This is a genomic window from Variovorax sp. Soil_C_26, assembly GCF_057657075.1.
This window is the reverse complement of record NZ_JBDGJC010000001.1, coordinates 168,698-278,178: the sequence shown is the minus strand read 5'-3', so window position 1 is coordinate 278,178 and position 109,481 is coordinate 168,698. Positions and strand designations below refer to the sequence as shown.

The window sequence follows — 109,481 nt, the reverse complement described above, 5'->3', positions numbered from 1 at the left end:
CATCAGCAGGTCGTTCACGCTGGCGCCGCCGTCGACGCGCAGTTCGGCCACCGGCGTGCCGCCGGCTGCCACCGCATCGCGGCTCATGGCCTGCAGCAGTGCGGCGCTCTGGTAGGCGATGCTCTCGAGCGCGGCGCGTGCGATGTGCGCCACGGTGGTGCCGCGCGTGAGGCCGGTGATGGTGCCGCGCGCCTCGGCATTCCAGTAGGGCGCGCCGAGCCCGGTGAAGGCCGGCACCATCATCACGCCGCCCGCATCGGGCACGCTCTCCGCGAGCGACTGCACCTCGGCGCTGCCCTTGATGGCCTTCAGCCCGTCGCGCAGCCACTGCACCACGGCGCCGCCGACAAAGACGCTGCCTTCCATGGCGTATTGGGGCATGGCATTTGTTTGCGCGGCGCTGGTCACGAGCAGGCCGTTGTGCGAGGGCTGGAATTCGCCGCCCGTGTGCATCAGCAGGAAGCAGCCGGTGCCGTAGGTGTTCTTGGCCATGCCGGGCCCGAAGCAGGCCTGGCCGAAGAGGGCGCTCTGCTGGTCGCCCGCAACGCCGCCGATCGGCAGCGCGCGGCCGAGCAGCGCGGCATCGGTGTCGGCGAAGTGCGAGCTCGAGGGCTGCACCGCGGGCATCAGCGCGGCCGGGATGCGCAGCGCATCGAGCAGCTCCGCGTCCCATTCGTTGCGATGCACGTCGAACAGCATGGTGCGCGAGGCGTTGGTCACGTCGGTCACGTGCACCTTGCCACCGGTGAGCTGCCAGATGAGCCAGCTGTCGACGGTGCCGAAGGCGAGCTCGCCGCGCTCGGCCTGCGCGCGCGCGCCGGGCACGTTGTCGAGCAGCCAGCGCAGCTTGGTGCCCGAGAAGTAGGCGTCGATCACGAGGCCGGTCTTCTGCTGGATGGTGTCGGCCATGCCTTCGTCGCGCAGTTGCGCGCACAGCGGCTCGGCGCGGCGGTCCTGCCAGACGATCGCATGGTGCACCGGCTGGCCGGTCTTGCGGTTCCACAGCAGGGTGGTCTCGCGCTGGTTGGTGATGCCTATCGCATGGATGTCGGCAGGCTGCAGCTTCGCCTTGGCGAGCACCTCGCGCGCGGTGGCGAGCTGGCTGCGCCAGATCTCCATCGGATCGTGCTCGACCCAGCCGGGCTGCGGGTAGATCTGCGTGAGCTCCTTCTGCGCGATTGCGACGATGCGGCCATCACGGTCGAACACGATGCTGCGGGAGCTGGAGGTGCCCTGGTCGAGGGCGAGCAGGTAGGTGGTCATGGATTCATCTTCCTCTGTCTTGCTCCTTCCCCTCCCGGGGGAAGGTTGGGATGGGGGCAGGCGTTCGTTCGGGCGCCGCGCTTTTCCGGGTGCTGTCGTGCCCCCACCCGGGCCCTCCCCCGGAAGGGGAGGGAGGAATGCGGGCTGACCTCATGGCCTTGCGATCTCCAGGCGCACCTCGGCAGCCTGCAGCAGGTCGGCGAAGGGCGGCGGCGGCTCGGCGTCGGTGATCAGGCGGTCGATCTGCGACAGGGTGCCGAGCTGGATCATTGCGGGCCGGTTGAACTTGCTCGCGTCGGCCGCGAGCCAGACCTCGCGCGCCTGCGCGATGATGGTCTGCGCCACCTTCACCTCGCGCAGGTCGAAGTCGCGCAGCGAACCGTCCGACTCGATGCTCGACACGCCGATCAGCGCGATGTCGACCTTGAACTGGCGGATGAAATCGATGGTGGCCTCGCCCACGACCGCGCGGTCGCGCGGGCGCACCGAGCCGCCTGCCACGATCACCTCGCACGACGCATTGCCGCTCAGGATCGTCGCGACGTTGAGGTTGTTGGTGATCACGCGCAGCCCCGTGTGGCGCAGCAGCGCCTTGGCAATGGCCTCGGTGGTGGTGCCGATGTTGAGGATCAGCGAGCAGTCATTGGGCACCAGCTCGGCCACGCGGCGCGCGATGCGCGCCTTGCCTTCGGCATTCAGCGTTTCGCGCTGCTGGTAGCCGATGTTCTCGGTGGTGGAGCTCGGCACCCGAACGCCGCCGTGAAAGCGTGTGAGCAGCCCCTGGTCGGCGAGGCGCTGCACGTCGCGGCGCACCGTCTGCAGCGTGACGCCGAGCATGTCGGCGAGCTGCTCGACGGTGACGGACCCGCGCGTGCGCACGGTGTCGAGGAGGTTGATCTGGCGTGGGTTGGAATTCACGGAACGGTCGCGGAAAGCAGTGAGACTGCCGCCGAGGGTACAGGCGGGCTACTTTAAAACGAAAGAAAACGAATATTTGTAAGGGAAAACTCGGAGGAAAATCGCGTCGAAAGGAATCCAAATGAAAAGACGCGAAAATACAATGGCGCCATTCCGTGAACAAAGTCACGATTCGAACGGGCCATTTTCAGTGAGCGATTTGTCCTCCGACCCGAAGGCGCCGGCCACCACCGAATGCGACGTGCTGATCGTCGGCGGTGGCATCAACGGCTGCGGCATCGCGCGCGACCTCGCGGGCCGCGGCTGGCGCGTGGTGCTGTGCGAGAAGGACGATCTCGCGGCGCACACCTCGTCTTCGTCGACCAAGCTGATCCACGGCGGCCTGCGCTACCTCGAGTACTACGAGTTCTCGCTGGTGCGCAAGGCGCTGCAGGAGCGTGAGGTGCTGCTCAAGAGCGCGCCGCACATCATGTGGCCGCTGCGCTTCGTGATGCCGCACGATCCCTCGATGCGGCCCGGCTGGATGATCCGCATCGGCCTGTTCATGTACGACCACCTCGCCAAGCGCGAGGTGCTGCCGGCCTCGCGCGGCATCGACCTGCGCCGCCACGCGGCGGGCGAGCCGCTCAAGCGGCAGTTCGAGCGCGGCTACGTCTACTCGGACGGCTGGGTCGACGACGCGCGGCTGGTGGTGCTCAATGCGGTGGACGCGCGGGCGCACGGCGCCGAGGTGCTCACGCGCACGCGCTGCACGCACGCGCAGCGCGACGCCGAAGGCTGGACCGCGACGCTTGAGGTGGCGGGCGGCGCCACCCGCGTGGTGCGCGCGAGCGCCGTGGTCAACGCGGCGGGGCCGTGGGCCGAATCGTTCCTGCGCGGCGTGGCGCAGTCGGCCAAGGGCGAGGCCCTGGCCACGCGCCACCTGCGGCTCGTCAAGGGCAGCCACATCGTGGTGAAGCGCCTGTTCGCGCACGACCATGCCTACATCTTCCAGAACCCCGACAAGCGGATCATCTTCGCGATCCCCTACCAGGACGACTTCACGCTGATCGGCACCACCGACATCGAGCTGAACGCCGACGACCCCGGCGCGGCGCGCATCTCGCAGGACGAGATCGACTACCTCTGCACGCAGGCGAGCCGGTATTTCGAGCGGCCGGTGGTGCCGGCCGACGTGGTCTGGACCTATTCGGGCGTGCGGCCGCTGCTCGACGATGCCTCGGGCGACCCGTCGGCCGTCACGCGCGACTACATGCTCGAATCGAACACCGCCGCGGCGCCGCTGCTATCTGTGTGGGGCGGCAAGATCACCACCTTCCGCAAGCTGGCCGAGGACGCGGCCGACGAGGTCGGCCGGATGCTCGGCGAGCCGGGCCCGAAGCGCGCGGCCTGGACCGAAGGCGCCTTCCTCGCCGGCGGCGACCTCTCGGCATGGATCGGCGCCGCGACCCGGCCCGACGACGACTTCGAGCGCTTCGTGGCCGCGGTGCAGGCCCGCCATGCCTGGCTCGACAAAGCGCTCGCGCGGCGCCTGGCGCGTGCCTACGGTGCGCGCGTGGCCGACCTGCTCGGCGACGCGCAGTCGATGGCCGACATGGGCGAGGCCGTGGCCCCGGGGCTCCATGCGCGCGAACTGCATTTTCTTCAGCAGAACGAGTGGGCCACCGGCGCCGACGACGTGCTCTGGCGCCGCTCCAAGCTCGGCCTGCGCTACACCGCCGCCGAGCGCGCGCAGGTGGCCGCGTGGATGCAGGAGCACGCCACCCACCCCAGCAACAACATCATCAACCAGGAGCGCTGATGCAATTGACTCTGGAGCGCGTCACCCAGAAGGTCGGCGCGCAGACCTGGCTCTACGAGCAGAGCATCGCGCCGAAGAGCGGCGCGGTCACCGTGCTGCTGGGCGCGACGCAAGCCGGCAAGACCAGCCTGATGCGGCTGATGGCCGGGCTCGATGCGCCGAGCACCGGCCGGGTGCTGGTGGACGGCAAGGACGTGACCGGCATGCCGGTGCGCGAGCGCAACGTGGCCATGGTCTACCAGCAGTTCATCAACTATCCCTCGCTCACGGTGGCCGACAACATCGCTTCGCCGCTGAAGCTGCGCGGCGAGCCGGACATCGATGCGCGCGTCAAGGCGCTGGCCGACAGGCTGTCGATCGGCATGTTCCTCGACCGCTATCCGTCCGAGCTCTCGGGCGGGCAACAGCAGCGCGTGGCGCTGGCGCGCGCGCTGGCCAAGAACGCGCCGCTGATGCTGCTCGACGAGCCGCTGGTGAACCTCGACTACAAGCTGCGCGAAGGCCTGCGCGAAGAGCTCACGCAGCTCTTTGCGGGCGGCGATTCGACGGTGGTCTACGCCACCACCGAGCCCGGCGAGGCGCTGCTGCTGGGCGGCTACACCGCGGTGATGGATGCCGGCGAGCTGCTGCAGTACGGCCCCACGGCCGAGGTATTCCATGCGCCGCAGTCGCTGCGCGTGGCGCGGGCCTTCAGCGATCCGCCGATGAACCTGCTGCGCGCCACGGCATCGGCCGGGCGGGTGCAGCTCGAAGGCGGACCGGCGCTCGCGCTGGCGCTGCCCGGTGACACGGGTGGCGCGGTCACGGTGGGCCTGCGTGCGAGCGCGCTGAACGTCGATGCGGGGGAGGGCGACATCGCCTTGCCCGGCAAGGTGGAACTGGCCGAGATCTCGGGCTCGGACACCTTCGTGCACGTCGAGACGCCTGTGGGCGAACTGGTGGCGCAGCTCACGGGCGTGCACCGCTTCGAGCTCGGCACGTCGATCACGCTGTACTTCAGCGCATCGCAAGCCTATGTGTTCGATGCCAGCGAGATGCTGGCGCTGGCGCCGGCCTGGCGCAGGGGAAACTAGTCATGGCACGCATCGACCTCGACCTGGCGCACGCCTACCGTCCGAGCCCCACGCAGGACAGCGACTATGCGCTGCTGCCGCTCAAGATGAGCTTTCGCGACGGCGGCGCCTACGCCTTGCTCGGCCCCTCGGGTTGCGGCAAGACCACCATGCTCAACATCATCTCGGGCCTGCTGGCGCCGTCGCAGGGCACGGTGCAGTTCGACGGGCGCGACATGACCCGTGCCACGCCGCAGGAGCGCAACATCGCGCAGGTGTTCCAGTTCCCGGTGATCTACGACACGATGACCGTGGCCGAGAACCTGGCGTTTCCGCTGCGCAACCGCAAGGTGCCCGAAGACCAGATCCGGAAGCGCGTCGGCGAGATCGCCGAGATGCTCGACATGAGCGGCCAGCTCAACCAGCGCGCGGCGGGTCTCGCGGCCGATGCCAAGCAGAAGATCTCGCTCGGGCGCGGCCTGGTGCGCAGCGACGTATCGGCGGTGCTGTTCGACGAGCCGCTCACGGTGATCGACCCGCACCTCAAGTGGCAGCTGCGGCGCAAGCTCAAGCAGATCCATCGCGAGCTCAAGCTCACGCTGATCTACGTGACGCACGACCAGGTCGAGGCGCTCACCTTCGCCGAGGAGGTGGTGGTCATGACGCGCGGCAAGGCCGTGCAGGTGGGCAGCGCCGAGGCACTGTTCGAACGGCCGGCGCACACCTTCGTGGGCCACTTCATCGGATCGCCGGGCATGAACTTCCTGGCGGCGCGCTGCGAGGACGGCACGCTCGAAGTGGGCCGCACCCGGCTTACGCCGGCGCGCGCGCTGCCGCAGGGCATGCTCAAGATCGGCATCCGGCCCGAATACCTTCGCCTCGCGAGTGCGGGCGCGCCGGGTGCGGTGCCGGCGGTGGTGACGCAGGCGCAGGACGTCGGCACGCACACCATGCTGAGCGCGGAGGTCGACGGCAGCCTGGTCAGGGTGCGGCTGCATGCCGACGAGGTGCCGCCCGCGGTCGGCGAGACAGTGTGGCTGCGGGTGCTCGATGCGCACACCTGTTTCTACAAGGACGAGGAGCTGGTGGTGGCCGGCGCAGGGGTCACGGCATGAACGCCACCAACAAGCCCGTGAACCAGAAGGCCTGGTGGCTCGTGCTCCCGGTGCTGCTGTGTGTGGCCTTCTCCGCCATCGTGCCGCTGATGACGGTGGTCAACTACTCGGTGCAGGACATCATCTCGCCCGACCGGCGCGTGTTCGTCGGCACCGAGTGGTTCGCCTCGGTGATGCGCGACGACGAGCTGCACCAGGCGCTCTGGCGCCAGCTGGGCTTCTCGCTGTCGGTGCTGCTGGTCGAGATTCCGCTGGGCATCTGCCTGGCGCTGTCGATGCCGGCCAAGGGCTGGAAGTCGTCGGCGGTGCTGGTGGTGGTGGCGCTGTCGCTATTGATCCCTTGGAACGTGGTCGGCACGATCTGGCAGATCTACGGCCGCGCCGACATCGGCCTGCTGGGCCACGCGTTGCAGAAGCTGGGCGTGGACTACAACTACACCGGCAGTGCGACCGACGCCTGGCTCACGGTGCTGGTGATGGACGTGTGGCACTGGACGCCGCTGGTGGCGCTGCTGTGCTTTGCGGGCCTGCGCTCGATCCCCGATGCCTACTACCAGGCGGCGCGCATCGACGGCGCGAGCAAGTTCGCGGTGTTCCGCTACATCCAGCTGCCGAAGATGCGCGGGGTGCTGATGATCGCGGTGCTGCTTCGCTTCATGGACAGCTTCATGATCTACACGGAGCCCTTCGTGCTGACAGGCGGCGGACCGGGCAATGCGACGACCTTCCTGAGCCAGTACCTCACGCAGAAGGCGGTGGGGCAGTTCGACCTCGGGCCGGCGGCGGCGTTCTCGCTGATCTACTTTCTGATCATCCTGCTGTTCTGCTTCGTGCTCTACAACTGGATGCAGCGCGTGGGTACGCAGACGGTGGAGGTGGAGAAATGAACGAGCGTCGGTTCCGCAAGCGCAGCATCTTCCTGGTGCTGTACATCCTGTTCGCGCTGCTGCCCATCTACTGGATGGTCAACATGAGCTTCAAGACGAACGAGGAGATCGTCTCGAGCTTCTCGTTCTTTCCGCAGGAGCTCACCTGGGCCAACTACGCGCGCATCTTCACCGACGAGTCGTGGTACTCGGGCTACATCAACAGCCTGATCTACGTGGCGATCAACACCGTCATCTCGCTCACGGTGGCGCTGCCGGCGGCCTATGCGTTCTCGCGCTATTCGTTCCTCGGCGACAAGCACGTGTTCTTCTGGCTGCTGACCAACCGCATGACGCCGCCCGCGGTGTTCCTCCTGCCGTTCTTCCAGCTCTACAGCACCGTCGGCCTCATGGACACGCACCTCGGCGTGGCGCTCGCGCACCTGCTGTTCAACGTGCCGCTCGCCGTGTGGATCCTCGAAGGCTTCATGAGCGGCATTCCGCGCGAGATCGACGAGACCGCCTACATCGACGGCTACTCGTTCCCGCGCTTCTTCATCAAGATCTTCTTGCCGCTCATCAAGGCCGGCGTCGGCGTGGCGGCGTTCTTCTGCTTCATGTTCAGCTGGGTCGAGCTGCTGCTCGCGCGCACGCTCACGAGCGTGGATGCCAAGCCGATCGTCGCGACGATGACGCGCACGGTGAGCGCCTCGGGCATGGACTGGGCCACGCTGGCGGCGGCTGGCGTTCTGACGATCGTGCCGGGCGCCATCGTGATCTGGTTCGTGCGCCACTACATCGCAAAAGGCTTTGCGATGGGCAGGGTCTGAGAGGAGGGCGACAACATGTTTGACTGGATGGTCTGGACCACCCCGGTGGCCGTTTTCTTCACCTGCATCGTGCTGATGCTGATCGGCATGACCGTGTGGGAGCTCAAGTCGCCCACCACCATGCGCCGTGGCTGGCTGCCGATTGCCACCACGCGCGGCGACCGCCTCTTCATCGGCCTGCTTTCGGCCGCCTACCTCAACCTGATCTTCATCGGCCTCGCGGGCAAGTTCCAGGAATGGCTGAGCCTCGAGGCCGAGCCGTCGATCTGGATCAGCTTCGTGCTGTCGATGTTTCTCCTCGCGCTGGTGATGCGCAAGGGCTAGTTTCTTCAAGGAAAGACGCGACCGGCTCTCCGCCTCCCCGGAGCCGCGATCGAAACACCCGGGGAAGCCTTCAACCGAGGAGACACATTCATGAAGATGCGCTATACGGCATTGGCAATGGCAGCGGCGCTATGCGCCGCGCACGGTGCAGGGGCCGCAGAGCCCGAGGCGAAGAAGTGGATCGACAGCGAGTTCCAGCCTTCCACGCTCAGCAAGGAGCAGCAGACCGCCGAGATGAAGTGGTTCATCGATGCGGCCAAGAAGCTGCAGGCGAAGGGCGTGAAGGAGATCTCGGTCGTGTCGGAGACCATCACCACGCACGAATACGAATCGAAGACGCTCGCCAAGGCCTTCGAGGAGATCACTGGCATCAAGGTGAAGCACGACTTGATCCAGGAAGGCGACGTGGTCGAGAAGCTGCAGACCTCGATGCAGTCTGGCAGGTCGATCTACGACGGCTGGATCTCCGACTCCGACCTGATCGGCACGCACTACCGCTACGGCAAGATGATGAACCTGACCGACTACATGGCCGGCGCGGGCAAGGAGTTCACCAATCCGGGCCTGGACATCAAGGACTTCATCGGCACCAAGTTCACCACCGCGCCCGACGGCAAGCTCTACCAGCTGCCCGACCAGCAGTTCGCCAACCTCTACTGGTTCCGCGCCGACCTGTTCGACCGCAAGGACCTTAAGACCAAGTTCAAGGCCAAGTATGGCTACGACCTGGGCGTGCCGCTCAACTGGAGCGCCTACGAGGACATCGCCGAGTTCTTCAGCGTCGACGTGAAGACCATCGACGGCAAGCCGATCTACGGCCACATGGACTACGGCAAGAAGGACCCGTCGCTCGGCTGGCGCTTCACCGACGCCTGGCTCTCGATGGCCGGCACCGCCGACGTCGGCAACCCCAACGGCATGCCGATCGACGAGTGGGGCATCCGCGTGGCCGACGACAAGTGCACGCCGGTGGGTGCGGCCGTGTCGCGCGGCGGCGCCACCAATTCGCCGGCCGCCGTGTACGCGCTCACCAAGTACATCGACTGGATGAAGAAGTACGCACCCAAGGAAGCCATGGGCATGACCTTCGGCGAGTCGGGCCCGGTGCCGGCGCAGGGCCAGATCGCGCAGCAGATCTTCTGGTACACGGCCTTCACCGCCGACATGACCAAGAAGGGCCTGCCCGTGGTCAACGAGGACGGCACGCCCAAGTGGCGCATGGCGCCCGGCCCGAACGGCCCGTACTGGAAGCAGGGCATGCAGAACGGCTACCAGGACGTGGGTTCGTGGTCGTTCTTCAACGGCCATGACGCCAACAAGACCGCCGCGGCCTGGCTCTATGCGCAGTTCGTCACGTCCAAGAGCGTCTCGCTCAAGAAGACCATCGTGGGCCTGACCCCGATCCGCGAATCGGACATCCAGTCGAAGGCCATGACCGACATGGCGCCCAAGCTCGGCGGCCTGGTCGAGTTCTACCGCAGCCCGGCGCGCGTGGCCTGGACGCCCACCGGCACCAACGTGCCCGACTATCCGAAGCTGGCGCAGCTCTGGTGGAAGAACGTGGCCGAGGCCGTCACGGGCGAGAAGACCCCGCAGAAGGCGATGGACAACCTGGCCGACGAGATGGACAACGTGATGGCCCGCCTGCAGCGTGCCGGCATGGCGCATTGCGCACCCAAGCTCAACGCCAAGGGCGATCCGAACAAGTGGCTCAGCGACAAGAATGCGCCCTGGAAGAAGCTGGCCAACGAGAAGCCCAAGGGCGAAACGATCGAATACAGCAAGCTGCTGACCGCCTGGAAGGAAGGCAAGGCCCGCTAGAAACAGGACGCCCCCCGAAGCGCCTGCGGCGCCTCCCCCCCACTGGGGGGGCGCACCCGGTGGCCCGGCGAAGCCGGTTCCACGGGTGCTTCGCGTCGGGCCGCGCCGAAGGGCGCGGCCTTTTTTTTGCTTGGCGTAGCCTATCGCGTGGGGCATACGCGACGCCATGACCATTGGCAGATGCGTCGACTGCACTCTTTCGCTTACATTCGACGGCCCTCGTTTCGCCCAGCAAGTGACTTCAAGCCTCCCCATCCCCGCCGCGCGCCCGAAGCGCGTCCTGGTCGTCCAGTATTCGCAGACGGGTCAACTCGCGGCCGTTGCCGGGCAGATCGTGGCGCCGCTCGTGGCCGATCCCGGGATCTCGGTGCATGTCGAAGTGCTGCGGCCCGTGGCGGAATTTCCGTTCCCTTGGCCGTTCCTGCGCTTCTTCGATGCCTTTCCCGAATCGGCCCACCTGAAGCCGCAGCCGCTGGCGCCGCTGTCGCTCACGGGCGAGGAAGATTTCGACCTCGTCATCCTGCCGTACCAGGTGTGGTTCCTGGCGCCGTCGCAGCCCGTCGTCGCCTTTCTCCAGCACCCCGTCGCGGCCCGGCTGCTGAGCGGCAAGCCGGTGGTCACGGTGATCGCTTGCCGCAACATGTGGCTCATGGCGCACGAAAAGCTCAAGGGCCTGCTCGGCGCCGTCGGCGCGCGGCTGATCGACAACGTGGTTCTTACCGACCCCGGCCCGACGCTCGCCACCTTCTTCACCACGCCGGCCTGGCTGATCTGGGGCCGCAAGCGCGGCTTCTGGGGCATGCCCGACGCCGGCCTCTGCGATGCGCAGGTCCGTGGCGCGGCCCGCTTCGGCCGTGCGCTGCGTGATGCGCTCCTGCATGACCTTGAACGCGGGGCCGAGCCGCTGCTCGCGGGCCTGGGCGCTGTCAAGGCCGATGCCCGGCTGCTCGCGAGCGAGAAGGCCGGCACGCGCAGCTTCTTTCTCTGGGGGCGGCTGATCATGGCAGCGGGCCGGCCGGGCGCCTGGCAGCGCAAGCCGCTGCTGCTGCTCTATGTGCTCTTCTTGCTGGCGCTGATCGTCACGGTGGTGCCGGTGAGCCTGGCGCTCCAGGCCCTGCTGCGGCCGCTGTTCGGGCGCTGGCTCACTAAAATGACGGCCCATTTCGAACACCCCTCGGGCTCGGGCATGGACCGTGTTCCGCTTTATGACGATTGAAGTCTTCCTGACCCGCACCGCCGCCTTCCTGCCTTTTTCCGCGGTCGGCAACGAAGACATCGAAGAGGTCCTCGGCCGCATCGGCGGCAAGGCATCGCGCGCACGGCGGCTCATTCTTCGCAGCAACGGCATCCAGGCGCGCCACTACGCGATCGACCGCGCCACCGGCCGGCTCGCCATGAGCAATGCGCAGCTCACGGCGGCCGCGATCCGGGCGCTCGGCGACGACATCGGTCCCGTGGACTGCCTTGCCACCGGCACCTCGCTGCCCGACCAGCTGATGCCCAACCATGCGGTGATGGTGCACGGCGAGCTCGGCTGGCCGCGGCTCGAGGTGGTGGCCTGCGCGGGCATCTGCCTGGCGGGTGCCGCGGCGTTCAAGCATGCCTGGCTCTCGGTGCGCGCGGGCGATGCACGGCGTGCCGTGGCCACCGGTTCGGAGCTGGCCTCTGCCGTGATGCGCGGCGACCGCTTCGAGGCCGAGCTCGCGCACAAGCTCGCGGCGCTCGAAGAGCGGCCCGAGATCGCGTTCGAGAAAGACTTCCTGCGCTGGATGCTGTCCGACGGCGCGGGCGCGGTGCTGCTCGAACGCGAGCCGCGCGGGCCGCTGTCGCTGCGCGTGGACTGGATCGAGCTCTCTTCGGCCGCGCACGAACTGCCGGTCTGCATGTACGCGGGCGCCGAGAAGAACGCCGGCGGCGGGCTCGACGGATGGGCGCACACCGCGCCGGGCGACTGGGCGCAGGCATCCACCTTCGCGGTGAAGCAGGACGTGCGCCTGCTCAACGAGAACATCGTGCGCGCCACGCTCGGCGAGCCGCTCGCGGGCCTCATCGACAAGCACGGCCTGAAGGCGGGCGAGATCGACTGGTTCCTGCCGCATCTCTCGTCGAGCTACTTCTTCGAGCCGGTGGCGCAGTGCCTCGAGAGCCTGGGCTTCGCGATCCCGCGCGAGCGCTGGTTCACCAACCTGGCGACCAAGGGCAACACCGGATCGGCATCGCCATACATCATGCTCGACGAGCTGTTCCGATCGGGCCGCATCCGGCCGGGGCAGAAGCTCCTGATGTTCGTGCCCGAGAGCGGCCGCTTCTCGAGCGGCTTCATCCACCTGACCGCCGTCTGACCGGAATCGCCATGGACCTCGACGCTGTTCCGCAAGAGGGCAATGCCACGCTCGACGGGCATTCCAAGCTCATGTACGCGCGTGATGCGCAGGGCCGCGTGGTCACCACGCGCTCACGCGGGTGGGAGGCGGAGGAGATCGTCACGAGCCATGCGGTCGACGTGCTGGTGGAGCAGGCCGAGGCCGCCAGGGTGCGCGTAGCGGCCGGGGTCGCGTCGCCGCTCGAATACTGGATGTACGCGCGCCGCATGGACGTGGCGCTGCTCTCGCAGACCAGCGGCTTCTGGCAGTGGCGTGTGCGTCGCCACCTGCAGCCGCGGCACTTCGCGGCGCTTTCCGGGCGGCAGCTGGCGCGCTACGCCGAGGCGCTGGGACTTTCCATCGCCACCTTGCGGAGCCTGCCGTGACGACGACGAACTTCGCGCACCAGCAAGCGGCGCACTGCGAAAGCGGCGTCATCTCGAGCCTGATGCGTCACCACGGCGCGCCGATGACCGAGGCGATGGCGTTCGGCCTCTCGTCGGCGCTGTCGTTCGCGTACCTGCCGTTCATCAAGCTGTCGGGCCTGCCGCTGATCTCGTACCGCATGCCGCCCAAGGCCATCATCAAGGGCCTGCTGGCGCCGATGGCCGCACGCTTTCGCTTCGAGACCTTCCGCAGCGCCGAGGCCGGCGAGCAGCGGCTCGACGCGCTGCTGGCCGGGGGCCAACTGGTGGGCCTGCAGACCTCGGTCTACTGGCTGCCGTACTTTCCGCCCAACATGCGCTTCCACTTCAATGCGCACAACCTGCTGGTCTACGGCAAGGACGGCGACGACTACCTCATCAGCGACCCGGTGTTCGAAGAACCCGTGCGCTGCGCCAGCGCCGACCTTGCGCGTGCCCGCTTTGCGAAGGGCGTGCTCGCGCCCAAGGGGCTCATGTACTACCCGCAGGCGATCGAGCGCAAGGCGCCCGATGCGGCCTCGGTGACGAAGGCGATCCGAAAGACGGTGCGCACCATGCTCGCACCGATTCCGATCGTGGGCGTGCGCGGCATGCGCATGCTGGCCGCGCGCCTGCAGAAGCTCGCCGCGACCGATCCGCGCAGCGTCGACTTCATCGGCCACGTGGTGCGCATGCAGGAAGAGATCGGCACGGGCGGTGCGGGCTTCCGGTTCATCTACGCGGCCTTTTTGCAGGAGGCTGCCGAACTGCTCGGCAAGCCGCAGCTCACGCAGATGTCGGAGCGGCTGATCGCGATCGGCGACAACTGGCGCGCGTTTGCTCTCAAGGCGGCGCGCATGGTGAAGGGGCGCGAGGCGGTCGATCCGGGACGGCTCGCTTCGATGTTGCGTGCGCTGTCGCAGGAGGAAGAAGCGTTCTTTCGCGACCTCAAGGCGGCTGTGGCCTGAGATGGGGTTTCTTCCTTCCTTTCGACGCGGGCCTTGTCTTGGGCGCTGCCGTCCAGGGCGCGTGCCCAGGGCACCGGGACACGCTCGTTGTGCATCGCCGATCAACGACCGCTCTGCGCAACGATCACGTCGATGGGGTGCCTTGCGCAGCGAAATACAGGAGGAGGCCGCAGGCCGGGGGACATTCGCGGAGCAAGGTACCCCGTCGGCGGGATCGCCCCCCGAACAACAGCGTCAAAAACGACCCCCGACATGCTCGAACTGAAGCACCTCGGCCACCGCTATCCGCACAGCGATGCGGCGGCGCTGGCGGACGTCTCGCTCACGGTGCCGCGGGGCTCGGTCATGGGCCTGCTCGGCCCCAACGGCGCCGGCAAGACCACGCTGATCTCGCACCTCTCGGGCGCGCTCGAGGTGCAGACCGGCGAGATCCACATCGACGGCCAGCCGCTGGCACAGGTTCGTGCGAACGCGCCCACGCGCATCGCGGTAACGCCGCAGGAGCATGCCTTCTATCCGATGCTCACCGTGGCCGAGAACCTGGCCTGTTTTGCCGCGGCCGGCGGGCTGTCGGGCGGCCGGCGCAAGACGCGCATCGGAGAGTGCATCGGCTTTGCGCAGCTCGAACAGTTTGCCGGCGTGCGCGCCGAGCGGCTGTCGGGCGGGCTCAAGCGCCGGCTCAATCTCGCGATCGCGCTCTTGCCCGAGCCCGAGCTGATGCTGTTCGACGAGCCCACCGTGGGCGTCGATCCGCAGTCGCGCGCCTTCATTCTCGATGCCATCAAGAGCCTGGCGCAGCAGGGCGCGGCCGTGATCTACGCCTCGCACTACATGGAAGAGATCGAGGCCATCGCCGACCGCGTCGCGATCCTCGACCACGGCCGCGTGCTGCGCGAAGGTTCGCTCGACGCACTGCTTTCCAAAAGCGCGATGCTGCTCACGCTCGCCGCCGACGGGCTCGATGCCGCGATGCTCTCGCGCTTCGGCACGGTGGAAGAGGGCGGCGTGCACTGGCGCGTGCACCTGAATGAAGGCGTTGGCCCAGCCCCGGTGCTCGCGGCGCTCGAGGCCGAAGGCATCGCGGTGCGCCATGCCGAGTTCGGCCGCCACGACCTCGAACAGCTCTTCATGGCGCTCACGCATCGCTCGTTGCGCGATTGAAGGATTCGATGCTGATCGCACTCATCAAAAAGGAACTGCTCGCACTCGTGCGCGACGTGCACGGGCTGGCGGCGCTGTTCCTGCTTCCGATGGTGTTCATCGTGCTGATGTCGCTCACGCTCAAAGACATCTACCGCCCGCCGCTGGCCGAGCTGAGCTACGCGGTCGACCTGCGCGACAGCGGCACGCCCGCGCAGTGGCTGCGGCAGATCTGGGCCCGCAGCCACGGCGAACCGCGTGCGCTCGACGCCGACTGGCAGGCGCAGCTGAAGAGCGGCGCGCTCAAGTACGTGATCGTGCTGGAGCCTGGCCTCTCGGACGAGCTCGAATCGGCCGCGCTGCCGCGCCGCGCGCACATCCGCCTGTTCGCGGAGCCGGGCATCGACGCCAACTTGTTCAATGCGCTGCGTGCCGAACTCGTGGGCGCCTCGGGCGAGCTCAAGGCGCGGCTCGCGCTCGCGGTGCCCGGCACCGCCAGCCCGCCGGCCGGCGCATCGATCCAGGCGCTGGTGCATGCCGAGCGCCATGCCACCAGCGGGCCGCGGCCCACGTCGGTGCAGCAGAACGTGCCGGCCTGGCTGGTGTTCGGCATGTTCTTCGTGGTGGCCTCGCTCTCGAGCCTGTTCGTGCAGGAGCGCAGTTCCGGCGCGCTCGGGCGGCTGCGCAGCCTCGGGGTTTCGCGCGCCATGCTGCTGGCGTCGAAGGCGCTGCCCTACCTCGGCGTGAATGCGCTGCAGGCGCTCTTGATGCTCGCAGCCGGCATCTGGCTGATGCCGCTGATCGGCGGCGATGCGCTGTCGCTCGCGGGCATCCACTGGGGCGCGCTGGCGGTGGCGCTCGCGGCGGTGAGCCTGGCCGCGGTCAGCCTGTCGCTCGGGATCGCCTGCGCGGTGCGCAGCCATGCGCAGGCCGCGACCGTCGGGCCGATGGTCAATGTGCTGATGGCGGCCGCGGGCGGCATCATGGTGCCGAAGTTCGTAATGCCCGGCTTCATGCAGCGGCTGGTCGAGGTGTCGCCGATGAACTGGGGCCTCGAGGCGCTGCTCACCGTGCTGCTGCGCGGCGGCGGGGTGGCTGACACGCTGCCGCAGGTCGGCCGGCTGGTGCTTTTCGCGGCCGCCATGTTCGTGCTCGCCGTCTTCCTCTTTCGCAGACCCGCAACGTGACCGACACCATCTCCCCCGAATTCATCGCAACCCTCAAGGCCATGGTGCTCGAGGCCGTCGAGAAGGAAGCGCCGCCGGGCGGGCTCGGCAACGACGAACCGCTGTTCGGCCCCGACGCGCGCCTCGACCTCGACTCGCTCGACGCGCTGCAGGTCTCGATGACGGTGCAGCAGCGCTTTGGCCTGCGCATGCCCGACAGCAAGGAAACGCGCCGCGCGCTGGCGTCGATCGCGCACCTTGCCGACCACCTCGTGCGGGCCGGCAAGGCATGAGCGTCGGTGCGGGCGCAGGCGTGTACCTCGCGGGCACGGGGCTCGCATGCGCGCTCGGGCCCGACTTGCGGTCGGCCGTCGCAGCGATCGGACGCGGTGCCGCCATGGCGCCCGAACCGGTCGCGGTGTCACCGGGCGTGCAATGGCCGGTCTACCGCCTGCCGCGCGGCGAGGGCGACTGGCAGCAGCGTCTGGTGCACACGGTGCGCAGCGTGGCGGCCGAAGCGGGCCTGGGTGCCGCGCGCGGCGGTCCGCTCTTCGTCGCCTCGTCGTCGCTCGACATCGGCGCGATGGAGCAGGCGCCGCAGGACCTGCGCCTGGGCGGCGACCTGCAGGACTTCGCGGGCATCGTCGCCGGCGCGCTCGATTGGCAGGGGCCGGTCTTCACCGTGTCCACCGCCTGCACCTCGTCCTTCAATGCCGTGCTCGCGGCATGCGACCTGGTCCGCAGCGGCGAGGCGCACGAGGCGCTAGTCGTCGGCGCCGAGCTCGGCAACCGCTTCACGCTGGCGGGCTTTGGCGCGATGCAGCTGCTGTCGCCCGACGGTGCGGCGCGGCCTTTCGGCGCCGGGCGCAACGGGCTGGTGCTCGGCGAGGCGGTGGCCGCGCTGCGCCTCACGGCGTCGCGCGCGGGCCGTTGGCGCATCGCCGGCGGCGCCAACGTGGTGGACGGGCGCAATCCCTCGGGCACCGAAGCGGGCGCGGTGCTCGCCATGTGCGAGGGCGCGCTGGCGCAGGCCGGGCTTCGGCCAGCGGACATCGACCTGGTCAAGGTGCAGGCCGCGGGCAGCCCCGTCAACGACGCCATCGAGGCCGAGGCGCTGAAGCAGGTGTTCGGCGCGGCGCCGCTGCCGCCGCTGGTGTCGCTCAAGGCGTGGATCGGCCACACGCTCGGCGCCTCGGGCGCGGCCGAACTGGCGCTGCTGGCGGCCTGCATCGAAGCCGGCTGCTGGCCCGCGGCAGCCCACGCGATCGACGATCGGCTCGATGTCGCGCTGGCCGGGCAGGCACCAGCGCGGCTGCGCCACATGCTGCTCAATGTGGTCGGCTTCGGTGGCGGGCATGCCGCGCTGGTGCTGTCGGACGCTGCCGCATGAAGCCGGCCTGGCGCACCGTCGCGCACGTGGGTGCCGATGCGCCCCCCGAGGACTGGCGCGACCGGCTCGCCGAGCGGCTCGGTTACCGGCCGCGGCGCGTCGGCCTCTGGACCGAGCTGGCGATGTACGGTGCGCGCCGCTGCCTCGATGAAGCCGGCGAGGCCGTGCTGCCGGCCGGCACACGCCTGCGCGTGGCCAGCCTGCGCGGTGCCTGGAGCGCCACGCATGCGGGGCTGGCGCAGCACGATGCCGGCATGCTGATGCCTTTCACCTTCATGCAGGGGCAGCCGGCGCTGATGCTCGCGGAGGTCGGGCGTTGCCTCGGCTGGCAGGGCGATGCGAGCTTTGCGCTGTGCCGCGATCCGCAGCGCGCGCTGCAGCTTGCGCAGTGCGGCGCGGGAAGCGCCGGCTTGCTCGTCGGCGTGGTGGAGGAGGGGCGCAACGGCGAGGCCGCACGCTCCGAATGGTGGCGGCTGGTGCCGATCAGCTGAGCGCGGCGATCGAGCGCGTCAGGTTGGCACGCGCCTGCGCCTCGAGCAGCGCGTGCATGCGGGGCGTGGCGTAGATCGCTTCGCGGTCGAGGAAGCGCTGCAGGATCGCGCGGCGCCGCGGCAGCCGCATCGCGTCGGGCACGAACGCGTATTCGGCGTGTACCTGGCGCTCGTACTCGGCGAAGCGCACCGGATCGGCACCGAGGATCGACAGGTCGATGTCGATCAGCAATTCAGCGTCGCGGCCCTCGGGCACCGCGTCGTGGCAGGTGGCCATGACGAGCGCGTGCACACGCTCGGCGGCCGGCGCCGGAACGCCGGCGTCCCGCATCGCACGGCGTGCCCAGTCGGCGCTCCGGGCTTCGTTGTCGTGCGCATGCACGTCGTAGACCGCGTCGTGGAACCAGAGCGCCAGCGCGACTTCGCCCGGATGTTCGGCCAGCTGCTTCTCGCGGTCGAACCAGGCCAGGCATTCGCCCAAGTGCTGCAGGGTGTGGTAGTGGCGCTGTGGCTCGGCGTAGCAGCGCTGCAGTGCAAGGCACAGCGCGTCGTCGGTGGCGGCCGCACCCACGTCGTGCCACGCTGCGCGCCAGTTGTCGCAGAGCGCATCGGGCCCGAGCGGCGTCGCCGTCGACATGGTTCTATTGCGCCATCGCGGCCTTGATCTCCTGGCCGAGATCGAGCACCGACATCGCGTAGTAGCTGCTCCAGTTGTAGCGCGTGATCACGTAGAAGTTCTGCGTGCCGGCCACGTAGGTCGGTTCGGCATTGGCGCCGTTCTGCAGTTCGATCAGCGCGAGCAGCCCCTGGTGCCGGAGGCCCTCGCTCTCGGGCACGGCGCCGGCAGCCACGAAGCTGTCGGCGCTGAAGGTCGGCTTGATGTCGGGCGCCAGCAGCAGCGCCTTCTTGAGGCGCGCTTCGTCGAAGCGCACCGCATAGGTCGACGGCATGCCGGGTGTCCAGCCGAAGGCCTTGAAGTAGTTGGCCACCGAGCCGATCACGTCGACCGGGTTGTCGACCAGGTCGATGCGGCCGTCGGCGTCGAAGTCGACCGCGTACTTCGCGATGCTGCTCGGCATGAACTGCGGCATGCCCATGGCGCCCGCGTAGCTGCCGACGGGCAGCAGCGGATTGCGCGAGGTGCGGCCGTTGTCGCCGAGAAAGGCCTCGAGCTCGCCGCGGAAGAAGGCCTCGCGCTCGGCCGCGCGCGGATGGCCCTGCGGAAAATCGAAGGACAGCGTCGCGAGCGCATCGATCACGCGGAAGTTGCCCATGTTGCGGCCGTAGATCGTCTCGACGCCGACGATGCCCACGATGATCTCGGGCGGCACGCCGTACATCGCCTCGGCCCGCGCGAGCGTCTCGGCATTGGCCTGCCAGAAGCGCACGCCCGCGGCAATGCGGGTGGCATCGATGAAGCGGCTGCGATAGGCCTGCCAGTTCTTCACCGTGCCCGGCGGGCCCGGCAGCATCAGACGCGGCACGTTCGGCAAGAAGCGCGCGCTGCCGATGGTGGCGCGCACCCAGTCGCGGTCGAGGCCGCGGCGCTCGGCCACCTGGTCGGCAAACTGCATCGCGTCGTCGCGCGTGGCATAGGGCGTGCTGCCGGTCACGGTCTTGACGGCACGTTGGGACGAGGCCTTTTGGGCCGCTGCGCCCAGGGGCCAGACGCAGCAGGCGGCAAACAGGGCGAGGGTGGCGGCGCGCGACGGCGCAGAAAGAACAGATCGCATGGAAGCGATTGTGCCGTCCGCGCGGGCGCGGCTGCCGCGGGCGCTTCAGCGGCGGTTCTGGGCTGACGGCCAGTCGAGGCGGCGGAACTCGGCGCGCAGCGCCGCGAGCGAGGCGGCCGGCGTGGCCGATGCCTTGGCATAGCGCTGCGCCTCGAGCTTCAGCAGCCAGTCGCGCACGGCTGTTGCGGCCGGGCCGAAGCGCGCCTCCGCCTGCTGCGCGATCTGCCGGGGCGGTGCGGTCTCAAGCACCTTCAGGCCCGCCTTGGCGAGCCGCGCGCGCGCCTGCCCGAGCAGCCGCAGCCACGGGTCGTGCCGGCTGCGCTCCCACAGCGTCCATGCCGCGCCGGCCAGGCTCGCGCCCACCAGCAGGCAGAGCAGCACGTAGGCCAGGTCCGCGAGGCTCGGCGCGTCGAAACCGAGGTTCTTCAGCAGGTTGAGCTGCCGGCTCTGGCTGTAGTTGAGTACCCACTGGTTCCAGCCGTTGTTGACCGCCTCCCAGGCGGCGCGCACGGTCTGGGCGAGCGTCGGGCTCATCGCGCCGATCGCGCCCTCGAACAGGCCCGGCTGCGGCACGAGCCGCTGCAGTTGGCCGACCCGGCCCGGCGCCACCGACGCCGTGGGGTCGACGCGCACCCAGCCCGTGCCCTCCTGCCAGACCTCGGCCCAGGCATGCGCATCGCTCTGGCGCACCATCCAGTAGCCGTCGATGCGGTTGAAGTCGCCGCCCTGGTAGCCGGTCACGATGCGTGCGGGAATGCCGAGGCCGCGCATCAGCACCACGAATGCCGAGGCGATGTGCTCGCAGAAGCCCTGCTTGCGGTCGAACCAGAACTCGTCGGCCGTCTCGCTGCCGTAGACGCCGGGCTCCAGGGTGTAGGTGTAGCCGCCCGTGCGCAGCCGCTGCAGCGCGGCGCGCACGAATGCCGGCGTGTCGGCGGCGGCCAGGGCCGGGTCGGCGCGCATCTGGGCGGCCAGTTCGGCGGTGCGCGGATTGGTTCCGGGCGGCAGCGCCAGATAGGCCTGCAGCAGGCCGCTTTGCCGCGTCGGGCCGCTTTCGAACTGGGTGTGGCTTTCGGCGCGGTAGCGCACCAGGTCGGAAACCGGGCGATTCGCGAGCCATTGCAGGTCGCTCGTGCCGGTCACGCCGAAGCCGGGCAGTTCCGGCGCGGTGGCTGCCGCATCCAGCGTGAGCAGCCACGGCCGGTGGTTGGGCTCGAGCGTGACTTCGTAGCGCACCGGCGCTCCGCGGGTGCGCAGGTTCGAAGGCGACGGCGCGCCGCGCAGCCAGGCCGGCAGCGAGGTCCATTCGCGGCCGTCGAAGCGCGCCAGCACCGGGCCGCGGAAATAGAGCTGGCTCTGCGGCGGGATGCGGCCATCGTCGAAGCGAATGCGCGCCGCGATGCCGTCGTCGAGCGCGAGCTGCGCGATGGTGCCCACACGCATGGTGTTCGACAGGCCGGTGCGGCCGACCATGGCATCGCCCGGCGTGCCCCAGAGCGGCGCGAAGCGCGGGAACAGCATGAACAGCGCGAGCATGATCGGCGCGCCGGCCAGCGCCATCCAGCCCGCGGTGCGCGCCGCCTGCATCAACGGCGGACGACCCACGGGCATGTGCGCGTTGACCAGCGCCGTCAGCAGGCCGAGCAGCGCGAGCAGCATCAGGAACGCGGTCACGAGCGACTGCGAATAGAAGAAGTTCGTGAGCATCGCGAAGAAGCCCAGGAAGAACAGCACGAAGGCGTCGCGGCGCGCGCGCAGCTCCAGCGTCTTGAGCGCGAGCAGCACCACGACCAGCGTGACGCCGGCATCGCGCCCGAGCAGCGTGCGGTGGGTCGCGAAGGTGGCCGCGAGCGTGAGCACCAGCAGGCCCACGCGCCACCATCTGCCGGGCAACGGCCTGGCCTCGACCGCGAGCATGCCGCGCCACACCAGCACCATCGCGGTGATGGCGCTGCACCACCACGGCAGATTGGAGGCCTGCGGCAGGACGATCAGCGCGATCACCGCAAGCAGGAACAGCGTGTCGCGGGCATCCCGCGGCAGGGCTGCCAGTTCGCGTGCGAGTTTCTTCAACATAGCGCCAGTGCCTCCAGGCAGGCACGGCGGTGGGCTTCGCCCTGCGAGGGCTGCACCACGCGGCCCGCCACGCGCACGCCATAGTCCACGCCCAGCCGCTCGGCCATCAGCACCCAGGCGCACAGCCGCGAGAGTCGGGCCTCGGTGTCGGCCAGACCAGCAGCCTGCGCGTCGAGCCACAGTTCTTCGCGTTGCGTCTGCTGCAGGTCGCGGCTCACGAGCTCTTCGGAGCCGGTGGCCTGTGCGCGGGCAGCCCTTTTCCAGACCACCAGCTTGAGCGGATCGCCGCGCCGGTAGGCCCGCAGGCCGTCGTACTCGCCGGCTGCCTGCGCGCGCAGCGCCGACGACACCGCGGCCGCGCCGGTGAGCGGCTCGGCGGGCGGCAGCGGCGGCGGATGCGCCTCGGGCGCCGGATAGACCAGCATCTGCGCCGCCGGCCGCCACACCGTCCAGACGCGGAAGGTGCCGAGCGGAAAGCGCGTTTCGGCCGTGAGCGGCGGCACCGGATGCAGGCCGCGCCGCTCGGGCAGGAACGCGATCTCGACCGTGGCGCTGCCTTCGGCCGGCACGTCGGTCCAGGCCCAGTGGCCGCTGCCGCGCACCGCCATGCCGATGCCGTAGCGCACGCTGCGCCGCGTGTTGTGCAGCACCACGCGGAAGACGGCGGCCGCGCCCGCATAGTGCGGCTCCGGCGGCGCCAGGTGCAGCGCCAGCCCGCGCAGCGTGGCGTGGCAGACATGCATGCCCACGGCCACGCTGCCCGCAAGCAGGAAGGTCAGCAGGTAGCCGAGGTTGAGCTGGTAGTTGATCGAGGCCACGAGCAGCACCAGCAGCGTGACGGCCAGCGTCCAGCCGGCGCGCGTGGGCACGATGTAGACGTTGCGCTGTGTGAGTTCGAGCGTGTCCGAGGGCGGCCGGCGCGACAGGAACCAGCCGTCGATGCGCGAACGGAGCGACGCGATCATGAGGGCGCCAGCCTAGGGCAGCGGCACGTCGGCGATCATCGCGCGCACCTGCTCGACCGCGCCGCGGCCCGCGTCGCCGACGGGCGTGAGGCGGTGCGCAATGGTCTGCGGCAGCACCGACTGCACATCGTCGGGCGCTACGTAGTCGCGGTTGGCCAGAAGCGCCTGCGCCTTGGCGGCGCGCAGCACCGCGATGCCGGCGCGCGGCGACAGGCCCTGCAGGAACCAGCGGCCCGACCGCGTGGCGGCGATCAGGTCCTGCACGTAGTTCAGCAGCGGCTCGGCCGCATGCACCTGCTGCACGCGCTGCTGCAGGGCCGTGAGTTCGCCGGCCGTGAGCAGCGCCGGCAGCGTGGCGAGCATCTCGCGACGGTCGGCGCCCGCGAGCAGTTCGCGCTCCGCGGCGCGGTCGGGATAGCCGAGCGAAATGCGCATCAGGAAGCGGTCGAGCTGCGATTCGGGCAGGGCAAAGGTGCCGAGCTGGTCCTGCGGGTTCTGCGTGGCGATCACGAAGAACGGCGTGGGCAGCGGTCGGGTCTCGCCCTCGATCGTGACCTGCTTCTCTTCCATGGCCTCGAGCAGCGCGCTCTGGGTCTTGGGACTGGCGCGGTTGATCTCGTCGGCCAGCAGCACCTGCGCGAAGATCGGGCCCGGATGGAACACGAACGATTGCTGGCCGCGGTCGTAGATCGCGACGCCCGACAGGTCGCCCGGCATCAGGTCGGCGGTGAACTGCACGCGCGAGAACTGTAGCCCGAAGGTGTGCGACAGCGCATGGGCGAGGGTGGTCTTTCCGACCCCGGGCACGTCCTCGATCAGCAGGTGGCCGCCCGCCAGCAGGCACGCCACGCAGTCGCGCACCTGGGTCTCCTTGCCGACAATCACCGTGTTAAGCTGATTTAGCAAAGTGGAAAGTTTGGCGGCAACGTCCATATTTGTATCCATATGCAAACGATACCCGAAGACCGCGCGGCCCCATGCCGTGTGAGGTCTAGACAAGTCCAGCAACAAAAGAGTCACATGGGCACGACCGGCTACTTCACACATCGCGATTGCTGGAAGCACGACATGGGCCGGGGCCATCCCGAATGTCCCGAGCGTCTCGATGCCATCGAGGACCGGCTGCTCGCTACCGGCGTGGGCGATGCCCTCGAGCGCCGCGAGGTGCCGCTCGCCACGCTGTCGCAGATCACGCGGGCGCACAGCGAAGCGCACCTCGAATACCTTGAGTCGCTGCACCAGCGCCTCGTGGCCGACGAGCCAGCCGGCGGACCCAGCCACGCACAGCTCGACCCCGACACCATCCTGAACCGCTACACGCTGCTGGCTGCGCGCCGCGCCGCGGGCGCTGCCATTGCCGCCACCGACGCGGTGATCGCGGGCGAGATCGAGAACGCCTTCTGCTCGGTGCGCCCGCCGGGCCACCACGCCTGCCGCGAGCAGGCGATGGGCTTCTGCTTCCTGAACAACGTGGCCATCGCGGCGCGGCATGCGCTCGAGGTGCACGGGCTCGAGCGCGTGGCGATCGTCGACTTCGACGTGCACCACGGCAACGGCACCGAGAACATCCTTTCGGACGATGAGCGCGTGCTGATGGTGGGCTTCTTCCAGCATCCGTTCTACCCCTACAGCGGCACCAATCAACCGGCCGCGAACATGCTGAACCTGCCGGTTCCGGCCTACACCAAGGGCATGGACGTGCGCGAGCTGATCGAGGCGCTCTGGATGCCGCGGCTCGAGGAGTTCGCGCCGCAGATGGTGTTCGTGAGCGCGGGCTTCGACGCCCACCGCGAGGACGACCTGGGCCAGCTCGGGCTCACCGAGAGCGACTTCAGCTGGATCACGGGGCGCATCCAGGACGTGGCCCGGCGCCATGCGCAGGGCCGCGTCGTCTCGATGCTCGAAGGTGGCTACAACCTCGATGCGCTGGCGCGCAGCGTTGAAGCCCACATCCGAGTGCTTGCGGGTCTCTGAGCGCCCGCACGGCGTGGGCGCGAAGCCCTTTTGCCTCGGTCCATGAACTTCCACGACTTCACACAACGGCTGAACCTGGTCGACGCGCGCGGCATCGGCATCGAACTCGCGGCGCTCGTGGCCTGCGTGGCGCTCGCCTGGCTGGTGAGCCGCTGGTTCGGGCGCGACCAGCCCAAGGACTCGATCTGGTTCGGCGAGCGCATCTTCGACGGCGTGCTGTTCCCGCTGCTCGCGCTGGTGTTCGCCGAGCTCGCTCGGCGCACCGTGGCCGAGTACCAGACGGTCCTGATGCTGCGCATTGGCGTGTCGGTGTTCCTGTCGCTCGCGGTGATCCGCCTGTGCGCGCGCGTGATGCGGGCGGTGTTTCCCACCTCGCACCTGGTGCGGCTCGTCGAGCGCACGATCTCGTGGCTGGCGTGGATCGCCGCGATTCTCTGGATCGTCGGGCTGCTGCCGCCGCTTCTGGCCGAACTCGACGAGATCACGCTGGCCTTCGGCAAGACGCGCGTGAGCCTGCAGACCATCGTGCAGGGCGTGCTCTCGGCGGGGTTGGTGATGGTGATCGCGCTCTGGATCGCCGCCACCATCGAGAAGCGCATCCTGCGCGAGGCCGTGACCGACCTGTCGATGCGCAAGGTGGCCTCGAACGCGGTGCGCGCCTTCCTGCTGCTGGTGGGCCTGCTGTTCGCGCTATCGGCGGTGGGTGTCGACCTCACGGCGCTGTCAGTGCTCGGCGGCGCGTTCGGCGTGGGCCTGGGCTTCGGCCTGCAGAAGCTCGCGGCCAACTACGTGAGCGGCTTCGTGATCCTGCTCGAGCGTTCGATCCGCATCGGCGACAACGTCAAGGTCGACACCTTCGAGGGCCGCATCACCGACATCAAGACGCGCTACACGCTGATCCGGGCGGGCAACGGCCGCGAAGCCATCGTGCCGAACGAATCGCTCATCACGAGCCGGGTCGAGAACCTCTCGATGGCCGACCTCAAGTTCAACATCACCACGCGCATCGTGGTGGGCTACGAGAGCGACGTGGCGCAGGTGCAATCGATCTTGACCGGCGCGGCCAGGGCCCAGCCGCGCGTCATGACCGATCCCGAGCCGGTCAGCTACCTGGTCAGCTTCGCGCCCGACGGGCTCGAGTTCGTGCTGAACTTCTGGGTCACCGACCCCGACAAGGGCAAGGACAACGTGCGCTCGGAGATCAACATCGCGATCCTCGAAGGGCTGCGTGCCGCGGGCATCGACATTCCGTACCCGCAGCGCGTGCTGCGCGTGGAATCGATGCCGGCGGGCCTTTCGGCACCCGCCGACCCTGCCGTATAATCACCGAAAAGCACGACCGTTCTTTTTTGCTGCAGTGCAGTACTGATCGCGACGAATGCGGAGCCGGCCGGGGCCGGACTCTAGAATGACCGGTTGCTCTCGCAGCCCCCTTTTTGCAATCCCAATGGAGTCAAGTCAATGAAGGTTCTAGTGCCTGTCAAACGGGTCGTCGATTACAACGTCAAGGTGCGCGTGAAGAGCGACGGCACCGGTGTCGATATTGCCAATGTCAAGATGAGCATGAACCCCTTCGACGAGATCGCGGTCGAAGAGGCCGTGCGGCTCAAGGAGAAGGGCGTGGTCACCGAAGTGATCGCCGTCTCCTGCGGCGATGCCAAATGCCAGGAAACGCTGCGCACCGCGATGGCCATCGGCGCCGACCGCGGCATCCTGGTCGAGACCTCCGAAGAACTCCAGCCGCTGGCCGTGGCCAAGCTGCTCAAGGCGCTGATCGACAAGGAACAGCCGCAGCTCGTCATCCTCGGCAAGCAGGCCATCGACGACGACGCCAACCAGACCGGCCAGATGCTCGCCGCACTCGCCGACCTGCCGCAAGCCACCTTCGCCTCGAAGGTCGAAGTGGCCGACGGCAAGGCCACCGTGACGCGCGAGGTCGACGGCGGCCTGGAAACCATCCAGCTCAGCCTGCCGGCGGTCATCACCACCGACCTGCGCCTGAACGAGCCGCGCTACGTCACGCTGCCCAACATCATGAAGGCCAAGAAGAAGCAACTCGACACCTTCAAGTCCGAAGACCTGGGCGTCGACGTCAAGCCGCGCCTGAAGACCCTCAAGGTCAGCGAGCCACCCAAGCGCGGCGCCGGCATCAAGGTGCCCGACGTCGCCACGCTGGTGGACAAGCTCAAGAACGAAGCCAAAGTGATCTGAGGAGGAACAAAAAATGACCGCACTTGTTATTGCCGAACACGACCACGCGACCGTCAAGCCCGCGACCCTCAACACCGTGACCGCAGCACTCGCCTGCGGCGGCGACGTGCACGTGCTCGTCGCCGGTGCCAATGCCGCCGAGGCCGGCAAGGCCGCCGCCCAGATCGCCGGCGTGGCCAAGGTCATCGTGGCCGACAGCCCCTCGCTGGCCGAGAACCTGGCCGAGAACGTGGCCGCGCAGGTGCTCGCCATCGCGGGCAACTACAGCCACATCCTGTTCCCCTCGACCGCCAACGGCAAGAACGTCGCACCGCGCGTGGCCGCCAAGCTCGACGTGGCACAGATCTCCGACATCACCAAGGTCGAGAGCCCCGACACCTTCGAGCGCCCGATCTATGCCGGCAATGCCATCGCCACCGTGCAGAGCAGCGATGCCACCAAGGTGATCACCGTGCGTACGACCGGCTTCGATGCCGCCGCAGCAACCGGCGGCAGCGCGACGGTCGAAACCGCCGAAGGCGTGGCCGACAGCGGCAAGTCAAGCTTCGTGGGCCGCGAGGTCACCAAGAGCGACCGCCCCGAACTCACGGCCGCCAAGATCATCGTCTCGGGTGGCCGGGCACTGGGCAGCGCCGAGAAGTTCACCGAAGTCATGACGCCGCTGGCCGACAAGCTCAACGCGGGCCTGGGCGCGAGCCGCGCCGCGGTCGATGCGGGCTACGCACCGAACGACTGGCAGGTGGGCCAGACCGGCAAGATCGTCGCACCGCAGCTCTACATCGCCGCGGGCATCTCGGGCGCGATCCAGCACCTGGCCGGCATGAAGGACTCGAAGGTGATCGTCGCGATCAACAAGGACGAAGAGGCGCCGATCTTCTCGGTGGCCGACTACGGCCTCGTGGCCGACCTGTTCACGGCCGTGCCGGAACTGACCAAGGCGCTCTGATCGCCTTGCCGCACTGAGCCGAAGGGCATCGTTCGCGATGCCCTTTTCGTATCCGCCTTATCCGCCGTATCCGCCGCATCTGGAGACAAGACCATGAGCTACATCGCCCCCCTCAAGGACATGCTGTTCGACATCGAGCACCTTGCCGACATCGGCGAGATCGCCAGGCTGCCGGGCTTCGAGGATGCCGGCCTCGAAACCGCGCAGGCCGTGCTCGAGGAATGCGCGCGCTTCAACCAGGACGTGGTCGCGCCGCTGAACGTGGTGGGCGACCGCGAACCCTCGTCGTTCAAGGACGGTGACGTGACGACCACGAAGGGCTTCAAGGAAGCATTCGCGCAGTACGCCTCGGGTGGCTGGCAGGGGCTGCAGCATCCGGCCGACTTCGGCGGGCAGGGCCTGCCGAAGACCATCGGTGCAGCCTGCGGCGAGATGCTCAACTCGGCCAACATGAGCTTCGCGCTGTGCCCGCTGCTGAGCGACGGCGCCATCGAGGCGCTGCTGACCGCGGGCTCGGACGAACTCAAGGCGGTGTACCTCGAGAAGCTCGTGAGCGGCCAGTGGACCGGCACGATGAACCTGACCGAGCCGCAGGCCGGCAGCGACCTCGCGCTGGTGCGCAGCCGCGCCGAGCCGCAGCCCGATGGCAGCTACAAGGTCTTCGGCACCAAGATCTTCATCACCTACGGCGAGCACGACATGGCCGAGAACATCGTGCACCTCGTGCTCGCGCGCGTGACCGGCGCGCCCGAGGGCGTGAAGGGCATCAGCCTGTTCGTGGTGCCGAAGTTCCTGGTCGAAAAGGACGGCTCGCTCGGGGCGCGCAACGACGTGCACTGCGTGAGCATCGAGCACAAGATGGGCATCAAGGCCTCGCCAACGGCCGTGCTGCAGTACGGCGACGGAACGGCGGCGAGCATCGCGGACAGCGCCGGACCCGGCGCTGTGGGGTATCTCGTCGGCCAGGAGAACCGCGGCCTCGAGTACATGTTCATCATGATGAACTCGGCCCGCTATGCGGTCGGCATGCAGGGCATCGCCATCGCAGAGCGCGCCTACCAGCAGGCCGTGGCCTACGCGAAAGACCGCGTGCAGAGCCGCCCGGTCGATGGTTCGATGAACGCCAGCGCGCCGATCATCCACCACCCCGACGTGAAGCGCATGCTCATGACGATGCGCGCCTACACCGAAGGCTGCCGCGCGATGGCCGCGGTGGCTGCAGCTGCCTATGACGCCGCGCACCATCACCCCGATGCCGAGGCGCGCAAGCAGAACCAGGCCTTCTACGAATTCATGGTGCCGCTCGTGAAAGGCTACAGCACCGAGATGAGCCTCGAGGTCACTTCGCTCGGCGTGCAGGTGCATGGCGGCATGGGCTTCATCGAGGAGACCGGCGCCGCGCAGTACTACCGCGACGCGAAGATCCTCACGATCTACGAAGGCACCACCGCGATCCAGGCCAACGACCTCGTGGGCCGCAAGACCGTGCGCGACGGCGGCCAGACCGCCCGTGCCATCGCCGCGCAGATCGAGAAGACCGAGGCCGAGCTCGCCAAGCGCGAGAGCGCCGCGGCGGCGGCCGTGCACAAGCGCCTGAAGGCCGCGCGCGAAGCCTTCGTCGAGGTGGTCGACTTCGTCGCCGGCCACACCAAGGCATCGCCCAACGCGGTGTTCGCGGGCAGCGTGCCGTACCTGATGCTCGCGGGCAATCTCGTGGCCGGCTGGCAGCTCGCGCGCTCGCTGGTCATTGCCGAGGAGCAGGCCTCGCGCAACGTCGATGTCGACTTCATGCAGGCCAAGATCGTGACCGCGCGCTTCTATGCCGAGCACGTCCTCGCCAAGGCGCCCGGCCTGCGCGACAGCATCGTCGAGGGCGCCGAGAGCGTGACGGCGCTGGCGCTCGAAGCCTTCTGAATCCCGGCTCCGTGTCGCCTGGCTGACGGGCGACCGAGGCCTTCCTCTTATATAAAGCCGAACCCCATTCCGGAGAAGACATGTCGAAGCTGCCCCCCGTCCTTGCGAACCTTCCGCTGCCCATCATCGGCTCGCCGCTGTTCATCATCAGCAACCCCAAGCTCGTGATCGCGCAATGCAAGGCCGGCGTGGTCGGCGCGATGCCGGCGCTCAATGCGCGTCCCGCGGCGCAACTCGAAGACTGGCTGGCCGAGATCACCGAGGAACTCGCGGCCTACAACAAGGCCAACCCCGACAAGCCCGCCGCGCCGTTCGCCATCAACCAGATCGTGCACAAGAGCAATGACCGGCTCGAGCACGACATGGAGATGGTCGTGAAGTACAAGGTGCCGATCGTCATCACCTCGCTCGGCGCGCGCACCGACGTGAACGACGCGGTGCACAGCTATGGCGGCGTCACGCTGCACGACATCATCAACAACAAGTTCGCGCAGAAGGCGATCGAGAAGGGCGCCGACGGCATCATCGCCGTGGCGGCCGGCGCCGGCGGCCATGCGGGCGTGAAGAGCCCGTTCGCGCTGGTGCAGGAGATCCGCCAGTGGTTCGATGGCCCGATCGCACTGTCGGGCTCGATCGCCACCGGCGGCGCGGTGCTCGCGGCGCAGGCCATGGGCGCCGACTTCGCCTACATCGGCACCGCCTTCATCGCCACCGAGGAAGCGCGCGCGAGCGACGACTACAAGCAGGCCATCGTCGACGGCAACTCGGACGACATCGTCTATTCGAACCTCTTCACCGGCGTGCACGGCAACTACCTGGCGCCGAGCATCGTGAAGGCCGGCATGGACCCGACCAACCTGCCCGAAGGCGACGTGAAGACCATGAACTTCGGCGGCGGCGAGGGCAGCAAGGCCAAGGCCTGGAAAGATATCTGGGGCTCGGGCCAGGGCATCGGCGCCGTCACCGAGGTGTCGAGCGCCGCCGCCTACATCGAGAAGCTCAAGCGCGAATACCAAGAGGCAAGGCAGCGGCTCGCGCTTTGAGCCCAGGGCCCGCCGCGGCGCCCGCCGAGCGCGGGCGCATGCCGCTGCTCGACATCGCCAAGGGCATCGCCTGTGCGGTGATCGTCGGCCACCACCTGTCGCGCTACGGCGCGATGCCCGACGGCGCTCTTGCCGTTGCGCCGGCCTTCTTCGGCTGGCTGGCCGACGACGGACGGCTCGCGGTGCAGGTCTTCCTCGTGATCGCGGGCTTTCTCGCGGCGGCCAGCCTCGCGCCCGACGGCGTGCTGCGCGCCGACCGCTCGCCGGCCGCGCGGATATGGCAGCGCTACGGGCGCCTCGCCATGCCTTACCTGGCCGCGCTCACTGCCTGCGTGCTCGTGGCGGCGCTCGTGCGGCCCCTGCTCGGCGACGAGGACGTGCCGGCCGCGCCGAGCCTCGGCCAACTGCTCGCGCACGGGCTCCTGCTGCAGGACCTGCTCGACTACGAGTCGCTGTCGACCGGCGTCTGGTATGTGGCGATCGACTTCCAGCTGTTCGTGCTGGCGCTCGCGCTCATGGGCCTGCCCGCGGCATGGCGGCGGCGCGCACCCGCGGACGCGCCGGTGTCGGCGCGCGAGCGCTGGACGCCGGTCGCGTTGGTGCTCGCCGCCGCCGTGGCATCGCTGGCGCTCTTCAACTGCGACGCCGACCTCGACGACACGGCCTTCTATTTCTTCGGCGCGTACGGGCTCGGCATGCTGGTGTTCTGGATCGGCCGCGCCACGCGTGCGAGCACCTGGCAGGGCGCCGTGGCGCTGCTCATGCTGACCGGCGCCGCCGCGCTCGCGATCGACTGGCGCAGCCGCATCGCGCTGGCGCTCGCGAGCGCGATGCTGATCGCCATCGCGCAGCGCCGTGGCTGGCTCGCGCTTGCAGGGCGGCCTGGCTTCGCCATGCCATTGCAGCGCCTGGGCCGCATTTCGTACTCGCTGTTCCTGATCCACTTTCCGGTGCTGCTGGCAACCAATGCCCTGGTGGCGCGGATGGAGCCGCACGCGGGTTGGATCGATGCGCTCGGCCTCGCGGCGACCTTCGCGCTGTCGGTAGCCGCCGCGCATCTGCTGTACCGCTGGGTGGAGGCGCGCCCGGTCTCATGGCGGGCGGTGGCCGCATTGTTCACGGTGCTGCTCGTGAGCGGCGTGCTGGTGTCCGCCTGAGCGCGCTGCGCCCACCGGCTTGACGCAGCCGGCCGCTGCCGCGATACTTAACCTCATGGTTCACTCAGAAGATCAGGCGACGCTCGATGCAGTGTTCGCCGCACTGTCCGACCCGACACGGCGTGCCGTGCTCGAGACCCTGGGCGAGTGCAGCCTCAGCGTGACCCAACTCGCCGAGCCGCATGGCATGTCGCTGACCGGCTTCATGAAGCACCTTCGCGTGCTCGAGGAGGCCGGCCTCATCTCGCGCACGAAGGCGGGCCGGATCGTGCGCTGCGAACTGTCGCCGCAGCCCATGCAGGAGGCCGCCATGTGGTTGTCGCGCTACGAGAAATTCTGGACCGGGCGACTCGATGCACTGGCGCGCTTTCTCTACCAGCAAGAGGAGACCGAATGGAAAAACCTGCCACCCCCAACACCGCCTCCGGCACCGAGCGCCCCTCGCTCACGCTCCGCCGCCACTACCCTGTCGCCTGCGAAAAAGTCTGGCGCGCGTGGACCGAGCCGCAAGCGCTGAAGGCCTGGTTCGGGCCTGAAGAAATCGTCGAGGTCCCGGTGGCCGAGATCGACCTGCGTGTCGGCGGCGGGTTTCGCGTGCGCATGCATGCGGCCGATGGCGAGACACACGAGGTGAGCGGCACTTACCTGGAGATCGTGCCGAACCGCAAGCTGGTCTTCAGCTGGGCCTGGCGCAGCACGCCCGAGCGTGCGTCGCGCGTGACGGTGCGCATCGAGCCCGTTGGCGCGGGCTGCGAACTCGTGCTGCTGCACGAGCAGTTCTTCGACGAGGCCGCGCGCGACGGACACAGCCATGGCTGGAATGGCGCGCTCGTCAAGCTCGAGGGATGGCTGGGCCGCGAATGACTGCAGCCATCGTCCCGCCACGTGCCACGGCGCGCGAATGGACCGGCCTGGCCGTCATCGCGCTGCCGTGCATGCTCTATTCGATGGACCTCACGGTGCTGAACCTCGCGATCCCCGCGATCAGCGAGGAACTCAAGCCGACCGCGGCGCAATTGCTGTGGATCGTCGACATCTACGGCTTCTTCGTGGCGGGGCTGCTGGTCACCATGGGCACGCTGGGCGACCGCATCGGCCGCCGGCGGCTGCTCCTGATCGGCGCGGCGGCGTTCGGCATCGCGTCGGTGCTGGCGGCATTCTCCACCAGTGCCAACATGCTCATCGCAACCCGGGCGCTGCTCGGCGTGGCGGGCGCGACGCTCGCGCCGTCCACGCTCTCGCTGATCCGCAACATGTTCCTCGACCCGGCGCAGCGCACTGTGGCCATCGGCGTGTGGATATCGAGCTTCTCGGCCGGTGCCGTGCTCGGGCCGGTGCTGGGCGGCGTGCTGCTGCAGTTCTTCCCTTGGGGCTCGGTGTTCCTCATCGGCGTGCCCGTGATGGCTCTGCTGCTGGTACTCGGCCCGATCCTGCTGCCCGAGTACCGCGACCCCGATGCAGGGCGGCTCGATCTGGCCAGCGCGGCGCTGTCGCTCGGTGCGGTGCTGGCGGCCATCTACGGCATCAAGCAGACCGCGGAGCACGGGCCCGATGCGGTGTCGGTTTCGGCGATCGCGGTGGGCGCGCTGCTCGGCTGGGTCTTCGCGCGCAGGCAGAAGCGGCTCGAGAACCCGATGATCGACCTGCAGCTCTTTCGGCTGCCGGCCTTCGCGGTCTCGCTCGCGGCCTACATGCTGGCCTGCTTCGTGATGTTCGGGCTGTTCCTCTACAACGCCCAGTACCTGCAGTTGGTTCTGGGCCTGCCGCCGTTGCAGGCGGGCTTGTGGAGCGTGCCGGGCGCGGGCGCCTTCATCGTCGGTTCGATGGTGGTGCCGGCGCTCGTGCGGCGCATGCGCCCGGCCTATGTGATGGGTGGCGGACTGGCCGTGGCTGCGCTGGGTTTCGCGATGCTGGTGGTGCTGCCGATGCAGGGCGGGCTGGCCTGGCTGGTGGCAAGCGCCGTCGTTTCCTCGCTCGGCCTCGCGCCGGTGTTCACGTTGGCCACCGACCTGGTCGTGGGCAGCGCGCCGCCCGAGCGCGCGGGCGTGGCCTCGGCCATTTCGGAGACCAGTTCCGAATTCGGCGGGGCGCTGGGCATTGCCATCCTGGGCAGCATCGGCGCGGCCATCTACCGCGGCACCATGGCCGATGCAGTGCCTGCGGGCCTGGCGGGCGCAGCCGAGGTCGAGGCCGCGCGCAGCACCCTTGGCGGCACGGTGGCGCTCGCGGCCCAGCTCACGGGCAGTGCGGGCGCCGAGCTGCTCGACGCGGGCCGCGCTGCGCTGGTGCACGGGCTGCGGCTCACGGCCGGCATCTGCGCCGCCGTGCTGCTGGTGGTGTCAGGGCTGGTGGCATTCAGGCTGCGCGGCGCGGGGCCGGCGAGCGAGGCTGCAGCGTCCGAGCCCCCGGGCGCCGCCGCATTGCCGGAGCGCTGAGGACGCCCCATACTGGAACCTCCACGACGCAACGACCGGAGTCCCACCATGAGCAACGAACTGCGCAAGAAGCTGCACGACCTGGCGGAACTCGCCGAGAACACCACCGACCCGCAGGCCCGGGCCATCGTCGAGGCGATACGCCTGCAGACGGCCGTGCTCAACGAGCGGCTCTTCGCCATCGAGCTGCAACTGGGCGCACTCGAGCGGCGCGCCGAGGACACGCCGGGCTGACCCCGCCCCGGCATTGACCGTTGCTTTGTGGGGATAATCGTTCCCCATGAGCGGCAATACCTTCGGAACACTCTTCGCGGTCACCAATTTCGGCGAGTCGCACGGCCCGGCCATCGGCTGCGTGATCGACGGCTGCCCGCCGGGCATGGCGCTCAGCGAGGCCGACATCCAGGGTGATCTCGACCGCCGCCGCCCCGGCACCAGCCGCCACGTCACGCAGCGCAACGAGCCCGACGCGGTGCAGATCCTGTCCGGCGTCTACGAAGGCAAGACCACCGGCACGCCGATCGCGCTGCTGATCCAGAACACCGACCAGCGCAGCAAGGACTACGGCCAGATCGCGCAGCAGTTTCGTCCCGGCCATGCCGACTACACCTACTGGAAGAAATACGGCATCCGCGATCCGCGCGGCGGCGGGCGTTCGTCGGCGCGGCTCACTGCGCCCATGGTCGCGGCCGGCGCGGTCGCCAAGAAGTGGCTGGCCGAGAGGCACGGCATCGCGTTTCGCGGCTGCATGACACAGATCGGCGAGATCGAGATTCCGTTCGAGAGCTGGGACCATGTGCCGAACAACCCGTTCTTCGCGCCCATCGCCGATGTGAGTGCGCTCGAGGCCTACATGGACCGCCTGCGAAAGGCCGGCGACTCCTGCGGCGCGCGGCTGCGTGTCACGGCGACGGGCGTGCCCGTCGGGCTGGGCGAGCCGCTGTTCGACAAGCTCGACGCCGAGATCGCCTACGCGATGATGGGCATCAACGCGGTCAAGGCGGTGGAGATCGGCGCCGGTTTCGACAGCGTCACGCAGCGCGGCACCACGCACGGCGACTCGATCACCCCAACCGGCTTCGTCACCAACAATGCGGGCGGCATCCTTGGCGGCATCAGCTCGGGGCAAGACCTCGAGGTGAGCATCGCGATCAAGCCCACGAGCTCGATCATCAGCCCGCGCCAGTCGATCGACATCCACAACAATCCGGTCGAGGTGGTCACCAAGGGCCGCCACGATCCCTGCGTGGGCATCCGGGCCACGCCGATCGCCGAAGCGATGCTCGCGCTGGTGGTCATCGAGCATGTGCTGCGCCATCGCGCGCAGTGCGGCGACCTGCAGCAGGCTCAGGCCGACGCCGCGGAGGCCGCCGCAGCGGCTTCACCAAAGGCCTCGTTCCTTTAAGGCCTGCTCACACTGTGCAAGGGGTCGCGAAGCTCGCCACAGCCCGCCCATCAAGGCGCGTGACGCCGTGCGTGCGTCCGCACGCACAAGGAGCGCAACGCCGAGGGGCGGGCTGTGGCGAGTTTCCCTTCGGGTTGCTCCGCCAAGGGGCCGTCTGCGGCGTTGCCCGCGCTTGCAATGCTTCAGCATTGCTGCGCCCGGGCGCCTTGCATCCAGCCCCTTGGCGAAGCAACGCGATCCCCTTGCACAGTGTGAGCAGGCCCTGATGTCCACGCCGGCGTCAGCGGCCGCCGGGCGCGGCCACCTGCTGGCGTTCGCTGGCCTGTCGGCCAGCTATTTCGCGCACATCGGATTCTTCAATCCGTACTTGCCGCTGTGGCTCCAGGACCTGGGGCTGCCGATCTTCACGATCAGCCTGCTGGCGTCGGTGCAGTCGATCACGCGCGTGTTCGCACCCTATGCCTGGGGCGCGCTCAGCGACCACACCGGGCATCGCGTGATGCTGCTGCGCTTCAGCGCAGCGGTGGCGCTCGCCAGTTCGTTCGGTCTCTGGTGGAACGGCGGTGCGTGGTGGTTGGCGCTGGTGCTGCTCGTGATGTTCACGCACACCAGCTCGATGATGTCGCTCACCGAAGCGGCGATGGCGCAGTTGGTGGCGGGCGACTGGGGGCGCTATGGCCGCATCCGGCTGTGCGGGTCGGCGGGTTTCCTGGTGACGGTGTTCGTCGCGGGCGAGTGGTTCGAGCGCTTCGGCATGAAGCATTTCCCGGCCTGGGCCGCCGGCACGCTGGCCGTGGTGCTGCTCGCGACGCTCAAGCTGCCCGACGTGCGCGAGCCCGTGGCGGCCCACGATGCGCCCAAGGAGCCCATCGGGCCGGTGCTGCGCATTCCCGCGGTGCGCTGGTTCTTCGCATCGCTCTTCTTCCAGGTGATGTCGCATTTCTCGGTGTATGCGTTCCTCTCGCTCTACCTTGATTCGCTCGGCTACGGCAAGGGCACCATTGGCCTGCTGTGGGCACTGTCGGTGGTGGCCGAGATCGTCTGGTTCTTCTTGCAGGGACGCCTGATCGGCCTGCTGCCAATGTCGCGCTGGATGCTCGTGTGCGGCATCGCGGCGGTCGCGCGGCTGGGCCTCACCGCCGGGCTCGGCGGATCGATTGCGGCGCTGGTGGTGGCCCAGTGGCTGCATGCACTGAGCTTCGCGGCGCACCACACCACCTGCATCGCGGTCGTGTCGCGCCGCTTCCCGGGGCGGCTGCGCGGACGCGGGCAGGCGCTTTTCACGGTGATCGGCTACGGCTTCGGCGGCGTCCTTGGCGTGCTGCTGGGCGGTGCGGTGGCGCAGGAATTCGGCTATCGCGCGATGTTCGCGGCTGCGGCTGTGCTGGCAATGGTGGGCAGCCTTTGCGCATGGCGGGCGATGCGGCTGGAGCAGGCCGTGTTGGCGCAAGCGTGAGATAGCCGGCTCCACCGTTACGCCCAAGACCGTAACGCCGGCCGGTAACGCGCGGGAACCCCGTGGAGGCCTCCAGGACTGCCGGCGCGCCCGATGGTTCAAAGACCGGTTGTTTTGAAAACCAAATTACTCATTTCTGGCGCTTGAACCGGCGCTGGGGACTTCGGCACGCATGTTGCCCTGTAGATGGCTGTATCCCGTGGACCACCGAGGGGGAGAAAACAACATGAACGACAGCGCGCGACATTTCCTGGACTGCTATGCGCTGGGCATCGAGCCCGGCGGCGGCTGGGTGTTTCCGAACGCGCTGCAGCAGGCGCGACTGGACTACACGCCGGCAAGCCTCGAGCGCATGGACCTGCTGCTCGACGAGGTCAAGGCCCGGCTGAACCCCCGCCGCGGGTCGTTCCTGGAACTGCCAGGCGGCCACAATTTCTGCGCGCTGCTCGCGTTCTACCTCGTCGCGTACATCGCGCGGCAGACCGGGGCGCGGATCGCCTGGCACGAGGACAACCCCAACACGGTCTACCCCGTGCAGCACACGCCCGGCGCGCGCGCGCCTGTGCCGCGACACGCAGTCTTGCCCACCGTGGCCATGGCCGAGGATGCGGGCGTCGTGCTGCTGCCGTTCGGCTGGATCGAGGCCAAGCTGTTCGGCGCGACCCGGGCGCCCACCTGCGCCGAGTACGTGGCCGACAGTGTGGCGCAGCTCGACCATGCGGGCCCGATAGCCTGGATCACGGCCGCGCGGTGTCTCGGCATGCTGGCGTCCTATGCGATGTACACGGTCTCGGAAGGCAGACACCTGATGCCCACACTGTTCCAGCCGGGCGTCGACGGCGCGCGCCCGTACTTCGAGGCGATCACCGCCGGTGCCGACGGCAGCGCACTTGGGCGGGGCAGGGCCGCGCTCGAGGCGCCGATCGACGGTGCACTCGTCGCCGCCTTCGCGCGCGAGGCCCTCGTCACGCTGCCGGACGGTCGCGACAGCGAGGCCATCGTGATCGAACTGCGCTGCCACGGCGCCGCGCCGCTGGCCGTGACGGTCGCATTTCCGTTTCGCGCTGCGAGCGATCTGCACGGCTTTGCCATCTTCGGTGCGCAGATCCTCGAAGGCACGATCGACGATAGCGCGCAGGCGCTGTTCAGCCAGGCGACCGATGCCGGCGTGCAGGAGTTCGAGTGGCCCTCGGGCTCGTGGGCGAAGTACCGGGCCGCGGACGATGACGCGCAGGCGCGCCAGGGCCGGTCGACGGACCACGGATTGTTGGAGCCCGCCTGAGGCGCATGCCTCGTTCGCATCTGCCTAGATCAGGTTGCGCATCGCCTGCGCCGTCTCGCGCAACACCGGCAGCACGCGCGCCACGGCGTCTTCGGAGCTTTCGTGCCCCATCGGCATCGTGATGTTGAGCGCACCGACCAGCATGCCGTGCCGGTCGCGCAGGGGCACGGCGATCCCGCGCGAGTTGAGGTCGAGCTGCTGCTCCGAGATCGCCCAGCCCTGGGCCCGGATGCGCGCGAGCTCCAGCTTCATGCGCTCCATGCTGGCGATGGTGTGTGACGTGAACACGGTGAGCCGGTGGGTCGCCAGCCATTCGTCGAGCTCGGCGTCGCTGCGCAGCGCCAGCATCAGCATGCCCGAGGCCGTGACCTGCGCCGGCACGCGCGCGCCGAGCACGTAGCCGGTGCTCATGCTGCGGTTGGGCCCGTTGCGCGCGATGTAGACGACCTCGTCGCCGTCCATCACGCTGAGGTACGCGATCTCGTGGGTGCCGGCCGCGACCCGCTGGAGAAACGGCTGCACCACGCGCGGCAGCCGCGCCGATTCGAGGTACGACTGGCCGAGCCGCAGCACGCGCGGCGTGAGCCAGAACAGCTTGCCGTCGCTCGCCACGTAGCCCATGTGCTGCAGCGTCAGCAGGTAGCGCCGGGCCGCGGTGCGCGTCATGCCGGTGCGTTCGCCGGCCTGGCTGGCGGTCAGGCGCGGATGCGCGTCGTCGAAGGCCTCGATGATGCTCACGCCGCGCTCGAGCCCGGCGATCCAGTCGCGCTTGTCGAGGCCGGCGGGAGGCGCCGCGTCGTCGTGCTTGTGGCCGATGCTGTTGCTGCTGCTCATCGCGGGAGTTTGCCTTGCGCACGACCGATGCAACCTACCTTCCGATCTAGTGAAAACCCTTGATTTGATCGATCATCGATCATTTGAATTCGACAATCGTACGATTCGGCCCGCTCCAACCTGCAAGGACAACTCGATCGGGCTATAAACCCTTCGATCCGCTCTTCGCAGGGCGATTGACGAACGAAAGCTTGCCCATGAGCCAATCCATCAACGGTGCGACCCAGGCCTACCTGATCCCGGGCGACCCGGTGCGCAACGTGCGGCTGCCGCGCATGTTCAATGCGGCCTTCGAGCGCTTCGGCATCGACGCGGTGATGCTGCCCGTGCAGGTGCCGCTTCGCGACTTCGCGGTGTTCTTCAAGTCGGCGTTCCTGGCGCGCAACGTGCTGGGCATGGTGCTTGCGCCGCCGCACAAGCCGCTGGCGGTCGACCTGCTCGACGGCTGCGGGCTGTTCGGCCGGGTGGCGGGCTCGGTGAACGTGGTGCGCCGCATCGAGAACAACGAACTCGAGGGCGACCTGTTCGACGGCGAGGGTCTGCTCGGCGCGCTCGATCACTTCAACATCCCGTTTCGCGGCAAGCGCGTTTTGATCCTCGGCGCGGGCGTGAGCGCGGCGGCCATCGGCGTCGCGCTGGCCGAGGGAGGCACGGTCGACGGGGCCGAGCACATCGCCTTTCACGACACCTCGGCCGGCAAGGCCGCCGGCGTGGCGGCCAAGCTCGATGCCTTCTTCGATGCGCGCGTGACGGTGGTCGACAGCAATGCGCCCGAGGGCTACGACCTTGTCATCAACGCCACGCCGCTCGGGCTGGTGGAAGGCGATGCGCTGCCGGTCGACGTGTCGCGCATGGCGCCGCATGCGGCGCTGTTCGACATCCTGCTGCGCAACCAGCCCACGCCGCTGGTGCAGGCGGCCCGCGCGCGCGGGCTCAATGCGCAGGCCGGCTTCGAGATGCTGATCCAGCAGATGCCGCATTACTTTCGCTACTTCGGGCACCTCGATGCGGCCGAGGCGATGCAGGCCGACGCCAGCTTCCTGCGCGAAATCATCTATCCGCCCGCGATGCACGGCGAGATCGCCAACCCCCTGCGCTATCACTCGGCCAGCGTCGCCTGACGTCCGCGCAACGCTCCAACAAACACGACACCGAATGATTTCCGGCAAGACCACGCTCATCGCCCACCTGGGCTATCCCACCGAGGCCTTCAAGGCGCCGATGATCTACAACCCCTGGTTCGAGCGGCAGGGCATCGACGCGGTGGTGGTGCCAATGGGCGTCAAGCCCGAGGACTACGCTGCCACGCTGGCGCAGGTCTTCAAGTTCAGCAATCTCCGCGGCGCGCTGGTCACCATGCCGCACAAGGTCACGACCATGGGGCTGGTCGACGAGGCCACGCCCACGGCGCGCGTGGCCGGCGCCTGCAACGCGATCCTCAAGCGGCCCGACGGCAGCCTGCTCGGCGACCAGTTCGACGGCGCGGGTTTCGTGCGCGGCGTCGAGCGCAAGGGCCGGCGCTTCAAGGGCACGCGCGTGCTGGTGTCGGGCGCGGGCGGCGTGGGTTCGGCCATTGCGGCCTCGATCGCCGCGGCCGGCGCGGCCGAACTGATGCTGTTCGACATGAACGATGCCGCGGCCCAGGCGCTGGCCGCCCGGCTGCACGCGCACTACCCGCAGATGAAGGTGGCGACCGGCTCGAAGGACCCGGCGGGCTTCGACGTGATCGTCAATGCCACGCCGCTCGGGATGAACGAGGGCGACCCGTTGCCCTTCGATGTCGAGCGCATCGCGCCCGGCACCTTCGTCGGCGAGGTTGTCATGAAGACCGAATACACGCCGCTGCTGCAGGCCGCCCAGGCCAAGGGCTGCGCGGTGCAGGTCGGCACCGACATGCTGTTCGAGATGATCCCGGCCTACCTCGAGTTCTTCGGCTTCGGCACTGCGTCGCCCGACGACCTGCGCGCCGTGGCCCAATTGAAATACTGAGCGATCGACATGAGTATCTTCGAAGGTTTTCTTTCCACATCCGAAACGCTCGGTGCGTTCAGCGACCGCGCCTTCGTCGACGCGATGCTGCGCTTCGAGGCCGCGCTCGCGCGCGCCCAGGCTGCCGAAGGGCTGATTCCCGAGAGCGCGGCGCACTCCATCGTGGGCAGTTGCAAGGTCGAGCTGTTCGACGTGGCCAAGATCGTGCGCGAGAGCGGCCGGGCGGGCAGCGTGGCGATCCCGCTGGTGAAGGCGCTGCGCGAGGCGGTGGGCCTGTTCAATGCAGAGGCCGCGCCGTTCGTGCATTTCGGCAGCACCAGCCAGGATGTGATCGACAGCGCGATGGCGCTGGTCACGCGCGAATCCGTGGCGCTGGTCGAGGCCGACCTGGCCAAGGCGGCTGACGCGCTGCTCGGCCTGGCCGTGGTGCATGCCGAGACGCCGATGCTCGCGCGCACGCTGATGCAGCCGGCCTCGGTCACGAGCTTCGGCTTCAAGTGCGCGGGCTGGGCGGCGCCGCTGGTGCGCAGCCGCATCCGCCTGCGCGCGGCCGCGAAGCACGCGCTGCAGGTGCAGCTCGGCGGTGCGGTCGGCACGCTGGCGCAGATGAAGGGGCAGGGTGCCGCGGTGCGCGCGCGCATGGCCAAGGAACTCGGCCTCGGCGACCCCGGCGCGACCTGGCACACGCAGCGCGACGAATGGGTGGCGCTGGGCTGCGAGCTCGGCCTCGTCACCGGCAGCCTCGGCAAGATCGCGGTCGACATCGCGCTGCTCGGCCAGTACGAGGTCGGCGAAGTCACCGAGCCGAGCGAGCCCGGCCGCGGCGGCTCGTCGGCCATGCCGCACAAGCGCAATCCCGTGGCATCGATGGTGGCCATCGCCGCCGCGCACCGGGCGCCGCAGCGCGTGGCCGCCTTGCTCGGCGCCATGCCGCAGCAGCACGAGCGCGCGCTCGGCGCCTGGCAGGCCGAACTGGCCGAATGGCCGCAGCTGCTGATGTCGGCGCATGGCAGCGTGCGCGCCATGGCCGGCGCGCTGCCGGGCCTGCAGGTCGATGCCGCGCGCATGCGCGCCAACATCGACCGCCTGCGCGCCGAGCTGCCGCGCAACGCCGCCGACGAATGGTTCGATCCCGCGCTTGCAGTCCAAGCCGGGCAAGTCGCAATGGCCGAGGCCAAGGCGCTCCGGGCCAAACTCTCAGACAAGGAACTCTCCGCATGACCGCACCCGAAACACCGAGCACCGGCCACGACGACTACGAAGCCGGCCTCGTCAACCGCCGCCGCGTGCTGGGCGATGCCTGGGTCGACCGATCGCTCGCCAACCGCAACGAATTCAACGCCGAGTTCCAGGCGCTCATCACGCGCCATGCATGGAACGACATCTGGGGCCGGCCCGCGCTGGGCGACAAGACGCGCCGCTTCATGGTGCTGTCGATGATGCTCGGCATCCATGCCTACGAAGAGTTCGCGATGCATGTGCGCGCCGCGCTCGACGGACCCGAAGAATCGCGCCTCACGCCCGACGACATCAAGGAAGTCATCATGATGGCTGCCATCTACTGCGGCGTGCCGGTGGCCAACCATGCATTCGGCATCGCGACCGGCATCCTGCGCGAGAAGGGCCTGCTGCCGCCAGCGGCGGCGAAGTGAACGATCGGGCCGCGCCCTCCACAGCATTCATCGAGAAGGAAACACCATGACCCGTCTGAACGTGCGCCGAGAAGGCAGCGGCCCCTTCGTCGTGCTGAGCCACGCGCTCGGCTGCGACCTGCACATGTGGGACGGCGTGGCCGAGCAGCTCGCGCGCGGCCATACCGTGATCCGCTACGACCACCGCAACCACGGCGGCTCCGAGGTGGTGCCGGGCGCGCTCGGCATCGAGACCCTGGCGCAGGATGCCGCCGAGCTCATCCAGCGCGAGACCGGCGGCGAGCCCGTGCATTTCGTCGGCCTCTCGATGGGCGGCATGGCCGCGCAGGCGCTCGCAGTGCGGCACCCCGAACTGCTGCGCAGTGTGGTGATCGCCAACTCGTCGGCCTACTATGCAGACCAGAGCCCGTGGCGCGCGCGCGTCGAAACCGTGGCCGCCAAGGGCGTCGCGGCGATCGCGCAGGGCGCGGTGTCGCGCTGGCTCACGCCGGGCTATGTCACCACGGCCGAAGGCAAGGCCGCGTCGCAGGCGCTCCACGACGTACTGGTGCGCACCGACGCGCAGGGCTACATCGAGAGCTGCAATGCCGTGGCCGCGATCGACTTCCGCGAGAGCAACCGCCGCATCGCCGTGCCCACGCTGGTGATCGCGGGCGTGCAGGACGAGGCCACGCCGCTCGCGATGTCGGAGGCCATGGTGGCGGCGATCCCGGGTGCGCGGCTCGCGACCATCGACGCGGCGCACCTGAGTGCGGTCGAGCGCCCGGTCGAGTTCAGCCAGTTGCTGATCGATTACTGGCGCAGCCTCTGATCTACCGGGTTGCTGGCGGGGCGTGGCTCCTAGGTGTAACCCCTATTTCGCGCGAAGAATGAACGTTCGCGTTCGATGATCGAACATTTCTGGTGCGCCAAGCATTGTGGGCGGCGGCTGGGGTTCCTACAGTCAGGCCCATGCACCGCGCCATCGCCACCGTGTCCCTCAGCGGCACCCTTCGCCAGAAGCTCGAAGCCGTTGCGGCCGCCGGCTTCGACGGCATCGAGCTGTTCGAGAGCGACTTCGTCAATTTCAGGGGCTCGGCCGCCGAATTGCGCCGCATCGCCGCGGACCTCGGCCTGTCGATCGACCTGTACCAGCCGTTCCGCGACTTCGAGGCCATGCCCGAGGCCCAGTTTCGGCGCAACCTCGAACGCGCCGAGCGCAAGTTCGACCTGATGCAGGCGATGGGCGCGCCGCTGATGCTGTGCTGCTCCAACACCTCGCCGCTCGCCGTCGACGATCCTGCGCTGGCCGCGGCCCAGTTGCATGAACTGGCCGAACGCGCCGCCCGCCGCGGGCTGCGGGTGGGCTTCGAGGCGCTGGCCTGGGGCCGTTTCACCTCGCGCTATGGCCAGGCCTGGAACATCGTGCGGCAAGCCGGCCATCCGAACCTGGGCCTGATCCTCGACAGCTTCCATACGCTGTCGCTCAAGGACGATTTCAACGGCATCGCCGACATCCCGGGCGACCGGATCTTCTTTCTGCAGATGGCCGATGCGCCGCTGCTGTCGATGGACGTGCTGCAGTGGGCGCGCCACCACCGCGCGTTTCCGGGGCAGGGCGAGCTCGACGTGATCGGCTTCTTCGAACAGGTGCTGCGCGCCGGCTATGCCGGGCCGCTGTCGCTCGAGATCTTCAACGACCTGTTCCGCGAGACGCCGAACCGCCGCACCGCGGTGGACGCGATGCGCTCGCTGCTCTACCTCGAGAGCGAAGCGCGGCGGCGGCTCGCCGCGGACGCGCCTGCCACGGCCGCCGCGCCGGCGGTTGCGCCCGCCGTGGTGCTCTTCAGCCCGCCGCCGGCGCCCGCGCTGTCGGGCTTCTCGTTCATCGAGTTCGCGACCGACGAGAACGGCGCGCCCGCGCTCGGCGCGATGCTCGAGCAGCTCGGCTTTCGCCGCATCGGCCGCCACCGTTCGAAGGCCGTGGCGCTGTACCGCCAGGGCGAGATCAACCTGCTGGTCAATGGCGAGCCGGCGTCGTTTGCGCGCAGCCGCTTCGAGGCGCACGGCACCTCGGTGTGCGCGCTCGGCATCCGCTGTGCCGATCCGCAAGCGGCGGTCGAGCGTGCCACCGCCATGTGCTCGCAGCGCCACGACAGCCCCGTGGGCCCGGGCGAACTGCGCGTGCCGGCGATCGTTGCGCCAGGCGGCAACCTGCTGCACTTCGTGGCCGAATCGCTCGGCGCCAACGGGCTCTACGAGGCCGATTTCGTCCTCGATGCCAATGCCGACGTGCACGGTGCCGGCCTGCTTCGGATCGACCATGCGGCGCTTGGCCTGGCGCTCGACCAGCTCGACACCTGGGTGCTGTTCACGCGCGCCGTGCTGGGCCTGGCGCCTGGCGAGAGCCTCGAACTCGCCGACCCGTTTGGGCTCATCCGCAGCCGTGGCGTGGCCAATGCCGAGCGCAGCGTTCGGCTGGTGCTCAACGTGTCGCTGAGCCAGCGCACCCGCACCGCGCGCACGCTGAGCGTGACCGGCGGCGGTGCGGTGCACCACATCGCGCTGGCCTGCACCGACATCTTCGAGAGCGTGGCGCGGCTGCGCGAGATCGGCACGCGCTTCGTGCCGATCTCGGACAACTACTACGACGACCTGGCGACGCGCGTCGAGCTGGACCCCGCGCTGCTCGCGCGCATGCGTGCCGCCGGCGTGATGTTCGACCGCTCGCCGGCCGGCGACTACCTGCACATCTACACCGAAGGCCTCGAAGGCGGGCTCTTCTTCGAGCTTGCACAGCGCACCGCGGGCTACGACGCCTATGGCGCGCTCAATGCGCCCGCGCGCATGGCCTCGCAGGCGCAGGACTGACAGCAACTTTTCCCATTGTTCAACCGGAGACAAACAGCATGGCAAATCCGATGGCCCATGAACCCAAAGGCCGGCACCAGTCGAAGAAGGCCGCCGCCAGCGGCTGGATTGGCTCGGCGCTGGAGTACTACGACTTCTTCATCTACGCCACCGCGGCGGCGCTGATCTTTCCGCAGATCTTCTTCCCCAAGGGCGACCCCAAGACCGCGATCATCGCGTCGCTCGCGACCTATGGCGTCGGCTACATCGCCCGGCCCATCGGCGCCTTCGTGCTCGGCCACTGGGGCGACACCCACGGGCGCAAGCAGGTGCTGGTGCTATGCATGTTCCTGATGGGTTTCTCGACCGTCGCCGTGGGCCTGCTGCCGACCTACGACCAGGTTGGCCTGCTCGCACCGGCACTGCTGGTGCTCATGCGCCTCATCCAGGGCTTTGCCGTGGCCGGCGAGATCTCGGGCGCCAGCTCGATGATCCTGGAGCATGCGCCGTTCGGCCGGCGCGGCTTCTTCGCGAGCTTCACGCTGCAGGGCGTGCAGGCTGGCCAGATCATGGCCGCCGCCGTGTTCCTGCCGCTCGCGCACTACATGCCCGAGGAAGCCTTCAACTCGTGGGGCTGGCGGATTCCGTTCCTGCTGAGCTTCCTGGTCATCGTCGCGGGCTACATCATCCGCCGCGAGGTCGACGAGACACCGGCCTTCGCCGAGGTCGACAAGAAGGGCGAAGTGCCCAAGGCGCCGATCGTGCAGGCCATCACCGACAGCTGGCGCGACATGCTGCGCGTGATCTGCATGGCGCTGATGAACGTGATTCCGGTGGTGGCGACCGTGTTCGGCGGCGCCTACGCGGTGCAGGCCGCCTACGGCATCGGCTTCGAGAAGGACGTGTACCTGTGGATTCCGGTGCTCGGCAACATCGTCGCCGTGGTGGTCATTCCGTTCGTGGGCAACCTGTCCGACCGCATCGGCCGCAAGCCGCCGATCATCTTCGGCGCGCTCGCCTCGGGCCTGCTCTCGTTCGCATACCTGTACGCCATCAGCATCAGGAACGTGCCGCTCGCCGTGTGCATGTCGCTGCTGATGTGGGGCGTGGTCTACCAGGGCTACAACGCCACCTTCCCGAGCTTCTATCCGGAGCTGTTCCGTACGCGCAGCCGCGTGTCGGCGATGGCGATCTCGCAGAACCTGGGCACCACCTTCACCGCCTTGCTGCCGGCGCTGTTCGCGACCGTGGCGCCGCCCGGCGCGGCCAACATCTGGCTCACCGTGGGCGCCATCACCTTCGCGATCACCGTGCTCGCCGCGCTGGCCGCGATGAGCGCACGCGAGACCTACCGCGTGCAGATGAACGACCTCGGCAAGCCCGATGCGGTGCCGGTCGACAAGGCCGAGTACGACCGGCTGCGCGAGCAGACGCTGGCCGATTCGCGCCTGGCGCGGGCCGTGGCCTGAAGTCCCTGTCTGCACCAAGGACGCCGGCGTGGGGAAGAATGCCGGCATGACTTCTTCCTCCCCCTCCCATCTCAAGATCGACTTCGTCTCCGACGTGGCCTGCCCCTGGTGCGCGGTGGGCCTCGGCGCGCTCGAGGCCGCGCTCGGCCGCGTGGCGCCGGACGTCACGGCCGAGCTGCACTTTCAGCCCTTCGAGCTCAATCCGCAGATGCCGCCCGAGGGGCAGGACACCTTCGAGCACCTGAACGAGAAATACGGCGCCACGCGCGAGCAGCAGGCCCAGACGCGCGAGGCCATCCGTGCGCGCGGCGCTGAGGTGGGCTTCGCGTTCCACCCTGAGGGCCGCCCCCGCGTCTACAACACCTTCGACGCGCACCGCCTGCTGCATTGGGCGGGGCTCGAGGACGCGGCCCGGCAGCTCGCGCTCAAGAAACGGCTGCTGAAGGCCTTCTTCACCGACCGCGAGAACACGTCGGACCACGAGGTGCTGGTGCGCGCAGCCGGAGACGCGGGGCTCGACCCGGCGCGGGCGCGCGAGATCCTCGCGGGCGACGAATTCGCGCGCGAGACCCGCGATCGCGAGCGCATGTACACCGATGCGGGCATCCACTCGGTGCCCGCGATCATCATCAACGACCATCACCTGATCTCGGGCGGGCAGCCGGTCGAGGTGTTCGAACGGGCGTTGCGGCAGATTGCGGGCGCGGCGCCGAATGCGGTGGCTGCGGCGTGACGGGATCTCAGGCTTCGATGCGCCAGGCCGCCGGCCAGTCGTCGAAGCTCTCGAGCGGAACCCCGCCGCACAACAGCGTGTACATCGGCTCCTCGGGAAAATCGTTCATCCGGACGACGAGCTTCTGTCCGTCCGCGTCGGTCGCCTCGTAGGGAAATTCCGCATCGCCGGTCTTCGACCACGACATCGGCGTTTCAAGATGGGGTGAACTCATTTCGTGATTCCGAACTTGCTGTTGTATTCCGCGCTGGTCCTGGACGCGCCATCGATGATCGATTGGTAGATGTCGTCGCCTTGCAGGCCACGCGCCTGGTACTTCTGTACTTCCTGCTGAAAGGTCGGCCCGTCCGGTGAGCCGTACTTCTGCAGGTCTCGCTGGCGCAGCCCCTCGACTTCGACCGGGTCCTGCATGTAGGAGCGGGCAGTCATCCGCGCGTCGTGCCGTTCGTTGAAGGCCAGTTCGGCGCGTTCCTGGGGACTCTTGCCTTCCGCCTTCCATTGTTCATCGAGCGCCTTCATCCTTTCGGGCGAGGTGTGCTTGTTGTACCACTCGCGGATCGACTTGTTGTCGGTGGCCTTCATGCCGGGCGGCAAGGGCCGCACGACCACGGTACCGTCGCGGCCCACCTCGACACGCGGGGATGGGCGAGTGTGTCCCTGTTCCGTTGGCCTGCTCACCGGCTCGAGCGGTGCGCCGCGCGCCGTCTCGCCCGGGCGCGCGATGGGCTGGGTCGGGCGCCGCCCTCCGAACCCGGTACGGATCGTCGCGGCGTCGAGCAGCCCGGCACCGAATTGATTGGCCGCGGCCACCTGCTGTTCGGTGCCTCCGAGCACGCGCGTCGCGGCGCCGGGGCCGCCGAACACCGGTCCGAGGAAGCTGATGGCCATCGTGTTGCCGAAACGCAGGTTGCGTTCGTCCAGCCAGGCCTGCTCGGCATTCGAGAGGCTGCCCGAGACGCGAGGCCCGGGGTTGTAGACGTCGTCGAGAAAGTCGAGATCGCGCCGCAGCTTCAGCGATTGCTCGGGCGGCAGCGGCGACTGGCCGGTCAGATGGTCGCTGAGCTGCTGGCGCTTGTCGTCGATCACCGATTGCGGGATCTCGTCGGGCCACCGCTCGCATTCTTCCTTGAACTGCCGGGCGTACATCAGCGCATCGGTGGGTTCCACCCCGGCGGGGCGGTCGAGGCCCGACGTCCAGCGCACATAGAACGGCTGGCTGTCGAATTCGGCCTGGGCCCGCTCGTAGCGCTCGCTGCAGATGCCGGGGCGGCGGCGCAGCATCGGGCCGCTCGGCACCTGGACGGTCAGCAGTCGGCCGATGGTCCCGTTGCCGTTGAACGGCGTTGTCTGCACCGCCTGGGCCAGCGTGTCCCGGCTGTCGGGCGCGGCGCTCACTGGTGCACCCTTGGCGCTGCGCGCCTTCCCGCCAAGCGGGAGCGAGCTTGCTTGGGGCGGCCCGGCGCGGCGCTCATCAGGCCGCTCCGTTCATCTCGCAAAGATCGCCGTGGCGCGCGACGGCGCGGCTTTCGACAAACACGGTCTGGGACCCGGAGACGACCTTGACGTTGCCCGACCCGAGGGACACGCCCGAGCGCACGCCGCTGCCGGCATTGCCTGCCACGCCCCGGATCACGCTCTCGATCATCAACACCTTCTCGCCGCGCGCGAACACGGTTCCCGCGTACGCCGCCTTCTCGGGCGGCAGGATGGAGACGATGTCGAACGGAACGACCCGATCGCCGACCACGCAGAAGTCGGGCGTCACGTTGACCACCATGAAGCGGGTCTCGGCATCCGCGATATGCCGCTCCGAGCTCATGCGTGCGTCCTTCTGTCGTGAACCGGATTGACGTGGCCGCTGTCCGCGTTGTCGATCGCCTCGAGATGCAGGTCGACGGCGTCGATCTCGCGGGCCTGGTCGAGGCTGAGGCGCCAGGTCAGGTGGACCAGCATGTCGTCTAGGTCGACGTGCACGGTATCGAGCGTCATGGCTTCGCTGCCTTGCGACCCGTCGCCGCTGCGCCAGCGTGCACCGATACGCCAGGCGGGCAATGCCGTCTCGATCGCATCGGCCGACGCGAAGAAGCCGGCCAGGCGCAGCCGCTCATCGCCTGCGAGCCCCCCGGCAATTCGCTGGTCAGCCGGTGCGTACTGGAAGAAGCGCGGATCGAAGTCGTCGGCGTAGTCCATGAACGGCGCTTGCGCATTGCGCTGCAGCCATGCTTCGTCGTAGGTGCCGGCAAGCTGTACCCGCGGCGCCCAGTGGCGCGCGACCGGACCGAACCCCGCGGGAGCGAGGCCCTCCTGGTTGGCATGCATGACTGGCGCCTCGGCGGCCTCGATCCGCGGTGCGGGCGAACGCGCGTCGCGGCCGGCCGTGCCGAAGCAGCCGAGGCCCGAGGGATTGGCGGCGTTCATGCGTGGCGGCGAACCCGGCGCATCGCCTTCATCGTGCCAGCATCCCCCGAAAGCGAGTTCCCAGCGCAGCGGCACTTCGAGCGTGGGCTCGGGATCGGTGGGCGTGCACTGCGTCGGATCGTCATGCCAGTGCCACCCGCGAGGCCCGGTCAGGCGCAGCGATTTCTGCAGCAACCGGATGTCGCCTCGCAAGACCTCGAGGGTCGCGCGCCATTCGCGCTGCGGTGTCCAGTTGCGCGCCCTGGCGCTGCCCGTGATGAATACATCGGCTTCGGGCTTCACCAGCACGAGATCGGTCGCGGCGCGCAGGCTCGAAAGGGCAGGGTGGGCTACGTCCCACGCCACGTCGGCAAAGACCGGGCCGCGATGAACCGGCGAAGCTTGCAGTCGCCCGGGGGCCAGCACGAAGCTCGCGCAGACGATCACCACGTCGCTGAAGCGCCTGCCGGGCCCCATCTTGTCGTACTGGAGGTGTCCGAAGGGCGTGAGATTGCGCACCTGCTGCAATCGCGGCGACGGAACGGTTGGCGCAGTCACTGGCGCATCGCCTTTGCGCCGACGGGATCGATGCCGCCGTCCGTAGCGGCAGCGCGGCCCAACACGTCCGAGGCCGCAGCGGCGGACGCCACGCCCAACACCTGCGCCGCGAGTCCGGCGCCACCGTCGGCGGCGCCGGCGACCTGCTTGGCGATCGAGGCCAGCTGCGAGGCCTGGCCCAGCAGCGAGCCGGGATTCCCACCCATCAACGCACCCAGGCTCGCCATCGGACTGCCGGGCGGCTCGGGCGCCGGCGCGCGCGGCACCGCCGTGGGCTGCAACGCCGCCTGGCCGCCCGTCGGATTGAGCCAGATGTGCTCTCCGTTCAGCGTCACGTCGTCGCCCTGCGCGGTGATGTTGATCTTCTTGCCCGTCACCGCGATCGACCCGTCCGCCTTCAACTGAACCACCGATGCGCCCACGCGAAGCGAAATCGAGGTTCCGTCCATCTGGATATGGCTGCCCTTGTCGCCGCCGACCGATAGCGTGTATTGCTCGCCGACCTTCGTTGTCTTCGTCTTGCCGACCAGGGTGTTGTCGGTCATGCCGACCACGGCATTGCGCAGCATGCCCACGTTGAACGAATAGGCGAGGCCGATGTTCACCATCTTGGCGAGGCCCACGTTGTGCATGTAGGCCATGCCGATCGTCGAGATCTGATTGCGGTCGACCTTCTTGCTGCGGTCGTTCCCCACCCAGTGGGTCTCGTCGCGCTCGACCTCGATGTCCTGGTTGCGCTCGGCATGCAGCCACACCTGCTCCTGGCCCTTCCTGTCCTCGAAGCGCAGCGCGTTGGCGTTCTCGCCGCTGCCGCCTTCGGAACTGCGCGTGAGCATGCCGCTCTGCGTGGCGTTGTCCGGCAGCTTCCAGGGCGGCATGTTGTCGGCGTTGTAGACCCGCCCCGTCACGATCGGCCGGTCGGGGTCGCCGTTCTCGAAGTCGACGATCACCTCCTGGCCGATGCGCGGCACCTGGATGCCGCCGAACTGGGTGCCGGCCCATGGCGAGGACACGCGCACCCAGCACGAACTGTTCTCGTCCTTCGTGCAGTAGCGGTTCCAGTGGAAGCTCAGCTTCACGCGGCCGTACTCGTCGGTCCAGATCTCGCGGCCCGCCGGTCCCGTGACGATCGCCGTCTGCGGCCCCGTGGTGCGCGGCCTGGGCACCGGCGGCGCTGTCGCGCGGAACACCTTGCTCGCGGGGATCACCTCGAAATCGACCCGGCACTCGAACGGCTGCTGCGCGCTCGCGTCGCCCACGTCCTGCAGCCGCAGGTGCGCTGCGGTCACCAGGTACTGGCGGTTCGACTCGTTGTGCGGATGGCGCTCCAGCGCGACCAGGCAGCCGGGCACCACCGCACGCAGGTTGCCCGCGCCGCTCGCGCGCTCGCCCTGGCTGCCGGTCTCTTCCATGCGCGTGCGCACCAACTGCTCGCCTTCGGACTCCACCACGTAGTCGCCAGGCCAGCCATAGCGCTCCCAACTGGCCTGCGCCGTCTTGCGCGGCATCGCGCTGACCTGCTGCAGCTCGGCGCGCGGGCGCTGGAAGTCGAAGTCGTCGGTCACCCAGCGGCCGCTCTGCAGCTCTTCGCAGGCATTGAAGCGGTCGCAGTGCTCCTCGCGCACGGTGGCTTCCGCCGCGTGGAACGGAATGCGCTGGTAGCCCGCATGCGCGAAGGGCTGGTGCGAGGCCATGTCGTCGACGATCACCAGCCGGTGGCTGTCTTGCGCATGCTCGAAGTAGTAGTACAGGCCCCACTCGTGCAGCAGGCGCGCTACGAAGTCGTGGTCGGTCTCGCCGTACTGCACCTGGAACTCGCGCGGCGGGTAGCTGCGCGTGGCGCGCACATCGAACGCCAACCCGTACTTGCCGAGCACCTCGCGCACGATGTCCAGCACGTTCTGGTTCTGGAAGATGCGGTAGTCGCTGGTGCGCGTGGCCAGCGTGAGCCAGGGCTCGATCACGGCCTCGTACAGCGCGCGCCGGTTCTCCAGGCGCAGGAAGCGCACGCGCGTGACGAGGCCCGAGAGGTGGCGCTGGGCCGGGCCGCTGCCCGGGCGCCCGTCGAGCACGATGTGCGCGGTGAGCGGCTCGCCCACGAGCTGCTTGATGGCGACGTTGGCGGCCTGGCGCTCGTTGTAGCCGGGCTGCTCGGGGGTGGCCAGGGTGAGGGTGTAGCGAAACAGCGTGCTCAGCCCCTCGTCGCCCTCGATCGCGACGGGCTCGAGCGCCGGCTCGCCGCCCAGCGCGGGCATGGCCGGCGACGAGACGCTCAGCACGCGCGCAAGCGCAGCGCCGGGGAGCATCGGGATCAGCCTTCGCGGTTTTCCTTGATGTTCCAGGCGGTGCCCCAGGCGAACGACTTGATATCCGTCCACTCCTTGTGGTTCGTGTCCTTGGATTCGCCGTTCGCGCCCTCCACGCGCATGAACATGTCTACTGTCATGGTTGTTATCTCCAGAGGTTGGTGGCCCGCTACGCGTTGGGCGAAATCAGCCGTTCCGGCCGGACGCGAGCGCTGAAATCCATCGACATGCCAGAGGCTCGCCAGCGTCCGAAGTCATCAATTCGAAAGCATTAATGCAGTGCAAATTAATAACAAATGATTCGATCAATGTCGTGATTGGGAATGCATTACTTTAGTAAAGAATGATTTCCAACGTGCAGCTTTGTTGCGACTGTTTGATCTTTTCTTTGGATTGGTGATTTATTTCCATAAGAAATTGGTATTCGCCTGAAGCTTACCCACGGGCGCAAGCGGCGCGTGCGATGAATTCGCGCATCAACGAGACGGCGACTTCTTCATGGGTCTCTAGGAGCAGGTGGCCGGCGTCCAGAACATGCGCTTCCATCCGTGGCAGCGCACGCATCCAGGAAAGGACTTCGGCCAGATCGAAATAGACATCGTGCCTTCCCCAGACCAGCAGGGCGGGCGGCTGCCAGTGTTCGAGGTACCTGGCAATCTCGTCGAAGCGGGCGGCATGGTTCGCATAGTCGGCGATGAGCGCGCGCTGGGTTTCCATGTGGCCCGGCAGGTTCATCACGCGCCAATCCTCTTCCCAGTGTTCGGCAGGAATCCGTCCGGCTATGTCCGCAGGCACGCCGGAGATGTAGGTGTCGCGCGTGCCCGCAAGGGTGAGATGCGCCGTCGCCGCGGCCTCGTTCTCTGCATTCGGCTGCGACCAGTAGGCCTGCGTCGCGGCCCATCCCGGTCCCCAGCCGGTTCGATGCGCGTTGGCGTTCTGGACGATGAGGCCCAACACTTTCTCGGGCGCCTGCATCGCGATCTGCAGGCCCACGGGCGCTCCCCAGTCGTGCAGGTAGATGAACCGCGGCCCGATCTCCAACGATTCCAGCAGTTCGGAGATCGCGTGGCCAATGGCCTCGAACGACACCGCCGGCAGCGGATCGGACGCGCCGTGGCCGGGCAGGTCCGGCGCGATCACGAATGCAGCCTGCGACAGCGCGGGCATGATCGGTCGGAACAGGCGGGCCGAGTTCGGCGTCCCGTGCAGCAGCAGCAGCGCGGGGCTGGAAGGCTCGCCGGCGGTCGTGAAAGACAGCGCGGTGCCGCCGGACAGACGAAGTCGTTGGGTTCTCATGCCGTTGTCCACCATGCGCGAGCAGGACTCGCTCGCTCATTCAGGGATCCTGGCTTGCGTCGATGCGGGCGGTGTCAGCCGCTCGCTCCCGCGCGTTGCCGGAGATGGCTGACACTGGACGCACGTCAGGACGCGCCGATGCTTCGCGCCTCGCCTTCGATCACCAGGCGATCGATGCGCTCGTCGGGCAGGTTGACCAGCAATTCCACGTGGCGGCGGATCGCATGCATCGCGAGCGAAAAAGCCCCGAGGCCCTCGCCGGCGTCCTTGGCACACGGATCGGGGTGCGACCAATGCGCCGATGCGGGATGGCCCGGCCAGACCGGGCAGGTCTCTCCCGCAGCTTCGTCGCACAGCGTGACGATGAGGTCCATGCGCGGCGCGGAGGCGCCGCCGAACTCGTCCCAACTCTTGCTGCGCAGCCCGTCGGTGGGAAGCCCCGCGCCACCCAGCACCTCGATCGTGCGCGGGTCGGGTTGCCCGCCCGGCGTCGGCGCGCTGCCGGCGGAGTAAGCCGCAAAGCGCTCGCGGCCCAGTTGCTTGAGCAGCGACTCGGCGATCAGGCTGCGCGCGGTGTTGCTGTTGCACAGAAAGAGGACGTGGATCGGGTGGCTGGTGGTCATGGCGAAATGATGATCGCGCGGTGGCGGCCAGTGTTGTGACGACCCGAAACATTGGCGCGCGGCAGTGTGACGTGTGTATGACGGCGCGTTGCGCTACAACCTCGGCTCCCGCAGTGCCGTCCAGGCGAAGGAGTTCTCGATGAGTTTGAATTTCCAATTCGGTCCCACGGCACTCGCCCTCTGCGTCGGTTCGCTGTTCGCCGCAGCTTCGGCGAGCGCCGACGAGCTCGCCAGCCAGCCGGCCAACGAGGCGTACAGCCTCAGCACGGAAAGCATCAGGCTGCATCTGGCCAACACCTTGGCAGAGGACTCGGTGATCAAACCCCTGCCGCGCAACAGCGAGCGGTACAGCTTCGACGGTAAGGTCCGCACCTATGTCGTGCCGGTGAGCCCGGCCATCGACAACCCGATGAACGGCTATTCGCGCTTCGACAGCAGTTCGTTCCGCCGCGATACGGTGACCGCGGAGTTTTCGAATCTCGGCTGGCTCCAGGCGGCGTACAAGCGCCTCGCCGCGGACTGAGGAGTATGAGACCGCATCTTCAATCCATGAATGACGCCGGTTCCTCAGGCGATCCTGTGGGAAAGGCTTCCTTCAGAAATTCGAGAAAAGTCGAGACGCGGTTGCTCAGCAGCCTGCGCGACGGATACAGCGCCCACAGCGCGATCTCCGGCCCCTCGATCTCGCCCCAGCGCACCAGCCGCCCTGCGGCGAGGTCCTGAGTCACGAGCGACACGGGCAGGTACGCGGCGCCGACGCCGCCCCGGACCGCCTCGCGCACCAGGACGAGCTGGATGGCTTACGACATGCGCCTCATGAGCGAACACTTCATGACGGAAGGCATGACCCCGGGTGCGGGCGACGTGGAGCGCCTGACGGAGCTGCTGGCGCGACCACTGCGCTCGTACCGGAATTTTGTTTCGGAGATTTCGACACCGGTCTGACCGGCTCAATCCGCCTTGAACCCCGTCGCAGCAACCGCCTTGCCCCAGCGCACTGTGTCGGCTGCGATCACGCGGCTGAACTCCTGCGACGTGGTACCCGTGACGGCGAAGCCCGCATCTTCCAGCTTCGCCTTGCCTTCGGCCGACTGGACGGCGCGGCGGATGTCGGTCTCGAGCCGCGCGACGATCTCGGGCGGTGTTTTGGCCGGGACGACGATGCCGAACCAGGAGTTGAAGGCGAGCTGCGGGTAGCCCTGCTCGCGGAAGGTCGGAACGTCGGGCAGCGCGGGGCTGCGCGCTTCGCCGCTCGAGGCGAGCGCCACCAGCTTGCCTCCCTTCACGTTGGCCGCCGACAGGCCCACGCTCGCGAAGGCGCCCGACACGTCGCCGCTGAACAGGCCGCCCAGCGCATCGCCCGTGGTCTTGTAGTGCACCGGCTCCGGCTTGAGGCCGATGGCATCGCCGAAGAGGAAGGCGCCGAAATGGCCCGGCGTGCCGGCGCCGAAGGTGCCCATGAACAGCCCCTTCTGTGCGCGGCTCCATTCGACGAACTGCTTCACGTCGCGCGCCGGCACCTTGGCGGGGTTGACCACCAGCATGAAGTTGGAGGTGACCACCTGGCTCACGGGCACGAAGTCCTTCTTCGGGTCGTAGGCGAGCTTGCTGTAGCTGCTGGGTGCAATGGCCAGCTGGCCGGTCTCGCCGAGCATGAGGGTGTAGCCGTCGGGCTGCGCGCGCGCCACTTCGGAGGCGGCGATCAGCCCGCCGGCGCCCGGCTTGTTGTCGACGATGACGCCGACGTTGCTCCAGCCTTCGGACAGTTTCTGGGCCAGCAGGCGCGCCACGATGTCCGGACCGCTGCCGGCCGGAAACCCCACGACGAGGCGCACGGGCCGCTGCGGATAGGCCGAGGCAGCCGCCTGGGCGAAGGCCTGCGGTGCCCCGAAGAGGGTGGTGAGGACGGCGATGGCGAGCGCGCGGCGGCGCACGCCCGCGGGGAGGGCGGTGATCATTCAGGTCTCCTGTCGGTATCGGTATGGGAATCGGGTCAAAGGCCGGCGTGGCCGGTCACTGCAGCGCGAAGAAGCGCATCACGACCTGTGCCGGGTGGCGCATGCCGACGCCGACGAACAGGCGCTCGGTGATCCACTGCAGCGACTGGCTGCGCGTCTCGAACGAGGGCGTGCAGCGGAAGTAGACCTGCGCGGGATCGACCGGCTCGCCGCGCAGCAGCTTCGCCATCACCTCGGCAGGGGCCGTGCGCAAGGCGCGGTTGCGCACGTAGATGCGGTCGCCGGCATCGGTCTCGAGGCCGTAGCGCGCGTCGAGCTCCGAGACGGTGTCGCTCGCGATGCGCTGGAAATCGGCACCCCCCGGCAACACGCGCGCGGTCCAGCCGTCGCCCTTGGCATGGCCACCCAATATCGGCACCACCCGGCGCAGCCCCTCGGCGCCTTCGCCGAGCACCAGCGGCGCGCCGACGTCGACCGAGACATCGGCAAACCAGGCCAGGCGCGGTGCGGCCAGCGGATCGTTCGGCGGTTGGGGTTGTTCGATGGTGGAAGTCATGCCCTAGCGTAAGCCCGGTGGCGAGCCGGCGCTGTCATCCTGGAAGATGACGGGATTGCCCGTATTGCCCGTATTGCCCGTCTTGCCCCCATGCGCACCTGGATTCCCGATCTGCCCGCCGAGCCTGTCGCCGCGTCACTGGTGCAGTGCCTGCCCATGGTGGTGCCTGCGCTCGGCGAGCCCGGGTTCGGCGCCTGCCTTCTCGAGGCCATGGCGCCGGCGCTGCCGGTGGGCTCGTTCTCGGTCTACCGCACGGGGTCGCGGCCGGCCATCTTCCTGAGCGGCAGCCGGGGCGTGCCCGACACCACCCGCGACTGCTGGCGCGCCTACCTTTCGGGACCCATCCGCAGCGACCGCACCTTGCGCGAGGCGAGCGTGCCGCAGCCGCTGCGCGTGTGCCACATCACGGCACCCGAGGTGCCGCCGGAGCATCGCGCGAAGATCTACGAGGCGCACGGCGTGGTGGAGCGCGTGTCGGTGGTCGAAGAGGATCCCGCGGCATACGACGAGGGCGACGACGCCGGCGCGCTGTTCGCGGTCAATTTCTATCGGCACACCCATCAGCGCCCGCTCAGCGATGCGCAACTCGCCGACTTCGGCGCCGCCGGGCGCCTCTTGATGGCGCTCACGCGCAAGCACATCGCGCTGGCACGCGCCGACACGGCGCACGAACTCCGCGCACGGCTGCATGCCCGCTGCCCGGCCTTGACACCACAGGAACTCAACGTCTGCCTGCGGCTGCTGCGCGGCATGACGCAGGAGGGCATTGCATCGGACATGGGCCTCGCGCTGCCGACGGTCAAGACCTATCGCAACCGGGCTTTTAGCCGGCTCGGGATTCACTTTCGCAACGAGCTGTTTGCGCTGATGTTGCCGGAGCGTGGGGTGCAGCAAGGCAGGGCTTGACGACATGGTGTAGCTTCGCCGCTATCCCATCCACCGCCGGACGCGCCCGATGCCCACGCCCACGAACATCGACAACCCCGTCTCGCCCCAGGCCGCATGGGGCCCGCTGGCGCTGGCGCGCCTGCTCCACGCGGTGGTCGCGCTCGCGGCAGCCGGGGGCGTGGGGCTCGAGCTCGCCACCGCGATCATTCACGGGCCGGGCCTCGCGCCGACGCAGCTCGAAAGGCTGGTGCGGCTGTTCAGCTTTTTCACGATCGATTCGAACCTGCTGATCGGTGGCGTCTGCGCGCTGCTGGTCTTCAGGCCTGCGCATGACGGCCGCGTGTTCCGCGTGCTGCGGCTCACGGCGGTGCTCTGCATCGCGGTGACGGGCGTGGTGTTCCACACGGTGCTCACGGGGCTGCGCGACCTGACGCCGTCGGGCGAGCTGGCCAACTTCCTGCTGCACACCGTCACCCCGCTCGGCGCGGTGCTGGGCTGGCTTTTCGTGGGCCCGCGCCCGCGCACCGACCGCGGCACCATCGGCCGCGCGATGCTGCTGCCGCTGGCATGGATCGGCTACACCTTCGTGCGCGGCGCGTTCGTCGACTGGTATCCGTACCCGTTCATGGACGTGGCGAAGATCGGCCTGGCGCGCGCGCTGCTCAACTCGGCGGCGGTGGCCTTGGTGTTCCTGGCCATGGCCTTCGGCCTGCGCTGGCTCGAGACGCAGCTGCCGCCCGCGCCGGCTTCCTGAGCCCCAGGGTTTTCGGCTTCGTCGCAGAATCGCGGCATGACGAAGACCACACTGCAGCAACTCCTCGGCACCGAGCTTCCTCTCATCCAGGCGCCGATGGCCGGCATCCAGGGCAGCGCGATGGCGATCGCGGTCAGCAACGCGGGCGGGCTCGGCTCGCTGCCTTGCGCGATGCTCGGCAACGACGCGCTCCGCAGCGAACTGGCGGCCATCCGCGCAGGCACCGGCAAGCCTTACAACGTCAATTTCTTTGCCCATGTGACGCCCGCGCCCGACGCGGCGCGCGAAGCCATGTGGCGTGAGGCACTGGCGCCTTACTACCGCGAGTTCGGCATCGATGCCGCTTCCATTCCGACCGGTCCGGGGCGCAACCCCTTCAGCGCCGAAGTGGCCGAGCTGCTCGCCGAATTCCGCCCGCCGGTGGTGAGCTTCCATTTCGGGCTGCCGCACGAAGCGCTGCTGGCGCAGGTGCGCGGCTGGGGCTCGAAGATCCTTGCATCGGCCACCACCGTCGACGAGGCGCTGTCGCTCGAGGCGCAGGGCGTCGACGCGGTCATTGCGCAGGGGCTCGAAGCGGGGGGCCATCGCGGCCACTTCCTCTCGCACGACCTGACCAAGCAGCTCGGCACTTTCGCGCTGCTGCCGCAGGTGGTGCGCGCGGTCCGGCTGCCGGTTATCGCCGCGGGCGGCATCGCCGATGCCGATGGCGTGAGGGCCGCCATGGCGCTGGGTGCAGCGGGCGTGCAGGTGGGCACGGCCTACATGCTCGCGCCCGAGGCCACCACCAGCGCGCTGCACCGCGCGGCGCTCCAGAGCGAGGGAGCGCGCCACACGGCGTTGACCAATCTCTTCACCGGCCGGCCGGCGCGCGGCATCGTGAACCGCGTGATGCGCGATCTCGGACCGATCGGCGCGGCGGCGCCCGAGTTTCCGCTCGCCACCTCGGCCATCGCGCCGCTGCGGGCCAAGGCGGAGGCGCAGGGCAGCGGTGATTTCTCGCCGCTCTGGTCGGGGCAGAACGCCATGGGCTGCCGCGACCTGCCGGCCGCCGAGATCACGCGTGCGCTGGCACACGGCCTGGCCTGAAGACACATCGCGCCGGGCTGAACTTCGACGCGGTGAACGGGTCACACCGCGTTACGAGCGGGAGGAGGCGCTACGGCGTCGATTTGGTGCACCATCGGTGCTCGTCTCCCATTGCTCTTTGCAAAAGGAAACCGCCGACATGCCCGAACGAGATCCCTCCGACCTCCGCGACAACCATTCCGACGCCCCCGAGTTCAGGCCGCGGCGCGAAACACCCACCGGCCTCATCGTCGTCATCCTGCTGCTGGCCCTGGTGGCGGCGTTCTTCGGCTGGCGCTGGTACCAGCAGCAGCAACAGCAGCCCGAGGCGCTCGCGCCTTCGCCGCCCATGGCCGCCACGCCGAACGACGGCCTGGTGCTGCCGCCGCTCTCGCCGCTGCCCGAGCTGCTCGAACCGCAGAACCCGCTCGAAGGGCTTGCACCGCCCGACGCGGGGCTGCCGCCGGTGGCTGATTCGGATTCGCGCGTGAGCAAGGCGCTGGCCGACCTGCTCGGCAGCCGCAACGCGGCCGAGTTCCTGCTGCCCGACGGCGTGGTGCGCCGCTTCGTGGCCACGGTCGACAACCTCCCGCGCGAGCAGGCGCCCGCCAGCCGGTGGCCGGTCCACCCCACCGGGCAGCGCTTCATCACCGCGGGGCAGGGCAACGCCGAGGTGATCGACGCGAAGAACAGCGCGCGCTATGCCGCTTTGGTGCAACTGACGCAGTCGGTCGATTCGGCGAAGGCGGCCAAGGTGTATGCGCGGCTCTACCCGCTGTTTCAGCAGGCGTACGAAGAGCTCGGCTATCCGGGGCGCTATTTCAACGACCGCCTGATCGCGGTGATCGACCACCTGCTGCAGGCGCCCGAGCCCGCGGGCCCGGTGAGCGTGCGGCTCGTCGAGGTCAAGGGCAGCGTGCCGTCGCAGCGGCCGTGGGTGCGCTACGAATACGTCGACCCTGCGCTCGAATCGCTCTCGGCGGGCCAGAAGATCATGGTGCGCGTGGGCCTGGAGAACGAGCGCAAGCTCAAGGCGAGCCTGCGCAGCTTCCGCCAGCAGGTCGCGACGGGTGCGGTGGCGAAGAAGGCCGGCCAGCCCTGACGCGCGCCGTGTAGGCGCGGGCCGATTGCGCGCGGCGGCGATGGCGCAGATGATCGGCCTTCACGAAATCCAAGCCGTTTCGAGGACCACCGTATGAGCCTGATGAGCGTCGACCTCTACCAGAGTGCTACCGATCCCGCGAAATTCCTGGCGCTTCCCGCCGGCACGGACCCGACGGAACTCATGGGTCCGATGACCTTCGATGCCGACTACGGCGAGGTCCGGCGCTACCGGGAGGGCTTCGAATTCGACCCCTCCCAGGACTACGCCGGCGTCAACGCCGCCAAGATCGCCGCCGACCTGCTGACCGTCAAGTGGGCCATGTACCGCCGCGAAGGTTGAACCGGCGGCTGAGGCCGCCAAGCGCTCAGGCGGCGGCTTCGGCTTCCTGGTAATCGCCCACGGGCAGGCAGCTGCAGAACAGGTTGCGGTCGCCATAGACGTTGTCGACGCGGCCCACGGGCGGCCAGTACTTGGCGTCCTTCAGCGCGGCCAGCGGATAGGCGCCGAGTTCGCGCGCATACGGATGCGTCCATTCGCTCGCAACCAGGCTGGCGGCGGTGTGCGGCGCATGCTTGAGCGGGTTGTCGTCCTTTGGCCAGACGCCTTCCTCGATGCGGCGGATCTCGCCGCGGATCGCGATCATCGCGTCGATGAAGCGATCGAGTTCGGCCAGCGGTTCGCTCTCGGTCGGCTCGACCATCAAGGTGCCCGGCACCGGGAAGCTCAGCGTGGGCGCGTGGAAGCCGTAGTCGATCAGGCGCTTGGCCACGTCTTCGGCGGTGACGCCGCTGGTCTCCTTGAGCGGGCGCAGGTCGAGGATGCACTCGTGCGCGACATGCCCGTTGGGGCTGGCGTAGAGCGTGGGGTAGTGCTCCTTGAGCCGCGCGCTGATGTAGTTGGCGCTCAGGATCGCGGTCTCGGTGGCGGCCTGCAGGCCCTTGGCGCCCATCATTCGGCAGTACATCCAGCTGATCGGCAGCACTGCGGCATTGCCCAAGGGCGCAGCGGAAACGGCGCCTACGCCATTGCCCGCGGCGCCGGCCGTCGCATGCCCCGGCAGGTACGGCACCAAGTCCTCGACCACGCACACCGGCCCCACGCCCGGACCGCCGCCGCCGTGCGGGATGCAGAAGGTCTTGTGCAGGTTGAGGTGGCTCACGTCGCCGCCGAATTCGCCGGGCGCGGCCACGCCGACCAGCGCGTTCATGTTGGCGCCGTCGACGTACACGCGGCCGCCGTGTTCGTGCACCAGTTCGCAGAGTTCCTTCACGCGGGTCTCGAACACGCCGTGCGTGCTGGGATACGTGATCATCACCGCGGCCAGGTTGGCGCTGTGCTTCTCGCAGGCGCGCCTCAGGTCGTCCATGTCGACGTTGCCCTGCGCGTCGCAGGCCGTCACCACCACCTGCAGGCCCACCATCTGTGCGCTCGCGGGGTTGGTGCCATGCGCCGACGACGGAATCAGGCAGATGTTGCGGTGTCCCTGGCCGTTGGCTTCCTGGAACGCTCGGATCGCGAGCAGGCCCGCGTATTCGCCCTGCGAGCCCGCATTGGGCTGCAGGCTGATGCCCGCGTAGCCGGTGGCTTCGCAGAGCCAGGCGCGCAGCTGGGCGTCGAGCTGGGCGTAGCCCGCGAGCTGCTCGGCGGGCGCGAACGGATGGATGTTCGCGAACTCGGGCCAGGTGATGGGGATCATCTCGCTGGTCGCATTGAGCTTCATGGTGCAGCTGCCGAGCGGGATCATGCTGCGGTCGAGCGCCAGATCCTTGTCGGACAGGCTGCGGATGTAGCGCAGCATCGCCGTCTCGCTCTTGTGCGTGTTGAACACCGGGTGCGCGAGAAAGGCGCTGGTGCGGCGCAGGTCGTCGGGCAGTCGCGGCGCGGTGCCGGCGAGTTCGTCGAAGCGCGGCATCGGCGTGCCGGCGGGCACGAACAGCGCCCAGAGCGTCTCGATGTCGGCGCGCGTGGTGGTCTCGTCGAGCGAGATGCCCAGGTGCTGCTGCAGACGCTGGCGCAGGTTGATGCCGCCGGCCTCGGCGCGCTCGACGATCTTCTGCGTGTCGTCGCCGGTGTGGATCGTCAGCGAATCGAACGCGGTGGCATTGACCACTTCGCGGCCCATCTGCGCGAAGCCTTGCGCGAGGATCGCGGTGAGCGCGGCCACGCGCTGCGCGATGCGCGTAAGGCCGTCGGGTCCGTGGTAGACGGCGTACATGCTCGCCACCACGGCCGGCAGCACCTGCGCGGTGCAGATGTTGGACGTGGCCTTCTCGCGCCGGATGTGCTGCTCGCGCGTTTGCAGCGCGAGGCGGTAGGCCGGACGCCCGTGCGCATCGACGCTCACGCCGACCAGCCGGCCGGGCAGCGAGCGCTTGAATTCGTCACGGCAGGCCAGGTAGGCCGCGTGCGGGCCGCCGTTGCACATCGGCATGCCGAAGCGCTGCGTGGTGCCGCAGACGATGTCGGCGTCCCATTCGCCGGGCGGCGCGAGGAGCGTGAGCGCGAGCAGGTCGGCGGCCACGCAGAAGGCGGCGTCGCACTGGTGGGCATGGCCCGCGAGCGGGCGCAGGTCGTGCACATGGCCGGTGGTGGCCGGGTACTGCGCGAGCACGCCGAAGAAGTCGCAGCTCGCCATCAGGTGCGGCAGCGTCTCGGACGCCGTGCTCACCTTCACTTCGATGCCCAGCGGCGCGGCACGCGTGCGGATGACCTCGATCGTCTGCGGATGGCAGTCGCCCGAGACCAGGAACACGTTGCTCTTGCTCTTGACGCTGCGCCGGGCGAGCGTCATGGCCTCGGCCGCGGCCGTGGCCTCGTCGAGCATGGAGGCGTTGGCGATGGCCATGCCCGTCAGGTCGCACACCATCGTTTGGAAATTGAGCAGGGCCTCCATGCGCCCTTGCGAGATCTCGGCCTGGTAGGGCGTGTAGGCGGTGTACCAGGCGGGGTTCTCGAGCACGTTGCGCAGGATCACGCCGGGCGTGTGGGTGCCGTAGTAGCCCTGGCCGATGAAGCTCTTGCACACCTTGTTCTTCGCCGCGATGGCCTTCATCTCGGCCAGCGCGTCCGCTTCGCTGGCGGGCGCCGGCAGCCGCATCGGGCGGGCGCGGCGAATCGCCGCGGGCACGATGCCGTCGATGAGCTCCGCACGCGTGGCCGAGCCGATCACCGGCAGCATGCGCGCTTCGTCGGCCGCATCGATGCCGATGTGGCGGGCGAGGAATTCCTCGGCATTCTCGAGTTCTTGCAGGGAGGGGAGGGAAGGGGTGGGCATGGCGGTGTCGGGGGGAAAAGGCAAGGGCGGGGCTGCCGGACGCGTCGCGTGCGGCCAGCCCGTCTTCAGCGGTGCATCAGGACTCGGCTGCGAACTGGTCGTAGGAGGCGGCGTCGAGCAGCGCGTCGAGCTGCGCAGGTTCGCTGAGCTTGACCTTGAAGAACCAGCCCGCGGCCAGCGGGTCGCTGTTGGCGAGCGAAGGATCGGCGCGCAGCGCCTCGTTCACTTCGGTGATCTCGCCCGACACGGGCATGAACACGTCGGCCGCGGCCTTCACCGATTCGACGACACCGGCCACTTCGCCCTGCGCGAAGGTCTTGCCCACGTCGGGCAGGTCGACGAACACCACGTCGCCGAGCGCATCCTGCGCATGCACGGTGATGCCGACGGTGGCCGCGTCGCCTTCGGCCGAGACCCATTCGTGGTCCTTGGTGTACTTGATGGTCATGTGAAAAAACTCCTCGTGGAAAAAATGAAATGCCGAGCTCAGCCGCGGTAGTAGCGCGTGGGCACGAAAGGCATGGCCGAGACTTCCATCGGAACGGGCTTGCCCCGCACGATGGCCTGCACGCGCGTGCCGGGCTCGGCGAAGGCCATGGCCACGTAGCCCATCGCGACCGGGCGGTCGGCCGTGGGGCCGAGCAGGCCGCTCGTCACGAGGCCTATGTCCTGGCCCTCGAACGATTGCAGCACCGTGCCGTCGCGCACCGGTATGCGCTCGAGCGCCACCAGGCCAACGCGCTTGCGCGTGAGCGTGTCGTGGTCGGTGCGGCCGGCCGCGCCCGACGTGGCCGATGCCAACTGCGCCAGCACCCGGGCCGCGCCCGGGAAGCCGCCTTCGCGCGCGCCGCCCGCGCGGCGCACCTTCTGGATCGCCCAGTTGAGCGAGGCCTCGACCGGCGTGGTGGTGGTGTCGATATCGTTGCCGTAAAGGCACAGGCCGGCCTCGAGCCGCAGCGAATTGCGCGCGCCCAGGCCGATCGGCTTGACCTCGGCCTGGGTGAGCAGCAGGCGGGCCAGGGCGTCGGCGTCACGGCCGGCGACCGAGATCTCGAAGCCGTCTTCGCCGGTGTAGCCGCTGCGCGTGACGAAGGCTGGAATGCCGCCGATCTGCACTGCGCCGCCGGTCATGAACACGAAGCGCTCGGCGCCGGGCGAGAGCCTTGCGAGCACCGCGGCGGCCTGCGGCCCCTGCAGCGCGAGCAGCGCGTGGTCGGGCAGGGGCTGCACCTCGCAGCGTGCGCCGATCTTCTGCTGGATGTGCGCGATGTCGGCCATCTTGCAGGCGCCGTTGACGATCACGAAGAGCGAGCCGTGCCCCTCGTTGAAGAACATCAGGTCGTCGAGGATGCCGCCTTCGTCGTTCAGCAGCAGGCCGTAGCGCTGCTTGCCCGGGGCCAGGTCGATCACGTCGACCGGCATCAGCGTCTCGAAGGCGGCGGCGGCGTCGGGCCCGACCAGGCGCAACTGGCCCATGTGCGAGATATCGAACAGCCCGGCCTGCTCGCGCGTATGGCGGTGCTCGGCCATCAGGCCGGCGGGGTACTGCACCGGCATCGAATAGCCGGCGAACGGCACCATGCGGGCGCCGAGCTCGACGTGCAGGTCGTGCAGCGGGGTCTTGAGCAATGGTTGTTGTTGGTCAGCGGAAGCAGCCACGGGGCACTCTCCAAAGGGGCAGTCGAATTCCATGGCGCAAGCCATGGGCCACCCCTGCTGTCCGCTTTACCTGAGAGATTCGCCCCACGATCGGGGTTTGCTCCTTCGGTGGGCCGTCGCCGCAAACGCGCGCTGCAACGGCCTCTCTCCAGCAAGGAAGCGACGGCGTTCGCTGTCGCTGTGTCAGTCCTTTTGCCTGAGCGTTCGGGGGTTCCCTGCGCCTTCGGCGGCCTCGCGTGGCGAAGCTCTCTCCTGACCCGGCGAGTGTAGTGGATCGCGCTGCGGGCCGGCCGCGCGGGACGGCGGCAGTTCCGCACGCAGATGGTCGAGAAAGGCGCTGACGCCCTGTGGCAGCGTGCGTCCGGCGAGGGTCTGGACCTCGACGGCGCGGCCGTTCATGCCGCGCTCGCGGATCGGTGCGGCATGCAGCTCGCCGCGCCGCGCACGGTCGCGCACCGTCACCTCGCCCGAAATCGACAGGCCGCCGCCGTGCAGCACGAAGTTGGTGAGCGACTCGAAATGGTTGCTGACCAGCACCGGGTCGAACACCAGCCGCCGCTGGCTGCAGCCGATGTCGAACAACTGGCGCACCGTGTTGTCGCGCTCTGGCAGGGCGATCGGATGCGGATGCATCTGCGCCAGCGTGACGGTGGAAAAGCGCGCGAGCGGATGGTCGGGCCGCATGATCGCGTGGACGGGCGCCGCCTGCATGTGCTGCACCTGGATGTCGCGCTCGGCAGCCCGGCTGTAGGTGAGGCCGATGTCCACGTCGCCATTGCGCACCGCCGCGGTTACCTGGGCCGGCGCCACCACGCGGAGGTGGAACAGGATGCCAGGGTGGCGGGCACGGAATTCGGCCATCGCGCCGGGCAGGAACTCGATGGCGAAGCCGGACGAACTGGCCAGGCGCACCAGGCCCCGGCGCAGACCCTGCAGCGCCTGGATGTCGGACACCACGCGGTCGGCCTCCATCGCGCCGCGGCGCGCATGCGCGGCCAGCAGTTCGCCGGCGGCGCTGGGCGCCATGCCGCGCGCGTGCCGCTCGAACAGCGGCACGCCGAGCAGTTCTTCCAATGCCGCCACCTGCCGGCTTACGGCCGAGGGCGACACGCTGAGCCGCGAGGCGGCCTCGCTCACGGAGCCGCTGCGAACCACCTCGAGAAAGTAGCGCAGCGCCGTGTCCTGCAGTCGGTCGGACAGCATCGAAAACCTTCCTAGGTTTGCGTAAAACGCAACGATTCTTGCAACAAACGGCGATTGTCGTATGGCTGGCGGGCGCTTATTCTGACTTCGTCCCGTCATTTTTCCGCAGGAGAGGCATGCACAAACCCCGATCGGCCACGCCGGCGCCGGTGGCTTCGGCCATCGTGGAACTCAGCGCCACAGCGCTTTCGCATGCCATCCATTCGCGCGAGGTCTCGTGCGTCGAAGTGCTCGATGCCTACCTGGCGCAGATCGACCGGCTCAATCCGGTGGTCAATGCCATCGTGGCGCACGCCGACCGCGATGCGCTGCACGCCCAGGCCCGCGAGCGCGACGACCAACTGGGGCAGGGCCGCAGCCTGGGGCCGATGCATGGCTTCCCGCAGGCGCCGAAGGACATCATGCCCGTGGCCGGCATGGTCACCACGCGCGGCTCGCCGATCTTCCGTGGCCAGGTCACGCCGGCCGACGCGGTGGTGTTCGAACGCATGCGTGCCGGCGGCGCGCTGTTCGTCGGCCGCACCAACACGCCCGAGTTCGGGCTCGGCGGCCACACCTACAACCCGGTGTACGGCGCCACGCGCAACGCCTTCGACCCGGCCCGCTCGGCAGGCGGCAGCAGCGGCGGCGCCGGCGTGGCGGTGGCGCTGCGCATGCTGCCGGTGGCCGACGGCTCCGACATGATGGGATCGCTGCGCACGCCGGCGGCCTTCAACAACGTGTATGGCCTGCGCACCTCGATCGGCTGCGTGCCGCACGGTCCCACCGAAGAGGTCTTCTTCCAGCAATTCAGCGTCGCCGGTCCGATGGCGCGCAACATCCCCGACCTGGCCATGCTGCTGGCCGTGCAGGCCGGTTTCGACGCCCGGCTGCCGCTCACGCACCGACAGGCGAAGGGCAGCGACTTCCTGCAACCGCTGGCGCGCGACTTCCGCGGCACGCGCATCGGCTGGCTCGGCGACCTGGGCGGCCATCTGCCCACCGAGCCCGGCGTGCTCGACACCTGCGCCGCGGCGCTGCGGCATTTCGAGGCGGCCGGCTGCAGCGTCGAGGCGGTGCTGCCGGCCTTCGACCTCGAGCAGTTGTGGCGCGCCTGGATCGACCTGCGCAGCTTTGCGGTGGCGGGCGCCAATGCCGCGCTCTACCATGACCCGGCACGGCGCGCGCTGCTCAAGCCCGAGGCGGTGTGGGAGATCGAGCGCGGCCTGCAGCTGAGCGGCATGCAGGTGTATGACGCCGCGCGCACGCGCTCGGCCTGGTACCAGGCACTGCGCGGGCTGTTCGCGCAGTTCGACTTCCTCGTGATGCCATCGGCGCAGGTGTTCCCCTTCGACCTGGTGCTCGACTGGCCGCACGAGGTGGGCGGCCGCGCGATGGACACCTACCACCGCTGGATGCAGGCAGTGGTTCCCGCCACCATGGCCGGCCTGCCGGCACTGGCGGCGCCCGCCGGCTTCGGTGCCGGCGGCCTGCCTGCCGGCCTGCAGATCATCGGCCCGGTGCAGGCCGACGCGGCCGTGCTGCAGATCGGCCATGCCTACGACGAGGCCAGCGGTCACGCACGGGTGCGAAGCCCCTTGCTCGGCTGACCGCCGTCTCGCCTCTTCCGTTTTTCTTGCCTGCCAACTGGAGCTTTGCACCGCCATGTCTCTCCGTCGTTCCCGTTTCCTCTCCCTTGCGTTCGTCGCTGCCGCGGCATGCGCGGTGCCCGCGATGGCGCTGGCCCAGCAGGGCTTTCCCGATCGTCCGATCAAGCTGGTGGTGCCCTATTCGCCGGGCGGCGCGACCGACATCCTCGGCCGGCTGATGGCCAACGCGATGGGCGAGAAGCTCGGGCAGCCGATCGTGGTCGAAAACCGCCCCGGTGCGTCTACGGTCGTCGCGGCCTCGCTGGTGGCCAAGGCGCCCGCCGACGGCTACACGCTGCTGCTGGGCGCCAGCACCACGCTCACGCTGAACCCGGCGATCCGCCCGAACCTTCCGTATGACCCGCTCGCGAGCTTCACGCCGCTCGGGTTGGTGGCCGACATGGGGCTGCTGCTGGTGGCCGGCAACGACACGCCGGGCAGTTCGCTCAAGGACATCGTGGCCCAGGCCAAGGCTGCGCCCGACAAGTTCTCGTACGGTAGCTTCGGCACCGGCTCGTCGGTGCATTTCGGCGGCGAGATGCTCAAGTCGGCGACCGGCATCCAGATGGTCCATGTGCCGTACAACGGCAGTTCACCGAGCCTCACGGCGCTGATGGGCGGACAGGTGCAGGTGGCGGTGGACACGGTGGTCGCGTCGGCGCCGCTCGTCAAGGCCGGGCGCATCCGGCCGATCGCCGCGCTCGGCGCGAAACGCCTGGCGCTGCTGCCCGACGTGCCGACGATGGCAGAGAGCGGCTATCCCGGGTTCGACATGAGCACCTGGTTCGCGCTGCTGGCGCCTGCGGGACTGCCCGCGCCCGTGCAGGCGAAGCTCGAGGCAGCGCTGGCCGCGAGCATGCGCGAGCCCGGCTTCCAGAAGAAGCTCGTCGAGATGGGGCTCACGCCGGCATGGGGCCCGGCCAGTGCGGTGCGCGAGCGCGTCGAGCGCGAGCTCCCGAAGATGCGGGCCGTGGCCGCGCAGGCCAACATCCAGGTCGACTGAGCAGGGTCTCCGACGCCCGCCGACGACCGGTTCAATGAACGGCCTGTGCTGCCGACGGCAGCAATTTTTCAATGCGCTCGCGCAGCGACTCGGCCCGCTCCGCGCCCGCGGTCTTCTCGACCTCGGCCAGCATCAATGCCGCGATCTCCAGCATCGCCTCGCGGTCGCGCGCCTCGCGCAGCGCGTCGCGCATCTGCAGCGCGAACGCCGGATCGCGCCGCACGAACATGCGCTCGCAGATGTCGAACAGGAACATCCGCGTGGTGGCGAGGGAGCGCTTGCCGTCGAAGGTGTCGGCGGCGTTGCCGGGCGCAGCGGCGGGCTGTGCGATGAGGGCGGCAGGCGCGGGAAACTGCAGGTAGCCGCGGTGCGCGAGCGCCTGCAGCGCCTGCTCGGCGTCGCCGCGGCTCGCGAACAGCGGGGCGAAGTCGCTCAGCGAGCGACGGCCGTCGGCCATCAGCAGCAGCGCGCGTTCGCGCTGCGTCAGGGTGCGCTGGCCGCCCCGGAGTTCGTCGCGTGCCTTGTCGGTCTTGATGGGGAACATGGCGCAACAGCCCTGGAATTCGAGGGCTGAAGCATCGCGGCGCGCGGTGACATCTTGATGAAGCTTTTGCCTTACATGGCGAAGGCTTCGGCGGCGCCCGGACTCAGCCCGCGGTTTCGCGGCGGATGAGCCAGCGGTCGTCCACGCGCTGGAACTCGAGCGTCTTGCGGCTCGTGTCGTTCAGCGCATCGGCGCGGTAGGTCTGCTTGAAGTGCGCGGTGGCGGTGGTGCCATGGATGCTGATGACGAGGTCGTCGACACCCACCTCGATGCGCGACTTGCCCTCGATGCGCTTGCGCCGGTCGGCTTCCCAGCCGCGGCGGTCGAGCTTGCCGCTCGGCACCGCCTCCGGCGCATAGACGGCGAAGTAGCGGTCCAGGTCCTTGGCGGCCCAGGCGGCGGCCCAGGCGCGCACCGCGGCATCGACTTCGGCGATGGCGGTGCCGGCCGTCGTGGGGGGAGATTCCGCCGCTGCAGAAGCAGCCCTGGCAGTCGGTGCCGGTGCGGCCGACGCCGCCGAGGCCTCGGGCCGAAACGCCACGTACCCCGTAAATCGCCAGCGCTTGCCCTCATCGAGCGAAAAGCTGAGCTTCTCGGAACCCGCCTTGCCATCGGCCAGCAGCGTGACGAACTCTACGTTGGCATAGGTGCCGGCGGGCAGGTCCTGCAGGCTGCCGTCGGCGCTGGTGGTGCGGCGCGTCACGCTCTGCCAGTCGCGCTGCTTCACGGCGCCGAGCGTCTGGCGCGCCTTGCGCGTGGTGTCGACGAAGGCGGCGCGCGGCACGCGCGACTTGAGCACGCGTGATGCGTTGTCCCACAGCGGCCCGAAGCGGTCTTCATCCAGCTGGCGCAGGGTGGCGTGCGCCCCTTGCAGCAGTTCGTCGGCCGACCGGCCCGCAGGGAGCTTGTCGGCCGCCGCGGCGCCAAGGGCGGCGGCTGCAAGAACCCAGCCGGCGAGAAGCTGCGTCGAGATGCGATGCATGGTGTCGTTCCCCCCTGTTTTCTTGTACGTGTGCGCGCAGGTCAGCGTGCGTACATCAGGTCGCGCACCGACAGCGAGATCCAGGGCACGTAGGTGATCACCATCAGGCACACCATGATCACCAGCACGAAGGGAATCAGGTGCTTCACTATTCGGTCGAGCGAGATGCGCGCCACGGTGCAGGCCGCGAACAGGTTCACGCCAAAGGGCGGCGTGATCATGCCGAGTGCGAGGTTCACCACCATGATGAGCCCGAAGTGCACCGGGTCGACCCCGAAGTGCATCGCCACCGGCGCAAGGATCGGTGCGAGCACGATGATCGCCGCGCTGGTCTCGATGAACATGCCGATGAGGAACAGCGCCGCATTCACGCCCAGCAGGAACATCGTCGGCGACTTGAGCACTTCCTCGAGCCAATGGCCGATCGCATCGGGCACGCCCGCACGCGTGATCAGGAACGCGAACAGGCCCGCGTTGGCGATGATGAACATGATCACCGCCGACGAGAGCACTGACTTGCGCAGGATGCCGAACAGGTCGCTCGGCTTGATCTCGCGGTAGATCACCACGCCCACGACGAGCGCATAGAACACGGCGACCGCCGAGGCTTCGGTGGGCGTGAAGATGCCGCCGTAGATGCCGCCCAGGATGATGACCGGCATCAAGAGCGCCCAGCCGGCCTGCAGCAGCGCGCGGCCGAAGGGCATGCGGCCCTCGCCGTCGCTCTTGCCCCAGCCCTTCCACTTGCAGAAGGCCCAGACGAACAGCATCAGCGCGCCGCTGATGAGCAGGCCGGGACCAACGCCTGCGATGAACAGCTCGCCGATCGACACTTCGGCGCTCACGCCGTAGAGGATCAGCGGAATCGACGGCGGGATGATCACGCCCAGCTCGGCGCTCGTGGCCTGCAGCGCCGCCGCATACGACGTGGGGTAGCCGTGCTTGATGAGCGCGGGGATCAGGATGGCGCCGATCGCGAAGGTGGTGGCCACCGACGAGCCCGACACCGCCGCGAAGATCATGCAGGTCAGCACGCAGGTCATCGGCAGGCCGCCCTGCACGCCGCCGACGATGCTCTTGGCGAACTCGACCAGCCGGCGCGAGATGCCGCCCGTTTCCATCAGGTTGCCCGCGAGGATGAAGAACGGGATGGCCGCGAGCGGAAACTTGTTGATCGAGTTGAAGATCTCCTTGGCGGAGATCAGCATGTGGGCGTTCGTCACCTGGATGCCGACGATCGACGCCAGGCCGATCGAGACGGCGACGGAAACCGACAGTGCGAAGCACAGCACCATCGTGGCAAGCATTGCGGAAGTCATTGCGCCGTCTCCAGTTCGAGCCGCTTCGGGTCGAGGTAGTTGCCGACGATGCCGAAGAGCGAGAACACCGCCCCCACGGGCAACGCCATGTAGGCCCAGATCATCGACAGGCTCTCGAGCCCGGCCATGCTCTGCACGCGGCCGCGGATCGCGTAGTCCCAGCCCCACCACAGGATGATGAGCATGAGCGCGAGCGCGGCCACGCTCACCGCCGCATCGAGCAGGCGGCGCATGCGCGGCGAGCTCCAGCGGTACAGCACGTCGACGCTCACCATCGCGCCCTGGCGAAACGCCATCGGAATGCCGAGGAACACCATCCAGATCAGGCTCACGCGGATCATGATCTCGCTCCATTCGGCGGGCTGCTCGAGCACGAAGCGGGTGACGATCTGGAACACGCCGAGCGAGGATGCCACCACGAGCATCACGCAGGCCAGGGCCATGGACACCATGGTGGTCCATCGCTCCACGCCGAGGAACATGGTTTTCATTTGAAAAAACTCTGACGGTAAAACAAAAACAGGAACGCCCGCCTGGCGTGGTGCCGGGCGGGCGCAGCCTTCAAGCAAGCGCCGGTCGGGGGCCGACGATCACTTGTAGTTGCGGATCTTGTCCAGGTTGGCCTTGCCGAAGTCCTTTTCGAACTGCGTGTTCACCGGTGCCAGCGCCGCCACGAACTTGGCCTTGTCGAGGTTCTCGATCACGGTCATGCCCTTGGCGCGCAGGTCGGCCACGCCCTTGGCGTCGTCTTCGTCCACGCGTGCGCGGTTGGCCTTGGTGCCTTCCTTGGCGGCTTCGAGGAAAGCCTGCTTGTCGGCGGCGCTGAGCTTGTCGAAGCTGGCCTTGTTCATCACGAAGATGCAGGGCGAATACACGTGGCCGGTGAGCGAGAGGTGCTTTTGCACCTGGTCGAACTTGGCCGAGATGATCACCGGCAGCGGGTTCTCCTGGCCGTCGACCGTGCCTTGCTGCAGCGCCGTGAACACTTCGGGGAAGGCCATCGGCGTGGTGACGATGCCGAAGCCCTTATAGGCGGCGATGTGCACCGGGTTTTCCATCGTGCGCATCTTCAGGCCCTTGAGGTCTTCCGGCGCCTTCACCTCGCGCTTGCTGTTGGTCATGTGGCGGAAGCCGTTCTCGGCCCATGCCAGCGCCTTGAAGCCCTTGGCCTCGAACTTGGTCAAGAGCTCCTGGCCGATCGGACCGTCGAGCACGGCGCGCGCATGCGCCTTGTCGCGGAACAGGAAGGGCACGTCGAGGATCTTGGTCTCGGGCACGAAGTTCGGCACCGGGCCGGTCGAGGAGAACGCGAGTTCCTGGGTGCCGAGCTGCACCGCCTCGATCGACTCGCGCTCGCCGCCGAGCGAGCCGTTGTAGAAGGTCTCGACCTTGTAGCGGCCATTGGTGCGCTTCGCCACTTCTTTCGCGAAGGTGTCGATGGCGACGCCCTGGTGCGAGTTCTGCGAGGTCGAGATGCTGATCTTCATGGTCGTCTGCGCGAAAGCGGCGCATGCCATGCCCAGGCCCAGAACCAGGCCGGCGGCCAGTCGGGTCAACTTCATTGTGTGTCTCCTCGGTTGGAAAAAAGAGTGGAAATCGGCCTTGAGACCGGTTTCACGCAAGCGGTGACTATGCACGAATAAGCAGTTTGACTGCGTCGGGATTTTCACGGACGTAGTTGCGGATCACCGCCTCGAAGTCGGCATCGGGCAGCAGCCCCAGGCCGCGGGCGCGCCGGGCCTCGATGTGGCCGGGCCAGGTCTTGACGATGCGCCGGATGGCCGGATCGGGCGTGCGGTCGAGCAGGTCGGTCGCAGCCTTACCGGCCACGCGTTCGAGCGCGGCGGCCATGTCGCCGACGGTGGTCGCGAGCGAGGGCAGGTTGAGCGCGGTGCGCGGTCCCCATTCGGCATCGCCCGCCTCGGCAGCGCGGATGATGCCCTCGATGGTGCGCGCGGGCGAGGCGATGGCCACCGGCGTCTCGTCGGGCACCGGGCACGCGGCGCGAAGGCCCGCGAGCGGCTCGCGGATCATGCCGCTGAAGAAGCCCGAGGCGGCGCCGTTGGGGCGCCCCGGACGCACACTCACCGTCATGAGCCGCACGCTGCGCCCGCGCACGAAACCCTTGCGCGTGTAGTCGGCCATCAACTGCTCGCCGATGAACTTCTGGATGCCGTAGCTGGTCTGCGGCGTGGGCAGCGTGTGGTCTTCGATGACCGGCGGCAGCGGCTGCTCGGGCGAATCGCCGAACACCGCGAGCGAGCTCGCGAACACCACCAGCGGCCGGGTGCCCAGCGCGCGCGCCTTTTCGAGCAGCGCATGCGTGGCCGCGAAGTTGCTGCGCATGCCGAGGTCGAAATCGGCCTCGCATTCGCCGCTGACCGCGGCGGCCAGATGGAAGATGGCGGCCGCCTCGCGCCAGGGCGCCGCATCGGGTGCGGCGAGCTGGTCGTTGAGGTCGCCGAGCGCAACGGCAATGCGCGGGTCGCCCGCCAGGTCAGCCGGCGGCGCGACGCGGTCGACCAGCGTGATGCGGGAGATGGGTTCTGCCGGCGCCCCCGCGAGCGACAGGCGCCCCGTGGCGAGCAGCGTGCGTGCGAGGCGCGCGCCCAGGAAGCCCGCGCCTCCTGTGATGACGACCTGCATGCTCACATGCCCACGTAGTTGGGGCCGCCGCCGCCTTCGGGCGTGACCCAGACGATGTTCTGCGTCGGGTCCTTGATGTCGCAGGTCTTGCAGTGCACGCAGTTCTGCGCATTGATCTGCAGGCGCTCCTTGCCGGCATGGGCTTCGTCGGGCACGAACTCGTACACGCCCGCGGGACAGTAGCGGCTCTCGGGTCCGGCGAACTTCGAGAGGTTGATGTTCACCGGCACCGAGGCGTCCTTCAGCGTCAGGTGCGCCGGCTGTTGCTCTTCATGGTTGGTGTTGCTGATGAACACGCTCGAAAGCCGGTCGAAGGTGAGCTTGCCGTCCGGCTTCGGATAGGCGATGGGCTTGCACTCGGCCGCGGGCTTCAGGTAGAGGTGGTCGGGCTTGTCGCGGTGCAGGGTCCATGGAATACGGCCCTTCAGCAGCCACTGCTCGACGCCGTTCATCACGGTGGCGATGCCCAGGCCCTTCTTGAACCAGGCCTTGAAGTTGCGCGCCTTGTTGAGCTCGGTGTGGAGCCAGCTCTTCTCGAACGCGGCCGGATAGGCCGTGAGCTCGTCGTGCTGGCGCCCGGCGGTCACCGCTTCGAACGCGGCTTCGGCGGCCAGCATGCCGGTCTTGATGGCCGCATGGCTGCCCTTGATGCGGCTCACGTTGAGGTAGCCGGCCTCGCAGCCCACCAGCGCGCCGCCCGGGAACACCGTCTTGGGCAGCGACATCAGGCCGCCCGCGGTGATGGCGCGCGCGCCGTAGCCGATGCGCTTGGCGGGCTTGATGCCCTTGGCTTCGTCGCCTTCGAGGTACCAGCGGATGTTGGGGTGCAGCTTCCAGCGCTGCATTTCCTCGAACGGGCTCAGGTACGGGTTGCTGTAGTCCAGGCCCGTGATGAAGCCCATCGTGACCTTGTTGTCCTCCATGTGATAGAGGAAGGCGCCGCCATAGGTGTCGCTCTTCATCGGCCAGCCGGCCGTGTGCAGCACGAAGCCGGGCTGGTGGCGCTTGGGATCGATCTCCCAGACTTCCTTCACGCCCAGGCCGTAGGTCTGCGGGTCCTTGCCCTCGTCGAGCTTGAAGCGGCTGATGAGCTGGCGGCCCAGGTGGCCGCGCGAGCCTTCGGCGAACACGGTGTACTTGCCGAGCAGTTCCATGCCGAGCTGGAAGTTCTCGGTCGGCTCGCCGTCCTTGCCCACGCCCATGTTGCCGGTGGCCACGCCGCGCACCGAACCGTTCTCGTTGTAGAGCACCTCGGCGGCCGGAAAGCCCGGGAAGATCTCGACGCCGAGGTTCTCGGCCTGCTGCGCGAGCCACTTGGTGAACGCGCCGAGGCTGATGATGTAGTTGCCGTGGTTCTGGAAGCACTCGGGCAGCAGGAAGCCCGGCGTGCGCAGGCCCGAGTTCTCGCCCAGGAACACCATCGCGTCGTCGGTCACCGGCTGGTTCAGCGGCGCGCCGAGTTCCTTCCAGTCGGGCAGCAGTTCGTTGAGCGCGCGCGGGTCCATGATGGCGCCCGACAGGATGTGCGCGCCGGGCTCGGAACCCTTCTCGAGCACCACGACCGAGATCTCCTTGTCGTGCTGCGCGGCAAGCTGCTTGAGGCGGATCGCGGTCGCGAGGCCGGCCGGGCCGCCGCCGACCACGACCACGTCGTATTCCATGGATTCGCGGGGGCCGAATTGGGCGAGGATTTCGTCGGGGGTCATTGTGGGGGTCTCGTCGATAATGATTGAGGCTCGGACGCTTCGGGGGCGCGAAACATTTTATGTGGAGTGCGAGGCGTCACCTCGGCGACTCAAAAGGACCCTCTTTCATGGCGTACACGATCGATCTTTCGGGCCGCGTGGCCTTCGTCACCGGCGCTTCGAGCGGCCTCGGCGCCCAGTTCGCCAAGACGCTTGCGCGTGCCGGCGCCGCGGTGGTGCTCGCGAGCCGCCGCGTCGAAAAGCTCAAGCAACTGCGCGCGCGCATCGAGGGCGAGGGCGGCGACGCCCACGTGGTCGAGCTCGACGTGACCGACATCGCGAGCATCCGGGCTGCCGTGGCGCGCGCCGAGACCGAGGTCGGGCCCATCGACATCCTCGTCAACAATTCGGGCGTGAGTACCACGCAGCGCCTGCAGGACGTCGCGCCCGACGACTTCGACTACATCTTCGACACCAACGTGAGGGGCTCGTTCTTCGTTGCGCAGGAGGTCGGCAAGCGCATGCTCGCGCGCGCCAGGGGCGCGGCGCCGGGCACCTATATCGGCGGGCGGATCATCAACATCGCGTCGGTGGCCGCGCTCAAGGTCATGCCGCAGATCGGCACCTATTGCATGAGCAAGGCCGCCGTGGTGCAGATGACCAAGGCCATGGCGCTCGAATGGGGCCGCTTCGGCATCAACGTGAACGCGCTGTGCCCTGGCTACATCGCGACCGAGCTCAACGAGGAGCACTGGACCACCGAAGGCGGCGCCAAGCTGGTGAACATGCTGCCGCGCAAGCGCGTGGGCAAGCCCGAGGACCTCGACGGTCTGATCGTGCTGCTCGCGAGCGGCCAGAGCCATTTTGTGAACGGTGCGGTGATTGCCGCCGACGACGGCTTCGCGCTCTGAAAAAGACCCATGAAAATCGAAATTCCCGAACAGAAGAAGCTCGTCTATGAAATGTCGATCCCGATCCGCTGGGGCGACATGGACGCCATGGGCCACCTGAACAACGGCACCTACTTTCGCTACATGGAGACCGCGCGCATCGACTGGATGCGCTCCATCGGCTTCGAGCCCGAGCCCGGCGGCGAGGGCATGGTGATCGTCAACGCGTTCTGCAACTTCTACCGCCAGATCGAATACCCGGGCGACGTGCAGGTGAAGATGTACGTCAGCGACCCCGCGCGCACCACCTTCGAGAGCTGGGCCACGATGGCGCGCGCCGATGCGCCCGAGGTGGTCTGCGCAGCCGGCGGCGCGACCATGATCTGGGTCGACTTTCCGAAGCAGAAGGCCATGCCGCTGCCGGACTGGCTGCGGGCGCTGGTGGGCGGGTAAGGGGCGGGTAGGAGTCGCGCCGCTACCCCGGCGGCAGCACGATGCGTGCCTCGAAGCCGCTCGACGCACCGGGCGGCGGCGACGCGAGTTCGAGCGCAGCGCCGTGCTTCTCGACGATGGTGCCCACGATCGACAGCCCCAAGCCATAGCCGGCGCGGTCGGCGCTGTGCCGCACATGGCGCTGCTGCAGCGTGCGCAGCTGTTCGGCACTCACGCCCGCGCCGAAGTCGCGCACCGCGAGCGTGCAGGGCGCCATCACTTCGATCACCACACGGCCCGCGCCGGCGTAGCGCAGCGCGTTCTCCACCAGGTTGCGCAGCGCGATCGCGAGCGCATCGACGTCGCCCGATGCCACCGGTGCCACCTTGTCGGGCACCTTGAGCCCAAGACGCTCGACGGTCTGCGGGTCGTCCCAGAATTCTTGCGCCACCGCGCCGGCGAGCTGCACCAGGTCTACCCGCGCGCGCGCGAGCGATGCGCCCGATTCGGCGCGCGAGAGCTGCAGCAGCTTCTCGGTGCGGTGGCTGAGCATCTGCAGCGCATCGAGCGCGGCCTGCACGTCGTCGCGTCGCAGTTCGTGCTCGAGCGCGGTCTGCAGCCGCAGCCGCGCCGCGGCCAGCGGGGTGCGCAGTTCGTGCGCGGCGTTCGCGGCCAGCGCGCGCTCGACATCGAGCGACTGCGACAGGCGCTCGAGCAGGCTGTTGACATGGTCGCCGACCGCGCGCAGCTCGATCGGCAGGCCGGGCAGGGCGATCGGCCGCAGGTCGGCGCCGCTGCGCTTCTCGATCTCGCCCGCGAGCTGCTCCAGCACGCGCAGCTCGGTGCGCGCCACCTTGCGCAGTACCAGCGCCAGCAGCGGCAGCACCGCACCGAGCGGGATGATGAGGCCGACGAGCGTGCGGTTGAGCGCCGTGCGCCGCTCGTCGAGCGGATCGGCCACCTGGAAGTACAGCCCGAGCGTGGGATGCCGCACCGTGTAGACGCGCCACGCGTGGTTGTTCGCGAAGCCCGCCGCCAGCGGCACATCGAAGGCGCCGGTGGGCGCCTCGGCCGAGCGCAGCAGCACGCGCTCGTGGATGTCGACCACCTGGTACATCACGGCATCTTGCGCGAACAGCTGCTTCGGCGCGATCAGCGGTGCGGCGGACGCGGCACCTGCCGGCTGCAGCTTTTCGAGCTCCTGCACCGCCATGTCGAACATGCGGTGCGACACCTCGGCGAGCTCGTTGTCGAAGTTGTGGTTGATCTCGCGGTCCACATACCAGACCACCGCTAGCACGCAGACGAGCCACACGCCGCCGACCCAGACGATCAGCGTGCGGGCCAGTCGGCCGGCCAGCGTGTCGCGCCCGCCGCGGCGGTGGGTGGACAGCGTCATTCGTTGTCGTCGCCGGCCGAGGTCGACAGGCGGTAGCCGAGGCCGCGCAGCGTCTGGATGTGGCGCTTGCCGAGCTTGCGCCGCAGCCGGCTGATGAACACCTCGAGCGTGTTGCTGTCGGCTTCGTCGCCGAAACCGTAGAGCGCATCGGCCAGGTTCTCGCGCGTGTGGATGCGCTCGGGCCGCGTGGCCATCACGCGCAGCAGCGCCCATTCCTTTTGCGTCAGCACGACCGGGCTGCCGTCCTTGCGCACCCGGTCCTGTGCCAGGTCGATCTCCAGCGTGCCGAGGTGCAGCACCGGCGCGCTGCCCGCATTGCGCCGCCGTTCCACGGCGCGCAGCCGCGCCAGCAGCTCGGCCGGGTCGTAGGGCTTGACGAGGTAGTCGTCGGCGCCGGCGTCTAGGCCGCGGATGCGGTCGGTGACCTGGTCGCGCGCGGTCAGCACGATCACGATCGGCGGCTCGCGCAGCGCGCGCACCTGGGGCAGCAGCGAGAGGCCGTCGCCGTCGCCCAGGTGAAGGTCGAGCAGCACCGCGGCGTACTGCACCGACAGCAGCGCGCCGCGCGCGTCGGCGAGGCTGGGTGCCACGTCGACCACGAAAGCCTTGGCGCGCAGATAGCCGCAGACCGCGTCTGACAACGCGCTGTCATCTTCGACAAGCAATATGCGCACGCCGGACCGACTTTCTTCAGGAGGAAGGGGGAAAAAAGAAGCGGGAGTCTAGCGCCGGGCGTGCCCACCACCGCTTCAGGCTGGGTTCATCTCGCCCACGTAGCCTCGCGCGAATTTTCCTGGCTTGCTGCTTTTCATGTCCATGACGCGTGTTGTTGCCCCCTATCGCCCGATGAACCCGTCGAACCGCCGCCTTGCGTGGCTGACGCTGGCTGCCCTGGCGGTGCTGCTGGCGTGGGACGCCACGGGCGGCGACCTGGCGCTGGCGCGCCTCGCGGGCACGCCCATGGGCTTCCCCTGGCGCGACAACGCCTTTCTCGTGCAGGTGATGCACGAGGGCGCGAAGGACCTGAGCTGGCTGCTGTTGATCGCGCTGTTCGCCGCGATCCGCTGGCCGGTGGGCTTGCTGCGGCGCCTGCCTGCCGCTGCGCGTGCGCAGCTCGCCTTGACGGTGCTGCTTTCGGTGGCCGCGATCAGCGCGATCAAGCATGCGAGCCACACGAGCTGCCCCTGGGACCTGCAGGAATTCAGCGGCGTGGCCCGCCATGTGTCGCACTGGGCCTGGCGTGTTCACGACGGCGGCCCGGGCGGCTGCTTTCCCGCCGGGCATGCATCGGCGGCGTTGGCCTATGCGGGCGGCTTCTTCGTGCTGCGCAGGGTGTCGCCGCGCGCCGCCGCGCGCTGGCTCGGCGTGTCGCTCGCGGCCGGCCTGGCGCTGGGGCTGTCGCAGCAGTGGCGCGGCGCTCATTTCATGAGCCACACGCTCTGGACCGGCTGGATCTGCTGGGTGGTCGGCTTCGCCATCGAACTGCTCGCCTCGGCGCGCGCCGTTCGCTCCCTGCCGCAAGCCAAACCGGATGCGCTGCATGCGAGCCCTTGACGTCGCGCTCTTCGAGCTGGTGAACGCGGGCGTCGCCGCGCCCGCATGGAGCATCGCGTTCGCGCGCTTCGCCTCCGACGTGCTGCCGACGCTGCTGGCTGCCGGCATCCTCTGCGGCGCGCTGTTCGATCGCCGGCTGCGCTATGCCTGTTTCACCGCCGTGGTCAGCGTGCTGGCCGTCTGGCTGCTGGTGAACGTGTTCCGCTCGGTGCTGCCGTTTCCGCGGCCGGCGTTCTTCGGCCTCGGTGTGCAATGGGAGCCGCAGGGCATGCGGCCCGGCTTTCCGAGCCTGCATGCCGCGGGCACCTTCGCGGCGGCGTTTGCGCTCTGGTGCCTGCCCCGGCGCGGACCGATGTTCGCGGCGCTCGCGATCGCGGCGGTGGTCGGATGGAGCCGCGTGTTCCTGGGTCTGCACTTTCCGACCGACGTGGTGGTGGGCGCGATGCTCGCGGCGCTGGTGTCGATCGCGGTCGAGCGGCGCGTCTCGCGGCCGCTCAATGTCGCGCTGCGCGCCTGGATGCGGCCGCGGTTGCGGGCACGAAAGGCCCGGGCCACCTGAACGCCGCCTGAACGCGCGGTTCAGGCTTCCTTCAGTTGCGCTTCCTACAGTGGGCGCATGTCTTTCTCCCGAATCGAACCCGCGCCCGTGCGGGTCACCGCGCTGCCCGCTGCGCCGTCGTGGTGGGTCCGCGCCGATGCATTGCGGGCGCATGTCGACCGCGTGCTGGCGCGGCCGCGCTCGCCGCAGCAGGTCGTCGCATGGCTTGCCATCTATCTCGCGGCGGCCGCCAACTGGCCGCTGTGGAGCGAGCTCGCGCGCATCGGCGGCGCGCCCGCCATCTACCTGTCGACGATCGCCGCGATGGCGGTGCTGCTGGTCTGCGCCACGGTGGCGCTGCTGTCGTTCACCGCCTGGCCGCGGGGGATGAAGCCGCTGTGGCTGGCGGTGGTGCTGCTGGCCGCCTTCGCGCAGCACTACACGCTCGAATACCGCGTGGTGATGGACCCGACCATGATCGCCAACGTGCTGCAGACCGACCTCAACGAGGTGCGCGACCTGCTGGGCTGGCGCATGGCCTTCCATGTGCTGGTGGTGGCGCTGCTGCCGGCGCTCGCGCTCTGGCGGCTGCGCGTTGCGCCGGTGCGTGCGGCGTCGGGGCTCTGGCGCAATGCGGCGCTGCTGCTGCTGTCGGTGGCGGTGGCGCTGCTGGCCGCCGTGTCGATGAACCGCCAGCTCGCACCGCTGATGCGCAACAACGTGCACTTGCGCTACATGATGAATCCCGTTGCCAGCATGTATTCGGCCGGGTCGGTGCTGCTTAAGCCGATGTTCAAGCGCCACCGCAAGCTGGTTCCGATCACCGCCGGCACCACGCTTGGCGCCAGCTATGCGGGGCAGGCACGGCCACCGCTCTTCGTGCTGGTGGTGGGCGAGACCGCGCGGGCCGACCACTTCGGGCTCGATGGCTATGCGCGCGACACCACGCCCGAGCTCGCCGCGCGCGGCGCGCTGAGCTGGCGCGACGTGCATTCCTGCGGCACCAACACGCTGGCATCGGTGCCCTGCATGTTCTCGCACCTCGGCAAGCAGGGCTACGAATCGCGCACGGACGACCACGAGAACCTCGTCGACGTGCTGCAGGCGGCCGGCCTTGCCGTGCTGTGGCTCGACAACCAGGCGGGGTGCAAGGATGTCTGCGCGCGCATCCCGAGCGCCTCGGCCTACGATGGCCTGGCGCCCGCCGACAAGGCAGCGCTGTGCGATGGCGAGGAATGCCTGGACGACGTGATGCTGAAGGGCCTCGATGCGCGCATCGCCGCGCTGCCTACCGAGCGCCGGGCGAGGGGCGTGGTGCTGGTGATGTACCAGATGGGAAGCCACGGCCCGGCCTACTACAGGCGTTCGGCGTCCGATGTGAAACGCTTTCTGCCGGAGTGCCGGACCAACGCGCTGGCCGAATGCGGCCATGCCGAACTGCTGAATGCCTACGACAACTCGATCGCCCAGACCGACCGTTTCCTGGCCCGGACCATCGACTGGCTCAGGGACCAGTCGGGGCGTTACGACACGGCGCTGCTCTACCTGAGCGACCACGGCGAATCGCTCGGCGAGTACGGTCTGTTCCTGCACGGTCTGCCGTACGGCTTTGCACCCGAGGTGCAGAAGCATGTGCCGATGGTCGCGTGGTTCGGCCAGGGCATGAGCGCGCGCCGCGGACTTTCGCGCGCCTGCCTCGAGGCGGGGCTCGACGCGCCGCTCACGCACGACAACCTCTTTCACACGGTGCTCGGGCTCATGGACGTGGGCAATCCCACCTATCGGCGGTCGCTCGACGCGCTGGCCTCGTGCCGCAGTCGTGCGTGAGTTATTTCTTCTCGCGCGGCACCCGGCCCATCAGGAAGAACTCGGGGTTCGGCGGCATCCCGCTGAAGCTCGCAATCCGGTTGCTCAGGCCGAAGAAGGCGGTGATCGACGCGATGTCCCAGATGTCCTCGTCGTCGAAGCCGTGGGCATGCAGCGCCGCGAAGTCGGCTTCCTCGATCTCGTGCGAGCGCTCGCAGACCTTCATCGCAAAGTCGAGCATCGCGCGCTGGCGCGGCGTGATGTCGGCCTTGCGGTAGTTCACCGCCACCTGGTCCGCCACCAGCGGCTTCTTCTCGTAGATGCGCAGCAGCGCACCATGCGCCACCACGCAGTAGAGGCACTTGTTGGCGGCGCTGGTGGTGGTGACGATCATCTCGCGGTCGCCCTTGGTGAGCGAGCCTTCCTCCTTCAGCATCAGCGCGTCGTGGTAGGCGAAGAAAGCACGCCACTCGGCCGGGCGGCGCGCAAGGCCGAGAAACACATTGGGCACGAAGCCCGCCTTTTCCTGCACCGCGAGGATGGCGGTGCGGATGTCGTCGGGCAGGTTCTCGAGTTTGGCGAGGGGATAGCGAACGGGCATGGTCGTCTCCTGGATGTGATGCCACGATCATAGGCACCGCGAATCGGCCATCTGGTGCAAGATCACGGCGGACCCCTGCCCAGCGACACATGATTACCCTTCACCATTGCGTCAGCGCACGCTCGTTCCGGCCCCTCTGGATGCTCGAGGAGATCGGCATCGCCTATGAGCTCAGGATGCTGCCCTTTCCGCCGCGCGTGCTGTCGCGGCCGTACCTCGAGGTCAATTCGCTCGGCACGGTGCCGCTGATCGCCGACGGCGCGGTGCGCATGACCGAATCGGCCGCGATCTGCCAGTACCTGGCCGCGCGGTTCTCCCCGGGCCAATTGGACGTGGGCCCTGACGAAGCTGACTTTGGTCCCTACCTCAACTATCTCCATTTCGGCGAGGCGACCCTGACCTTTCCGCAAACGCTGGTGCTGCGCTATGTGCACTTCGAATCGCCAGAGCGAAAGCAGCCGCAGGTCGCCGACGACTACGGCAAGTGGTTTCTGGCGCGGCTGCGAACGCTGGAGCCGTTGCTGGCCGAGCGCGACCATCTCTGTGCGGGGCGCTTCACTGCCGCGGACGTGTCGGTCGGCTATGCGCTGTTGCTGGCCGAGCACCTGGGGTTTTGCGAACGCTTCACACCCGCCGTGGCGGCGTACTGGGAGCGCCTTCGAACGCGGCCCGGCTTCGAGGCCGCGATGGCTGCACAGTCGCGCGCAGCCGAAACGCAGGGCGTTTCGGCGACGCCGGCGCCCGACATCAGGCCCGACCGGGCGTGAGCGCCCATTGCGCGGACACACACCAGCGCCATTCGATGTAGGAGATTTCGACATGCCGGAAGACCACAAGACCATCCTCGTTGCCGCCAACGCCGCCATCAAGGATGGCGACTTCGAGGGATTCCTGAAGTTCTGCACCGAGGACACCGTATGGACCTTCGTGGGGGATACCGTCCTGCGAGGCAAGCAGGCGGTTCGCGAGTGGATGGCCGCCACCTACAAGGAGCCGCCCCGTTTTCAGGTTCACCACATGATCGGCGACGGTGACTTCGTTGCCGCGCTCGGCGAGATCACGTTGAGGGACGAGGTGGGAAACACACGACCCTGCGCCTACTGCGACGTCTGGCGGTTCCGTGATGGAAAGATGGCCGAGCTGCAGGCTTTCGTGCTTCAAGGATGAAATGTGATTTGCCGCTCGAAGACCGGCGGCTCCGGGGTCAGCGTGCCAAAGAGCTACCCCGCTGAAGGGGCGAGCCGGGCGTTGCGTTCTGTGTCGATCACCGCGCGCTCGCTCTCGTCCTTGAGCGCCACGCCCGTCAGCCCGCGGCGCAGCGCCTCGCGCATCAGCCAGGCCAGCTTGAACGCCGCGGTGTCGTACGGCAGGCCTTCGGGGCGCACGTTCGAGATGCAGTTGCGCTCGGCGTCGTTGCGGCCGCGCTTCGGCGAATGGGTCAGGTAGATGCCGAGGCTGTCGGGCGAGCTGAGCCCGGGCCTTTCGCCGATGAGCATGACGGAGAGCGCGGCGCCGAACAGTTCGCCGGCCTCGTCGGCCAGCGCCACGCGCGCCTGCGTGGCGATCACCACGGGCGCGAAGCGAACGCCGGGCGGCAGCAGCGGGCGCAGCGTGGCGAGCAGCGGCGCGGCATGGCGTGCGACGGCGAGCGACGAAAGGCCGTCGCCCACCACGACGCAGACCTCGCACGGCCCGATGGCGGCAGCGGCGGCGCGCAGGCGTTCGGCATCCGCGGGGTCGAGCTGGCGGCCCAGGTCGGGGCGGCGCAGGTAGGCGGTGCGGTCTTCGGCGCGGCTGCGCGCGCGAAGCACCGCCCCGTGCTCGGCGCACAGCGCGGCTTCGAGCGCATCGACATCGAGCGGCGCGTGGATCGCATCCCGCGCCATCGCATGGGCCCAGCCGAAGCGCAGTATCTCGTCCGTCGGCATGCCGGCACCGGCGCGGCCCAGCGCGAGCCGCGCGGGCGTGGCCGAACGCCATGCCGACCAGGGGCTGGGGGTGACGGGCTCGTCGTTCATGGCGCGAGTGCGGCCAGCCCGCCCATGTCGGCCAGCAGGCGGTTGGAAGAGGGCGCTGCGAGCCGTCCGGCGCCGTCCGTGATCTGCATGCGCTGCAGCCAGGCCTCGAACTCGGGCGCGCGCTTCAGGCCGAGGGTCTGGCGCAGGAACAGTGCATCGTGGAACGAAGTGCTCTGGTAGTTGAGCATCACGTCGTCGGCGCCCGGAACGCCCATGATGAAGTTGACGCCCGCGGTGCCGAGCAGCACCAGCAGGTTGTCCATGTCGTCCTGGTCGGCCTCCGCATGGTTGGTGTAGCAGATGTCGCAGCCGATCGGCAGGCCGAGCAGCTTGCCGCAGCAGTGGTCCTCGAGGCCGGCGCGGATGATCTGCTTGCCGTCGTACAGGTACTCGGGGCCGATGAAGCCGACGACGGTGTTGATCAGCAGCGGCTGGTAGCGACGCGCCAGCGCATAGGCGCGCACCTCGCAGGTCTGCTGGTCGACGCCGAAGTTCGCGTCGGCCGACAGGGCGCTGCCCTGGCCGGTCTCGAAGTACATGAGGTTGTTGCCGACGGTGCCGCGGTTCAGCGCCTGCGCGGCGGCGTGGGCCTCGTCGAGCAGCGCGGGGGTCACGCCGAACGACAGGTTCGCCTTCTCGGTGCCTGCGATCGACTGGAACACCAGGTCGACGGGTGCGCCGGCTTCGGCGAGCCGGAGCGTGTTGGTCACATGCGTGAGGACGCAGCTCTGGGTCGGGATGTCGAAGCGCTGGATCACTTCGTCGAGCATGCGCAGCAGGCGCTCGAGCACCGGCAGGCTGTCCGACACCGGATTGATGCCGATCACCGCGTCGCCCGCGCCATAGAGCAGGCCGTCGAGCGTGGAGGCGGCCACGCCGTGCAGGTCGTCGGTGGGGTGGTTGGGCTGCAGCCGCACCGCAAGGTGGCCCGGCAGGCCGAGGGTGTTGCGAAAGCGCGTGACGACGCGGCACTTGCTGGCCACCGAGATCAGGTCCTGGTTGCGCATGAGCTTGGACACGGCCGCGACCATCTCGGGCGTAAGCCCCGGCGCGAGGGCGGTGAGCGCCTCGGTGGTGGCCTGCGCCGATAGCAGCCAGTTGCGGAAGTCGCCGACCGTGAGGTGGGACACCGGCGCAAAGGCCGCCGCATCATGGCCGTCGACGATGAGCCGGGTGATGTTGTCGCTCTCGTAGGGAATCAGCGCCTCGTTCAGGAACTGGCTGAGCGGTGTCTCCGCAAGCACGTGGCGCGCCGCCATGCGCTGCTGCGCGGTGGCCGCGCCGATGCCCGCGAGGTAGTCGCCCGAACGCGCGGGGCTGGCCGCGGCCATGACCTGACGCAGCGCGTCGAACGCGAAGACCTGGCCGGCGATGGTGGTGCGGTAGCGCATCTCGATGTCCTTCGATCGGCGGATGTTGACAGTGCGCCACCCCCAAGGCAAGGGGCGATCTGCCGCTCGCCATAATCGGTGTTTCTTCATTCCCCGAGGTGTTCAGTGAAGTCTTCCTCCCCGTCGTCGCTCCTTTGTACCGCCCTGGTCTCGCTGTGCGCGGTCTCCACCGCGTGGGCCCAGTCCGCGCCCGTCACCACGTCGAGCGGCCTGGTCTACCAGTCGCTCAAGGAAGGCAGTGGCGCATCGCCCGCCGCGACCGATGTGGTCAAGGTGCACTACCGCGGCACCTTCCCCGACAGCGGCAAGGAGTTCGACAGTTCCTACAGCCGCGGCGAGCCGACCGAATTTCCGCTCAATGGCGTGATCCCCTGCTGGACCGAAGGCGTGCAGAAGATGAAGCCCGGCGGCAAGGCCAAGCTGACCTGCCCGCCCGCGATCGCCTACGGTGCGCGCGGCGCAGGCGGCGTGATTCCGCCGAACGCGACGCTCAACTTCGAAGTCGAGCTGGTGTCGGTCAAGAAGCGCTGACCGGCGCGCGCGCGGCGGCAATCGGCCCGACTGCGCGAAAAAAGAGTGTGCAGTCCGTCACGTTTGGCGCCTCGGAATGGCGCCTGGGTGGCGTGCGAAGGACGTTGTCGTTTTTCGCCCTCCCATAATGCGCCGGATGATCTGGCTGGCTTTCTCGATCGCTGGCACTGTGATCGGCGCATTCATCGGCCATTCGATGTGCGGTTGCCACGACGCGGCCGATGCCGCCGGCGCCGCGCTCGGGCTCTTGTTTGCAGCAGCAGGCGGCGCGATCGGTTTCGTGGTCGGCGGCCTGGGCGCGGCGTTCGTCGCGGTGGCCGGCAGCCCCGAAGACAGCCTCTCCGACTTCTCGACCACCACGGCGAACGGCAGCACCGAATGGGTTCACGGCGTCGCGCCGTGCCCGCGCTCGGGGCTGTGGCTCGCGCGCGTCGCCGACGACCATCCGCTGGCCAGCCGGTTCAACGTCTGGGGCCGAACGGCCAGGGTCACGCGCGGCGACCGGTTTCCCGATCCCGCGCGCATGCTGGCTGGCGTCAGCTACGCCGATGTCATGTGGAAGTGCGTGGACGACTTCGTCGGCTGAGGCACGAAGCCTCGCCCCAAGCCACTCAACCTGGCTGAAACTGGTAGAGCCAGGTCTCGGTCAGCGTCTGGTCGCCGTTCTTCAGGTAGAGCCGCATGTCGATCGGCTCGGTGCCTTCGGGCGTGAAGTCGAACTGCGCGCGCCAGTGGCCCGGCACGCCGTTGGGCACGGCCTCGGCAAAGACGTACGAGAACTTGCCGCGCGGCGCGGTCAGCACGAGTTCGGGCTTGACGCCGAAGGGCACGGTGGTCAGCGGCTGGCCGACGAACTCGACCATGAACTTGCGCACGCCAGCCGGGCGCGGCTGGCCCGGCTGGCCGCCGCGGCCGATGCGGGTCGCCACGCAGCGCGCGAGCGGCGACGGAAAGGGCTCCTGGTCGGTCCAGTGCAGCCGGTACTTGAGGCTGTAGCTCGAACCGGCCTTGGCTTCGGCCTTGGGCACCCAGAAGGCGACCACGTTGTCGTGGATCTCGTCGTCGGTCGGAATCTCGATCAGCTGCACCGAGCCTTCGCCCCAGTCGCCGAGCGGCTCGATCCAGAGGCTCGGGCGCTTCTCGTAGTTGACGCCGTCCTGGTAGTTGTCGAAGACGCGGTCGCGCTGCAGCAGGCCGAAGCCGCGCGGGCGCGTGTCGGCGAAGGCCGAGGCGCGCGTCTGCGTGGGGTTGTTGAGCGGGCGCCAGATGCGCTCGCCCGCGCCGTTCCAGATCGCGAGGCCGTCGGAGTCGTGCACTTCGGGCCGCCAGTCGATGGCGGTGGGCTTCACGGTCTCCGAATACCAGTACATCGACGTGAGCGGCACCAGCCCGAGGCGCGCGACGTCGCGGCGCAGGAACAGGCGCGAATCGATGTCCATGATGACCGCCTTGCCGCGCTGCATGACGAACTTGAAGACGCCCGTGATGCTCGGCCCCTCGAGCAGCGCGTAGACGGTCATCGAGGTGGCGTTGTCCGCGGCCGGCGCCTCGAAATAGAAGCGCGTGAAATTGGGGAATTCCTCCGACTTTTCCGGCACCGCCACGTCGAGCGCTATGCCGCGGGCCGAGAGGCCGTACTGGTAGAGCTCGCCGATCGCGCGGAAGTACGAGGCGCCCAGGAACGCCACCCAGTCGTTCTTCTGCCAGTCGAGCTTGGTTTGGTCGCCGAAGCGGCTCTCCTGCAGCCGGAAACCCGCGAAGCCGGCGCCCGCGGGCAGCGCGCGCGCGGGGCTGTCGGGCGGCATCGAGAAATATGAAGGGCTGTAGCGCACCTCGCGCGCGAACATGTCGCCGCCGGCGTTCTCGAGCACGTGCATGCGCACTGGCGCCTGGAAAAAGCGGCCCAGGTGGAAGAAGGTGACGGGAAAGGCGCCGGGCCCGTCGCGGAAGAGGGCGTTGGCGGGATCGAACCGGATCTTGCCGTGTGCGTCGTAGTCGATCTTCTCGAGCACTTCGGGCGCTAGCGGCTTGGGGCCGGTGTAGGCCTGGCCGGCAAGGCGCCTGGCGTGGGCCACGAGACCATCGAACGAAAAAGGCGCGGGCTGGCTCAGTTGCAGGCCATTGGCGGCCAGTGCCTCTTCGGGCAGTCCAAGGGCGGCGAGTGCGGCGGCGGCACCACCAGCGGCAAGGAAGGATCGGCGATCGAGCATGTAGATAGGCGTCGTTTCGTGCAGGTTGGAAAAGTGGGGAGTGTGGCAGGCTGAGGCAGCACACGCAGTGAAGCAGCGAGCATGCCTGCTGCAGCGCACCCGCCGCGTCAGCCAACCCGCGTTTTTCGGGCCAGACAGGCGCCGAATTTGCAAAGTTTGTAGATTTATGTTCTTGTGCGTCCATCGCCTCGAGCGCGTACACGGCATACGCCGGTACGCCGAACAGCAGCATCGAGAACGTCCCGAACAGCGCATAGGGCAGGCCCGCACCTTCGAGCAAACGGTGGGTGGTGGCCAGCCGAAGGCGCGAATGGGCCTGGGCAAGCTCGGCGGGGCGGCGCACGCCCCAGAGAAATTCCGCGCCGGTGGCGCGCACCGAAGGATGCCGCGCCGCATGGCCCACGCCGAGCCAGCAGATGGCGTCGAAGGCCAGCACCGATCCCGCAGGCGCACGTTCGCCGAAAGTGGCGAGCACTGCGCGCACCTGTGCCGGCGTCAGGTACATCAGCACGCCTTCGGTGAAGAGGAACACCGGCTGCGCACCGCGGCGCCGGCGCGTCGGCAGCCCAAGCTGCTCCCACCAGTCGGGCAGCGCCAGATCGAGTGCGCGCTCGTCGTGACGCGGGCCGAGCTTGGGAATCAGCTCGCGGCGCAGGTCGAGCACTTCGGGCAGGTCGGCATCGGTGAGCCGGCACGCCCCGTCGTCGAGCCACTGGAAGTAGTGGCTCAGCCCGCAGCCCATGTTCACCACCCTGGCCCCCGGATGCCGCTGAAGGAACTGCTGCGCCAGGCTGCGCAGGTGGCGCGTGCGCTTCAGGATGCCGTAGATCGTGGTCCGGTCCTCGGGCAGCGCGTCGCCGTCGTCGCGGATCCTTTCGAGGATCGAGGCGGCATAGGCGTCGCGCACGGCGAGCTGCGGAAACATCGTGTCGCCGGATGCGCGCGCCGCCAGCGGAATGCGCAAGGTGGAGGGCACCGCCGCAAGGCGGCGCGCGGCCTTGCCGTGGGTCATGGTCGGTCGAACGAGAACATGCCCCAGTCTGGCCGCTGCGGCCGCGAGCGGCAAGTCAGACTTTAGGTTGTGCCCCCTCTGCGGCTGAGGGGGCGTGCGGCGCCTACTTGGCCGTGGGCATCACGAACTCGGCGCCCTTGGGCGTGCTTTCGGGCCAGCGTTGCATGATCGACTTCTGCTTGGTGTAGAAGCGCACGCCTTCCTCGCCGTAGGCATGCATGTCGCCGAACAGCGAGCGCTTCCAGCCGCCGAAGCCGTGCCAGGCCATCGGCACCGGAATCGGCACATTGATGCCGACCATGCCCACCTGGATCCGGCGGCCGAACTCGCGCGCCACGTTGCCGTCGCGCGTGAAGCAGCTCACGCCATTGCCGAACTCGTGGGCGTTGACCAGGTCGATGGCGTCCTGGAAGTTCGCCACGCGCACGCACGAGAGCACGGGGCCGAAGATCTCTTCCTTGTAGATGCGCATCTCGGGCGTGACGTGGTCGAACAGCGTGCCGCCCATCCAGAAGCCGTCGCCGCAGCCCGCGCCCGCCTGGTTGCCGTCGAACTGACGGCCGTCGACCAGCAGCTTCGCGCCTTCCTTCTCGCCCTGGGCGATGTAGCCGGTGATGCGTTCGTGCGCCGCGCGCGTGACGATCGGGCCCATCTCGGCGGCCAGGTTCTCGCCGTCGAGCACCTTGAGCGCCTTCGTGCGCTCGATGAGCTTGGGCATGATCTTGTCGGCCGCATCGCCCACGAGCACCGCAACGCTGATCGCCATGCAGCGCTCGCCGGCCGAGCCGTAGCCCGCGCCGATCAGCGCGTCCACCGTCTGGTCGATGTCGGCGTCGGGCATCACCACCATGTGGTTCTTCGCGCCGCCGAGCGCCTGCACGCGCTTGCCGTGGCGCGCGCCGGTTTCGTAGATGTAGTTGGCGATGGGCGTCGAACCCACGAAGCTCACAGCCTTGACGTCGGGGTGCTCGAGCAGCGCATCGACCGCGACCTTGTCGCCCTGCACCACGTTGAACACGCCGTCGGGCAGGCCCGCTTCCTTCAGCAGCTCGGCCATGCGCAGCGACGGCGTCGGATCGGTCGGGCTGGGCTTGAGGATGAAGGTATTGCCCGCGGCAATGGCCACCGGGAACATCCACATCGGCACCATCACCGGGAAGTTGAACGGCGTGATGCCCGCCACCACGCCCAGCGGCTGGCGCAGCGTCCAGTTGTCGATGCCGGTGGAGACCTGGTCGGTGAAGTCGCCCTTGAGCAGCTGCGGGATGCCGCAGGCGAACTCGACGATGTCGATGCCGCGCGAGACCTCGCCCTGCGCGTCGGTGAACACCTTGCCGTGCTCGGCCGTGATCATGTGGGCGAGCTCGTCCTTGTGCAGGTTCAAGAGCTCCAGGAACTTGAACATCACGCGCGCGCGCCGGATCGGCGGCGTGTCGGACCACTTCGGAAACGCGGCCTGGGCGGCGGCCACGGCCGCGTCGACATCGGCCGCACCGGCCAGCACCACCTTGCCGGTGACCTTGCCCGAAGCGGGGTTGGTGACGTCTTGCGTGCGGTCGGAGTTGCCGCCGGCGGTGCGCTGGCCGCCGATGAAATGCGCGATCTGTGTGGTCATGGAGGTCCCGACGATGGTGGAGTGATGTTGCCAGTCTAGGAAAGCGGGCGCTGCTTGCCTAGGTGCCAGGATTGAACTGTTTGTTCGCCATGGTGAACAATGGAGCCATGGAATCGCAAAAAGCCGAGTCGCTCTGGACCCACCTGCACTGGCTCATCGTGCTCGGCCAGCAGGGCAGCTACACCGCCGCCGCGGCGCGCCTGGGCGTGAGCAAGGCCGCCATGAGCCAGCGCATCGCCGAGCTCGAGCGCGCCGCGGGCGTGCCGCTGGTGCGCCGCACCACGCGCAGCATGCGGCTCACCGAGGCCGGCCAGCAGCTGGTCGACCAGACCCGCGAGCCCTTCGAGCAGATCGCGCATAGCTTCCTGAAGGCGCAGGACCATGGGGGCGAGCCGCGCGGCCTGGTGCGCGTGACGGCGCCGGTGGCGCTCGGCCGGCAGCAACTGCTGCCCAGGCTGGCCGATTTCCTGCTCGCACATCCGGCGATCCGCATCGAGATGGAGCTGTCGGACCGCCTCAGTTCGCTCGCCACCGAGGGCTTCGACCTCGCGGTGCGGCATGCGGCCTCGCCGCCCGACACGCACGTGGCCTGGCGCCTGTGCGACACGCGCTCGGTGCTGGTGGCCAGCGGTGCCTACCTGCGCCGCAAGGGCACGCCGCTGGCGCCGGCCATGCTGGCCGAGCACGACTGCCTGCACTACCCGCGCGGGCAGGAAACCAACGTGTGGTCCTTCGAGCGGCGGAACGCCCGCACGCGCCAGGCCGGCCGCGTGACGGTGCCCATCGCCGGGCCGCTGGCCGCCAACAACAGCGAAGCGCTGCGCGATGCTGCGCAGGCGGGCCTGGGCATCGCGCTCTTGCCCGACTTCAGCGCGCAATCGGGCCTGCAGGCCGGCAAGCTGGTCGAGGTGCTGCCCGACTGGCAGCCCACGGGCGCGTTCGCCGACCGCATCTATGCGATACGGCCCTATTCGCTGCACATCCCGCGCGCGGTCGACCTGTTCGTGGGCCACCTGCGCGAGACGCTCGGCGAAGGGTTTCCGCTGCCCTGAGGGCGCAGATCAAGGCCGATTGACCCCGAGCACCGACAGGATCACGGCACCGAGCGTCAGCGCGACCGGCAGCTGGTGCGCGGCCAGCGCATGCAGGCGGGCAGCGGGCAGCTTCTGGGCGCGCAACTGGCTTTGTTCGGAATGAAGAGCGGTGGACATGGCGAGACTCCTTTGAGTGGCTGCGGGCGGGTTGCCCGCATGCCTCCACGATAGGCCTCGGCCCGCAGCCCGGCGCGGGGCTTTCGGCGACACCGCGTTTCCGTTTCTGCAACGATCGCCGGCGCATGGGTCAGCCCGCGATGAGCTTCTGCACCAGCTCCGCCGTGGTGGCCGCCGCGTACTTGCGCATCAGCCGGGCCCGGTGCAGCTCGACCGTGCGGTGACTGATGCCGAGCGCACGGCCGATCTCCTTGGAGGTGAGCCCGCGCATCACCTGCGCGGCCACCTCGCGCTCGCGCGGCGTGAGCTCGGCCTTGTCGGCGCGGCGCGCGCCCAGGTCCTCGAAGGTCCAGATGCCGGCTTCGTGCGGCGCCTCGCGGTTGAGCGCCTGGCCCGTGACGTGGCACCAGAAGGTCTCGCCCGCCATGGCGCCGTGCAGGGCGCCGAGCCGCTTCATCATGCGGTTGTCGGCATAGTGGCCGCTGGCGTTCAGGAACGGCTCCATGCGCTTGCCGATGCGCTCGAACTCGGCCACGCTCGGGTACAGGATGCTGAACGAATGCCCCACCAGGGCCGAGGGGGTTGCGCCGAAAATCTCGCACACCCGCCGGTTGCAGGCCACGATGGTGCGGTTGCGCGACACCACCATGCCGACGGGCGCCTGCTCGAAGGCGAGCCGGTAGTCGATCTCAGGCGGCGCGCGGTCGGGCATCGGGAGTCACCATTACGAAATACTACGTATGCGGGTACGTAGTATCGTTCAGGACATTCTTTCCTTCCTTCCAGCCACTCTCCATTCATCCACCAAGGAGTTCGAGTGAACAAGATTTATCCCTCCGCCGACGCGGCACTCAAGGGGGTCGTGGCCGACGGGCAGATGCTCGCGGTCGGCGGCTTCGGCCTGTGCGGCATTCCCGAGGCGCTGATCGAGGCGCTCAAGGACACGGGCGTGCAGAACCTCACCGTGATCTCGAACAACGCGGGCGTCGACGGCTTCGGCCTCGGCAAGCTGCTCGAGACGCGCCAGATCCAGAAGATGATCGCGTCGTACGTGGGCGAGAACAAGGAGTTCGAGCGCCAGTACCTGGCGGGCGAACTGCAACTCGAATTCACGCCGCAGGGCACACTGGCCGAGAAGCTGCGGGCAGGCGGCGCGGGCATTCCGGCCTTCTTCACCAAGACCGGTGTCGGCACGCAGGTGGCAGAGGGCAAGGAGCTGCGCGAGTTCGACGGCGAGACCTACGTGATGGAGCGCTCGCTGGTGCCCGACGTGGCCCTGGTGAAAGCCGACGTGGCCGACAAGGCCGGCAACCTGCGCTTCCGCCTCACGGCGCGCAACTTCAACCCGGCCGCCGCGATGGCCGGCAAGGTCTGCATCGTCGAAGTCGAGAAGATCGTCGAGATCGGCGAACTGGCGCCCGACGACATCCATCTGCCGGGCATCTACGTGCACCGCATCGTGCTCAACGCCAACCCTGAGAAGCGCATCGAGAAGCGCACCCTGAGCGCCGCGGTCGATGCCGCCGCCGCGAAGGTCGAGGCCCAGGCCGCGATCGCCCAGGCCGCCGCCGGCAGCGAGGTGCCCGCGCCCGCCAAGGTCGTCAACAACAACAACAAAGAAGGAGCCTGAGATGCCCTGGACCCAAGATCAGATGGCTGCACGCGCGGCGCAAGAACTCGAAGACGGCTTCTACGTGAACCTGGGCATCGGCATTCCCACGCTGGTGGCCAACTTCGTCGGCGACAAGGAAGTGTGGCTGCAGAGCGAGAACGGCATGCTCGGCATCGGCCCGTTCCCGACCGAGGACCAGGTCGACGCCGACCTGATCAATGCCGGCAAGCAGACCGTCACCACGCTGCCGGGCTCGGCCATCTTCGGCAGCCACGACAGCTTCGCGATGATCCGCGGCGGCAAGATCAACCTGTCGATCCTCGGCGCGATGCAGGTCAGCGTGAAGGGCGACCTCGCCAACTGGATGATTCCCGGCAAGATGGTCAAGGGCATGGGCGGCGCCATGGACCTCGTGGCCGGCGTGAAGCGCGTGATCGTGCTGATGGAACACGTCGCCAGGAAGAAGGACGGCACCGAGGACCTGAAGATCCTCGAGGAGTGCACGCTGCCGCTGACCGGCGTGGGCGTGGTCGACCGCGTCATCACCGACCTGGCCGTGATGGACGTGGTGCCCGAGGGCCTGAAGGTCGTCGAGCTCGCGCCCGGCGTGAGCTTCGATGCGCTGCAGGCGAAGACGGGGGCCAAGCTGATCCAGTAAGGCAGGCCGCACGGTACCCATGGCCTATCTCGACCCGGACAACCTGCAGAGCATCCTTCTGGACGACGAGGCGCTGCAATGGCGGCGCCTGCAGCGGCAGCCTTGCGGGATGCTTCGCATCACGAGCGGGCGCATCGTGGCCTGCGATCCGCTGGTGCAGCCCGAGCGCGCCGCCTTTGCCCGCAGCGTCGGCGTGCGCGGCACCTTCCCTGTCGACGTAGTGCAGCACGGCGGGCGTCACGCACTGGCGGTGCTCTGGCTGCGCGGGCGCGAAGGCCTGCAGGCCGCCGACTTGCACTGGACGCCGGCATTGATCGACGGCCAGTCGCCCGAAGACCTGGGCGACGACGAGTTCTACGGCTATCCCGTCGATGCTGGCGTGGGCTGCTTCATGGACGCCGACTGCGCAGCGGCCCTCGCCGAGCGCGACGCGCGCGAATCGGCCGAGCCCGGCTACATCAGCTACTACGACGACGTGCTCGGCACCGAACTGGGCGACAAGGACGTGGCCGACCACTACCCGCTCGGCGAGGGCAATGCGAACAACGTGCTGATCTTCACCTCGGGATGGGGCGACGGCAGCTACCCGAGCTACTGGGCGCTCGATACGTCGGACGAACCTGTGGCGCTGGTGACCGACTTCATGACGATGCAGGGCGGCGATCCGCGCAGCGAGGACGACAAGCGCGACGACGATTACGCCGCGAGCCTTTCCCCCGAAAAGCGCGAGGCACTCGAAGCGCTCGGCGCCGCAGCCATCGGCGGCGATACGGCAGCGGTCGGGTCGCTGCTCGGCGCCGGGCTTGCGGGGGCCAACGAGATCATTCCGTCGCTCGGCGAAACCGCGATCGCCAGTGCGATCCGCATGAACCAGCTCGAAGCCCTGCGCCTGCTGCTGGGCGACCGGCCGTGCCCCGCCATGCCGGAGCAACTCCGCATCGAGGGAAAGGCCGAGAACTACCTTGCCTATGCCCGGTGGCTCACGAAGCCGCGGGTGCCGGGGCTGATCGAGCTGCTCGAGAGCTCCGAGGCGGCTGCGGGCGGGCCGGCGGCCGGCAAGAGCCTGTGGAAGCGCCTCTTTTCTTGAGGCATCCGGCGTGCGCTAAGCGGCCTGCTTTCGGGTGCGCGGCAGCAGCACGGCCTTCTGCGCCTCGGCCGTCTCGCGCAGGAAGGCCCACACCGCCTGCATCCGCGCAAGGTGCTTGGTCTCCGCGGGCATCGACATCCAGAACGTGCGCGTGAAGTTCGCCTGGTCCTCGAGCACCGGGCGCAGCGACCGGTCCTCGTCGGCCACGAAGGCCGGCAGCACGGCGATACCCGCGTCCGCCGCCACCGCGCGGTGCTGCGCGAGCACGCTGGTGCTGCGCAGCGCGAACGCGTCGGGACGGTGCAGCTCGTCGAGGTATTGCAGCTCCTTGCTGAACAGCAGGTCGTCCACGTAGCTGATGAACGTGTGGCCGCGCAGGTCTTCGCGCGTCTTGATGGGCTTGTGCGCGGCCAGGTACTTCTTCGAGGCATAGAGCCGCAGCGTGTAGTCGGTGAGCTTGGTCACCACCACCGGCCCGCGCGCGGGCCGTTCGAGCGAGATCACGATGTCGGCCTCGCGCCGCGAGAGGTGTACCAGCCGCGGCATGGCGAGCAGGTCGATGGTGAGCTTTGGGTGCTGCTGCGCGAAGCGCGCGAGCTGCGGCGCCAGCACCACCGTGCCGAAGCCCTCGGTCGCGCCGATGCGTACCAGCCCCGAGAGGCCCTCCTGCGACGCGGGCGCGGTGCTTTCGACCGCCTGGAACGCGCTCTCCATCGCCTCGACCTGCGGCTGCAGCCTGCGGCCGGCCTCGGTGAGCCGGTGGCCGCCCGACTCGCGCGAGAAGAGCGGGGCACCCACTTCCTTTTCGAGCGCCTGGATGCGCCGCGCCACCGTGGTGTGGTCGACCTCGAGCCGGCGCGCGGCGCTCATCAGCGTGCCCGAGCGGGCCAGTTCGAGAAAGTAGCGAAGGTTGTCCCAGTCCATGTGCGCGTTCTCCCCGTGGTGATCTGCATTTTTGCAAAGCGCTGGCGCAATTTTGTCTATTGTCATGGCAAATCTGCAAAGCTACGATGCGTGTCGAACCCGCCATTCAGGCCCCGTATTCACAGGAGACAAACCCCATGGACGCCACCACCACATCCAAGACCCAGGTCGCCACCGTCAAGCTCTTGATCGGCGGCCAGTTCGTCGAGTCGAAGACCACCGAATGGCGCGACATCGTCAACCCGGCCACGCAGGAAGTGCTGGCGCGCGTGCCCTTCGCCACGCAGGCCGAACTCGATGCCGCCGTCGCTTCCGCCAAGGACGCATTCAAGACCTGGCGCAAGACGCCGATCGGCGCCCGCGCGCGCATCTTCCTCAAGTACCAGCAGCTCATCCGCGAGAACATGGCCGAGCTGGCCGCGATCCTTACGGCCGAGCAGGGCAAGACGCTGCCCGATGCCGAAGGCGACGTGTTCCGCGGCCTCGAGGTGGTCGAGCATGCGGCGGCCATCGGCAACCTGCAGCTCGGCGAGATGGCCAACAACGTGGCCAATGGCGTCGACACCTACACGCTGCTGCAGCCGCTGGGCGTGTGCGCGGGCATCACGCCGTTCAACTTTCCGGCCATGATCCCGCTGTGGATGTTCCCGATGGCGATCGTCACGGGCAACACCTTCGTGCTGAAGCCCTCCGAGCAGGACCCGATGGTGACCATGCGCCTGTGTGAACTCGCGCTCCAGGCCGGCATTCCGCCCGGCGTGCTCAACGTAGTGCATGGCGGCGAGGCGGTGGTCAACGGCATCTGCGACCACAAGGACATCAAGGCGATCAGCTTCGTCGGCTCGACCAAGGTCGGCACGCACGTCTACAACCGCGCCACGCTGGCCGGCAAGCGCGTGCAATGCATGATGGGGGCGAAGAACCACGCCATCGTCATGCCCGACGCCAACAAGGAGCAGACGCTCAACGCACTGGCCGGCGCGAGCTTCGGCGCTGCGGGCCAGCGCTGCATGGCGGTGTCGGTGGCGGTGCTCGTGGGCGAGGCGCGCAACTGGGTGCCCGACCTCATCGCCAAGGCCAAGACGCTGAAGATCGGCGCCGGCACCGAGAAGGGCGTGGACGTGGGCCCACTGGTCTCGTGCGCCGCCTACGAGCGCGTCAACAGCCTCATCGAACGCGGTGTGGCCGACGGCGCCACGCTCGCGCTCGACGGCCGCAAGCCGACCGTGCCGGGCTACGAGAAGGGCAACTTCGTCGGACCGACGGTCTTCTCGGGCGTGAAGCCCGGCATGACGATCTATGACCAGGAGGTGTTCGGGCCGGTGCTGTGCGTGGCCGATGCCGAGACCATCGACGAGGCCATCGCGCTGATCAACAGCAACCCGAACGGCAACGGCACCGCGATCTTCACGCAGTCGGGTGCCGCCGCGCGCAAGTTCCAGGAAGACATCGACGTGGGCCAGGTCGGCATCAACGTGCCGATCCCGGTGCCGGTGCCGATGTTCTCGTTCACCGGTTCGCGCGCCTCGAAGCTCGGCGATCTCGGGCCGTACGGCAAGCAGGTCATCATGTTCTACACGCAGACCAAGACGGTGACCGCGCGCTGGTTCGACGACAGCACGGTGTCGCAAGGCGTCAACACAACGATCAGTCTCAAGTAAGAAGTCGAGCGAATGGACTTCGAGCTTTCCGAAGAGCAGCGCGCCTTCGCGGATTCGGCGCGCGAATTCGCCCAGGCCGAGTTCGCGCCGCATGCGGCCCGCTGGGACGCCGAGGCGATCTTCCCGAAGGAAGCCATCGCCAAGGCGGGCGAGCTGGGTTTCTGTGGCCTCTACGCGCCCGAGCGCATCGGCGGCCTCGGGCTGCCGCGGCTCGATGCGGCGCTGGTGTTCGAGGAGATGGCCGCGGTCGACCCCTCGACCACGGCCTTCATCACGATCCACAACATGGCGACGTGGATGCTCGGCACCTGGGGCACCGACGCGGTCGCCGCCGAGTGGGGCGAAGACCTCACCAGCGGGCGCAAGCTCGCCTCGTACTGCCTGACCGAACCCGGTGCCGGCTCGGACGCCGGCTCGCTCAAGACGCGCGCCGAGCTGCAGGGCAACGACTACGTCATCAACGGCGGCAAGGCCTTCATCTCGGGCGCGGGCGCGACCGACGTGCTGGTGCTCATGGCGCGCACGGGCGGCGGCGGCGCGGGCGGCATCTCGGCCTTCGCGGTGCCGGCCGATGCGCCGGGCGTGAGCTACGGCAAGAAGGAGCACAAGATGGGCTGGAACAGCCAGCCCACGCGCACCATCAGCTTCGACAACGTGCGCATCCCGGCCGCGAACCTGCTGGGCAGCGAGGGCGAGGGCTTCCGCATCGCGATGAAGGGCCTCGACGGCGGCCGCATCAACATCGCGACCTGCTCGGTCGGCGCGGCGCAGGGCGCGCTCGACGCGGCGCGCCGCTACCTGCACGAGCGCCAGCAGTTCGGCAAGCCGCTCGCGAGCTTCCAGGCGCTGCAGTTCAAGCTCGCCGACATGGCGACCGAGCTCGTGGCCGCACGGCAGATGGTGCGGCTGGCCGCCAGCAAGCTCGATGCGGGCCATGCCGATGCAAGCACCTATTGCGCCATGGCCAAGCGCTTCGCGACCGATGCGGGCTTCAACGTGTGCAACGACGCGCTGCAGCTGCACGGCGGCTACGGCTACCTGGCCGAGTTCCCGCTCGAGCGCCTGGTGCGCGATGCGCGCGTGCACCAGATCCTCGAAGGCACCAACGAGATCATGCGCGTGATCGTTGCGCGAAAATTGCTGGAAGGGGACAGCGACATCCGCTGACGCCCCGCATCCGGAAACCCTCAAGACAATGACCGACTCCGTAGTTCTCTTCGACGAAATCAAGACCGCCGGCGGCAAGCGCTTTGCCACCGCCACGCTCAACGCCCCTGCTTCGCTCAATGCGCTTTCGGTGGACATGGTGCGCCTGCTCACGCCCAGGCTGCGCGAATGGGCCGCCGACGGCGGCGTGGTGGGCGTCGTGCTCCAGGCCGCGGGCGAAAAAGCCTTCTGCGCCGGCGGCGATCTGCGCCAGCTCTACCAGACGCTCGGCGAATGCGGCCCCGCGCGCAACACCTACGCCGAAGACTTCTTCCGCGAGGAGTACGAGCTCGACCACCTGATCCACACCTTTCCGAAGCCGTTCCTGTGCTGGGGCCACGGCATCGTCATGGGCGGCGGCGTGGGCCTGATGGCGGGCTGCTCGCACCGCGTGGTCACCGAGCAAAGCCGCATCGCCATGCCCGAGATCGCCATCGGCCTGTACCCCGACGTGGGCGGCAGTTGGTTCCTGCGCCGCACGCCCGGGCGCACCGGCCTGTTCCTCGCGCTCACGGCCGCCAACCTCAATGCGGCCGATGCGATCTTCTGCGGCCTGGCCGACGTGCTGGTGCCGCATGGGCGCAAGGCCGCCGTGGTCGAGGCCATCGCCGCCGCCGCATGGGCCGGCAACGGCAAGGCCGACCGCGCGACGCTCTCGCGCATCCTGGCCGGGGCCGGCGAGGGCGCCGCGCTGCCGCCTTCGAAGGTGCGCGAGCACTACGACACGATCAACGCGCTGATGGCCGGCGACGACCTGCTCGACATCGCGAAGCGCCTGCGCGCACTGCAAAGCGACGACCCCTGGCTGCAGACGGCCGCCAAGAGCTTCATGAAGGGCGCGCCGAGCTCGGCCGCGCTGAGCTTCGAGCTCTGGCAGCGCGTGCACCGCATGTCGCTGGCCGAGGTGTTCCGGCTCGAATACTGGGCCTCGCTCGGCTTCTGCGCGCACAAGGACTTTGCCGAGGGCATTCGCGCGGTGCTGATCGACAAGGACCGCAACCCGAAGTGGTCGCCGGCCAGCATCGAGGAAATCACGCCCGAGTTCATCGAGGACCACCTGCGCCCGCGCGGCGAGATGCCGGCCGAACTGGCGGCGCTGAAGTAAACAACGCGAACAACGAACGGAGACAGACAATGAAGATCGCTTTCATCGGCCTGGGCAACATGGGCGGCCCGATGGCCCTCAACCTGATGAAGGCGGGCCACGTGCTCAGCGCCTTCGACCTGTCGACCGATGCCTGCAGCAAGTTCGCGGCCGAGGGCCTCGCCATTGCCGCCTCGGCCGCCGATGCGGTGGCCGGCGCCGAGGTCGTGGTCAGCATGCTGCCGGCCAGCGCGCATGTCGAAGGGCTGTTCCTCGGCGCCCAGGGCAAGCCCGGCCTGCTCGAAAAGATCGAGCCTGGCACGCTCGTGATCGACAGCAGCACCATCGCCGCGGCCACGTCGCAGAAAGTGGCCGCCGCGGCGGCTGCGAAGGGCATCGCGATGATCGATGCGCCGGTCTCCGGCGGCACCGGCGGCGCCATCGCCGGCACGCTGACCTTCATGGTCGGCGGCGACGCGCAAGACCTGGAACGCGCGCGGCCCGTGCTCGAGAAGATGGGCGCCAACATCTTCCACGCCGGCGCCGCGGGTGCGGGGCAGACCGCGAAGATCTGCAACAACATGCTGCTCGGCATCTTGATGATCGGCACCTCCGAGGCGCTGGCGCTCGGCGTGGCGAACGGGCTCGACCCGAAGGTGCTGTCCGAGATCATGCGCCGCAGCTCGGGCGGCAACTGGGCGCTCGAGAAGTACAACCCGATGCCGGGCGTGATGGACACCGCGCCCGCGTCGAAGAACTATGCGGGCGGCTTCGGCACCGACCTGATGCTCAAGGACCTGGGCCTCGCGCAGGAGAACGCCACGGCCGTTCGCGCCGCCACGCCGCTCGGCGGCCTGGCGCGCAGCCTCTATGCGGCGCACAGCCTCGCGGGGCACGGCGCGCTCGATTTTTCGAGCGTGCTGAAGCTGGTGCAGAAGAAGGCGTCCTGATCGGCCGGGCGGCTCAGTCCGCTGCACGGCCGGTGGCCGCATCGCCCCGGGCCATCGCCAGCAGGAGCCCGGCGGCAACGAGGTTCGCGCCGATGCTCGCCAAGATCGGCAGCAGGTAGCTGCGGCTCAGGTCGAAGGCGTAGCCTGCCGCGGTCGGCCCGACCAGCGTGCCGACCGCCACGCTCGTGTAGAGCACGCCGATGATCGCGCCGATGTTGCGGCCGCCGAAATGGTCCATCACCAGCGCCGGCAGCAGCGCGACGAAGCCGCCGTAGAACACGCCGTAGCCGAACGCGAACAAGGCCAATCCCCAGAAATTGCCCGACACCGCCCACAGCACGAGCGAGCACGCCATGCCCGCCGACATCAGGGGCAGCGCGAACCGGCGGCCGATGCGGTCGGCCAGCCCGCCGAGGAAGAACCGGCCCGCCGTGCTGCCGACGCCGATCGCGCCCAGCAGCAGCACGGCGGAGCCGGGCGCCACGCCATGGTCGAGCGCATAGGGCACCAGGTGGACGAAGGGCACGAAGAGCCCGAACGAGCTGATCAGGCACGCCGCATACAGCCCCGCGAAACGCCGCGATGCCACCGCAGCGCGCACCGAGGCACCGGCCGCTGCGGCATGGGCGCTTGCGGCCTCGGGCGGCGGCGGGTCGCCGTCGGGGCCGAGGCCGCGGTGGCGCGGATCGTCCTCGACCAGCAGTGCCATGCCCACGCCCACCACCACCGCCAGGGCGCCCAGCGCCAGGTACGCGTTGCGCCAACCAAGACTGTCGATCAGCAGCGCCGCCAGCGGCGGCATCAGCAGCGTGCCCACGCCGATGCCGCTCACCGCCAAGCCCGAAGCGAAGCCGCGGCGCCGCACGAACCAGCGCTGCACCGCGCCCAGCACCGGCACGTAGGACGCACCCACGCCGAGCCCGACGCCGAGCCCGTACGCCAGGTAGACCTGGGTCAGCGTCTCTGCCCGGCCCGCGGCGGCCAGCCCGGCGCCGACCAGCACCATGCCCGCAACCGCGAGCCGGCGCGATCCCCAGCGATCGGCCAGCGGCCCGCTGAGCACGCCGAGGCCGAAGTACAGGAAGCCTGCGAGCGAGAACACCAGCGACACCGAGCCGCGCGAGGCGCCGAAGTCGCGCTGCAGCGGCTCGAGAAAGGCGCTGAATGTGTAGGCGCTGCCGAAGCCCACGAGCATCACGGCGAAGGCGCCGGCCACCACGAGCCAGCCGTGGAAGAGCCGTGCGCGCGGCGGCGCGGGGGAAACGCTGGAAGGTGTTGTCTGCATGGTCTTCGTTCCCGTCAGTCGAGCGGATGGCCGCGGTGCCAGCGGGTGGCGCGCTGGAAGGCGGCGCCCGCGCGCACCAGTGTCGCCTCGTCCATGCGCGTGGCGACCAGCTGGAACGCCAGCGGCAGGCCCGTCGCGGTGAAGCCGCCCGGCAGCGTGATCGTCGGATGGCCGGTCATGTCGAAGGGCGCGGTGTAGCGCAGCAGCGCCGACACCAGCGCCGGCGTCTCGCCGAGCACCTGCATCTCGGCAACCGTGGGCGATGCGAACGGATGCACCGGCGCGAGCAGCAGGTCGACGCCGCCGAGCAGCGCATCGACCTGGCCGCGCAGGCGCGCGCGCCGCGCGTGGATCGCCTGCACTGCCGGGCCACGCACCGCCAGGCCGGCATCGAGCACCGATGACAGCACCGGCCCGTACGCGCCGCGCTGCGACGGAAAGGTCGCTGCATGCACCACGGCCGCCTCGTCCGCACAAAGCGGAAACCAGTCGGCCACCGCCTGCGCCATGTCGGGAACGCGCACGTCGACGATGCGCGCGCCAAGCGAGCGCAGGGTCGCGGTGGCGTCCGCGAGCATCGCCTGCGTCGCGGGGTGCACGCCGTCGGCGTTCCAATCGGCGTCGATGCCGATGCGCAGGCCGTGCATGCCTTCGCCAACTGCCGCGAGGTAGTCGGGCACCGGCGCGTGCGCGGCGCCCGGGTCGTTCGCATCGGCGCCCGCAATCGCGCCGAGCAGCAGGCCGCAATCGACCGCGCTGCGTGCCATCGGCCCGACGTGGTCGAGCGAGGGCGCCAGCGCGAACACGCCGTGGCGGCTCACGCGGCCCCAGCTCGGCTTGATGCCCGTGAGCCCGTTGGCGGCACACGGAAAGCGGATCGATCCGCCGGTGTCCGAGCCCAGCGCGCCGTGGCAAAGGCCCGCCGCCGTCGCCACGCCCGAGCCGCTCGACGACATGCCGGGCCAATGGCCTGCATGCCATGGGTTGCGTGGCGGCGTGATGCCGGGATGATGGTCGGAGTACGCGCCTTCGGTGAGCTGCAGCTTGCCGAGCAGCACGGCGCCGGCTTCCTTGAGGCGGCGCACCACGGTCGCGTCCTCGTGCGGAATGCGGTCGCGGTGGATCGCCATGCCGGCCGCGGTCGCGAAACCCGCGGTAGCGCACAAGTCCTTCACGGCAACGGGCACGCCGTGCAGCGGCCCGCGGTACCGGTCGGCCGCGATCTCGGCGTCGGCGCGTCCGGCCTGCGCCATCGCTTCGTCCCCCATGACCAACGCGTAGCTGTGCAGCCTGCCGTCGAGCGCGGCGATGCGCTCGAGTTGGGCGCGTGTCGCGTCGATGGACGAGACCTCGCGGCTGCGGATGCACGCGGCGAGCTCGGCAATCTCCAGGCGATGGAGTGCGTTACTGGATGAATCAGAATACCTAACTGGATGATCTTCAGTCGTGGTCGGCAAGACGGTTCTCTTTCTGCATTGATCGTGCGAATATCGGTTGCACCGTGCGATCCTGCAATCCAGATCTTCTGAGCCATTCGATTTAGATTTACTGATGAAAGAGCACCAGCTTCCGCCACTCCACGCCTTGCGGGCCTTCGAGGCCACCGCGCGCCACCTCTCGGTGACGAACGCGGCCGACGAGCTGTGCGTGACGCCGGGCGCCGTGAGCCAGCTGGTCAAGGCGCTCGAGCTGCACCTCGGCATTGCGCTCTTTCGGCGCGCGAACCGGGGCATCTTTTTGACCGACGCGGGCCAGGCCTACCTGCCGCCCGTGCGCAACGCATTCCGCCAGATCAGTGACGCCACCCGCCGCGTGGCCGCGCCGGCCGACAGCGGACTGCTCACCGTGAGCGCCACACCGTTCTTCGCGTCGGCATGGCTGGTGCCGCGCCTGCAGCGCTTCCAGGAGGCGCACCCGGACATCGACCTGCAGCTGCGCAGCACCGGCGCGCTCGCCGACTTCTCGCGCGACGGCGTCGATGTCGCGATCCGCCATGGCCTCGGCCGCTACCCGGGGCTCAGCAGCCGGCGCGTGCTCACGGTCGAGGTGGTTCCGGTCGCCGCGCCCTCGCTGGTCGCGCGGCACGGCCTGCCGGCGGCACCGCCCGACCTGCGGCGCTGGCCGCGCGTGAACGACGCCGAGCGCAAGGCCTGGCAGCGCTGGTTCGAGGCGCAGGGCGTCGACGACCCGGGCCGGGCGCGCGGCCCGTCCTTCGACGACGCGGGGCTATTGCTGCAGGCGGTGCTTGCGGGGCAGGGCGCGGCGCTCCTGCCCGCCACGGTGGTGGCCGACGACCTCGCGGCGGGCCGGCTCGTGCAACTCGCTGGCGCGCACCGGCTCGAAGACTTCGCCTATTACCTCGTGTGCCCCGAAGGCAGCGAGGCACGGCCCAAGGTCGCGGCTTTTCGCGACTGGATCGTCGGCGAGGCGAATCGCCCCGTTCCAAAGCCGCGCGGCAGGCGCGCTACAGCAGCTCGATCCCCGGCAGGCTCTTGAAGCAGCTCTCGCGCGTGACGCGCACGAAGTCCGCGAGCCAGGGCTGGGCCGAGGTGCGTGCCGCCGAGGCCATGTAGAGCCGCCCCGTCAAGCCTTTCTTGCCCACGCGCCGGGCCGTGACGTAGCCGCGGTCGAGGTAGTTCTGCACCGCCCACAGCGGCAGGGCCGCCACGCCGCGCCCGCTCGCCACCAGTTGCAGCATCGCCACCGTGAGTTCCGTGGTGCGGCGGTGCGCCGGCTGCACGCCGGCCGGCGCAAGCACCTGGCGCACCAGGTCGAGCATGTCGTCGGGCACGGGGTAGGTGATGAGCGTCTGGTCGGCAAAGTGCCGCGCCGTCAGATGGCTGCGCGCCGCGAGCGGATGGTCGTTCGCGACGAGCGCCATGATCTCGAAGCGGAACAGCGGGTGGTAGTCGACCGTCTCGTCGGGGTCGGCCTCGGACACGATCGCGACCTCGGCGCGGTTCTGCATCACGAGCGCGATCGGGTCGGGATGGAAGCCCGAGACGATGTCGAGCTCGACCTCGGGCCAGCGCTGCCGGAAGGCGTCCATCGCCGGCATCAGCCAGTCGAAGCAGGTGTGGCACTCGACCACGATGCGCAATTGCCCGCTGCGCCCCAGCGCGAGCCGCGCCACGTCGCGCTCGGCTTCCTCGACCAGCGGCAGCGCCGCGTCGGCCAGCTGCAACAGCCGCAGCCCCGTGGTGCTGAACTGCGGCGGCACCGACTTGCGCTCGAAGAGCTGCGCGCCGTAGCGGTCCTCGAGCAGCTTGATCTGGTGCGACAGCGCCGACTGCGTGAGGTTGAGCAGCTGCGCCGCGCGCACCAGGCTGCCGGTGTCGCGCAGCGCCGCCAGGGTGCGCAGGTGGCGGATTTCGAGGATGGACTGCAACATGAATGAAATTCAAGCGAAAGGGCAAAAGGTTTCGTTTGAATCATAGAGCCCAAAGCCCGAGCATTGCCGGCTCCCATCAAGATTTCCGACCGGACCCCCGCCATGACCACCCGTACCCACACCCTCGGCTTTCCACGCATGGGCGCGCAGCGCGAACTCAAGTTCGCGCTCGAGCAGCACTGGCGCGGCGAGATCGATAGCGAGGCGCTCGAAGCCACCGGCCGGCAACTGCGCGCGCGCCACTGGCAGCTGCAGCGCGACGCGGGCCTCGACTTCGTGACGGTCGGCGATTTCGCGTTCTACGACCATGTCGCCAACCACATCCAGCTGCTCGGCTGCGAACCGGCGCGCTTCGGCTTCGAGAGCGCCGAGCCCGCGCTGTCGCGCTACTTCACGATGGCGCGCGGCGTGGCGCAGGAGCCGGGCCATGGGCATGCGCATGCGCACGAAGAAGGATGCAGCCACGGCGCCGCCGGCAGCTTCCCGCTCGAGATGACCAAGTGGTTCGACACCAACTACCACTATCTCGTCCCCGAGTTCAGCGCGGCCACGCAGTTCGCGCTCTCGTCGACGCGGCTCTTCGACGAGGTGGCCGAGGCGCAGCAGGCCGGGCATCCGGTCAAGGCCGTGCTGCTCGGGCCGCTGAGCTTTCTCTACCTCGGCAAGGAAAAAGAGCCCGGGTTCGACCGCTTCTCGCTGCTCGACGCGCTGCTGCCGGTGTACGAACAGGTGCTCGCCCGCCTCAAGCAGCAGGGCCTGGAATGGGTGCAGGTGGACGAACCGATCCTCGGCCTCGACCTGCCCGACGCCTGGCGCAACGCGTTCGAGCGCGCCTACTGGCAGCTCGCGCGCAGCGCGCCGCGGCTGCTGTTGGCCACGTATTTCTCGCCGCTCGCGGAAAACCTGCGCCTGGCCTGCCAGCTTCCGGTGGCGGGGCTGCATGTGGACGCG

At 68.7% G+C, this 109,481-nt stretch carries 105 protein-coding genes, 5 pseudogenes and 2 riboswitches (2 of these 112 running past the window's edge); of the genes and pseudogenes, 66 read left to right on the top strand and 44 right to left on the bottom strand.

What is annotated here, in order from left to right:
- Both glpK and AC3A6G_RS01255 read right to left on the bottom strand, forming a co-directional pair.
- Positions 1–1,263 carry the 5' portion of a glycerol kinase GlpK gene (glpK, locus tag AC3A6G_RS01260; protein ID WP_487872845.1) on the bottom strand. Its footprint begins 234 nt before the window's first position, so 1,263 of the gene's 1,497 nt are visible here — the first part of the coding sequence; the start codon lies at positions 1,261–1,263; the stop codon falls past the left edge of the window.
- 150 nt (positions 1,264–1,413) lie between these two features.
- Complete coding sequence (locus tag AC3A6G_RS01255; protein ID WP_487872844.1) at positions 1,414–2,181, bottom strand: DeoR/GlpR family DNA-binding transcription regulator; 768 nt, start codon at positions 2,179–2,181, stop codon at positions 1,414–1,416.
- 121 nt (positions 2,182–2,302) lie between these two features.
- Here AC3A6G_RS01255 and glpD point away from each other — a divergent pair, with 121 nt between their 5' ends.
- From glpD to AC3A6G_RS01175, 16 genes are all read left to right on the top strand, one after another.
- Complete coding sequence (gene glpD, locus AC3A6G_RS01250; protein ID WP_487872843.1) at positions 2,303–3,982, top strand: glycerol-3-phosphate dehydrogenase; 1,680 nt, start codon at positions 2,303–2,305, stop codon at positions 3,980–3,982.
- Positions 3,982–5,055: an ABC transporter ATP-binding protein gene (locus AC3A6G_RS01245; RefSeq protein WP_487872842.1), complete on the top strand. Its 1,074-nt coding sequence runs from the start codon at positions 3,982–3,984 to the stop codon at positions 5,053–5,055. The genes glpD and AC3A6G_RS01245 overlap by 1 nt, the downstream gene beginning before the upstream one ends.
- 2 nt (positions 5,056–5,057) lie before the next feature.
- Positions 5,058–6,149 (top strand): ABC transporter ATP-binding protein, encoded by a 1,092-nt coding sequence (locus AC3A6G_RS01240; RefSeq protein ID WP_487872841.1) that lies wholly within the window; start codon positions 5,058–5,060, stop codon positions 6,147–6,149.
- Positions 6,146–7,036, top strand: coding sequence for a carbohydrate ABC transporter permease (locus AC3A6G_RS01235; protein WP_487857881.1), 891 nt, complete (start codon positions 6,146–6,148; stop codon positions 7,034–7,036). Before AC3A6G_RS01240 ends, AC3A6G_RS01235 begins: the two co-directional genes overlap by 4 nt.
- On the top strand, positions 7,033–7,845 hold the full coding sequence (locus AC3A6G_RS01230) for a carbohydrate ABC transporter permease (protein WP_487857880.1): 813 nt from the start codon (positions 7,033–7,035) through the stop codon (positions 7,843–7,845). Before AC3A6G_RS01235 ends, AC3A6G_RS01230 begins: the two co-directional genes overlap by 4 nt.
- A gap of 15 nt (positions 7,846–7,860) precedes the next feature.
- The gene (locus AC3A6G_RS01225) at positions 7,861–8,169 is read left to right on the top strand and encodes a DUF2160 domain-containing protein (protein WP_487872840.1); all 309 of its coding nucleotides are present in this window, start codon (positions 7,861–7,863) and stop codon (positions 8,167–8,169) included.
- A gap of 90 nt (positions 8,170–8,259) precedes the next feature.
- A complete protein-coding gene (locus AC3A6G_RS01220) occupies positions 8,260–9,990 on the top strand; it encodes an ABC transporter substrate-binding protein (RefSeq protein WP_487857878.1) in 1,731 nt (576 codons plus the stop codon).
- A 235-nt stretch (positions 9,991–10,225) separates the two neighbouring features.
- Complete coding sequence (locus tag AC3A6G_RS01215; RefSeq protein ID WP_487857877.1) at positions 10,226–11,206, top strand: dialkylresorcinol condensing enzyme; 981 nt, start codon at positions 10,226–10,228, stop codon at positions 11,204–11,206.
- Positions 11,196–12,332, top strand: a complete 1,137-nt coding sequence (locus AC3A6G_RS01210; RefSeq protein WP_487872839.1) for a beta-ketoacyl-ACP synthase III — start codon at positions 11,196–11,198, stop codon at positions 12,330–12,332. Before AC3A6G_RS01215 ends, AC3A6G_RS01210 begins: the two co-directional genes overlap by 11 nt.
- 11 nt (positions 12,333–12,343) lie before the next feature.
- Positions 12,344–12,739: a DarG family dialkylresorcinol biosynthesis protein gene (locus AC3A6G_RS01205; RefSeq protein WP_487857875.1), complete on the top strand. Its 396-nt coding sequence runs from the start codon at positions 12,344–12,346 to the stop codon at positions 12,737–12,739.
- Positions 12,736–13,725 (top strand): BtrH-related acyltransferase DarH, encoded by a 990-nt coding sequence (darH, locus tag AC3A6G_RS01200; protein ID WP_487857874.1) that lies wholly within the window; start codon positions 12,736–12,738, stop codon positions 13,723–13,725. Before AC3A6G_RS01205 ends, darH begins: the two co-directional genes overlap by 4 nt.
- Before the next feature lie 252 nt (positions 13,726–13,977).
- Entirely contained in the window at positions 13,978–14,886 is a 909-nt protein-coding gene (locus AC3A6G_RS01195; RefSeq protein ID WP_487872838.1) for an ABC transporter ATP-binding protein, read from the top strand.
- A gap of 8 nt (positions 14,887–14,894) precedes the next feature.
- On the top strand, positions 14,895–16,052 hold the full coding sequence (locus tag AC3A6G_RS01190) for an ABC transporter permease (RefSeq protein WP_487872837.1): 1,158 nt from the start codon (positions 14,895–14,897) through the stop codon (positions 16,050–16,052).
- Positions 16,049–16,324, top strand: a complete 276-nt coding sequence (locus AC3A6G_RS01185) for an acyl carrier protein (protein ID WP_487857871.1) — start codon at positions 16,049–16,051, stop codon at positions 16,322–16,324. Before AC3A6G_RS01190 ends, AC3A6G_RS01185 begins: the two co-directional genes overlap by 4 nt.
- A complete protein-coding gene (locus AC3A6G_RS01180) occupies positions 16,321–17,421 on the top strand; it encodes a beta-ketoacyl synthase N-terminal-like domain-containing protein (RefSeq protein ID WP_487872836.1) in 1,101 nt (366 codons plus the stop codon). Before AC3A6G_RS01185 ends, AC3A6G_RS01180 begins: the two co-directional genes overlap by 4 nt.
- A complete protein-coding gene (locus AC3A6G_RS01175; protein WP_487857869.1) occupies positions 17,418–17,912 on the top strand; it encodes a hypothetical protein in 495 nt (164 codons plus the stop codon). The genes AC3A6G_RS01180 and AC3A6G_RS01175 overlap by 4 nt, the downstream gene beginning before the upstream one ends.
- Here AC3A6G_RS01175 and AC3A6G_RS01170 read toward each other — a convergent pair.
- From AC3A6G_RS01170 to AC3A6G_RS01150, 5 genes are read right to left on the bottom strand one after another with little or no spacing between them, the layout of a single operon-like run.
- The gene (locus AC3A6G_RS01170; RefSeq protein WP_487872835.1) at positions 17,905–18,549 is read right to left on the bottom strand and encodes an HD domain-containing protein; all 645 of its coding nucleotides are present in this window, start codon (positions 18,547–18,549) and stop codon (positions 17,905–17,907) included. The genes AC3A6G_RS01175 and AC3A6G_RS01170 overlap by 8 nt on opposite strands.
- Positions 18,550–18,553: 4 nt before the next feature.
- Positions 18,554–19,645 carry a lytic murein transglycosylase B gene (gene mltB / locus AC3A6G_RS01165; protein WP_487857867.1) on the bottom strand — a complete coding sequence of 364 codons (1,092 nt, stop codon included), beginning with the start codon at positions 19,643–19,645 and terminating at the stop codon, positions 18,554–18,556.
- A 45-nt stretch (positions 19,646–19,690) separates the two neighbouring features.
- The gene (locus tag AC3A6G_RS01160) at positions 19,691–21,721 is read right to left on the bottom strand and encodes a transglutaminase TgpA family protein (protein ID WP_487872834.1); all 2,031 of its coding nucleotides are present in this window, start codon (positions 21,719–21,721) and stop codon (positions 19,691–19,693) included.
- The gene (locus AC3A6G_RS01155) at positions 21,715–22,686 is read right to left on the bottom strand and encodes a DUF58 domain-containing protein (protein WP_487872833.1); all 972 of its coding nucleotides are present in this window, start codon (positions 22,684–22,686) and stop codon (positions 21,715–21,717) included. Before AC3A6G_RS01155 ends, AC3A6G_RS01160 begins: the two co-directional genes overlap by 7 nt.
- A gap of 12 nt (positions 22,687–22,698) precedes the next feature.
- Positions 22,699–23,619: an AAA family ATPase gene (locus tag AC3A6G_RS01150; RefSeq protein ID WP_487857864.1), complete on the bottom strand. Its 921-nt coding sequence runs from the start codon at positions 23,617–23,619 to the stop codon at positions 22,699–22,701.
- Positions 23,620–23,706: 87 nt separating this feature from the next.
- Here AC3A6G_RS01150 and AC3A6G_RS01145 point away from each other — a divergent pair, with 87 nt between their 5' ends.
- The 14 genes and pseudogenes from AC3A6G_RS01145 (at position 23,707) to AC3A6G_RS01080 (ending at position 38,509) form a co-directional block, all read left to right on the top strand.
- A complete protein-coding gene (locus tag AC3A6G_RS01145) occupies positions 23,707–24,660 on the top strand; it encodes a histone deacetylase family protein (protein ID WP_487872832.1) in 954 nt (317 codons plus the stop codon).
- Positions 24,661–24,702: 42 nt separating this feature from the next.
- On the top strand, positions 24,703–25,983 hold the full coding sequence (locus tag AC3A6G_RS01140; RefSeq protein ID WP_487857862.1) for a mechanosensitive ion channel family protein: 1,281 nt from the start codon (positions 24,703–24,705) through the stop codon (positions 25,981–25,983).
- A 138-nt stretch (positions 25,984–26,121) separates the two neighbouring features.
- Positions 26,122–26,871 (top strand): electron transfer flavoprotein subunit beta/FixA family protein, encoded by a 750-nt coding sequence (locus AC3A6G_RS01135; protein WP_487872831.1) that lies wholly within the window; start codon positions 26,122–26,124, stop codon positions 26,869–26,871.
- A gap of 13 nt (positions 26,872–26,884) precedes the next feature.
- Positions 26,885–27,817, top strand: coding sequence for an electron transfer flavoprotein subunit alpha/FixB family protein (locus tag AC3A6G_RS01130; protein WP_487857860.1), 933 nt, complete (start codon positions 26,885–26,887; stop codon positions 27,815–27,817).
- A gap of 93 nt (positions 27,818–27,910) precedes the next feature.
- Positions 27,911–29,731 carry an acyl-CoA dehydrogenase gene (locus AC3A6G_RS01125; protein WP_487872830.1) on the top strand — a complete coding sequence of 607 codons (1,821 nt, stop codon included), beginning with the start codon at positions 27,911–27,913 and terminating at the stop codon, positions 29,729–29,731.
- A gap of 80 nt (positions 29,732–29,811) precedes the next feature.
- Positions 29,812–30,774 carry an NAD(P)H-dependent flavin oxidoreductase gene (locus AC3A6G_RS01120; RefSeq protein WP_487857858.1) on the top strand — a complete coding sequence of 321 codons (963 nt, stop codon included), beginning with the start codon at positions 29,812–29,814 and terminating at the stop codon, positions 30,772–30,774.
- 38 nt (positions 30,775–30,812) lie between these two features.
- On the top strand, positions 30,813–31,931 hold the full coding sequence (locus AC3A6G_RS01115; protein ID WP_487873247.1) for an acyltransferase family protein: 1,119 nt from the start codon (positions 30,813–30,815) through the stop codon (positions 31,929–31,931).
- A gap of 55 nt (positions 31,932–31,986) precedes the next feature.
- Complete coding sequence (locus AC3A6G_RS01110; protein ID WP_487872829.1) at positions 31,987–32,448, top strand: ArsR/SmtB family transcription factor; 462 nt, start codon at positions 31,987–31,989, stop codon at positions 32,446–32,448.
- A pseudogene (locus AC3A6G_RS01105) lies at positions 32,352–32,795 on the top strand (SRPBCC family protein); the annotation flags it as partial. The gene AC3A6G_RS01110 and the pseudogene AC3A6G_RS01105, both read left to right, overlap by 97 nt.
- On the top strand, positions 32,792–34,366 hold the full coding sequence (locus tag AC3A6G_RS01100) for an MFS transporter (protein WP_487857856.1): 1,575 nt from the start codon (positions 32,792–32,794) through the stop codon (positions 34,364–34,366). The pseudogene AC3A6G_RS01105 and the gene AC3A6G_RS01100, both read left to right, overlap by 4 nt.
- Positions 34,367–34,414: 48 nt before the next feature.
- Positions 34,415–34,600 (top strand): hypothetical protein, encoded by a 186-nt coding sequence (locus AC3A6G_RS01095; RefSeq protein WP_487857855.1) that lies wholly within the window; start codon positions 34,415–34,417, stop codon positions 34,598–34,600.
- 46 nt (positions 34,601–34,646) lie between these two features.
- Positions 34,647–35,771, top strand: coding sequence for a chorismate synthase (aroC, locus tag AC3A6G_RS01090; protein ID WP_487872828.1), 1,125 nt, complete (start codon positions 34,647–34,649; stop codon positions 35,769–35,771).
- 265 nt (positions 35,772–36,036) lie between these two features.
- Positions 36,037–37,227 carry an MFS transporter gene (locus tag AC3A6G_RS01085; RefSeq protein WP_487857853.1) on the top strand — a complete coding sequence of 397 codons (1,191 nt, stop codon included), beginning with the start codon at positions 36,037–36,039 and terminating at the stop codon, positions 37,225–37,227.
- Positions 37,228–37,453: 226 nt separating this feature from the next.
- Positions 37,454–38,509, top strand: a complete 1,056-nt coding sequence (locus AC3A6G_RS01080) for a hypothetical protein (protein ID WP_487863912.1) — start codon at positions 37,454–37,456, stop codon at positions 38,507–38,509.
- A gap of 24 nt (positions 38,510–38,533) precedes the next feature.
- On the opposite strand, the gene AC3A6G_RS01075 is transcribed toward AC3A6G_RS01080, so the two are convergent.
- The gene (locus AC3A6G_RS01075; protein WP_487857851.1) at positions 38,534–39,343 is read right to left on the bottom strand and encodes an IclR family transcriptional regulator domain-containing protein; all 810 of its coding nucleotides are present in this window, start codon (positions 39,341–39,343) and stop codon (positions 38,534–38,536) included.
- 197 nt (positions 39,344–39,540) lie between these two features.
- Here AC3A6G_RS01075 and AC3A6G_RS01070 point away from each other — a divergent pair, with 197 nt between their 5' ends.
- The 8 genes from AC3A6G_RS01070 (at position 39,541) to AC3A6G_RS01035 (ending at position 48,015) form a co-directional block, all read left to right on the top strand.
- The gene (locus tag AC3A6G_RS01070; protein WP_487857850.1) at positions 39,541–40,464 is read left to right on the top strand and encodes a shikimate dehydrogenase family protein; all 924 of its coding nucleotides are present in this window, start codon (positions 39,541–39,543) and stop codon (positions 40,462–40,464) included.
- 34 nt (positions 40,465–40,498) lie between these two features.
- The gene (locus AC3A6G_RS01065) at positions 40,499–41,332 is read left to right on the top strand and encodes a shikimate dehydrogenase family protein (protein WP_487857849.1); all 834 of its coding nucleotides are present in this window, start codon (positions 40,499–40,501) and stop codon (positions 41,330–41,332) included.
- Between the two features lie 9 nt (positions 41,333–41,341).
- On the top strand, positions 41,342–42,553 hold the full coding sequence (gene pcaB / locus AC3A6G_RS01060; protein ID WP_487857848.1) for a 3-carboxy-cis,cis-muconate cycloisomerase: 1,212 nt from the start codon (positions 41,342–41,344) through the stop codon (positions 42,551–42,553).
- Positions 42,550–42,984, top strand: a complete 435-nt coding sequence (locus AC3A6G_RS01055) for a carboxymuconolactone decarboxylase family protein (RefSeq protein WP_487857847.1) — start codon at positions 42,550–42,552, stop codon at positions 42,982–42,984. Before pcaB ends, AC3A6G_RS01055 begins: the two co-directional genes overlap by 4 nt.
- Before the next feature lie 46 nt (positions 42,985–43,030).
- Positions 43,031–43,795 (top strand): alpha/beta fold hydrolase, encoded by a 765-nt coding sequence (locus tag AC3A6G_RS01050; RefSeq protein ID WP_487863911.1) that lies wholly within the window; start codon positions 43,031–43,033, stop codon positions 43,793–43,795.
- A gap of 140 nt (positions 43,796–43,935) precedes the next feature.
- On the top strand, positions 43,936–45,834 hold the full coding sequence (locus AC3A6G_RS01045; protein ID WP_487857845.1) for a bifunctional sugar phosphate isomerase/epimerase/4-hydroxyphenylpyruvate dioxygenase family protein: 1,899 nt from the start codon (positions 43,936–43,938) through the stop codon (positions 45,832–45,834).
- A 38-nt stretch (positions 45,835–45,872) separates the two neighbouring features.
- Positions 45,873–47,282, top strand: coding sequence for an MFS transporter (locus AC3A6G_RS01040; protein ID WP_487857844.1), 1,410 nt, complete (start codon positions 45,873–45,875; stop codon positions 47,280–47,282).
- 46 nt (positions 47,283–47,328) lie between these two features.
- Positions 47,329–48,015, top strand: a complete 687-nt coding sequence (locus AC3A6G_RS01035) for a DsbA family oxidoreductase (protein ID WP_487872827.1) — start codon at positions 47,329–47,331, stop codon at positions 48,013–48,015.
- A gap of 7 nt (positions 48,016–48,022) precedes the next feature.
- Here the strand turns inward: AC3A6G_RS01035 and AC3A6G_RS01030 are convergent, their stop codons facing one another.
- From AC3A6G_RS01030 to AC3A6G_RS00995, 8 genes and pseudogenes are all read right to left on the bottom strand, one after another.
- On the bottom strand, positions 48,023–48,229 hold the full coding sequence (locus AC3A6G_RS01030; protein WP_487872826.1) for a hypothetical protein: 207 nt from the start codon (positions 48,227–48,229) through the stop codon (positions 48,023–48,025).
- A complete protein-coding gene (locus AC3A6G_RS01025) occupies positions 48,226–49,410 on the bottom strand; it encodes a hypothetical protein (RefSeq protein ID WP_487857841.1) in 1,185 nt (394 codons plus the stop codon). Before AC3A6G_RS01025 ends, AC3A6G_RS01030 begins: the two co-directional genes overlap by 4 nt.
- 76 nt (positions 49,411–49,486) lie before the next feature.
- The gene (locus AC3A6G_RS01020) at positions 49,487–49,834 is read right to left on the bottom strand and encodes a PAAR-like domain-containing protein (protein ID WP_487857840.1); all 348 of its coding nucleotides are present in this window, start codon (positions 49,832–49,834) and stop codon (positions 49,487–49,489) included.
- Entirely contained in the window at positions 49,831–50,970 is a 1,140-nt protein-coding gene (locus AC3A6G_RS01015) for a DUF2169 family type VI secretion system accessory protein (protein WP_487872825.1), read from the bottom strand. The genes AC3A6G_RS01020 and AC3A6G_RS01015 overlap by 4 nt, the downstream gene beginning before the upstream one ends.
- A complete protein-coding gene (locus AC3A6G_RS01010) occupies positions 50,967–53,276 on the bottom strand; it encodes a type VI secretion system Vgr family protein (protein ID WP_487872824.1) in 2,310 nt (769 codons plus the stop codon). The genes AC3A6G_RS01015 and AC3A6G_RS01010 overlap by 4 nt, the downstream gene beginning before the upstream one ends.
- A gap of 35 nt (positions 53,277–53,311) precedes the next feature.
- Positions 53,312–53,416, bottom strand: a pseudogene (locus AC3A6G_RS01005) (type VI secretion system tube protein Hcp); the annotation flags it as partial.
- A 295-nt stretch (positions 53,417–53,711) separates the two neighbouring features.
- Positions 53,712–54,572: an alpha/beta fold hydrolase gene (locus tag AC3A6G_RS01000; RefSeq protein WP_487861654.1), complete on the bottom strand. Its 861-nt coding sequence runs from the start codon at positions 54,570–54,572 to the stop codon at positions 53,712–53,714.
- Between the two features lie 125 nt (positions 54,573–54,697).
- Positions 54,698–55,195, bottom strand: a complete 498-nt coding sequence (locus tag AC3A6G_RS00995) for an arsenate reductase ArsC (protein WP_487861653.1) — start codon at positions 55,193–55,195, stop codon at positions 54,698–54,700.
- 139 nt (positions 55,196–55,334) lie between these two features.
- On the opposite strand from AC3A6G_RS00995, the gene AC3A6G_RS00990 reads away from it, so the two are divergent.
- Entirely contained in the window at positions 55,335–55,718 is a 384-nt protein-coding gene (locus AC3A6G_RS00990) for a hypothetical protein (RefSeq protein ID WP_487861652.1), read from the top strand.
- 19 nt (positions 55,719–55,737) lie between these two features.
- On the opposite strand, the pseudogene AC3A6G_RS00985 reads toward AC3A6G_RS00990, so the two are convergent.
- A pseudogene (locus AC3A6G_RS00985) lies at positions 55,738–55,986 on the bottom strand (LysR substrate-binding domain-containing protein); the annotation flags it as partial.
- 4 nt (positions 55,987–55,990) lie between these two features.
- On the opposite strand from AC3A6G_RS00985, the gene AC3A6G_RS00980 reads away from it, so the two are divergent.
- The gene (locus AC3A6G_RS00980) at positions 55,991–56,140 is read left to right on the top strand and encodes a hypothetical protein (protein WP_487861651.1); all 150 of its coding nucleotides are present in this window, start codon (positions 55,991–55,993) and stop codon (positions 56,138–56,140) included.
- Between the two features lie 5 nt (positions 56,141–56,145).
- Here the strand turns inward: AC3A6G_RS00980 and AC3A6G_RS00975 are convergent, their stop codons facing one another.
- Complete coding sequence (locus AC3A6G_RS00975) at positions 56,146–57,153, bottom strand: Bug family tripartite tricarboxylate transporter substrate binding protein (protein WP_487861650.1); 1,008 nt, start codon at positions 57,151–57,153, stop codon at positions 56,146–56,148.
- Positions 57,154–57,208: 55 nt separating this feature from the next.
- Positions 57,209–57,709, bottom strand: coding sequence for a DUF3237 domain-containing protein (locus AC3A6G_RS00970; RefSeq protein ID WP_487861649.1), 501 nt, complete (start codon positions 57,707–57,709; stop codon positions 57,209–57,211).
- A 90-nt stretch (positions 57,710–57,799) separates the two neighbouring features.
- Here AC3A6G_RS00970 and AC3A6G_RS00965 point away from each other — a divergent pair, with 90 nt between their 5' ends.
- From AC3A6G_RS00965 to AC3A6G_RS00945, 5 genes are all read left to right on the top strand, one after another.
- Entirely contained in the window at positions 57,800–58,615 is an 816-nt protein-coding gene (locus tag AC3A6G_RS00965; protein WP_487861648.1) for a helix-turn-helix domain-containing protein, read from the top strand.
- Positions 58,616–58,664: 49 nt separating this feature from the next.
- Complete coding sequence (locus AC3A6G_RS00960; protein ID WP_487872823.1) at positions 58,665–59,351, top strand: Pr6Pr family membrane protein; 687 nt, start codon at positions 58,665–58,667, stop codon at positions 59,349–59,351.
- A gap of 36 nt (positions 59,352–59,387) precedes the next feature.
- Entirely contained in the window at positions 59,388–60,437 is a 1,050-nt protein-coding gene (locus tag AC3A6G_RS00955; protein WP_487861646.1) for an NAD(P)H-dependent flavin oxidoreductase, read from the top strand.
- A gap of 139 nt (positions 60,438–60,576) precedes the next feature.
- Positions 60,577–61,518, top strand: coding sequence for a DUF3014 domain-containing protein (locus AC3A6G_RS00950; protein WP_487861645.1), 942 nt, complete (start codon positions 60,577–60,579; stop codon positions 61,516–61,518).
- A 93-nt stretch (positions 61,519–61,611) separates the two neighbouring features.
- The gene (locus AC3A6G_RS00945) at positions 61,612–61,860 is read left to right on the top strand and encodes a hypothetical protein (RefSeq protein ID WP_487861644.1); all 249 of its coding nucleotides are present in this window, start codon (positions 61,612–61,614) and stop codon (positions 61,858–61,860) included.
- Positions 61,861–61,885: 25 nt separating this feature from the next.
- On the opposite strand, the gene gcvP is transcribed toward AC3A6G_RS00945, so the two are convergent.
- The 4 genes and pseudogenes from gcvP to AC3A6G_RS00925 form a co-directional block, all read right to left on the bottom strand.
- Entirely contained in the window at positions 61,886–64,795 is a 2,910-nt protein-coding gene (gene gcvP, locus AC3A6G_RS00940; RefSeq protein WP_487861643.1) for an aminomethyl-transferring glycine dehydrogenase, read from the bottom strand.
- Positions 64,796–64,871: 76 nt separating this feature from the next.
- Positions 64,872–65,243 carry a glycine cleavage system protein GcvH gene (gcvH, locus tag AC3A6G_RS00935; protein ID WP_487861642.1) on the bottom strand — a complete coding sequence of 124 codons (372 nt, stop codon included), beginning with the start codon at positions 65,241–65,243 and terminating at the stop codon, positions 64,872–64,874.
- A gap of 38 nt (positions 65,244–65,281) precedes the next feature.
- The gene (gene gcvT / locus AC3A6G_RS00930; protein WP_487861641.1) at positions 65,282–66,454 is read right to left on the bottom strand and encodes a glycine cleavage system aminomethyltransferase GcvT; all 1,173 of its coding nucleotides are present in this window, start codon (positions 66,452–66,454) and stop codon (positions 65,282–65,284) included.
- A 47-nt stretch (positions 66,455–66,501) separates the two neighbouring features.
- Positions 66,502–66,616, bottom strand: a riboswitch (glycine riboswitch).
- A gap of 12 nt (positions 66,617–66,628) precedes the next feature.
- Positions 66,629–66,719: riboswitch (glycine riboswitch) on the bottom strand.
- A gap of 35 nt (positions 66,720–66,754) precedes the next feature.
- Positions 66,755–67,657 (bottom strand): annotated as a pseudogene (locus AC3A6G_RS00925) (LysR family transcriptional regulator); the annotation flags it as partial.
- A 116-nt stretch (positions 67,658–67,773) separates the two neighbouring features.
- Here AC3A6G_RS00925 and AC3A6G_RS00920 point away from each other — a divergent pair.
- A complete protein-coding gene (locus AC3A6G_RS00920; protein WP_487861640.1) occupies positions 67,774–69,246 on the top strand; it encodes an amidase in 1,473 nt (490 codons plus the stop codon).
- Positions 69,247–69,301: 55 nt separating this feature from the next.
- Positions 69,302–70,288, top strand: a complete 987-nt coding sequence (locus tag AC3A6G_RS00915) for a Bug family tripartite tricarboxylate transporter substrate binding protein (protein WP_487861639.1) — start codon at positions 69,302–69,304, stop codon at positions 70,286–70,288.
- Between the two features lie 31 nt (positions 70,289–70,319).
- Here the strand turns inward: AC3A6G_RS00915 and AC3A6G_RS00910 are convergent, their stop codons facing one another.
- From AC3A6G_RS00910 to AC3A6G_RS00880, 7 genes are all read right to left on the bottom strand, one after another.
- Complete coding sequence (locus tag AC3A6G_RS00910; protein ID WP_487872822.1) at positions 70,320–70,832, bottom strand: hypothetical protein; 513 nt, start codon at positions 70,830–70,832, stop codon at positions 70,320–70,322.
- Between the two features lie 103 nt (positions 70,833–70,935).
- Positions 70,936–71,814, bottom strand: a complete 879-nt coding sequence (locus tag AC3A6G_RS00905) for a DUF4019 domain-containing protein (protein ID WP_487861637.1) — start codon at positions 71,812–71,814, stop codon at positions 70,936–70,938.
- A gap of 41 nt (positions 71,815–71,855) precedes the next feature.
- A complete protein-coding gene (locus AC3A6G_RS00900; RefSeq protein WP_487861636.1) occupies positions 71,856–73,133 on the bottom strand; it encodes a TRAP transporter large permease in 1,278 nt (425 codons plus the stop codon).
- On the bottom strand, positions 73,130–73,624 hold the full coding sequence (locus tag AC3A6G_RS00895; RefSeq protein WP_487861635.1) for a TRAP transporter small permease: 495 nt from the start codon (positions 73,622–73,624) through the stop codon (positions 73,130–73,132). Before AC3A6G_RS00895 ends, AC3A6G_RS00900 begins: the two co-directional genes overlap by 4 nt.
- Positions 73,625–73,723: 99 nt before the next feature.
- Positions 73,724–74,695: a TRAP transporter substrate-binding protein gene (locus AC3A6G_RS00890; RefSeq protein ID WP_487861634.1), complete on the bottom strand. Its 972-nt coding sequence runs from the start codon at positions 74,693–74,695 to the stop codon at positions 73,724–73,726.
- 67 nt (positions 74,696–74,762) lie between these two features.
- Positions 74,763–75,779, bottom strand: coding sequence for a D-erythronate dehydrogenase (denD, locus tag AC3A6G_RS00885; RefSeq protein ID WP_487861633.1), 1,017 nt, complete (start codon positions 75,777–75,779; stop codon positions 74,763–74,765).
- A gap of 2 nt (positions 75,780–75,781) precedes the next feature.
- Entirely contained in the window at positions 75,782–77,485 is a 1,704-nt protein-coding gene (locus AC3A6G_RS00880; RefSeq protein WP_487861632.1) for an electron transfer flavoprotein-ubiquinone oxidoreductase, read from the bottom strand.
- A 107-nt stretch (positions 77,486–77,592) separates the two neighbouring features.
- On the opposite strand from AC3A6G_RS00880, the gene AC3A6G_RS00875 reads away from it, so the two are divergent.
- Positions 77,593–78,375, top strand: a complete 783-nt coding sequence (locus tag AC3A6G_RS00875) for an SDR family oxidoreductase (protein WP_487861631.1) — start codon at positions 77,593–77,595, stop codon at positions 78,373–78,375.
- 9 nt (positions 78,376–78,384) lie between these two features.
- The gene (locus AC3A6G_RS00870) at positions 78,385–78,807 is read left to right on the top strand and encodes an acyl-CoA thioesterase (protein WP_487861630.1); all 423 of its coding nucleotides are present in this window, start codon (positions 78,385–78,387) and stop codon (positions 78,805–78,807) included.
- 22 nt (positions 78,808–78,829) lie between these two features.
- On the opposite strand, the gene AC3A6G_RS00865 is transcribed toward AC3A6G_RS00870, so the two are convergent.
- Positions 78,830–80,185: a sensor histidine kinase gene (locus tag AC3A6G_RS00865; RefSeq protein ID WP_487861629.1), complete on the bottom strand. Its 1,356-nt coding sequence runs from the start codon at positions 80,183–80,185 to the stop codon at positions 78,830–78,832.
- Positions 80,182–80,859 carry a winged helix-turn-helix domain-containing protein gene (locus AC3A6G_RS00860; RefSeq protein ID WP_487861628.1) on the bottom strand — a complete coding sequence of 226 codons (678 nt, stop codon included), beginning with the start codon at positions 80,857–80,859 and terminating at the stop codon, positions 80,182–80,184. The genes AC3A6G_RS00865 and AC3A6G_RS00860 overlap by 4 nt, the downstream gene beginning before the upstream one ends.
- A gap of 142 nt (positions 80,860–81,001) precedes the next feature.
- On the opposite strand from AC3A6G_RS00860, the gene AC3A6G_RS00855 reads away from it, so the two are divergent.
- Genes AC3A6G_RS00855 through AC3A6G_RS00845 form a run of 3 tightly spaced genes read left to right on the top strand, consistent with a single transcriptional unit; the run spans position 81,002 to position 84,104 of the window.
- Positions 81,002–81,739, top strand: a complete 738-nt coding sequence (locus AC3A6G_RS00855; protein ID WP_487861661.1) for a phosphatase PAP2 family protein — start codon at positions 81,002–81,004, stop codon at positions 81,737–81,739.
- The gene (locus AC3A6G_RS00850; RefSeq protein WP_487861627.1) at positions 81,726–82,298 is read left to right on the top strand and encodes a phosphatase PAP2 family protein; all 573 of its coding nucleotides are present in this window, start codon (positions 81,726–81,728) and stop codon (positions 82,296–82,298) included. Before AC3A6G_RS00855 ends, AC3A6G_RS00850 begins: the two co-directional genes overlap by 14 nt.
- A 57-nt stretch (positions 82,299–82,355) precedes the next feature.
- Positions 82,356–84,104 carry a phosphoethanolamine transferase gene (locus AC3A6G_RS00845; protein ID WP_487872821.1) on the top strand — a complete coding sequence of 583 codons (1,749 nt, stop codon included), beginning with the start codon at positions 82,356–82,358 and terminating at the stop codon, positions 84,102–84,104.
- A 1-nt stretch (position 84,105) separates the two neighbouring features.
- On the opposite strand, the gene AC3A6G_RS00840 is transcribed toward AC3A6G_RS00845, so the two are convergent.
- Positions 84,106–84,684, bottom strand: coding sequence for a peroxidase-related enzyme (locus AC3A6G_RS00840; protein ID WP_487861625.1), 579 nt, complete (start codon positions 84,682–84,684; stop codon positions 84,106–84,108).
- A gap of 89 nt (positions 84,685–84,773) precedes the next feature.
- Here AC3A6G_RS00840 and AC3A6G_RS00835 point away from each other — a divergent pair, with 89 nt between their 5' ends.
- Positions 84,774–85,451 carry a glutathione S-transferase family protein gene (locus AC3A6G_RS00835; protein WP_487865886.1) on the top strand — a complete coding sequence of 226 codons (678 nt, stop codon included), beginning with the start codon at positions 84,774–84,776 and terminating at the stop codon, positions 85,449–85,451.
- A 52-nt stretch (positions 85,452–85,503) separates the two neighbouring features.
- Positions 85,504–85,851 carry a nuclear transport factor 2 family protein gene (locus tag AC3A6G_RS00830; RefSeq protein WP_487861623.1) on the top strand — a complete coding sequence of 116 codons (348 nt, stop codon included), beginning with the start codon at positions 85,504–85,506 and terminating at the stop codon, positions 85,849–85,851.
- Positions 85,852–85,904: 53 nt separating this feature from the next.
- Here the strand turns inward: AC3A6G_RS00830 and eutC are convergent, their stop codons facing one another.
- Together eutC and AC3A6G_RS00820 are read right to left on the bottom strand one after the other, a co-directional pair.
- Positions 85,905–86,702 (bottom strand): ethanolamine ammonia-lyase subunit EutC, encoded by a 798-nt coding sequence (gene eutC, locus AC3A6G_RS00825; RefSeq protein ID WP_487861622.1) that lies wholly within the window; start codon positions 86,700–86,702, stop codon positions 85,905–85,907.
- Positions 86,699–88,093, bottom strand: coding sequence for an ethanolamine ammonia-lyase subunit EutB (locus AC3A6G_RS00820; protein ID WP_487861621.1), 1,395 nt, complete (start codon positions 88,091–88,093; stop codon positions 86,699–86,701). The genes eutC and AC3A6G_RS00820 overlap by 4 nt, the downstream gene beginning before the upstream one ends.
- A gap of 105 nt (positions 88,094–88,198) precedes the next feature.
- Between AC3A6G_RS00820 and AC3A6G_RS00815 the strand changes: the two genes are divergently transcribed.
- Complete coding sequence (locus AC3A6G_RS00815; protein WP_487861620.1) at positions 88,199–88,624, top strand: FKBP-type peptidyl-prolyl cis-trans isomerase; 426 nt, start codon at positions 88,199–88,201, stop codon at positions 88,622–88,624.
- A 136-nt stretch (positions 88,625–88,760) separates the two neighbouring features.
- On the top strand, positions 88,761–89,210 hold the full coding sequence (locus AC3A6G_RS00810; RefSeq protein WP_487861619.1) for a hypothetical protein: 450 nt from the start codon (positions 88,761–88,763) through the stop codon (positions 89,208–89,210).
- A gap of 25 nt (positions 89,211–89,235) precedes the next feature.
- On the opposite strand, the gene AC3A6G_RS00805 is transcribed toward AC3A6G_RS00810, so the two are convergent.
- The 3 genes and pseudogenes from AC3A6G_RS00805 to AC3A6G_RS00795 all read right to left on the bottom strand — a co-directional run bounded on the left by AC3A6G_RS00805 (position 89,236) and on the right by AC3A6G_RS00795 (position 93,461).
- Positions 89,236–90,834: an OpgD/OpgG family glucan biosynthesis protein gene (locus tag AC3A6G_RS00805; protein WP_487861618.1), complete on the bottom strand. Its 1,599-nt coding sequence runs from the start codon at positions 90,832–90,834 to the stop codon at positions 89,236–89,238.
- A 523-nt stretch (positions 90,835–91,357) separates the two neighbouring features.
- A pseudogene (locus AC3A6G_RS00800) lies at positions 91,358–91,759 on the bottom strand (class I SAM-dependent methyltransferase); the annotation flags it as partial.
- A 190-nt stretch (positions 91,760–91,949) separates the two neighbouring features.
- A complete protein-coding gene (locus AC3A6G_RS00795; protein WP_487861616.1) occupies positions 91,950–93,461 on the bottom strand; it encodes a CoA-acylating methylmalonate-semialdehyde dehydrogenase in 1,512 nt (503 codons plus the stop codon).
- Positions 93,462–93,568: 107 nt separating this feature from the next.
- Here AC3A6G_RS00795 and AC3A6G_RS00790 point away from each other — a divergent pair, with 107 nt between their 5' ends.
- Positions 93,569–94,513 (top strand): LysR family transcriptional regulator, encoded by a 945-nt coding sequence (locus AC3A6G_RS00790; protein WP_487865888.1) that lies wholly within the window; start codon positions 93,569–93,571, stop codon positions 94,511–94,513.
- A 9-nt stretch (positions 94,514–94,522) separates the two neighbouring features.
- Here the strand turns inward: AC3A6G_RS00790 and AC3A6G_RS00785 are convergent, their stop codons facing one another.
- Together AC3A6G_RS00785 and AC3A6G_RS00780 are read right to left on the bottom strand one after the other, a co-directional pair.
- Positions 94,523–94,672, bottom strand: a complete 150-nt coding sequence (locus AC3A6G_RS00785; RefSeq protein WP_487861614.1) for a hypothetical protein — start codon at positions 94,670–94,672, stop codon at positions 94,523–94,525.
- A gap of 130 nt (positions 94,673–94,802) precedes the next feature.
- Positions 94,803–95,384 (bottom strand): LuxR C-terminal-related transcriptional regulator, encoded by a 582-nt coding sequence (locus AC3A6G_RS00780; protein WP_487861613.1) that lies wholly within the window; start codon positions 95,382–95,384, stop codon positions 94,803–94,805.
- A gap of 105 nt (positions 95,385–95,489) precedes the next feature.
- Here AC3A6G_RS00780 and AC3A6G_RS00775 point away from each other — a divergent pair, with 105 nt between their 5' ends.
- The 3 genes from AC3A6G_RS00775 to AC3A6G_RS00765 are packed head-to-tail and all read left to right on the top strand — an operon-like array spanning position 95,490 to position 98,029.
- A complete protein-coding gene (locus AC3A6G_RS00775) occupies positions 95,490–96,302 on the top strand; it encodes a CoA transferase subunit A (protein WP_487861612.1) in 813 nt (270 codons plus the stop codon).
- Position 96,303: 1 nt separating this feature from the next.
- Positions 96,304–96,942, top strand: a complete 639-nt coding sequence (locus tag AC3A6G_RS00770) for a 3-oxoacid CoA-transferase subunit B (protein ID WP_487861611.1) — start codon at positions 96,304–96,306, stop codon at positions 96,940–96,942.
- 19 nt (positions 96,943–96,961) lie between these two features.
- Positions 96,962–98,029, top strand: coding sequence for a DUF4241 domain-containing protein (locus tag AC3A6G_RS00765; RefSeq protein ID WP_487861610.1), 1,068 nt, complete (start codon positions 96,962–96,964; stop codon positions 98,027–98,029).
- 15 nt (positions 98,030–98,044) lie between these two features.
- Here AC3A6G_RS00765 and AC3A6G_RS00760 read toward each other — a convergent pair whose 3' ends face one another.
- Positions 98,045–98,953 carry a LysR family transcriptional regulator gene (locus AC3A6G_RS00760; RefSeq protein ID WP_487861609.1) on the bottom strand — a complete coding sequence of 303 codons (909 nt, stop codon included), beginning with the start codon at positions 98,951–98,953 and terminating at the stop codon, positions 98,045–98,047.
- 137 nt (positions 98,954–99,090) lie between these two features.
- Between AC3A6G_RS00760 and AC3A6G_RS00755 the strand changes: the two genes are divergently transcribed.
- Genes AC3A6G_RS00755 through mmsB form a run of 4 tightly spaced genes read left to right on the top strand, consistent with a single transcriptional unit; the run spans position 99,091 to position 103,854 of the window.
- A complete protein-coding gene (locus AC3A6G_RS00755) occupies positions 99,091–100,614 on the top strand; it encodes a CoA-acylating methylmalonate-semialdehyde dehydrogenase (protein ID WP_487861608.1) in 1,524 nt (507 codons plus the stop codon).
- Positions 100,615–100,626: 12 nt separating this feature from the next.
- Complete coding sequence (locus tag AC3A6G_RS00750; RefSeq protein WP_487861607.1) at positions 100,627–101,781, top strand: acyl-CoA dehydrogenase family protein; 1,155 nt, start codon at positions 100,627–100,629, stop codon at positions 101,779–101,781.
- Between the two features lie 28 nt (positions 101,782–101,809).
- Positions 101,810–102,925 (top strand): enoyl-CoA hydratase/isomerase family protein, encoded by a 1,116-nt coding sequence (locus AC3A6G_RS00745; protein ID WP_487861606.1) that lies wholly within the window; start codon positions 101,810–101,812, stop codon positions 102,923–102,925.
- 29 nt (positions 102,926–102,954) lie between these two features.
- Positions 102,955–103,854, top strand: coding sequence for a 3-hydroxyisobutyrate dehydrogenase (gene mmsB, locus AC3A6G_RS00740; protein WP_487861605.1), 900 nt, complete (start codon positions 102,955–102,957; stop codon positions 103,852–103,854).
- 13 nt (positions 103,855–103,867) lie between these two features.
- Here the strand turns inward: mmsB and AC3A6G_RS00735 are convergent, their stop codons facing one another.
- On the bottom strand, positions 103,868–105,139 hold the full coding sequence (locus tag AC3A6G_RS00735) for an MFS transporter (RefSeq protein WP_487861604.1): 1,272 nt from the start codon (positions 105,137–105,139) through the stop codon (positions 103,868–103,870).
- A 14-nt stretch (positions 105,140–105,153) separates the two neighbouring features.
- On the bottom strand, positions 105,154–106,596 hold the full coding sequence (locus tag AC3A6G_RS00730) for an amidase (RefSeq protein WP_487861603.1): 1,443 nt from the start codon (positions 106,594–106,596) through the stop codon (positions 105,154–105,156).
- A 94-nt stretch (positions 106,597–106,690) separates the two neighbouring features.
- On the opposite strand from AC3A6G_RS00730, the gene gcvA reads away from it, so the two are divergent.
- Complete coding sequence (gene gcvA, locus AC3A6G_RS00725) at positions 106,691–107,635, top strand: transcriptional regulator GcvA (RefSeq protein WP_487872820.1); 945 nt, start codon at positions 106,691–106,693, stop codon at positions 107,633–107,635.
- On the opposite strand, the gene AC3A6G_RS00720 is transcribed toward gcvA, so the two are convergent.
- A complete protein-coding gene (locus AC3A6G_RS00720; RefSeq protein ID WP_487861601.1) occupies positions 107,604–108,530 on the bottom strand; it encodes a LysR family transcriptional regulator in 927 nt (308 codons plus the stop codon). The two genes, gcvA and AC3A6G_RS00720, sit on opposite strands and share 32 nt — an antisense overlap.
- 102 nt (positions 108,531–108,632) lie before the next feature.
- Here AC3A6G_RS00720 and metE point away from each other — a divergent pair, with 102 nt between their 5' ends.
- Positions 108,633–109,481 carry the 5' end (the start) of a 5-methyltetrahydropteroyltriglutamate--homocysteine S-methyltransferase gene (gene metE / locus AC3A6G_RS00715; protein WP_487865889.1) on the top strand. The gene runs 1,509 nt beyond the window's last position, so 849 of the gene's 2,358 nt are visible here — the first part of the coding sequence; it begins with the start codon at positions 108,633–108,635; the stop codon falls past the right edge of the window.

What these genes read in the sequence shown, in the direction of transcription:
- AC3A6G_RS00960 (WP_487872823.1), top strand. Translation starts at nt 58,665, where the DNA reads ATGCCCACGCCCACGAACATCGACAACCCCGTCTCGCCCCAGGCCGCA.
- AC3A6G_RS00900 (WP_487861636.1), bottom strand. Translation starts at nt 73,133, where the DNA reads ATGACTTCCGCAATGCTTGCCACGATGGTGCTGTGCTTCGCACTGTCG.
- AC3A6G_RS00760 (WP_487861609.1), bottom strand. Translation starts at nt 98,953, where the DNA reads ATGGACTGGGACAACCTTCGCTACTTTCTCGAACTGGCCCGCTCGGGC.
- AC3A6G_RS00720 (WP_487861601.1), bottom strand. Translation starts at nt 108,530, where the DNA reads ATGTTGCAGTCCATCCTCGAAATCCGCCACCTGCGCACCCTGGCGGCG.
- mmsB (WP_487861605.1), top strand. Translation starts at nt 102,955, where the DNA reads ATGAAGATCGCTTTCATCGGCCTGGGCAACATGGGCGGCCCGATGGCC.
- AC3A6G_RS01210 (WP_487872839.1), top strand. Translation starts at nt 11,196, where the DNA reads ATGACGATTGAAGTCTTCCTGACCCGCACCGCCGCCTTCCTGCCTTTT.
- AC3A6G_RS00920 (WP_487861640.1), top strand. Translation starts at nt 67,774, where the DNA reads ATGCACAAACCCCGATCGGCCACGCCGGCGCCGGTGGCTTCGGCCATC.
- AC3A6G_RS01085 (WP_487857853.1), top strand. Translation starts at nt 36,037, where the DNA reads ATGTCCACGCCGGCGTCAGCGGCCGCCGGGCGCGGCCACCTGCTGGCG.
- AC3A6G_RS01145 (WP_487872832.1), top strand. Translation starts at nt 23,707, where the DNA reads ATGGGCACGACCGGCTACTTCACACATCGCGATTGCTGGAAGCACGAC.
- AC3A6G_RS01050 (WP_487863911.1), top strand. Translation starts at nt 43,031, where the DNA reads ATGACCCGTCTGAACGTGCGCCGAGAAGGCAGCGGCCCCTTCGTCGTG.
- AC3A6G_RS00835 (WP_487865886.1), top strand. Translation starts at nt 84,774, where the DNA reads ATGATTACCCTTCACCATTGCGTCAGCGCACGCTCGTTCCGGCCCCTC.
- AC3A6G_RS01240 (WP_487872841.1), top strand. Translation starts at nt 5,058, where the DNA reads ATGGCACGCATCGACCTCGACCTGGCGCACGCCTACCGTCCGAGCCCC.
- AC3A6G_RS01160 (WP_487872834.1), bottom strand. Translation starts at nt 21,721, where the DNA reads ATGTTGAAGAAACTCGCACGCGAACTGGCAGCCCTGCCGCGGGATGCC.
- mltB (WP_487857867.1), bottom strand. Translation starts at nt 19,645, where the DNA reads ATGCGATCTGTTCTTTCTGCGCCGTCGCGCGCCGCCACCCTCGCCCTG.
- AC3A6G_RS00810 (WP_487861619.1), top strand. Translation starts at nt 88,761, where the DNA reads ATGATCTGGCTGGCTTTCTCGATCGCTGGCACTGTGATCGGCGCATTC.
- AC3A6G_RS01125 (WP_487872830.1), top strand. Translation starts at nt 27,911, where the DNA reads ATGAGCTACATCGCCCCCCTCAAGGACATGCTGTTCGACATCGAGCAC.
- AC3A6G_RS00785 (WP_487861614.1), bottom strand. Translation starts at nt 94,672, where the DNA reads ATGTCCACCGCTCTTCATTCCGAACAAAGCCAGTTGCGCGCCCAGAAG.
- AC3A6G_RS00745 (WP_487861606.1), top strand. Translation starts at nt 101,810, where the DNA reads ATGACCGACTCCGTAGTTCTCTTCGACGAAATCAAGACCGCCGGCGGC.
- AC3A6G_RS01080 (WP_487863912.1), top strand. Translation starts at nt 37,454, where the DNA reads ATGAACGACAGCGCGCGACATTTCCTGGACTGCTATGCGCTGGGCATC.
- AC3A6G_RS00995 (WP_487861653.1), bottom strand. Translation starts at nt 55,195, where the DNA reads ATGACCACCAGCCACCCGATCCACGTCCTCTTTCTGTGCAACAGCAAC.
- AC3A6G_RS01235 (WP_487857881.1), top strand. Translation starts at nt 6,146, where the DNA reads ATGAACGCCACCAACAAGCCCGTGAACCAGAAGGCCTGGTGGCTCGTG.
- AC3A6G_RS01075 (WP_487857851.1), bottom strand. Translation starts at nt 39,343, where the DNA reads ATGAGCAGCAGCAACAGCATCGGCCACAAGCACGACGACGCGGCGCCT.
- AC3A6G_RS01195 (WP_487872838.1), top strand. Translation starts at nt 13,978, where the DNA reads ATGCTCGAACTGAAGCACCTCGGCCACCGCTATCCGCACAGCGATGCG.
- AC3A6G_RS01070 (WP_487857850.1), top strand. Translation starts at nt 39,541, where the DNA reads ATGAGCCAATCCATCAACGGTGCGACCCAGGCCTACCTGATCCCGGGC.
- AC3A6G_RS00820 (WP_487861621.1), bottom strand. Translation starts at nt 88,093, where the DNA reads ATGCGCTACCGCACCACCATCGCCGGCCAGGTCTTCGCGTTCGACGCG.
- AC3A6G_RS01190 (WP_487872837.1), top strand. Translation starts at nt 14,895, where the DNA reads ATGCTGATCGCACTCATCAAAAAGGAACTGCTCGCACTCGTGCGCGAC.
- gcvH (WP_487861642.1), bottom strand. Translation starts at nt 65,243, where the DNA reads ATGACCATCAAGTACACCAAGGACCACGAATGGGTCTCGGCCGAAGGC.
- AC3A6G_RS01010 (WP_487872824.1), bottom strand. Translation starts at nt 53,276, where the DNA reads ATGCTCCCCGGCGCTGCGCTTGCGCGCGTGCTGAGCGTCTCGTCGCCG.
- AC3A6G_RS00945 (WP_487861644.1), top strand. Translation starts at nt 61,612, where the DNA reads ATGAGCCTGATGAGCGTCGACCTCTACCAGAGTGCTACCGATCCCGCG.
- AC3A6G_RS01140 (WP_487857862.1), top strand. Translation starts at nt 24,703, where the DNA reads ATGAACTTCCACGACTTCACACAACGGCTGAACCTGGTCGACGCGCGC.
- AC3A6G_RS00735 (WP_487861604.1), bottom strand. Translation starts at nt 105,139, where the DNA reads ATGCAGACAACACCTTCCAGCGTTTCCCCCGCGCCGCCGCGCGCACGG.
- AC3A6G_RS00915 (WP_487861639.1), top strand. Translation starts at nt 69,302, where the DNA reads ATGTCTCTCCGTCGTTCCCGTTTCCTCTCCCTTGCGTTCGTCGCTGCC.
- AC3A6G_RS00750 (WP_487861607.1), top strand. Translation starts at nt 100,627, where the DNA reads ATGGACTTCGAGCTTTCCGAAGAGCAGCGCGCCTTCGCGGATTCGGCG.
- AC3A6G_RS01110 (WP_487872829.1), top strand. Translation starts at nt 31,987, where the DNA reads ATGGTTCACTCAGAAGATCAGGCGACGCTCGATGCAGTGTTCGCCGCA.
- AC3A6G_RS01175 (WP_487857869.1), top strand. Translation starts at nt 17,418, where the DNA reads ATGAAGCCGGCCTGGCGCACCGTCGCGCACGTGGGTGCCGATGCGCCC.
- AC3A6G_RS01230 (WP_487857880.1), top strand. Translation starts at nt 7,033, where the DNA reads ATGAACGAGCGTCGGTTCCGCAAGCGCAGCATCTTCCTGGTGCTGTAC.
- pcaB (WP_487857848.1), top strand. Translation starts at nt 41,342, where the DNA reads ATGAGTATCTTCGAAGGTTTTCTTTCCACATCCGAAACGCTCGGTGCG.
- AC3A6G_RS01000 (WP_487861654.1), bottom strand. Translation starts at nt 54,572, where the DNA reads ATGAGAACCCAACGACTTCGTCTGTCCGGCGGCACCGCGCTGTCTTTC.
- AC3A6G_RS00905 (WP_487861637.1), bottom strand. Translation starts at nt 71,814, where the DNA reads ATGCATCGCATCTCGACGCAGCTTCTCGCCGGCTGGGTTCTTGCAGCC.
- AC3A6G_RS00870 (WP_487861630.1), top strand. Translation starts at nt 78,385, where the DNA reads ATGAAAATCGAAATTCCCGAACAGAAGAAGCTCGTCTATGAAATGTCG.
- AC3A6G_RS00845 (WP_487872821.1), top strand. Translation starts at nt 82,356, where the DNA reads ATGTCTTTCTCCCGAATCGAACCCGCGCCCGTGCGGGTCACCGCGCTG.
- AC3A6G_RS01065 (WP_487857849.1), top strand. Translation starts at nt 40,499, where the DNA reads ATGATTTCCGGCAAGACCACGCTCATCGCCCACCTGGGCTATCCCACC.
- AC3A6G_RS01095 (WP_487857855.1), top strand. Translation starts at nt 34,415, where the DNA reads ATGAGCAACGAACTGCGCAAGAAGCTGCACGACCTGGCGGAACTCGCC.
- AC3A6G_RS01180 (WP_487872836.1), top strand. Translation starts at nt 16,321, where the DNA reads ATGAGCGTCGGTGCGGGCGCAGGCGTGTACCTCGCGGGCACGGGGCTC.
- AC3A6G_RS00965 (WP_487861648.1), top strand. Translation starts at nt 57,800, where the DNA reads ATGCGCACCTGGATTCCCGATCTGCCCGCCGAGCCTGTCGCCGCGTCA.
- AC3A6G_RS01130 (WP_487857860.1), top strand. Translation starts at nt 26,885, where the DNA reads ATGACCGCACTTGTTATTGCCGAACACGACCACGCGACCGTCAAGCCC.
- AC3A6G_RS01115 (WP_487873247.1), top strand. Translation starts at nt 30,813, where the DNA reads ATGCCGCTGCTCGACATCGCCAAGGGCATCGCCTGTGCGGTGATCGTC.
- AC3A6G_RS00790 (WP_487865888.1), top strand. Translation starts at nt 93,569, where the DNA reads ATGGAATCGCAAAAAGCCGAGTCGCTCTGGACCCACCTGCACTGGCTC.
- AC3A6G_RS00990 (WP_487861652.1), top strand. Translation starts at nt 55,335, where the DNA reads ATGAGTTTGAATTTCCAATTCGGTCCCACGGCACTCGCCCTCTGCGTC.
- AC3A6G_RS00970 (WP_487861649.1), bottom strand. Translation starts at nt 57,709, where the DNA reads ATGACTTCCACCATCGAACAACCCCAACCGCCGAACGATCCGCTGGCC.
- AC3A6G_RS00880 (WP_487861632.1), bottom strand. Translation starts at nt 77,485, where the DNA reads ATGACCCCCGACGAAATCCTCGCCCAATTCGGCCCCCGCGAATCCATG.
- AC3A6G_RS00830 (WP_487861623.1), top strand. Translation starts at nt 85,504, where the DNA reads ATGCCGGAAGACCACAAGACCATCCTCGTTGCCGCCAACGCCGCCATC.
- AC3A6G_RS01100 (WP_487857856.1), top strand. Translation starts at nt 32,792, where the DNA reads ATGACTGCAGCCATCGTCCCGCCACGTGCCACGGCGCGCGAATGGACC.
- AC3A6G_RS00795 (WP_487861616.1), bottom strand. Translation starts at nt 93,461, where the DNA reads ATGACCACACAGATCGCGCATTTCATCGGCGGCCAGCGCACCGCCGGC.
- AC3A6G_RS00875 (WP_487861631.1), top strand. Translation starts at nt 77,593, where the DNA reads ATGGCGTACACGATCGATCTTTCGGGCCGCGTGGCCTTCGTCACCGGC.
- AC3A6G_RS00755 (WP_487861608.1), top strand. Translation starts at nt 99,091, where the DNA reads ATGGACGCCACCACCACATCCAAGACCCAGGTCGCCACCGTCAAGCTC.
- AC3A6G_RS01040 (WP_487857844.1), top strand. Translation starts at nt 45,873, where the DNA reads ATGGCAAATCCGATGGCCCATGAACCCAAAGGCCGGCACCAGTCGAAG.
- AC3A6G_RS00950 (WP_487861645.1), top strand. Translation starts at nt 60,577, where the DNA reads ATGCCCGAACGAGATCCCTCCGACCTCCGCGACAACCATTCCGACGCC.
- AC3A6G_RS01055 (WP_487857847.1), top strand. Translation starts at nt 42,550, where the DNA reads ATGACCGCACCCGAAACACCGAGCACCGGCCACGACGACTACGAAGCC.
- AC3A6G_RS00890 (WP_487861634.1), bottom strand. Translation starts at nt 74,695, where the DNA reads ATGAAGTTGACCCGACTGGCCGCCGGCCTGGTTCTGGGCCTGGGCATG.
- AC3A6G_RS01035 (WP_487872827.1), top strand. Translation starts at nt 47,329, where the DNA reads ATGACTTCTTCCTCCCCCTCCCATCTCAAGATCGACTTCGTCTCCGAC.
- aroC (WP_487872828.1), top strand. Translation starts at nt 34,647, where the DNA reads ATGAGCGGCAATACCTTCGGAACACTCTTCGCGGTCACCAATTTCGGC.
- AC3A6G_RS00770 (WP_487861611.1), top strand. Translation starts at nt 96,304, where the DNA reads ATGCCCTGGACCCAAGATCAGATGGCTGCACGCGCGGCGCAAGAACTC.
- AC3A6G_RS01205 (WP_487857875.1), top strand. Translation starts at nt 12,344, where the DNA reads ATGGACCTCGACGCTGTTCCGCAAGAGGGCAATGCCACGCTCGACGGG.
- AC3A6G_RS00850 (WP_487861627.1), top strand. Translation starts at nt 81,726, where the DNA reads ATGCGAGCCCTTGACGTCGCGCTCTTCGAGCTGGTGAACGCGGGCGTC.
- AC3A6G_RS01135 (WP_487872831.1), top strand. Translation starts at nt 26,122, where the DNA reads ATGAAGGTTCTAGTGCCTGTCAAACGGGTCGTCGATTACAACGTCAAG.
- AC3A6G_RS01120 (WP_487857858.1), top strand. Translation starts at nt 29,812, where the DNA reads ATGTCGAAGCTGCCCCCCGTCCTTGCGAACCTTCCGCTGCCCATCATC.
- AC3A6G_RS01225 (WP_487872840.1), top strand. Translation starts at nt 7,861, where the DNA reads ATGTTTGACTGGATGGTCTGGACCACCCCGGTGGCCGTTTTCTTCACC.
- AC3A6G_RS00980 (WP_487861651.1), top strand. Translation starts at nt 55,991, where the DNA reads ATGGCTTACGACATGCGCCTCATGAGCGAACACTTCATGACGGAAGGC.
- denD (WP_487861633.1), bottom strand. Translation starts at nt 75,779, where the DNA reads ATGCAGGTCGTCATCACAGGAGGCGCGGGCTTCCTGGGCGCGCGCCTC.
- AC3A6G_RS00975 (WP_487861650.1), bottom strand. Translation starts at nt 57,153, where the DNA reads ATGATCACCGCCCTCCCCGCGGGCGTGCGCCGCCGCGCGCTCGCCATC.
- AC3A6G_RS01030 (WP_487872826.1), bottom strand. Translation starts at nt 48,229, where the DNA reads ATGAGTTCACCCCATCTTGAAACGCCGATGTCGTGGTCGAAGACCGGC.
- AC3A6G_RS00840 (WP_487861625.1), bottom strand. Translation starts at nt 84,684, where the DNA reads ATGCCCGTTCGCTATCCCCTCGCCAAACTCGAGAACCTGCCCGACGAC.
- AC3A6G_RS01245 (WP_487872842.1), top strand. Translation starts at nt 3,982, where the DNA reads ATGCAATTGACTCTGGAGCGCGTCACCCAGAAGGTCGGCGCGCAGACC.
- AC3A6G_RS01150 (WP_487857864.1), bottom strand. Translation starts at nt 23,619, where the DNA reads ATGGACGTTGCCGCCAAACTTTCCACTTTGCTAAATCAGCTTAACACG.
- glpD (WP_487872843.1), top strand. Translation starts at nt 2,303, where the DNA reads ATGAAAAGACGCGAAAATACAATGGCGCCATTCCGTGAACAAAGTCAC.
- AC3A6G_RS01170 (WP_487872835.1), bottom strand. Translation starts at nt 18,549, where the DNA reads ATGTCGACGGCGACGCCGCTCGGGCCCGATGCGCTCTGCGACAACTGG.
- AC3A6G_RS01220 (WP_487857878.1), top strand. Translation starts at nt 8,260, where the DNA reads ATGAAGATGCGCTATACGGCATTGGCAATGGCAGCGGCGCTATGCGCC.
- gcvP (WP_487861643.1), bottom strand. Translation starts at nt 64,795, where the DNA reads ATGCCCACCCCTTCCCTCCCCTCCCTGCAAGAACTCGAGAATGCCGAG.
- gcvA (WP_487872820.1), top strand. Translation starts at nt 106,691, where the DNA reads ATGAAAGAGCACCAGCTTCCGCCACTCCACGCCTTGCGGGCCTTCGAG.
- AC3A6G_RS00765 (WP_487861610.1), top strand. Translation starts at nt 96,962, where the DNA reads ATGGCCTATCTCGACCCGGACAACCTGCAGAGCATCCTTCTGGACGAC.
- AC3A6G_RS00865 (WP_487861629.1), bottom strand. Translation starts at nt 80,185, where the DNA reads ATGACGCTGTCCACCCACCGCCGCGGCGGGCGCGACACGCTGGCCGGC.
- AC3A6G_RS00910 (WP_487872822.1), bottom strand. Translation starts at nt 70,832, where the DNA reads ATGTTCCCCATCAAGACCGACAAGGCACGCGACGAACTCCGGGGCGGC.
- AC3A6G_RS01045 (WP_487857845.1), top strand. Translation starts at nt 43,936, where the DNA reads ATGCACCGCGCCATCGCCACCGTGTCCCTCAGCGGCACCCTTCGCCAG.
- AC3A6G_RS00780 (WP_487861613.1), bottom strand. Translation starts at nt 95,384, where the DNA reads ATGCCCGACCGCGCGCCGCCTGAGATCGACTACCGGCTCGCCTTCGAG.
- AC3A6G_RS00895 (WP_487861635.1), bottom strand. Translation starts at nt 73,624, where the DNA reads ATGAAAACCATGTTCCTCGGCGTGGAGCGATGGACCACCATGGTGTCC.
- AC3A6G_RS01020 (WP_487857840.1), bottom strand. Translation starts at nt 49,834, where the DNA reads ATGAGCTCGGAGCGGCATATCGCGGATGCCGAGACCCGCTTCATGGTG.
- eutC (WP_487861622.1), bottom strand. Translation starts at nt 86,702, where the DNA reads ATGAACGACGAGCCCGTCACCCCCAGCCCCTGGTCGGCATGGCGTTCG.
- AC3A6G_RS01155 (WP_487872833.1), bottom strand. Translation starts at nt 22,686, where the DNA reads ATGATCGCGTCGCTCCGTTCGCGCATCGACGGCTGGTTCCTGTCGCGC.
- AC3A6G_RS00955 (WP_487861646.1), top strand. Translation starts at nt 59,388, where the DNA reads ATGACGAAGACCACACTGCAGCAACTCCTCGGCACCGAGCTTCCTCTC.
- AC3A6G_RS00805 (WP_487861618.1), bottom strand. Translation starts at nt 90,834, where the DNA reads ATGCTCGATCGCCGATCCTTCCTTGCCGCTGGTGGTGCCGCCGCCGCA.
- AC3A6G_RS00855 (WP_487861661.1), top strand. Translation starts at nt 81,002, where the DNA reads ATGACGCGTGTTGTTGCCCCCTATCGCCCGATGAACCCGTCGAACCGC.